A 115,343-nucleotide genomic window follows, 5' to 3' on the forward strand; every position below is an offset into this window, starting at 1 on the left:
TGCTTTGGCCATTAGGTTTGCAATTTTTGATATCTCAATCTTGATTCTTATTTGCTCACGGATAGCACAGATTACCACAGATGAATGATGAAAATTCGTGACTATCTACGTCATCTGTGGGCTTTAAATATTCCTATCTCTACAAATCCAATCCATTCCTGAATACCTTAGACCCCTGCTTTGGACATGAGGTTTGCAATTTCTGATCAATCAATCTTGATTCTTATTTGCTCACAGATTACCACAGATGAATGATGAAAATCCGTGACTATATACGTCATCTGTGGGCTTTAGATTTTCCTATCCCTAGAAATCCAATCCATTCCTGAATTCCTTAGACCCCTGCTTTGGTCATGAGGTTTGCAATTTTTGATATCTTAATCTTGATTCTTATTTGCTCACGGATAGCACAGATTACCACAGATGAATGATGAAAATCCGTGACTATCTGCGTCATCTGTGAGCTTTAGATTTTCCTATCCCTACAAATCCAATCCATTCCTGAATTCCTTAGGCCCCTGCTTTGGTCATGAGGTTTGCAATTTCTGATCAATTAATCTTGATTCTTATTTGCTCACGGATAGCACAGATTACCACAGATGAATGATGAAAATCCGTGACTTTCTGTGTCATCTGTGGGCTTTAAATATTCCTATCTGTACAAATCCAATCCATTCCTGAATACCTTAGGCCCCCGCTTTGGTCATTAGGTTTGCAATTTCTGATCAATTAATCTTGATTCATATTTGCTCACAGATAGCACAGATTACCAAAGATGAATGACCAAAATCTGTGACTTTCTTTGTCATCTGTGAGATTGAATTTTCTCACCACTTCTTCAGCTGCTGGTACACCAAGTGCTGCGGGAAACCCATCACCGTGAAATAAGAACCTTCGATTCCGGTCACTCCGACAAAGCCAATCCATTCCTGAATACCTTAGGCCCCTGCTTTGGCCATTAGGTTTGCAATTTTTGATATCTCAATCTTGATTCTTATTTGCTCACGGATAGCACAGATTACCACAGATGAATGATGAAAATTCGTGACTATCTACGTCATCTGTGGGCTTTAAATATTCCTATCTCTACAAATCCAATCCATTCCTGAATACCTTAGACCCCTGCTTTGGACATGAGGTTTGCAATTTCTGATCAATCAATCTTGATTCTTATTTGCTCACAGATTACCACAGATGAATGATGAAAATCCGTGACTATATACGTCATCTGTGGGCTTTAGATTTTCCTATCCCTAGAAATCCAATCCATTCCTGAATTCCTTAGACCCCTGCTTTGGTCATGAGGTTTGCAATTTTTGATATCTTAATCTTGATTCTTATTTGCTCACGGATAGCACAGATTACCACAGATGAATGATGAAAATCCGTGACTATCTGCGTCATCTGTGAGCTTTAGATTTTCCTATCCCTACAAATCCAATCCATTCCTGAATTCCTTAGGCCCCTGCTTTGGTCATGAGGTTTGCAATTTCTGATCAATTAATCTTGATTCTTATTTGCTCACGGATAGCACAGATTACCACAGATGAATGATGAAAATCCGTGACTTTCTGTGTCATCTGTGGGCTTTAAATATTCCTATCTGTACAAATCCAATCCATTCCTGAATACCTTAGGCCCCCGCTTTGGTCATTAGGTTTGCAATTTCTGATCAATTAATCTTGATTCATATTTGCTCACAGATAGCACAGATTACCAAAGATGAATGACCAAAATCTGTGACTTTCTTTGTCATCTGTGAGATTGAATTTTCTCACCACTTCTTCAGCTGCTGGTACACCAAGTGCTGCGGGAAACCCATCACCGTGAAATAAGAACCTTCGATTCCGGTCACTCCGACAAAGCCAATCCATTCCTGAATTCCATAGGCTCCTGCTTTGTCAAAGGGTTTGAAATTCCGAATGTAATACCAGATTTCATCTTCCTCGAGAAATCGGAAAGTAACCTTTGCCTCATCTTCCAGCGTGATTTGCCTTTTGAGATCCTTCATCGTCACTGCTGTCATAACCCTGTGCGTAGTGCCAGAAAGACTTCGGATCATATCAAATGCTTCCATATCCGAATTTGGCTTGCCCAGAATTTTATCCTTGATGATGACTATCGTATCAGCCGTGATTAAAATTTCATTTTCCGCTAGAGGAGTCGGGAAACTCTCTGCTTTGAGTTTGGACAGGTAGGCCGCAGCATAATCTGCTGGGAGATCTGCAGGAACAGTCTCATCGACAGGATGCACTTTTACTGTAAAATCGACCCCCAAGGCCTTCAGCAATTCCTGTCTCCGTGGAGAATTTGAAGCCAGAATGATTTTCTTATCAGCTAGTTTGGTCAAAAAAGGCTCCATAATTCGATTCAAATTCTTCTTGTTTAATACTTGCAAAGAGGAGTCCTCCCAAAGCTTTGGGGTAAAAGTAAGTTGATTTTTGAGGCATTACCGCACCCGACTTACATACCTCCAAGACCTGCTCCAATTCAATTTCTCTGGTAATTATTGCAAAACTAGCTTTGTTACTCCGTACCTCACGCACACATTTGGCAAAGTTTCGTTCGAATGCCAATTGATCCGAATTTCGCTGCTGCTCCAGATCGAAACCCAGTATTTTTTCAAATAAAATATGGTGTAAAATTACCAGATCGAGATTTCTCAGCGCCTCAGGCAATTCGGGCCGAACGGCCTCAAATTTATCCTGCTTGAATTTAATGACATAGGCTTCTTCCGAGAGGATCAAACCAAAGGACCATTTTCGCTGAAAGGTATAATTGACCAATTCATCTGCATCGCCAAAGATCCGGACATCAAACCATTCTTTGATCCGATCAAGAAGTTCGGCTTCCGAAAGATTCAAACCATAAAATAAGCGATGTGTCGGGAGGATCTTCAGGTGATTGCCATGGACGTTCGTGAGATACATCAAATGATAATCAGAGCCTTTCCATTTTGCTTCCGGGAAAGCATCGCTTTGAAGCTTTTTGTATTCAATTGCACCCTCCAATCGATGGTGTCCATCTGCCAAGATTACTTTCTTGTCATCCAAAACAGCTAAAAACCGGGAAATAACTTTGGCATCATGGATTACAGCAAGTACCTCGCGGACTCCCTGATAATCCTCAAGTTCATACAAGGGTGACGCCATTGCAGCATCCATATAGCGCTCCAGTTCATTGCTCGCATCTTCGTAAAGTCCGTGGGTAGGACTGGCTTGAATCTGCGTGGCACTGAGGAGATCAATTCGGTCATTGACAGCTGATACGATGGTGCTTTCATGCCGGAGAATCTGGTTCTCTTCCCAATCATAGGCTTTGATCTGAGCGATGAAGCCTTTGCGGCATCGCTCTTGCGTATCTCCAGGAAGTCTAAAGTATTGATAATACACATAGATCCCCGGAAGATCGTCCTGAACCAAGGTGCCAGATTCCTTCCATTTCAAAAGAGTCTTTTTTGCATTGTCAGCTGGATTTTCGCCTTGGGGTACGGATAGGTGAATGCTATTCAGTGGATTGGAATATAGCATTTCCCGCTGTTTTGACGACACTACATCAAAAAGCGGAGCAGTCAATTCCTCCAAATTCCCGGCAAGTTCCTCGTTGTATCTCCAAGCTTTGAGCGGTAGAATTTCAGCCATCAGACCAGTCGGTTTTTCCAATTGGTAGAGGGAATTGCTTTAATGGGTTGGGTGGGATTGATTCTGTTTTCCTCTTTCAGAAAAAACTCCACAGCCAACGCAGCCATAAGTTCACTTTCCTCCTGGGTGAATTCGGGAATAAGCTTTTCCGGAGTAAAAAACTTCTCGACAAACTTGGTATCGAAGTCTCCAGACACAAAAGCCCCATGCTGCAGTGCAAATCTGCAAAAGTCCAATGTGGTCTGAATGCCGGTAATCCGGTAATCGTTGATTGCCCGGATCATTCTGTCGATGGCATCCTGTCGGGTTTCGCCATGCGTGATCAGCTTGGCGATCATGGGATCGTAATAGATAGGAATGTCCATCCCTTCCTCAAAACCGTCGTCCACGCGAATTCCAGGGCCTTGAGGTCGTCGGTAGGTGACCAATTTTCCGATATCAGGCAGAAAGTTGTTTTTCGGATCTTCGGCATAAACTCTGATTTCTACCGAATGTCCATGTATTTTGAGGTCTTCCTGAGCAAAGGAAAGTGGATTTCCCTCAGCGACAAGAATTTGCTCCCGGACCAGATCTTTGCCTGTGATCATTTCAGTCACTGGATGCTCGACTTGAAGTCGGGTATTCATTTCCAGAAAATAGAAATTCAGTTTGTCATCGACGATAAACTCGACAGTGCCGGCGCCATAATAGTTACAAGCTTTGGCTACCCCGACTGCTGCTTCACCCATTGCTTTACGCATTTCAGGATTCACCACCGCGGATGGAGCTTCTTCGATGACTTTCTGATGGCGACGCTGTATGGAACACTCTCTTTCAAAAAGGTAAACGGTATTCCCATGTTGGTCTCCCAGAATCTGAATTTCAATATGACGTGGTGAGGTGATGAATTTCTCGATGAAAACTGCCCCATCTCCAAATGCAGACTGTGCCTCCGAAACGGCACGGTTCATTTGCTCTTCAAATTCTGCCTCAGATTCCACGATCCGCATTCCCTTGCCTCCACCACCAGCAGAGGCTTTGATCAGGATCGGGTATCCAATCTCTGCAGCTCTGAGTTTGGCGACTGGAATATCCGAAATTGCTTCCTCGGTCCCAGGGACCAATGGGATGTCATATTTTGCTACGGCCTGCTTAGCGGCAAGCTTCGATCCCATCACCTCGATTGATTCAGGTGAAGGACCGATAAAAATCAATCCCGCTTTTCCTACTTTTTTGGCAAAATCTGCATTCTCTGAAAGAAATCCATAACCCGGGTGAATGGCATCCACACCAAGTTCGAGGCAGACATTGATGATTTTATCACCCAGAAGGTAGGATTGATTGGAAGGTGGCGGACCGATGCAAACTGCCTCGTCTGCAAATTTAACATGGGGGGAAAGTCTGTCTGCTTCTGAAAATACAGCGACAGTTGCTATTCCCATTTCCTGCGCGGTTCGCATGATTCTAAGGGCGATTTCACCCCGATTTGCGACTAAAAGTTTCTTGATTTTTGGCATTTTCTCTGAAGAATTATTTGGGTAGGCGATATGGCTTGAAGCGAAATAAAGAAATAAAACTGAGCTTTTTGAAGATTATCGAAGCTTGGGAGGGGATTTTTGCTTTCAAGCGGTTAATAGTTTATTTTTGTCCACTTTTAATGAGAACTCATTAAATACGGTAACTCTAAATTCAATACTGCTTTGGATCTATTTGCAAAATTAAAAACGAATATGGGCCCTTTGGGCAAACACTCTGAGTTTGCAGACGGCTATTTCTCATTCCCAAAACTTGAAGGCGAAATCGCTCCTCGAATGAAATTTCAGGGAAAAGAAGTACTCACCTGGAGCTTAAACAACTATCTGGGACTAGCCAATCATCCTGAAATTCGTAAGGCTGATGCGGATGCCGCTGCCAAGTGGGGAGCAGCTTATCCCATGGGTGCCCGCATGATGTCCGGCCAAACCAACCTTCACGAACAATTGGAAGATGAATTGGCTGAGTTTGTAGGCAAAGAGAAATCCTATTTGTTGAATTACGGGTATCAGGGGATCATGTCTGTGATTGATTCGATCCTGGATCGAAAGGACGTGGTAGTCTATGATGCCGAGTGTCATGCTTGTATTATTGATGCTTTGCGAATGCACTTAGGCAAGCGGTATGTTTTCCCACATAATGATATCGAAAGCTGCGAAAAGCAACTTGAGCGTGCTACCAAACTTGCTGCCGAAACTGGCGGAGGAATTCTCGTAATTACCGAAGGGGTATTTGGTATGACCGGAGATCAGGGCAAACTGAAAGAAATCGTGGAATTGAAGAAGAAATTTGATTTCAGACTTCTGGTAGATGATGCGCACGGCTTTGGTACCATGGGCAAAACAGGTGCAGGTACTGGTGAGGAACAAGGCGTACAAGAAGAGATCGACTTATACTTCTCTACTTTTGCGAAATCAATGGCTTCGATTGGGGCCTTTATTGCCGGAGATGCAAATGTGATCCTTTATTTGAGATACAATATGCGTTCTCAGATTTTTGCAAAATCACTCCCGATGCTGCTGGTAGAAGGTGCACTCAAGCGCCTGGAACTACTCAGAACTCAGCCTGAATTGAAAGATAATCTTTGGAAAATCGTGCAAGCCCTTCGAAATGGTCTACACGAAAATGGATTCAGCACAGGAAAATCGAATTCACCTGTGACACCAGTGGTACTCAATGGTACAGTGGGAGAAGCAGCCGCCCTTTCTAGAGATTTAAGAGAGCATTATGGTATTTTCTGTTCAGTAGTGATTTACCCAGTGATACCTAAAGGCATGATTATCTTGAGATTAATCCCAACAGCGGTACATACTTTGGAAGATGTCGAGGAAACCATCAAAGCATTTGCTGCGGTGAAAGACAAACTAATCAGCGGTCATTACAAAAACTCAGAATTGGCACTTTCTTTTGCAGAATAAAAAAAAAAGCAAAAAAAATGGCCTCTGGATTGAATTAGTAAGTATTTGACCTATATTGAACCATAATAAACTTATCATCAACCTTAAAAAATAAACTTTTACTATGAGCAGATTTAGTGAAGTCAAAGACCTCGTCATGGGCCTAGAAGCCGATTTCGAAAAATTCTACGAGAAGGGTAACCAAGCAGCCGGAACTAGAGTTAGAAAAGGAATGCAAGACCTTAAAAACTTGGCGCAGGAAATCCGTACTGAAGTACAGAACAAGAAAAACGCTGGTTGATCCAAAAAAATAAAAAGGTGGCCGAAAGCCACCTTTTTTATTTAGGATATGTATACTAAAGTGGAGCCTAAAACTCCACTTTATTATTTTCCTGCTGAACGTCAGCCATTCTTTTGCTAGGATCGATTTCTACCGATTTGATCATATCAAAATCCTTTGCAAGGATCAGTGTTTTCGTCAGGTTGGTCCAAGGCCAGGCCTCAGTGTGAATTCTTTTTGGCATCCCGGTCTCTTCTGCTTTTTCCCCTCTCATGATGACCAAAGGAAGGTAAATCAACTCTGAAGTACCGTCTTTATACGTCACAACCAAATCTACCGGCATTGGCATTAGCCCGATCCGCTCCAGTGTAATTTCAGTGGAATTGCCATTGGCCTTTACCTCTTTGATACTGTAATCAATGGTTTTGGTCGTGTAGACAAAGTATTCCTTGTACCAATCCAACTCCATATCAGATTCCTTTTCCATGATACGGATCAGGTCGTTGACATTGGGATGACGGAATTTCCAGGTATCAAAATACCGAAGCATTCCAGCATCCCTGGTCTCTTCTCCTATCACATAGCCCAATTGAGCTAAGAATACAGCTCCTTTGGAATAGGCTGCAGAACTATATGCTGAGTTGGTATGATAATGATCCGAATGAGTTGCCATTGGCTCTTCCAGACCTGAGGCCGCCAATCGATAGTACCCACCATAAGAGCCTCGAAGCGGATTTGCACTTGCCTGAAAAATAGAAGCCATCGCTAAGCTACTGGCATAGCTGGTAAACCCTTCGTCCATCCATGGGTAAAGGGACTCATTGCTTGCCAATACGCCATGGAACCAGCTGTGCGCAAGCTCGTGCACCATCACTCCTACCAAACTTTGAAGATTTCTCTCCCCGGTGATCAAGGTAGACATGGCATACTCCATGCCTCCATCACCACCTTGAACGACAGAAAATTGCTTGTAAGGATACTGACCAAAGTTCTTGGAAAGGTAATCAATAGCTTTTGGCGTGAAGTCTTTCAGTTTTTCCCAGTTTTCAGTGGTTTTTTCTCCAGGAATATAAAAATGATGAACGGTGATTCCGTTGTCCATCAAAACCTTATCGTGCTTGTACTTAGGATCTGCACCCCACATGAAATCATGAACCATCGGTGCTTTGAAGTGCCAGGTGAGTGTGTTTCCACTTGGAGCAGGCACTTTGACTCCTGCATCTTCATAGCCATGTCCTATCTCATTTGGATTCTGTAAATAGCCAGTTCCACCCAAAACGTAAGTTTTATCGATGGTGATCTTCACATCAAAGTCTCCCCAGATCCCATAGAACTCCCGTCCGATGTAGGGGTTTGCGTGCCATCCCTGCTCGTCGTAGTTGGCCATTTTGGGATACCATTGAGCCATAGAGTAGCGCACCCCTTCCTCACTGTCCCGACCGGATCTTCTGATTTGAATCGGCACTTGGCCTTCAAATTCCATCTCGAAGGTCACACTGGAATTTGGCAGAATCGGCTCGACCAGATTTACCTCTAGGATCGTTTCCACTTCCCTGAATTCCACGGATTTCCCATTCATGGTCAGTGTTTTGGCATGCAGGTAACCCATTTCATCAGGCTTGAGCTTTGAGATTCTATCAGCTACTCTTCGATCAGGATCCGCTATAGTTCTGGAGCGGACATCCATCATGGAACCAGGCTGAAATGCATTGAAATACAAATGATAAAACACCCGCTTCAGGGTGTCCGGAGAGTTATTGGTGTACTTCAACTCTTGTTTTCCCGTGAATTGGTTGGACTTGACGTCCATGTTCACGTCCATTTTATAATTTACAGCTTGCTGAAAACGCCCGTGCTGAGCATGCACCGCTGTGATGCCTACAAAAAGAAAAAGCCCAAGAAAAGGCTTCATCATGCTATTAATCATATCAGTTAATTTTTTTCTAAAGAAAAAGAAATCTCCTGCATTGCCCAAACCAGCCGTAAAAATTTAAAAGCTGAATACTAAAAGTCAAATCTCTCCCACTTGAATAAAAAGCAATCTTGATTTGGACGTTTTTAGCTTATTTACCAGGGTAAAAGAAAACCACTAAATCGAATTAGAAACGTATGAAAAAAATCTATCTCTTGATTTTGGCGGTCTTGTTCAGCTTCGGAATTGAAGCCCAGCAAGTCAATATGGATATGTTTAAATCCATGAAAGCCAGAAATATTGGACCAGGAGCAATGAGTGGCAGGATTACCGCTATTCAGGCTGTTGATGACAATCCCAACATCATTTACGCGGGCTCGGCTTCTGGTGGACTTTGGAAATCAACCTCTGGCGGAATCACTTGGGAGCCGATTTTTGACAATGAAAAAGTCCATTCCATCGGCGCCATTTCCATCTATCAGAAAAACCCAAATATTATTTGGGTAGGTACTGGAGAAGGTAATCCGAGAAACTCGCTGAACATGGGCTATGGAGTCTACCGCTCTATGGATGCTGGCAAGACCTGGCAGATGATGGGCTTAGAAAAAACCAGAGCTATCCACCGAATAATTGTTCATCCGGATGATCCTAATACGGTATTTGTCGGAGCCATAGGGTCTCCATGGGGTGAGCAGGAAGATCGGGGTGTGTATAAAACCACCGATGGCGGCAAAACCTGGAAAAAAATACTCTATATCGACACCAAAACTGGGGTTGGCGAAATGATCATGGATCCAAATAACCCAAACAAAATCTTCGTCAACATGTGGCAACACAGGAGATATCCATGGTTCTTTGAGTCAGGTGGGGAATCCTCAGGACTTTATGTTACTCAGGATGGAGGAGAAAATTGGAAAAAATTAACTGCGGCTGACAACGGACTACCAAAAGGAAACTTGGGAAGAATGGGTTTGGCTATTTCTAAAGCAAACAGCAGCAAAGTCTATGCATTGATCGAGTCTTCTAAAAACGCACTGTATGTGTCTGAGGATGGAGGAGAAAAATTTGCGATGGTAAATGACAAGCCAGAAATCGGAGATAGACCTTTCTATTATTTTGAAATCTATGCAGATCCAAAAAATGAAAACCGAATCTACACCCTCTATTCCCGAGTGGGAATTAGTGAAGACGGAGGTAAATCTTTTGACCAATTGCTCCAGTATGATGGCGTGCATCCAGATCACCATGCTTGGTACATCAATCCAAATGATCCCAACCTGTTGATCAATGGAAATGACGGAGGCTTAAACATCTCCCGGGATATGGGCAAAACCTGGTATTTCGCAGAAAGCATCCCAGTGGGTCAGTTTTACCACATCAATGTCGACAATGAAATCCCTTACAATGTCTATGGAGGAATGCAGGATAATGGTTCATGGACAGGCCCTGCTTATCTCTGGAGAGTGGATGGAATCAGAAATACCTACTGGCAGGAAGTATCTTTCGGCGATGGTTTTGATGTAGTGTCGCATCCTGCAGATTCCCGCTACGGATACACCATGTCTCAAGGAGGAAATGTCTCCCGATTTGACAAACTTACCGGGCATAACCGTACGATACGCCCTACTCATCCGGACAAAGATGTGTTTCTTCGATTCAACTGGAATGCTGCTATTGCTCAGGATCCACACGATGCAAACACAGTGTATTATGCATCCCAGTTTCTGCACAAGTCGACAGACTCCGGAGAAACATGGGAGATCATCTCTCCAGATCTGACCACCAATGACTCTACCAAGCAGCGTCAGCAAATGACCGGAGGATTGACATTTGATATCACTGGAGCAGAAAACCATACCACTATCATTGCCATCGCTCCAAGTCCAGTAGATAAAAATGTAATCTGGGTCGGAACAGATGATGGAAACCTGCAAGTCACCCAAGATGGGGGTAAAACCTGGACCAATACTGCAGCAAAACTCACAGGATTGCCTAAAGCATCCTGGATACCTCAAGTACAAGCCTCTAAGTACAATGCAGGGGAAGTGTGGGTCGTAGCAAACAATTACCGAAATAATGATTTCGCAGCCTATGCGTATCACAGTTCTGACTATGGAAAAACATTCACCAGAATCGCTGACGATAGCAAAGTATGGGGTTATACCCTTTCGATCAAACAGGATACCGAGGAGCCAAATTTGGTCTTTTTAGGAACTGAATTCGGTTTGTATGTTTCTTTTGACAAAGCCAAAACATGGAACAAATGGGAACATGGCTATCCGAAGGCAGTATCGACTTATGACATGACCATTCAGGAGCGGGAAGCTGACTTGGTAATCGGGACTTTTGGAAGAGCGATTTATGTATTAGATGATATCAGACCATTGCGGGCTTTTGCAAAAAACAATGGAGCAGTTCCTTCAGGCAAAATCACAGCGTTCCCTGCTCCGGAGGCATACCAAGCTGTCATTCAGCGTCCTCATGGGGAGCGGTTCATGGCCAGTGGAAAGTATGCCGGAGAAAACAGAGATTTTGGCGGAAGAATGACTTTTCTAGTCAATGATGATAAGGAAAAACTAGATTCGGTCACTGTCAAAATCTACGATGGCAGTGGAGAGCAGATCCGAACCTTGAAAACGCTTCCTGTCAAAGGAGTGAACAAAATCATCTGGAATCTGGATAGAAAATCTACTGCCGAAATGACCGGCGGATTCGGTGGCGGTGGTGGCCAAGGCGGAGGCCGGCGATCTGGATTCTTTGAACCAAGCGGAGGAAATGTGATTCCGGGTACATACAAGGCAGTATTTGTCTATGGATCGGATTCTTCTGAGACCTCGATCAAGGTTAATATGGACCCAAGAATACCTGTGCAACTAGCAGATTTGCAGGCCAAGGAAGCCTTCTTGAAGAAAAATGAAGCGCTCTCCACTGAAGTAAGCGCAGCTACCACCAAGCTGAACGATGCCCAAAAGACGATTGACAAAGTCAATGCGATGATCAAAGACATCACAACGCCTGAGGCGAAAGCTTTGGCTGAAGCGACGAAAGAAATCAAGAAGAAACTGGATAAAACCAGAGAGGCATTCTACGGTCCAACGAGAGAAGGTCAGGGAATCGTGAGAAACTTGTACCCAACTACGATGACCCGTCAGTTTGTGCCACGCAGCTATGCCAATTCCAGCTTTGGAGCTCCAGGTGCTACCGAAGAACGTCTATATACCCAAGCCAAGGAGTCTGCTGAGGAGGCAATAGCCGAAGTCAACAAATTCATGGAAGGCGACTGGAAAGCTTTCGAAGAAAAAGTGAAGTCCACTCCGATTGATCTATTTGATACTGGGAAGAAGTAAGCTTTCCCGTATTCGGTAAAATTCTAATAATGCATCCTGAGATTTCGGGATGCTTTTTTTATTCCTTTCAATGCTATAATCCTGAAAAGATTATTTCCCACTTTTAGAATGTTTGGAAAAGAAAAGGTCAAGTACTACTGCCATTAACTTTTTTCAGGCTATCGACGAAAAATAGAATTACTTATTCCGATCTGGTACCTACATCAAAAGGTGGAAGAAAAAAAAGTTCATCTTCAACAAGCACATGACACTTTTCCAACAAGGTGAAGGAAATACTATAGTTTTGCTACATTTTTGGACTAATTCTCAAAACCCCGAAAAATTAAGCCTTTGAGCTACGCCACAACTAAAATTTCCTGGAAAACAGCAGCCGGACTTGTGGTTGCAAATATGATCGGTACGGGCGTTTTCACCAGTTTGGGATTCCAACTTGCCGAAGTACAAAACACCTGGTCGATCCTTTTCCTTTGGATCATTGGTGGACTGATGGCCTTGATTGGCGCATTTACCTATGCCGAGTTGGGCACACATTTTCATAAGACTGGCGGAGATTACATTTTCCTTTCCGAAGCTATTCATCCTTCTATCGGCTATTTATATGCCTGGGTATCCTTGACAGTGGGATTTTCAGCACCGATTGCAATAGCTGCCATGGCCATGAATGGCTATTTGAGTCCACTTTTTGGGGGTTCAAGTTATCCAGGCTTGTTTTTTCTCCTAGCTGTCCCTATAGCTCATATTTTCTCTGTCAGCAGATCGGCCCAGTTTCAGGATTTCTTTACCTTGATCAAAGTGGCTTTTGTACTTATCCTGATATTCATTGGCCTCTACCATAGCCCAGCTTTAGGGAGTTCATCTTTTGACTTTTCTGATTCTTGGCAAAAAGAGGTCATCATGCCAGGATTTGCTGTATCCTTAATCTATGTTTTCTACGCCTATACTGGCTGGAATTCGGCGGCCTACATCATAGAAGAAGTAGATCAACCAAAGAAAAATCTTCCCAAAGCGCTCATTTGGGCTACTTTTTCGGTCATGGTTGTGTATGTTTTACTTCAATTGGTTTTTTTGAAGCATGCATCAATCAGCCAGCTTTCCGGAAAGGTGGAAGTAGCTGATATAGCTTTCGGGAATATCTTTGGCCCATCTGGTGCACTTTGGGTCAGCTTTTTTATAGGGGTGCAGTTGATTGCGACCATTTCAGGCTATTCATGGATTGGCCCGAGAATTACCTTTGCAATGGCAAGAGACTTCAAACTCTGGAAACCGCTCTCGAAGGTTAATGCAAATGGAATACCTGTCAGAGCCATCCTATTAAATACTGCTATCAGCTTAGTCTTATTCCTTTCTGGGTCATTTGAGCAAATCATGCTTTATGCCGGATTCGTACTGCAATTGATGGGAACGATTACGGTATATTCTTCACTGAAACTCAAAGGCCAACATGGATTTAAAAGTCCGCTAAAACCCTGGATTCAACTGATTTATATTGCCTTTAGTACAGGAGTAATGGCCTACTTATTCTGGGATCGCCCTTGGGAAAGTGTGGCCGGATTGGGAATCGTGGGTTTGGGCCTGGTAATTTTCCTTTTTGATAAAAAATCAGAAGGAAATTAATTTTTGGCGAGCCTGAGCTGACCTAAGATAATCATGGTCGCAAAAAAAGTCCAAGCCACAATGGGGAAAACCAGATAGGATAGATTGGATGAAAGTTCAGATACTGTGACTCCTACCCACAAGGCCACCAAAATGACCAGAATATTTCCAAACAAACCAAATTTAAGCGCAGAGATCCCTGTAAGCTTCTCCAGACCCAAGGTATAATAGGCATAGGTGGCGCATACCACTGCCAAGATGATGGTCATGGTAGCTAAATCGTCAGCATCAATTCGTACCAGTTTGTAGCGAAGGATGGCGAGCAACAAAAAAAGAAAAACCCAAACTATCGGAATTACAAATCCAGGCGGTTCAAACCAAAGCCTTTTTTTGGGATCATTGCCTTCAAACTTCAATCCAAGGAAATACGCGGGGACATTGGTCAGGAATAGAATTCCGTAGAATAAAAGAATGTTGCCTGTCAATGTATCCATAAGCTGAATTTAAGGGGAAAAAATCAAACCATCTTTGAGCTTCTAAATTTTGTTTAGGATTTAACAAAAATTATTTTATTCAACCTAAAAGCCTCCTGTGGTAATTGATCTGGCCCACGTGATAATTCAAATGCCCATAAAGGTGCATCAGGAAAAATCCAATAGACATCGAATGGCCAAAAAAAGCATGCAGAGACTTGTCTCCCAAACGACTCGAGTCTAAGTTTAAAAGTGAAGTCGCCACTAGCCTCTTGACTTCTTCCAACTCAGCCAACATCGCTGCTCTTGGTACGTCTTTAGCTCCAAACTCCCGCTCTCGGTCTCGTTGATAAGCGATTCCGCCGAAGTCAAGACCGATAAAATGTCGTAAGTTCCCAAACAGGTGCAGGGAAAGATTGCCGGCAGAGTTGGAAATTTCTTTGTCTATGACCCAAATTTTCGCTTCATCACTGTAAGCTTCCAACTCTTGTCCAAGCTTTTCCAAATCTCTCTGAAACAGCTGATTAAGTTCTTTTAGATTCATGGACGGTTTAGGTACTTCTGGTAGGCATTAGCCATTTTGATGTCATATTTGTTCTGTGCGTAGGCTGGTCCATTATAGCATTTTGCAAAGGAGGCCCAATTGAGAGAACGGAGGTGATTGATGCACCCAAATTCGGTAATGTATCGGCCAAATGCTTCCAATTGATTTCGCTCGTGAATGTACATCTCATCAACGAAAGCCTGGACAGAATCGTATTTGAGTTTTTTGGCATGAAATCCCATGATTTGATAACTTCCCCATGATGCGGAAGCCAGAGCAGCTTCTTTTACCCGGGGATCTGCAAGCAGATTGGCGGCTTTTTCAAGTCTGTCAAATTCTTTAGTTCCTCCTAGGTAATGGGATTTGGTCCATTTGGAATATAACACATCTGCATTTGAAGCATTTGCTATAGAGCTGGGATTGATCCCTCTCTCCTTTAACTGATTCCAAAAAATATGGCCTTCAAATAGGATTTTTGGACGCCCATCCACAAGAAAGCCCTTCCCGCTGCTTTCTACTTCATTGACTGCTTTGACTGCAGCGAGCTCGAGATTGTTTTTCTGGGCAAAAGCTTTCAGATCCTGCTCACCCAAAAATTTATCTCCCATTGTCTGGGCAGGCCGGGTCTTTTCAATAAGTACAGTCCATGTTTTAATTCCCACTTCGCCGTCTACCACCAGGCCATTTTTCTTTTGAAAATCCTTCACCGCAGCATCCGTCATATTTCCAAAATACCCAGTGGAAGGGATATCGTAGCCTAATTTTCCCAGAAGTTCCTGAAGGTAGGAAACATAAGTTCCTCTTGATCTGAATTTGATAGTTTGCATAGCGCTTTGGTTAAAAATGAAAAGTACTTCAAGATACCTGAAGTACTTCACAAAAACCAAAATAGGCCACTGAAAATCAGGAGTCGATCACATTCTTTCGTTGCCCGTATTTGCTCGGGATTTCGGATTTCGGAGCTGCAGATTGCTCAGGCTTAGGTGCAGTGGATTGTTCGGGATTGGATGGTTTCTGAATAGAAGCATTTTCTGCTTTTTTGAAATCCGCCCGAGGTTTGAAGCCTGGAGCACCTTTGGATCCAGAAGGTTTTTCGCCAGCAGGTTTGTTTCCCGGTTTTTTCTTTTTCTTGTTTTTTGACTTTCCCGCAGAGCCCGAGGAAAAATCAGAAGACTTGGCTTTGCCACCAATATATTCAGGTCCTTTTTCAAAACCTTCCGGAAGAGGATTTCGAGTGATTTCCATTCCGATCAGGTTTTCAATTCGGACAAATTTGTGCTGATCCTTTGGATTGACAAAGGTGATTGCTTCGCCTTCTTTGTCGGCACGGGCGGTTCGCCCTACCCGATGCACGTAATCCTCCGGATCACTTGGTGTGTCAAAGTTGATGACCAACTCGATCCCGACGACATCAATTCCTCGGGAGATGATATCGGTGCCGATCAATATTTTGACTGCCTTATTTTTAAAATTTGACATGATCTTTTCCCGCTCGACCTGCTCTAGGTCTGAGTGAAATGCCTCGATGTCAAATTGTTTTTTCAAGACTTTATAGAGCGCTTTTACTTTGTCTTTGGTAGAGGCAAAAATAATCACCGCCTCGTAGGGTTTTTGGGATAAAATGTGCCGTACCAATTCCTCCTTCTGTCCATCATACACCGAATACATGGACTGGGTGACACCCTCAGCCGTTTTGCCAATAGACAGCGAAATCTCCTCAGGATTTCTGAGAAACTTCATGCTGAATTGACGGATTTTAGGCGGCATGGTAGCCGAAAAGAGTACGGTCTGACGATCCTGAGGAAGGTAATTGACGATTTTCAGAATGTCATCCGAAAATCCCATATCCATCATTCGGTCTGCTTCATCCAATACCAAATGCTCGAGCGAGCTGAGGTCAATCTTACCACCAGCCAATAAGGCTATCAGACGTCCCGGAGTGGCAACGACGATTTCTGCACCTGTCTCCAGTGCTTTTTTCTGCTGCTCCCAAATAATCCCGTCTCCGCCTCCATAAATCGGCACGGAACTCACGCCCAAAAAGTATGAGAATCCCTGAATCTGCTGATCGATTTGAATCGCAAGCTCCCGTGTAGGAGCCAAAATCAGGGTATTCAGTTTGTTGGAACCTGACTTTGATATTTTATTGAGAATAGGAAGTACAAAAGCTGCGGTTTTTCCTGTGCCAGTCTGTGCGCAGGCAATCAAATCTTTACCCTGCATGATCACGGGAATGGCCATTTCCTGAATTGGTGTAGGCCGGTCAAAGCCCATGGCATCGAGTCCTTCCTGTAGTGAAGACTCGAAATTGAAATTAATAAAACTCAAATTGTTGGTGATTAAATTAACTATACCGAGTCCCTAAAAAACCGAACTCCTTCAAATATACAGTCTTAAAACTTACAATGCCAATTGACAGCCAAGAGAGCAAGGATCATTCAGGCAGTTTTCAAATCAGTTAGCATCAGTTCTAAGTTTGGAGTATATTACCTTATCAATAAACTGATGCTGAAATGATTCAATTACGAATTTTCTTCTTTCTTTTTATCTCGGGGATGATTCCGCTTTGGAGCTTTGGTCAGAATTTCAACCTGAGCGGAAGAGTGATGGATTTTGACTCCAGAGAATTCATCGAAGGAGCCTCAGTTACCCTGCGAAATACTGCTTTCGGTTCAATCAGCAATGGTGCTGGGAATTTTTCCATCGAAAACATTCTTTCGGAAAAATATACCTTGGCGATCACTTTGCCCGGATACAACACTTACGAGCAAGTAGTCAACCTCAAAAACGATCTGAACCTCGGAAATATCTATTTGGTGAAATATGGAAGCGAAGGAACAGGTGCAGCCCTGCAAAAAACCATCCGTGCCACGAATGTCAGTAGACTATTAGTCGAGCGTCCCAATTTCATTGCTAATTCCATCTACGGTATACCTCCCGAGCCCAAAAAGCTCGAAGGTAACTTCTATCTGGACAACAAATGGAATGTAGCCTCTATCCTACTTTACCGAGAACAGACGGTATTGGAGGGGTTTCGGGTTAGGTACAATATCAATTCCAACCTATTCGAACTGATGGAACCCGAAAATAATTTGGTGACCACCATGCCTGGACTCCGGATCCAAAATATAGTCTGGATGGATAGCTCTTACAAAGTGCCCCGATATTTTGTCAATGGAATGGACTTCAAAGAGGAGGGTACGCCAATTTCTGGTTTTTTTGAGGTATTGGTAGAAGGAGAATTGCCGCTGATGCGCAGGACACTGGCGATTTTCAAAGAATCCAATTACAATACTGCACTGATGGTTGGCAATCGCAATGATCAGATCATCAAACGGAACGTGTATTATTATCTCAAAGGAAAAGACCTGATAGCAGTACCCAAAAAGCGGAAGGAGTTGTACTTGATTTTTGGTGACAAGGCCGCAGAAATGCAGGAATTTGTAGAGGAAAATGAAATGGATCTCAAAAAGAATGGGTCAATTTTCCAACTCTTCACGTATTATAACTCTAGATTTCCCGGCTTTGTCCCTATCATGGATCAGCTCTTGGATGAGGGAGATTGAGACAAATCTGATGGTCAAAAAAAAATTTATCTTTCTTTCTTTGCTTTGGCATTGAAAGTCGGAGGACAGTTGAATTGAACATCAATTTTGACTTTGGGATTTTAAAATTCTGTTTTAAAACAATCTGGGCCTGTAATTATCTTCAAACCTCCTCGACTTAACTTCTGCGGGTGCTCGTCTTCTTCAGTCTCGGAGCATACATCTACAGTCTTTACACCAACCATCAATAAAATGAAAAACCTTTTCCTTCTCATTTTCCTTCTTCTCACACAAAATGCCATTTCCCAAGGCCTCCCAGGACTCGGGGCAGGGACTACCCCTAACCAACGTCCCATTCTTCATGGCAAAAACTGGGTGGCAATTACCGGAAAGCCTTTGGCAGCTACAGCAGGTGCTGCGATCTTTCATCAAGGTGGTAATGCAGTCGATGCGGCCTGCGCAATGATCGCGGCGACCTCGACCATGTGGGACGTTCTTTCCTGGGGTGGAGAAACTCAAGCCTTGATCTACAATCCTAAAACAAAAAAAGTGATTGCAATCAATGCACTGGGCTATGCTCCTACGGGAGCCACTGTCGACTTCTATAAATCTCAGGGAATGGACTATCCACCACAGTATGGACCATTGGCTGCGACCACACCAGGGACTCCAGGAGGAATCATGACCATGCTGGCTGAGTACGGCACTATGAGTCTAGAGCAAATCCTAAAACCATCAATGGACCTGGCAAAAGGCTACCCTATCGAGGCGCAAACTGCCAATGCCATGGAAGCTCAAAAAGCAAGGATCAAAGAATGGCCCTATTCCAAAAAGGTTTTTCTCCCACATTTAGGCGAAAAAAGAGAAGCTCCATCAGCTGGAGAAATCTTCATTCAGGAGGATCTGTATCAAACGCTAGCCAAATTGGTAGAGGCTGAAAAGATGGCTTTGGCTGCTGGCAAGAGCAGAAAAGAAGCTATTTATGCAGCTTATGAGCGCTTTTATAAGGGCGATATTGCAAAGGAAATAGTCAGAGGAACCCGTGAGCAAGGCGGACTTTTCACCGAGTCTGACTTGGCCAATTGGAAAGTGAAAATCGAAGAACCGCTCCAAGTCAATTACAAAGGAATAGACGTGTATAAGCTTCAGGAATGGACCCAAGGTCCTGCCCTTCTCCAGTCGCTGAACATTCTGGAAAACTTTGACCTCAAGTCTATGGGGTATAATTCAGCTAACTATATTCATACTGTATATCAAGCGATGAGTTTAGCTTTTGCGGATCGGGATTTCTACTACGGAGATCCGGCCTTTGTCAAATCGCCGATGAAGGGTCTTCTTTCCAAAGAATATGCAAAAGATCGGGCCAAGCTGATCGGCGAAATAAATGATCCAAAGCTATCCGCAGGAGACCCCTACCCTTACCAAAACGAAACCAATCCTCATCTGGAGCTATTGAAAAAAAGTCAGAATTCCATGGCAGCCCTAGCCCATACGGAGGGTAGTGCTGTGGCGGATGAAAAATTCCTGTCTGAGTTCCAAAGCGGAACAACTTCCGTCCAAACCGCAGATGCTGAAGGCTGGGTCGTTTCTGTTACACCTTCTGGAGGTTGGATCCCCGCCGTAATTGCCGGCAATACCGGAGTGGGTCTGTCTCAACGCATGCAGAGTTTTGTTTTGGATGAAAAGCTGAATCCGTATAATCTTCCCGAACCGGGAAAAAGACCCCGAGTGACATTAACCCCGAGTTTGGCAATGAAAGATGGAAAGCCATTATTGGCCTTTTCTGTGCAAGGCGGTGACTCCCAAGATCAAAACTTGCTTCAATTTTTCCTGAACGTAGTTGAGTTTGACATGAATGTGCAGGAAGCCGTCGAAGCAGCCAACTTCAACAGCTACCAAATGCAGAGTAGTTTTGGAGATCATGAGATCAAGCCTGGTGCTATTACCCTGAGAGAGGACACGCCGGATTGGGTCCGCAAGGACCTGCTCAAGCGCGGCTATGTGATGGACTTTTGGACCAAAACTTCAGGACCAATCACTGCTATCTGGCTAGACTGGAAACATGGCACGATCTGGGGTGGAGCAAGCAATTATGGGGATGATTATGGAATTGCCTGGTAAGAATAGCGCAAGCATAGTTTTTTAAGTTTTTAAAAGAAAAGGAATAGGCGGAAGCTTATTCCTTTTTTAGTTGGCAGGAATTAGGCGGAATAAAAAAGGGTGAAATTCCATCGTATGAAAGGAACTTAAAAGAAATTTAAAGGCTCTTAGTTTAGCTTTCTTTCAGAAAATTATGAATTGTTTTTAATTTGTTTTTAAACTTGAACTTGGCCAAAATCCTAGGTTCGAATAATTTATTCTTGAGTGCTTAAGATTACACGTTGTGCTAAGTAGGTTATTTGAATAGGGTGATATTGAATACCAATTAGCAACGCAAAAATTTGACTCAAACGAGGAAATAAAAATCATCATTCTAGTTTTATTAAAATCGGACCCCTTTTTTCAAAGAAAATAAGGCTGTAATTGTCACAATCAAATGAATATTAACAATTGAAAGTCACTTCAAATCACCGCATTAATGATTTGCATTTTAATTATATGAAATTTACCTTTAATAGATATCCCTTTTAACTTTTACTAACATTATTATGAAAAAGCACTTACTATTATTTACGATTCTAACTTTTGGAATCTCCCTTTTGGGTTTTTCCCAACAAAAAAAACCTAATATTCTTGTCATCTGGGGGGATGACATAGGTACATGGAACATCAGTCACAATAACCGCGGAATGATGGGCTATATGACACCAAATATTGACCGAATTGCTAAAGAGGGAGCTGGTTTTACAGACTATTATGGTCAGCAAAGTTGTACAGCAGGACGAGCTGCATTCCTAGGCGGAAATGTTCCAGTGCGTACAGGAATGACCAAAGTAGGGATGCCTGGTGCAAAAGAAGGCTGGCAAAAGTCTGATGTGACTATTGCTACCGTGATGAAAAGCTTAGGCTATTCCACCGGTCATTTCGGAAAAAACCACCAAGGCGATCGGGATGAGCACCTTCCCACCATGCATGGTTTTGATGAGTTTTTTGGAAATCTTTATCACCTAAACGCTGAGGAGGAACCTGAAAATGAAGATTTTCCAACAGGTTTAATTCTGGCAGATGGCACCAAATTCGAAGACAGATATGGACCAAGAGGAGTCATCCATAGCTGGGCTGATGGTAAAGGCGGGCAAAAGATTGAGGATACAGGCGCCCTGACCAAAAAGCGAATGGAAACTATTGACGAAGAAACCATTTCAGCTGCAAAAGAATACATCAAAAAGCAAGTAGCTGATGGCAAACCATTCTTTACTTGGTGGAATGCTACCCGAATGCACTTCAGAACTCACGTCAAAGAAGAACACAGAGGGATTTCTGGACAGGATGAATACAGTGATGGAATGGTAGAACACGATATGATGGTCGGTGAATTACTCGATCTCTTAGATGAATTGGGAATAGCTGACAATACGATTGTAATCTATTCAACAGATAATGGTCCACACTACAACACTTGGCCAGATGCAGGAACTACACCATTCCATGGTGAGAAAAACTCAAGTTGGGAAGGCGCTTTCCGAGTACCGGCATTCGTAAGATGGCCTGGTAAAATCCCCGCTGGTATGACGCTTAATGGTATCGTTTCGCACGAAGATTGGTTACCAACGCTTGCGGCTGTTGCAGGAGATGCTGATATTACCTCCAAAATCAAAAATGGAGTCACTTTAAATGGAAGATCCTACAAAAACTATATTGACGGTGTCAATCAATTGGATTACCTAACTGGTAAAGTAAAAGAGTCTCCAAGAAAAGGATTTGTATACGTCAATGATGCCGGTTCAATTGCAGCTTTAAGATACCAAGACTGGAAAGCAATGTTTTTGGAAAACAGAGCTGATCAATTACAAATTTGGCTGGAACCGTTTGTTGAATTAAGAGCTCCTTATTTAATAAACTTACGGAGAGATCCATTCGAGAAAGCATTAAAAGGTTCGAACACGTATTTCGATTGGTACATAGACCGAGCTTTCATTTTAACATCCATCCAAGGTTATGCTTTCAATTTCTTATCAACTTTCAAAGATTATCCACCAAGCCAAACAGCTGGGGACTGGAGTCTTGGAAAAGTTGAAAAACAGATAGAATCCATGGTTTCGGGTAGCAATCAATAAAACTAAAACAAAGAGCCATATTCGAAAAATATGGCTCTTTTCTTAAACTCCTATCCTTATGAAAAATGTTTTCATATTGTGTTTTTTGGGTATAATTTCATTCTTAGTTGGCTGTAAAACCCCTGACGAAACATCTGATTCGCAAGTTTCAATTCTGACAAAAACCAACCTAGAAACATGGAATCAAGGCGCAAACAAAGAAGCCATTGAGGCTTTTGTGCAGAAAACTACAGATCCCAACAGTCCTGATTTTGTACCGGAGAAGTCCCGTATCGCAGTTTTTGATAATGACGGTACCCTATGGGCAGAGCAACCTTTTTATTTCCAGTTAGCCTATGGCATAGACTATGTGAAAAAAGAAGCTACCAATCATCCCGAATGGAGCAAAGACCCAGTGCTAAAGGCAGCGATTGACGGAGATCTAAATGGTATCCTTGCAGGAGGTGAAAAAGGTCTCATAGAATTGGTCATGAAGTCTCATTCTGGTATGACCGAAGATGAATTTACCCAAAACGTCGCCAGTTGGCTTGGGTCAGCAAAGCATCCGGAAACAGGCAAACCTTATCAGCAGATGGTCTATCAACCGATGCTGGAGTTACTGGAATTTTTAAGAGAAAATGGATATAAAACATTCATTGTATCCGGAGGTGGAATAGATTTCCTGAGAGTTTGGGCAGAAGAGGTCTATGGTATCCCTCCCTATCAGGTAGTGGGCTCCTCTATCAAATCTGTCTATGAGGAAAAAGATGGAAAAATGGTCATCGTAAAAACCCCTGAATTAAACTTCATCGATGACAAAACCGGCAAACCTGTCGGAATTCACCAGCATATTGGAATGAAGCCAATCATAGCTGTGGGCAATTCGGATGGTGATTTCCAGATGCTGGAATATACCACAGGCGCTGAAGGACCGCGATTGGGAATTTTACTGCATCATACCGATGCTGAGCGTGAATTTGCCTACGATAGCCTTTCTCATATTGGACAATTGAAGCGGGGTCTAGTAGAGGGACCTTCTCGTGGCTGGTTGATTATAGATATGGCAAAAGATTGGTCAAAAATATATCCTCAGTAATGAAATACATCATTTTAATGATCCTTGTAGTCGGTTCCTTTGGGCAGTCATTTGCCCAGGGAACCGAACTAGAAGAGGAAAATGAAGCCTTCCGCCCTCAAATCCGGGGTGCAATCATGATGATGAATTCACATGTTCCGAGGAGTTTTGATCAAGAACGCAATGTGGCAGTTATTCCTGCATGGGGATTCGATGTAGATTACTTTTTTCACCCAAAATGGTCTACAGCACTTCAGGCCGATCTGAAAATTCAAAGTTTTGAAGTAGAAGACGAGGGAGTTCTTTTGGAGCGGAGCTTTCCGTTCTCCGTAGCCACTGTGATCCATTATCATTTTAAGCGGCATTGGTCTGTATTTACCGGGCCAGGGTATGAATTTGAAAAAAACGAAAACCTCTATTTCTGGAAATTGGGTACAGAATATAGTTTTGAAATCAGTGAAGAATTTGAAATAGCACTGAATCTATCTTTTGAAAACAAACAAAATGTTTACGATTCCTGGAATTTTGGAATCGCATTCAACAAACTACTCTGGAGAAAGAACTAACAATATTCAAAATCAAAAAATCCATTTAGATTTGATCAATTAAGTATCTAAAATGGTTTTTTTATTAGAAGTCAAGGACCTAATATATATCCTGGCGGTGTTCATGGGGTTTGTGACAGGGACAGTGCTGGTGATTTTTGGAATCCGAAAGAGAAAATCAAATGTCTTGATCGGGTTCTCTTACTTGAGTATTTCTTATGCTGTATTCCTGGCATTTCTGATCAGCTCGGGTTACCATGTATTATTTCCTTCCCTCTATCGCACAGGGAATATAGGCGCATTGATATTTGCGCCTTTGGCTTTTATCTATATCCGGCAAGTGCTTGAAAACCGAGCTTTGAAAGCTTGGGATCTTCTTCATTTCATTCCTAGCTTGGTGTATTTCGTTGACTTCTTCCCCATTTATTTTTTCACTTCATTGGCAGAAAAGGCGGAACTGATTCGTTCTGAAATCGAAAACCCATCAGTTTTTGTGTATTTCAATCAAAGCCGATTTTTTCCTCCAAACTTTTATACCATAGCCAGAACCTTGTTAATCTTTATTTATTGGGGGGCATCAGCACAAGTAATCTTTAGGTTTGGCAGATCGATTCATGTCTCTGAGAATAAATTCGGAAAAGAATGGATCTTATGGATGAAATTCTATCTGGGGAGTAACCTCTTGCTTTTCGTTCCTTTTTTTATTTTTTCCAGGTATGTGGATTCAAAAATTGGATATGATCTGATTCACTTCACAGGAGCAATTGTTATTTTTCTCAATTCTTTGATTGTTTTATTCTTTCCAAAAGTCCTCTACAGCATGGATGAAGTCGACCTTATTCTTGCTAAAACTGAGAATTCATTCCCAGCTGCAAAAGAAGATTCTTCTCCTTTGAATGAAGAAAAAATAGGAGAAATCGAGAATAAACTTCAAATGGCCATCGGAAATGACAAGGTCTATCTAAAAAATGGATTGACCATCTCAGATCTCTCCAAGCATGCAGACATCCCGACTTACCTACTCACCATCTACCTTAACCAAATTCTGGGAACGACATTTTCTGAATACATTAACCAAAAACGAGTCGAGGAATGCTGCAGACTTATTGAAGATGGGAATTTTAAACACTTGACGCTCGAGGGACTTGGCAACTCCTGCGGTTTTAACAATAGAAATTCCTTCATTACTTCTTTCAAAAAATATGTAGGAACAACACCATCTGAATTTGTGAAATCAAAGACAAATCCGATGAATTAGGATTAAGGAGCCCGAAATCAATTCTCTGTCAAAAGGTTTTCGAGTTCGATCCAATCCCCTTTTAACCCCTTCTCAATCCAATCATTCCACTTTGCCTGTGCTATTTTGTCCAATCCGTGACTGGTTTGAGAATCATACAATTGCTGGAATCGATTCATTTCCCGATAGGAATTCAGGTATTCCTCATTGATTTTGGCCTGATACCAGTCAGGTTCTATTTCCATGGATTTGAGGCGATGGATCATCCGGTCTGCTACGATTCTGCCAAGATCAAAATGCCGCTGTTCATGATTGAGGCCATATTCGCTCCGGTCCTTCACCCAGGACTGATTGGGAACCATGTAAACCCCTACTTCCACCGTCTGAACCACAGTTCCTGCCTCCATCAAACTGATGCCTTGTACCGAAAAACTTACAAAAATCGTTGCATTGAACTTACTTCTGGGGCTGGGGAGGTCTTTAAAATCATCCCAAGACAAGGGTCTGTTCCGATCATAATACAGGCGCTCATCACTGGGTGGAGCTAGCGTTTCGATAAATTCCAGCTTGGCGGATTTAGCCAAGGGGCGACTTTGGTCTGAATTTTCCTGAAACCAAGAATCAAAATACCGAAGTCCATTGAAGAAAAGTCGGTTCATCACCTCTTCTACCTTAACCATAGTAAAACTGGAGCGAGTGTATTCGATCTTTCCCGAGTAATCAAGTAAGGGTTCCGGGTCAAACGAACCTAAAGCGAAAAAACCCATCAAAAGTTGAATTTCACCCTTCCAGACCTTTTTATTCGCATCAAACCGTTCGTTGAGGTTGATTTCATAGATCCGAACCTGAATACTTGAATTTTCATTGCCTTCAGAGAGCGTACTATTCTGAAAAAATAAAAGCGCACTCTGGGTCAAATCCCCCTGAATTCGAACTGGAATTTTGACACCTTGGGTATTGAATACTTCACCGATTTTTGACTTTTGAATCCTCAGATCAACTGTCTGCTGTATTTTATATTTCGTGTTTAGAATCTGGGAAGAATTAGGGCGAAGATGTAATAAAACGTTTTGGGCTTGGGCATTTCCATGGATGACGAGCCAAAGGACTTGAAAGAGAAATAACAATCTAACATAACCCATCCTGAATATCTTTAATGTATTCGTTTAGTAAGTCCTTTACTCCTTGGAGTTTGAGGATTTTGGTTTCAACCTCTTGGATTTTTCGATTGATTACGGCCATTTTCTTTTCTTTCGAAAACCCAATGTCATACCACCCTTGAAGCATGACTTTGATTTCTGCCAAAGTAAAGCCTACGTTTTTGGCTTCTTTGATTAAAGTTATTTTTTCTACCAGACTTTCATCGTAATTCTTGTAATTGTTGGAGGTCACAGCTTCGTCACTTGTGCCCTGAAAAAGCCCATAATTTTCGTAATAACGCAAGGTGTGAATTGAAAGTCCAGTGCGTTTTGCCAATTCGCTGATCAACATAGTCCAATATCTTGTTGAAATAAATTTAAAGTATAGACTATACTCTATACTTGTTGGTTGCAATTTTACCAGATAAGTTTGTGAATCGAAAATTTCAAACCTGATATAATCTCCTTTTGACCGGAAAGAGAAAATCGAGTTTGACCCAGGACTTCATCTATTTCAATCCAATCCGCAGCTTTGTCCCAATCCACCGCTCTATGAGAATACTTAAGAAACTAGTAGCGGTTCTTCTTGGCAGTGTATTGGTACTTATCATCGCAACAACTCTAGTTATGCGTCAACCACAATTTGGTAAATCTCCACAGGGAGAACGTCTTGAGAGGATCAAAGCTTCTCCCAACTTCAAAGAAGGAAGTTTTAAAAACATAAACTTCACCCCTTTTTTATCTGATGGATATTCCATGACCAAGATTACGCTGGAGTTTGTATTTAAAACATTCCCGCGAACAGTTCCAAAAAGTCAGATTCCCTCAGTAAAGACAGACCTAAAAAACTTGTCTCTGGATCAAGATGTATTGATTTGGTTTGGACATTCTTCCTATTATTTCCAACTAAATGGCAAGCGCTTTTTGGTGGATCCGGTTTTCAGCGGGAGTGCTTCACCGATTAGCTTTACCACCAAATCTTTTGCTGGAACAGATTTTTATCAGGCGGAGGATTTTCCGGAAATCGACTACCTTCTGATCAGTCATGATCATTATGACCATTTGGATTATAAAACCATCAAAGAACTAAAGCCAAAAATTAAACAGGTCATCTGTGGACTGGGTGTGGGTAGCCATTTTGAATATTGGGGTTTTGAGCCCGGTATTATCCACGAAAAGGACTGGAACGAACAACTTGACTTAGGTTCTAACTTAACGCTTCATACGGCTACAGCCAGACATTTTTCCGGAAGGAGCTTTACCCGCAACAATACTCTGTGGATGTCATATCTTCTGGAAGCGGGAGATTTCAAAGTTTATATTGGTGGTGATAGTGGCTATGATACGCATTTTGCTGCTATAGGAGAGAAATTTGATGGAGTCGATTTGGCCATTTTGGATAATGGACAGTATAATTTGGCTTGGAAAGAAATCCACATGTTACCGGAAGAGGTTCTGAAAGCCAGTCGTGATTTAGGTGCTAAGCGCCTATTTCCAGTGCATTCTTCCAAGTTTGTCCTGGCCAATCACGCATGGGATGAACCTTTGAACAAGGTATCAGAATACAATGAAGCCAATTTCGTATGTCCCTTAGTCACGCCACGGATTGGTGAAATTGTCTATTTGAAAGACAGCACACAGAAATTCAGCAGCTGGTGGAGAGAAATAAGCTAATTGAATGGCAAACTTTTACCCCAACCAGACATCAAAATAATTTTCCTCTAAGCGATCAGACCTTTTTTGAATATACATTCCCAAACCGATCTTTAGCCTCTAGGACTAGGTTATCCTTGGAGTCGGGTTTAAAGAAAAACATGTGATCGTTTAATTGAGGTTCTACCCATTTTCTTCGGGAAGGAAGTTCGGGTCCTGTATGCAATTCGACACTCCAGGGATCGAGGGCTACTCGCTTTTCGGGAGATCCTTTTTTTATCCCATTTTCGAACCAACTGATCTCCCATGTAGGATCATAGTTCCAGCAGTTGAGTGACATTTGATCTGCGAAATCCTGGTGATAACCTACTGGATATACTCGGAATTGCTCGCTCACATCCATGCCTGTCCCTTTGTACTTCCATTGAAGTTCAGAGCCTTTGGCTTCATAGATGGCAAAGCCATTGGGCGTACCATCGTAGCAGATAGGACCTGACCACCAAGCTCCGCAGACTGTTCCATGGCAATGCTCATACACATGCCCATTGATCATGTTATCATTGAAATGGGTATGACCGGACATCAAGTGTGCATTGTATCCTTCAAGCATTCGATACAAATGCTCCCGATTACTGACCGTACCTCCTAGAGTGTCTCGGTCCGGATAGCGTGTCACGGCACCGGTATAGCTTGGGATATGCAGGGAAACAACGACGGTTTTGCCCTTTTCCACCAGCTTCAAATCCTGCTCCAGCCAAGCCAACTGTTCCTCTGGGATATGTCCGATGTACTTTGTCCCGACTCCAAGGTAAAAGACATCATCCAGTACCACATAGTGGACTTCTCCTCGATTCCAGGAGTAATAGGTCGGACCAAAATGCCCCTTGAAAGTGCCCGTTGTCGTCGCATCTGACCTCCCACCAAAGTCCATATCGTGATTTCCCACTACCTGAAAAAATGGAACGTTATACATCTGAATTGACTGATTGTATTCCTTGTATAGTTCAAGACGATCATAGACTAGATCTCCACAACCTATTCCAAAAATATTGGGATCATTCAAGGAGGCGATAGTTTTCTTCACATCCGGAGCGGCTACTGTCAGCAATTGATTCGCCTCATATTCATCCTGAATTTGGGTATCTGATAAAAGTAAAAAGTGATGATTTTCATCTGAATGGAGAGATTTTTTCAAGTCGAAATTGATGTTTTGTTCAGACTTCGTAGATTCTATCCGCTGAAAAAACGAGGCAGATCCGTTGGGTTGCTTTTGAATTTCAAATCCAGAGGGAATAGAAACAAAAACAAAATCCCGGTCTGTGCCTGAGATCAGTTCATACTCACCTGAGGAATTGGTCTGAGCCACCATTCTGCCATCAGATACTGCGACTCCCTGGATTCCCTGACCATTCGTCAAAACCCTTCCTCTGATGCGGATAGGTGCAAAAATGGAAGGCAGCTTTTGGATAGGAAATTCATTTTGGACTTGGGCAAAAACGGAATCACCTAGGCCCAGCCACCCTACGGAGGTGAGCCCTAATCCTTTGATAAAATCTCTACGGTTGAACATGGGGAAGGTGGTTAAGGGTTAAAGGTTAAGGGTTATTCGTTATTAGTTCAATATAAAATCACTATTGATATTGGAGCACTAGTTCTTGAGTATAGCTCATTTATCATTGGCCAAAGAAAATTAAGAATTGGTAATTACTCATTTAATCGATATAGATTGAGCAGCATAAACGGCTCCATCTTCACCTTTTACCTGAAAGGTAAGTTCTCCTTTTTCCCAATCGATTGTCGCCAGTCCATAGTTGAGTTTAGCGATCAGTTCACTCACTCGGAACTGGTTTGGTTCTTCTGCAATCCCGCTCCAGGTATGGGTCAGACCACTTGCGGTAATTTCGTAGAGTCCATTGGGAAAGCGGTTATCGGTCAGCTTCATGACCTCGGCAATATGCCGATCGCCACTCAAAAGTACGGGCGTTTTTGCGCCGGACGTGGCAATCAAATCAAGCAGTTTCTCACGCTCCAGAGGGAAATTTGCCCATTTTTCATATGCATGCTCCGTAGGCAAAAACTGAATACCTGAGATGATCAAATTGATTTTAGCAGGGCTTTCTTTTAATTCTTTCGCCAGCCAAGTCCATTGGGCTTCACCTAGAATCTCACCAGTTTCATTTGGCAAATAGACCCTTTCGACCCGCTGAAGTGTGTCTCTGAAATACCTTGCATCCAGCAGAATGATTTTGATCAAATTTTCTCCCTGACCAAAAAGACGGGATGAGTAAGCCCCTTCCCTCGATCGCTCAGGAGCATCAGCTGGCACTTCTAAGAAGTCAAACATGATGTCTCGTGATTCTTTTTTCTGAGCAAATGCTTTCCCTCCATCATTGATCCCGTAGTCGTGGTCATCCCAGATTCCTATAATCGGCGTGTAAGCCTTTAAAGCAGCATATTCTGGATGACTATTTTGTCGGGCATACTTGGCTCTAAGCGTATCCATAATCGGTGAATCACCATAGATATTGTCCCCCGTCCAGATCCAAAGATCAGGTTGGTCTGCCAGAATCGGCTGCCAGAGTGGTTGAGGCGCATCTTGCCTATTGCAAGAACCAAAGGCTATTTTGGTAATATCAGGCTGAATCTCCTCCTGAACTTTTGGTTTACAGGAATTGGATAAGACTACAAGGGCAAAAAAGAATAGCTTGTTTTTCATATTTTCAATTTGATACCAAGTTGCAAAAACTTGAAATTGCTTTATGACCAGAAATAAAAGTTATCAATTTCTTAACGATTCCGGTATATTTTTTTGAGCAATAGGTATTGTATTTACTCCTATTTATCAGCAATTTAAGTTGGTAATTTGAAAGGTATGCTTTCTATGCCACTCCAAAGGCTGCACTCCGTTTTTGCGATCGCGTCTTTTTCAGATAATCCGACAACCAAAATTTTTAACTCATGAAGCGAAAATTCTCAGATCTCCATTGCCACAATCACATGCGGGCACACTTCCAAATGCAGGAAAAAGAAAAGAAATTTAGCAGAAAGGGAGAATTTAGCCCTTGGACAGTAATTGCTTCCAATTCTAAATCTCAAGAAAAAGGAAAAATGGGAGCCAGCTACAGCCAAATCGATCTGGTAAAATGCTGGAACGCCAACCTTCGTCTCACCTTCAATTCCCTTTATCCCCTTGAACGTCAGTTTGTGTTGGGCATGGATCCCAATATCAAGGAAGATAAATGGTATCACTTTGTAGCAAGGGGTATTTTGGGTCACTCTGGAGTCAAGCGTGATCTCTTACAGACAGCCTATATGCGGATTCCTGACAAGGTTGTGGACTACTTTCAATCCCCTGAATACGACTATTGGCAGTCGCTAAACCGCGAAAAAGACTTTGTACTCCTTGACTCAGGTAAGCGGATCAAAAAGAATGAAATCCATGTACCCGGTGCAATTTTTGGTGATAGAAAAGCTGCAGAAAAACGCGCAAAGGAATTTCCGGAATCTTATGTAGCCGAGAATGCTTGCTATCGAATTCCTAAAAACCGTGAAGAACTAATCAAATCTCTTGCTGATGATAGCGAGATCACCATGATACTCACTATCGAAGGCGCACACTCCATCGGAACAGATAAATGCAAAAGTGTCCAGGATATCTCCGATCGGATCAAATTCATTAAAGAGATGTGGGAGGTGCCCGTGTTCTTCATCACATTCGCCCATCACTTTGACAATCATCTCTGCGGGCATGCGCACTCGATTCCTGGCATGGGCAAAGTACTGATGAAGCAGTGGAAACACATGAATGGAGGTTTTCGAAGAAATGGTCACCGGATTATCCGGGAGACGCTTAGTTTATCCCTATCCGGCGAACCAGACCCTTCATTGGGCTATCGGATTCTGATCGATGTCAAGCACATGGCTGCACGCTCTCGTCAGGAATATTACCAATTGGTTCGGGAAAGATTGGACAAAGGGGACCGGATTCCTGTCATTGCTTCACACTGTGGCTATTCGGGGATTAAGACCCTGCAGGATCATATCGACTGCGAAAAAAAGGAAAAAGACGACTTCTGCGATCCTTCCGGAAAGTACAACGCATGGAATATCAACATGTGTGACGAGGACATCGAAATGATTGTAAAAACCGAGGGGATGTTTGGAATTTCCTTTGATCAGCGGATTCTGGGCATCACCAAAAAAGACCTGAAAGATCCGAACAGCAAACGAAATGGAATCCAGCTCATCTGGGAAAATATCGAAGGAATCGCCAAAAGTGCCTTTAACAATCCAAACTTAACGGATCAGGAAAAACCGAAAATCTGGAAATGTCTGACCATTGGAACTGACTTCGAGGGATTGATCGATCCAGTGGACCCTTACCCTACTGCATTGGAATACGAGCTTTTTGCCAACAATCTGGTCTTTGAAATAGATCAGGCCCGAAAGAATCCAGAGAATACACATCTTGCTCATATCAAGTCAAGAGAAGATGCCGAAAAGCTAGTGGATGATTTTTGCTACAACAACGCGGAGGCCTTTGCAATAGCGAATTATCCAGTTTAAAAGATGCTAAATTCAAGACACAAGACTGCCTTAATTCTAGCGTATAACAACTCTTTCTTTTTTAGTCAGAAGATTTTTAGTCTAGTATCTTGATACTTATGTCTAGATACTTAATACTAAAATCTAATCTCCCGTCTTCGCAAATTCTTCCATGTGGAACTTTTATTTGAATCATCAATGGTCAATTTCCATGGGATCCCGGTATAAACCTTCTCCTTGAAAATTGGCCATTGTTTATTGCTGATTGATCATTTCAGGGTTCTAGTGACTTGATACTTATACCATGATAGAAAAAGCTTTGACTTTTATCATGATTTCAATGCTTTTATAATTTGATTTAAAAGTTAAAAGACTGCTTAGCAGACAGTTTTTTTTATCCTTCCTTGCTATTGCAACATTATTGCTTTTATATTTATGCAACTCAATTGCATAAATAGCCATGATATCACTCAACTCAGTTAGCAAACAGTTTAACAACCACTTAGCCCTTGACAATTTTTCATTGGAAATACCTGAAGGGGAGATTTTCGCACTTCTCGGACCAAACGGAGCGGGAAAAACGACTACTATAAATTTGCTTTTAGGGTTTCTAAGTACCGATAGTGGAACCGTTTCAGTAGCCGGAATAGAACCTTTCAAAAATCCTGCTGAGGCTAGAAAGATCATTGGATATATCCCGGAAAACGTCAATCTCTATCCTCAGTTGACCGGGTTGGAAAACCTAAAATATTTCACACAACTCGCCAGTTCTACCTATTCGGATGAAGACTTGCGACACTTTTTGTCAACCTGCGGACTTCAAAAAAGTGCGATGGACAGACCCTTGGGGACTTACTCCAAAGGAATGAGGCAAAAAGTGGGGATCGCAATCGCTTATGCCAAAAAAGCCAAAATCCTATTAATGGACGAGCCTGCAAGTGGCTTGGACCCCCTTGCAAGCAAAGAGCTATCCGACCTGATCCGCAAGCTTGCCAAAATGGGAACAACGGTATTGATGGCATCTCATGATCTCTTTCGGGTTAAGGAAACCGCAGACCGGATTGGAATCATCCATCAAGGCAAACTTTTAAAATCATTGAAAGCAGCCGAAGTCACTGCCAATGATCTGGAAGAAATATATCTGGGAACTATTGTCTGAAAAATTATGAAAGCCATCATCTGGAATGAATGGATACTTCTGAGAAGAAATCCTTGGTTTATTGGGCTAATCATAGTCCTGATCTTAATCGTAGGACTCACAAGCTATTTTGGCGTAGCCGAGACCAAAAAATTGATAGCCATGGAGGCTGAGGCCTCTGCTGAAATCCGATCCCAATGGGACAATCAGGAGGCTGGAAATCCGCACAATGCGGCACATTATGGAACGTATTTGTTTAAGCCTTCGAGTGCACTAACTGGGTTTGATGAAGGCGTAAATGGTGTGGTAGGCAAAACCCTTTATTTGGAAGGACACCGCCAAAACGAAATCCAATACAGCGAGGCTTCTCAATCTCTGCAGATTTCAAGATTTGGGAAACTTCGGCCGGCACTTTTACTCCAACTGATCATTCCACTATTGTTGATCTTTTTGGTTTTTGCTTCTATCCGAACCGAGCGAGAATCAGACCGAGTACGGATTCTCTTGGTTCAAGGCGGAGATTTCAGGCAGATACTTTTCGGTAAAATCATAGCCTATTGGCTGTTGAGTGTCCTTTTTCTTCTTGTGACACTTTCCCTCCAGTTGATTTTGCAATCAGAAAAATTAACCACCGAAGTGATCCTGAGAACCTGTTTGATTGGTGTAGGCTATGCAGCTTTTTACTGGATCATCAGTAGTTGTACAGCTTATTTGACAGCAAATCTAAGACAGGCAGGCACTGCTCTGAGTTTGATGTTGGCATGCTGGATTGTATGGGGAGTTTTTCTACCTAAGATTTCAGGCACGCTTGGTGAACAGCTCTATCAACTTCCGACTCGACAGGCATTTGCAGACGGGATGAGAGCTGACCGAGCTTCAAGCTTGGACGGCCACAACCCTGAGGAGGAAAAACTAGCTGCATTAAAAGATTCTGTTTTGCGAAAATACCAGGTCGAAACTGTTGAGGAGTTGCCAATCAATTTCGATGGACTCTTAATGCAGGCTGATGAGGAAGTCGGGAATGTCGTTTGGGACAAGCACTTTGGAGATCTGAATAAGGTCCTGAGAAAACAGAAGACATTCACCCAAGTAAGCTCTATTCCAAATCCGCTTCAAAGCCTTCAGAGCTTAAGCATGGGACTCAGCGGAACCGATTACTTTCACCATGCAGACTTTATGCTTAAAGCAGAGCAATACCGCCGGCAATTCATCAAAAGTCTCAATGAAAAGCACGCCTATGGTGGCAGTAAAACCGGGGACTGGGAATGGGCTGCAGATCAGGAATTCTACCGATCTCTGGAGGATTTTTCTTACTCGGCTATTCCTTTAAATCAAGTTTTCAATATTCTCTGGACTGATGTTATGATCCTATTCGGTTGGGTAATTGGAGGATTTTTATTGATCAATTCTAGCAAGTTTCGAATATGAACCTATTCAATTACCTAAAGTGGGAATGGATCAATTTTATCCGAAGTCCCTATAAAATCATAGCTGTTGTTTTGTTTTTGATTGCTGCCGGATTCTCTATCTACAATGGATATGCCCTCAGAAATAAGCAACTCGACACGATAAGTAAAGTAAAAGCTATCTATAAGAAGCAACTGGACGAAGCTAAAGCGTATCTGAAAGCGAATAAAAAAGGTCCCGAAGACAGCCCTTGGATAGATGTTCAAACTCCCTATTGGGCCATGTATTCTTCCGCCCAACACCTGACGAAAGCTCCTTCTCCCATGATGGTTTTTGCTGTTGGTCAGGCAGAGCAGTTTGGTTTTTACAAGCGAATCAATGCTTGGTCGACAGCTTATGATGGTGACCTTGCTGCAGAAATCAGCAACCCGGAGCGGATCGCATTAGGTGCTTTGGACTTCACTTTCGTAGTGCTTTTTCTACTGCCGATTTTGTTGATTGTGCTTTGCTTTACTGTCGGTGGATACGAACAGGATAAGCAAGTATCCAAATTGATCAAGATTCAATTGGGGGTCCAATCACCTTGGATTTTTGGTAGGATAATTTCCATCGGAATCTATGTATCTGGATTTTTAATAGCCCTCATTCTTATTTCAGCCCTTTTTTCCGGTGTGATTGCAGAGGCGGGGAATTCGCTTTTCCAATTTTCAGCTATCATCCTACTTTACACTTGGATTTGGCTCTTGGGAATCATCGGATTAATACACCTGCAGATGGGTCAAACTGCGCAGGCAATGACTTTGACCCTGATTTGGGTGATTTTTGCAATGGTTATCCCAGGAGCGGTACATCAGGCGGCGAGTCTGATATATCCAAACAACCTGATGGTAGAATTTCTCGATGCCAAGCGTGAAGACACCGAAGACATCTATGATACTGATTTTCCTATAGTCAGGAATAGGGTAATTCAAAATTACCCTGAGCTCAAGGAGACCAAACTGGCGACAGTGCCTGACAGCGTTTTTGCCCAAAATTTAAAAAGCAGTATTTACAGGACGGAAATAGCCTATCACATGAAGGAAGTCAGTGAAAAAATTGAAAATAGTTTTGGGGAGAAAAATAGTTTTATCACTTCCTCCTATTGGTTTAATCCCATTATCGGAATTCAAAATTACCTCTTTGGCCTCGCTGAAACGGACTACATCGCCTATCAAAACTACCGCAAGAAAATTCAGTCCGCCAACTTGGAAATCTGCAAAACTATAATTCTGGACGAGTGGAATGAGGTGAAAGTGGATTTAGAGAAATTCACTGTTTATGAAAAGCTCCTCGAAAAATGAGGCACTGGGTTTTAATCGGGCTTATTGTTTTCCTTCCGGAAATTCTACTTGCCCAAACTGCTGAGAATTTTGATCCTCCTTTGATTTCTCCTGAAGTATTTGCTGTGAGGGCAACAGGGAAAATCATCGTAGATGGCACCTTGGATGAAGAAGACTGGAAGTCGGCAATACCGATCAAACATTTCTTTGCCATGGAACCCCGCCAAGGTGCTACAGTGGTTCATCCTACGACGGTTCGGATTTTGTTTGATGATCAAAATCTCTACATCGGTGCATTTTGTTCAGATAGTTTAGGAAAAAAAGGCGTTCGGGTACAGGATCTTCGGAGAGATTTTCTTTATGGGGAAAATGACATGTTCTACATTCAGCTTGACCCGCAAAACCTAAAGCGATTCAATGTAAGCTTCCAATCCACTCCCTATGGAAATCAGCGTGATCTTCAGGTTTTTGATGATTCCTTTCGAGACAATGACTGGGATGCACTTTGGAAGGTAAGAACTACCATCCTAGATTCCGGCTATGTCGTGGAAATGGCCATCCCATTTAAATCAATCCGATATACCAAATCAGAAGAAAAGGAAGACTCTGTTTCCTGGGGAATTACATTGGCAAGACTGGCAAGGAGAGACTACGAGCAAACCGTCTTTCCAGCGATCCCTCAAGCTTTTTCACCTTATCGGATGACTTATGCGGCCCAACTTAAAGGATTGGAGCTCCCTCCCCCGTCTGTCAACTTCAGAATTCAGCCTTATGGATTGGCACAAACTTCCCAATCCATCAATTCTGCTGGAGAAACAATCAGCAAAACGGAATGGAAGGCCGGAGGAGAAATGAAGTGGGCTATCACTCCTAGTTCGGTTTTGGACCTGACTTTCAATACGGACTTTGCTCAAGCTGATGTGGATCGAGCGGTAAATAACCTGACACGGTTTAATGTTTTCTTTCCGGAGCGGAGGCAGTTTTTTCTGGAAAACAGTGGAATTTACTCTGGTGCTGATAGTCCCGGTTTAAAGCCTTTTTTCAGCAGAACAATCGGACTAGCCAATGCTCAGTTTAATTCAGATCCCATTCCTATCGAAGCTGGAGCCAGATTTACCGATCGAAATCAAAAAAGAACTTTGGCAGGATTGTATGTTCGCCAACGAGGCACGGATTTTCAGGCTCCAGTGAATTTTTCATTAATGAGATACTTAAAAAACTACGGAAAGCAAAACAATATTGGCGTAATGCTGACCCAACGAAATGACGAAAACCAACCTGAAAAAGGGTTAGAAGCTCAATCCAATACCACGATTACACTGGATGGTTTGATCCGTCCCAATGACACCTGGACCATCACTTATCTTGCAAGTGCTTCCAGACAAAACACCAACGACAGTATTGGTTTTGCAGGCTCCTTCTATGTAGGTTGGTTTCCTAACAACTGGTACGCCGGCTGGGTGACACGACTAGTAGATGAAAAGTATCTTCCCGGAATGGGATTTGTCTTTGCAAACAATACCATTTATTCCAATCCTGGAGGATACTACATCTGGAGACCTGAAAAAGGGTGGCTCTCCACTTGGGTCAGGCGCTGGGATCCGGGATTTTTTGTCAACTGGTATCAGACGACCAGCACACTTGCCACTCAAGAAATCAGCGTGGACATGTTCCCAATTTACATCCTAACCCGATCCAATGGTCTGATTTCATACACCATTTCTCCAACGGTTCAGAATTATGACTTCTCTTTCCCGATTTTGGGACAGACGATTGTTCCTGGCAGATATGATTTTACTCGACATGCGTTGCGATATCGAATGGATCAATCCAAAAAAGTAAGCCTAGATGCCCGCTATTCTTTTGGAGGATATTTTAATGGAAGTCTGAATAGTCTTTCACTGAGCAGCCGAATCGCTCCTATTCCTCACATTGCAGCGGAATTTAGCTATGAGCACAATTCTTTTACAGGATTTGGCGAGGAACAGGCTGATTTCACAACAGATTTGTTCACGGCAGGAATTCGGCTGGCAGCTACTCCACGGATCCAACTCTCGGGATTTTATCAATACAATACGTATGACAAACAGGCCCGAATTAACCTCAGAGGAAGTTGGGAATTTGCCCCGCTAAGCTTTCTTTATCTGGTCTACAATGAAAGTAACTTTCAAAATACTCCAGTCCAAAATCAAAGCGGAATCGCCAAGGTGAGCTATTTGAGGCAGTTCTAGAAAAAGAAAAGTCCCCAATAGCTCAGGGACTTTTGCAACCAAAACAACCAACCTTATTTGATTTCAAGCGGAATAGATTCCCGGGTTACATTACCTGCGGTATCTTCTGCCCAAATGACCAGGCTTAGGTTTTGCTGGCCTGCTGGCACCTGTAAGGGATGTTGGGCAATGAAGGCTGCCAAGTCCAAAGTGTGGGCGCTCTCAAGGGGATCACCGGATAAACTTCGCCAGGAGGAAGTTCCCAGCATTACTTCAGCAAAAGTGCTTTCCGCAATATCCTTCTGTTCATCCAGGCTTACTTCATTGGTAAGTCTCATCCAAATAAACTTCAAGGGCGATGATAAGGAATGATCTGTCACCTTCACTTGTCCGGCTAAAATCAGGTTCTGACCGACAGATGCCTCCAATTTCCCATTTGGCTTCTTCGCCAAAGAAATGGCAGGAGCATAGGGTCGCTGTATGTAAAAGGTAGTGTGATAATTAGACCCATCAGCAAACCCGGTTTGGTTTCCTTCAGAATCTGTTGCAGAAATCGTGATATGGTAGGGACCGGCTAATAAATTTCCGACTACTTCTGAATTGGTCCCTTCCCAAGCGATTTCATGGGAATCGATGCTCACATCCTGCGCTCCAGACGGAATGACCAAATTAGGGTTGGAAGCAGTGCTGCTGAAAATCCGTTTCACATTGAGCCGCTCAAAGGAATTAGTTAGGCGTGCATGCGAATGACCATCAAACCCTCCATGTATATCCAACAATATTTCTTTGACACCAGAAGGATCTGAAACCCTAAAATCTACATTTACCGATTGATTGCTCGGTGTCACAAGCATTCCAGGAGAAGGCTGGATTTCCTGACCTGCGGTCAAAGAAGAGATTACAGGCGGATCAAGATCTTTGGGATTTTCAGAGTCACCGCAGGAAGTGAGTAATAATCCGGATAAGATCGCTAGCAAAAAGGACAAGTTATTTTTCATAGGTATCTGATGAATTTTTCTGTGTCAATGGGATAGAAAGTCCCAGAATGATATTTCTTCCAGGTTCTGGAATATTGATTAGTCGATATCGACTTAGGTGATTGAAATAGAATTGATTGGTAAGGTTTTTTACCCCAAGATTTAAGGCCAAACTTCTGCCTGCCACAGTCAATTCGGTACTGAAATTCAGGTTTATCAATTGGTATCCAGGAGTTATTCGCTCATTTCTTGCAACCCTGTTTTGCGCAGCAGCATGTCTGAAATCCACGCCAAAGGATACGTTTTTGACCAAATTACTTCGGAGCTCATAGTGGTAAACAAAACCCGCAAGCAATGAAAATGGGGGTGTTAAAGGAAGTGGTAGCTGAGATTCTAGATTGTAATTCCAGACATAATCCATCCCCAGATTGAAGTCCATATTGAAGTTGGACTGAAACTGAGCGGAGAGTTCCCCTCCCAAAAACACAGCATCATCTTGTTTGTATTCCCAAAGTGTACTCGATCCCGGTAAAGGCGAAAAACTGCCACTTGGTGCTAAATAGATGAATCCACGATACAGCGAGGCAAATGGAGTTATGCCAAAGGAAAGTTTTTCCTGAGCCCAGCTATAAGCCAAATCAACTTGATAACTCCGTTCAGGGATAAGATTAGCATTTCCTCTTTCGTGTCTAAAATTGCCGTGGTGAATGCCATTGGATGCCAATTCTATTGGAGTGGGAAAGCGAAGTCCCGAGCCAAGATTTGCCTTAAGAATTTGAAATTCATCGATTTCCCAAGAAACTCCCCCTGAAAAACTAGGTCTCAGAGCCTTCCTTTCCATATCAGGATTTCGCTGATCAAACTCGCCTGTGGCCTCCAGTCGGTCATAAATAGGCTGAAGGTGTTCATCGATTGAAAGTATATTTCCATCGAGACGGATTCCTGCATTCCAGTGAAAACGATCCTGAATGGTTTGATTAACAATAAAATAACCTCCTGCCAAATAGCTTCGGTAAGCTGGTAAAAGAAACTCAAATCCATCGTACTCATTGATCATGGCCTGAGCCATTAATCCATAATTCAAGCGGGTTTGAGAATTGACTGTCAAAACCTCCCGATAGTTTGCAGTAAATGTGCTGAGATCCAATCCAAGCGCAAGATTTCCGGAAGGAGTAGGTCCTACCCCATGTACATGAGGAAGCGATTCCTCTTGACGAATATTTCTTTGGTAGCCTAGATCAAGCTCAATCGATCGGTTTCCTATCAACCAATTTGAATTGGAAATCACCTTCCAATGGGTGTTGATCTGTCGGGGCAATCCTATATCCCTTGGATTTCCATCATCTTCCAAACTGTAAGCGGTTGGAATTCCCACTGCCCCGGTAAAAATCCCTGCTTCCTGACCAAACCTTGAAACGGTTAGTTGAGACTTGCCTCGACTTAGAATTTTTCCCGCAGTACCTGAAAAGTGTAGCGCTTTACCGGCAGTATTTTTCAGCCGCTCGTTGAAAATCGGTAACACATAACCGGCATATACATAGGAATCAGTGGGTACATGGTAGTCGCCATGTGTATTATTTGTCAAGCGACCCATGTAATAAAAATCATCCTTACGGCCCTTCAGATGGACAGACTGACTAAAATATTGACTGTTTGACTGATAATCCAAGGAAAGACCAGCTTTTAAACCGTCAGTTTGAAGTGGCTGTTCCGGTAGAATATTTAGCACCCCACCCATTGCATCCGGACCATGCATCAATGAATTGGGACCTTTAATTATCTCCAAACGATCCACATCGTGGGAATCAATTTCAAGCCCATGGTCAGCGCCCCATTGTTGCCCTTCTTGTTTGATTCCTTTGTCATTGACCAAAATCCGATTGAAGCTCAGGCCTCGAATCACTGGTTTGGCTACTCCAACACCGAGGTTCATCGAAGAGATGCCTGGAATATTCTCGAGCGAGCCTGCAAAAGTCATGCTTTGAGCATTTCTGATCTCACCACCAGAAATAATCACATCTGACATGGAGCTCTCCCTACTACCTACTCCTACCCGATTTCCGGAAACTAAGGCGGCATCCAGTTCAATAATTGAATCTATCATGATCACCTTAATCCACCCTTCTTCGGCCTGATTCAATTCCACTTGGATATATCCCGAATGGGAAATAATCAGATATTCATCCTGGGCCATGTAAACCTCAAATAATCCTTTCTGATCTGCCAGAAACTTGGTTCGAGTACCGGACTTTGTTTTAACCTCTATCAATGCTGAAAGGTAATTCCCATGAGTGTCGGTCACTTGACCTTTCATTAATACTTCCTGTGCATATGCTTTTGGCACAAAAATGAAAAGCATTAAAAAGCAGATTGATCGAACTGGATTTGGAATCACGGAAATTTGCAACACTGTTTCATTTGCAATATTAATGGCCGAAAAATTAGCCTCAAAGCAAATTCCTCTTTTTTGCATCAATATTGCATTTATTTTTGCAACACTATTGCACAAAAGAAATTCCTGTTGTTGCTTTACGGTCAACAAATCAATTTACCACACATGAAAAAATTACAGACAGCTTTTATTGGACTGGCATTTTTGGCGTATTCCTGTCAGGAAAAAGAAGATCCAATCGTTGAACAACCCACTTTTGAAAATCAGGAAAGTGAATGGATTCGGGTCCTTACCTGGAATGCCTCTGGTAACATTTCTATGATGAACCCGATCACAGGAGAAGTAAAAAATCCGTCAGTTAACGCATTTGCTCAAGGCAGTGCAAACTATTTAAGTCCCAGCGGACGATACATTACATCGATCGAGCGGGTAAATGGTGTAGTGAGATTCTTTGACACTGGAATCGAAAACCACTCTGATCATGGCCATGAATACGAAATGAGGTGGTTAACACCAACGGCATCTGCACCCTTGCCTACTCATTTTTCTGCAACAAACGGAAATATTATCATCTTCAATGACGGTGACGGTTCCGTGACTTGGGTTAGAGAAAGTACGATGGAAACCCCATCATTTGATCCCACCATCATCAAAGACCTAAACAATGAAGTTCACCATGGCGCAGCTACCTGGTTGACTGGAAATAAACTGGTAGTCACCTACAAAAATCCTGAGATCGCGGGTGCACTTCCCCAAACGATCAAAATACTTTCGTCTACGGGGGAAGTAGTGGTAGAATCTGAAGATGTCAAAGTGACTGGAATACATGGGGATGCATCAAATGGTCAATATGCTATTTTTGGAGGAACTGAGGGGGTTTTGGTAGCGGGAGCCAATAATCAGCTCTTCAGAATTGATAATATTTCACCCTTAGAACCAACTTCCGGCAACTGGATGGGTACCATCAAGTCGAATGACAACTCAAACATTTTCTATGGCTGGGCAAGAAATAAAGGCATTTTCTCAATAGATCCCAGCTCAAAAACAATGAAGAATGTTTATTCCGGCGATGACGTGAGTAACTATTTCTTCTCTGCAGACGGGTCTAAACTCATCATTCAAACCTCCAATAATTCGGTAAAAGTAATCGAAAGCGAGACTGGAAGTACTATTGCACAGGCTCCGATAGCTGTGGCTTCCCTTGATGGAGGAGCATCGGCCCGCAAGGTTCAAGATGACGCATCATTTTATCGTTTGATGAATGAATTGCCGCCGGTATTGACCAGTTCTGAGAAATACCTCTATGTACTATCACCATCTAGAACAGAGATCGAGGTTTTGGATTTGGAAAACTTGAATTCAGTCAAAAAGATGACTTTAAACAATCCTGTCACTGGTTTTATGAGAGTTGGATTTCAAACAAAATAATTTTTAAAGAATATTTTTTGTAAAAGCCCAGATGTGAAAAGTTTGGGCTTTTTTAGTTTCCATTTCAAGCATATAGGTGAAAGCGTGAAGCCTGCCTTAAATCTGGCAATTTGATACTAAAATCCCATTTATCCCTTCTGAATTTCGTCCCCAAAAATCTCCTTGACCACCCAGCCTTTGCCCCATTCTTCCATCTCATTTTCAGTCCAAAGTTCTGGGAAAAAGATTACTTTCTGGAAGCGAGGAGGAAGGTATTTCTGCCAGTTGGTACCACCCGTGGCGGCAATATCCACCGGATCTCTTTGAAGATATCTCACCGCAGATTTGTAGTGTGCTAAAGGCCAGAAGACATTGGCTTTCAGATCAAACTGCCGCATCAGCTCTGTCATTGATTCAGATGGACTCTCCAGCTCCATGTACTTTTGCCAGAGATTTTTTCGCCGATACGATTCGATCAGTTGAATGAGCTTTTTGCCGTATTTCAGTTCAAAGTTTTTAAGGGTTAGGGTCTTTTCTCCAGTCGCCAATTCGATCGCTCCCTGCTGCCAATACAGATGCTCAAACAAATCATCCGATGGACTATGGTAGTCAAATTCCCCTCTTTTGCTAAGCGTAATCAGATTAAAGGCGTCTGTCGCCATCAGCTCAATTTCGCGAAACTGAGCACTTTGAAATCCCGAGGAAGGGAGAAGAGACATTCTAAACTTCAGGAATTGCTCCCGTTCCATTCCTTTCCACATCATCGCAAATGAACTTATCAAATGGTCAAAGTACATCAGGATTCGCTCCAAACGTGCCTTGAAAAAGTCTTCCGAAATCGCATGCTGATCTGCGATTTGCTCCATTTCAGAGATAATCAGCTTGAAATACAGCTCTGTAATCTGGTGGTAAATAATGAAAATCTTCTCGTCCTTGAAACTGGTTTTCGGTTGCTGTAAAGACAACAAAACGTCCAAATTGATGTATTCCCAATAGGTCAGATAGTCTGCGTAGAGCAAGCCTTCGAGATACGAAAGCATATCCTGACCGGAAGCTTTAAACTTTTCCTGGAGTTGATGGATTTTATCTAAAATTTTGGGATCAAATTGGGCTTCCTGCATGGGATTTTTAGTCAAAAAGGTAGTTATTTCAGCGCCTTTCTACTTAATTTCGGGCAGCTGTTGGGTAATGTTCCCGGCAAAAATGAGTGATTCCCAAAAATAAACCAAATATACTATGGAGGCTGTTGATATTCAGAAATCCCTCAAGCAGGATCTTTTTGACGGGGTGGATTTTCTTGACCTAGACGATTTGCTCAGCGAAGAGCAGAAGCTGATCCGCTCATCCATCCGCGATTTCGTCAAAAAAGAAATCTCTCCCTATATCGAAGATTGGGCCCAAAAGGCTCATTTCCCTTATGAAATCGTACGGAAATTCGGTGATGTGGGTGCTTTTGGTCCGCAGCTTCCTGAAGCGTATGGAGGAGGAGGTTTGGATTACATCTCCTATGGACTGATCATGCAGGAAATCGAGCGTGGCGACTCAGGGATGCGCTCCACTGCTTCTGTGCAAGGATCACTAGTGATGTATCCGATTTACAAATTCGGTTCTGAAGAGCAGCGGAGAAAATACCTTCCAAAACTGGCTTCTGGTGAATATTTGGGATGTTTTGGTCTCACAGAACCTGATCATGGCTCCAATCCAAGCGGAATGGTGACCAACTTCAAGGATATGGGTGATCACTACCTGCTCAATGGCGCCAAAATGTGGATTTCCAATTCTCCAAAAGCTGATGTTGCGGTCGTTTGGGCGAAAAACGAAGAAGGAAGAATCCACGGTTTGATCGTGGAGCGGGGAATGGAAGGTTTTACTACTCCTGAAACTCATGGTAAATGGTCTCTTCGAGCCTCCTGCACTGGAGAACTGGTTTTTGACAATGTGAAAGTGCCAAAGGAAAACTTACTTCCCGGCAAATCGGGTTTGGGAGCTCCGATGATGTGCTTGGACTCTGCAAGATTCGGAATTGCTTGGGGAGCAATCGGCGCTGCGATGGATTGCTATGAATCTGCCAGAAGATATGCCGCAGAGCGAATCCAGTTTGGCAAGCCGATTGGAGGATTTCAGTTGACGCAGAAGAAACTCGCAGAGATGCTTACTGAAATCACTAAAGCACAACTTTTGGCTTGGAAAGTGGGCAAAATGATGAATGAAGGCACCGCCCGAACAGTTCATATATCGATGGCAAAGCGGAACAATGTGGAAATGGCATTAAACATCGCCCGAGAAGCTCGTCAAATCCATGGAGGCATGGGAATCACAGGAGAATATCCAATCATGCGACACATGATGAATCTGGAGTCTGTGGTGACTTATGAAGGCACTCAGGACATTCACTTATTAATTCTGGGTCAGGAGATCACGGGGTTGCAAGCCTTTAAGTGATTGGGATTCAATTTACAACAAGTCAACAATTGCTAGGTTGATATCAACAACCTGATTTTTCAATAGATTTAATTCTTTCAAATCATTCAGATTAAAAGAAGGTCGTTAGCTACTTCGCTAACGACCTTTTTATTTACATATAAAATTCCATTTCAATCACAATACAAAACAAGAATCATCTTTAGACCAGAAGGAAATGGTTTTTTCGAAAAAAAATTATTATTTGGAAAAAGCTTATTATTTAAAAATATATTTTATATATAAACGATATGTAAAATATATTAAAATAATTATTAAAATATATAAAACAATAAATTCAATAAATAACAATACAGAATAACCTTATTAAATAGGGCCCGTTAAATATAATATAAAGTTTTTAACCATTAAATATTTTGATTATGAGAAATTTAAATTATAAGAATATTTTAAGTGCAGTCTTTTTTATGTTGGTATCCGCTACTTGGGTCAACGCTCAAAAAACATACACCGACAAAAATGAGTCGGCGGATTTAAGTGATTATAAGACCTACGAGTGGGTTTTCAATAAAGAGATTATTCCTGAAAATCAAGTCTTGATTGATGGAGAGATGATGCTGGTTTACAACAATTTGACCTCAAATAAAATGGTGAAAGACGCCATTGAGACTCAAATGGAAGCCAGAGGATTCAGTCACAACTCCGAAAATCCAGACATGCTTGTGAATTTCAGGATTTTTGAAAAACCAACAGAATTAAGAACGTATCGATTAACAAATAGACAAGATTATTTGGGATTCGGTCCAAGATCTATGACAACGAAAATGGTGCCTGTCGAGGCAGGAACGATCCTCGTAGATTTCATTGATGCAGAGACAGGTTTGAATATTTGGCAAGGTTTTGCTTCGGGAGCATTCGAAGTAGCAGATATGAAAGACATTTCAAATCTTGAAGCTAAAATAATATCAATTTTCAATGATTGGAATTTCGACAGATTTGCCGAATAATCATTAGTAATAAAAAAAGGTGCAATATTAAATGCACCTTTTTTTTTGATTTTTAGTTTCGAGATTCTAAATAAAAAGAATTTAAAATCAAATTAGAATAAGACTTAACTTAATTCTTTTTCTTTTTTTGATATAAATTTTTCTATCAAATCCCGAGGCCAATTATTCTTGATTCTCTATTCCTATTTTATTTTTCCAGGGTTTTCCAAGATTTCACGTAGATCCTCCGGACTTATTTTTTGCTTTCCAGTGAGCAGATAGACAATCATACCAGCATCGGAAGGATCAAACTCCTCCCCTTTTTGCGCAGCTTGCAATCTGCCATACAACCAATCCCAAGATCCTTTTTCATAAGGTTTTTGGTCCTTGCTTGATGAATTTTTCAGCCATTCGTACTTGGTCAAATCAGTCTTCAATCCCTCATAATCCTCTCCACCATTTTGATCAAGGATATGATCCATCTGCAATCCCTTGGGCTCAAATTCCTCCTTAATTTCGGTCCAGGTCCAGCCTTCATGCTTTTCCCATTCATAGGGTTTGTCGGCATGCTCATCATTCCAGACAGAGTGCGATATCAATCGTACAAATTTCAATTTGGTCGAATCAGCCTCATTGATTGCGTCACCCAAAACATCAAGAGGCCCAGCTGCTATCAGGGTTAAAGGATCTTTTTCAGAACTCTTATTGATCTGAGTGGTCAGTTCAATCACAGCGAAATTAGGAGCTGCAACTGCCTCAATGAATTTAGTCTTTTTGAATCCAAACTTATTCCCTCCGATGAAGGCACTCTCCCGCATCTGCGCAGCGGCACCTGGTTTTTCCTTGTTAGACCCCCAGGTATGATCGCTAAACGTATAGACGACCAATTGGTCTTGAAGACCTTTAGCGGCCAAAAGAGCTAAACTCATCGGAGTAGCCGCCCAATCATCTTCATCGTGTTCATTCCCATCTGAACTAATTGCTATTCGGCCTTTGGAATAAGGTATGGTTTGAGAAAAAGAAACGTGAAATGATACGAATAAAAAGACACTCAGGAATGATACAAATTTCATTTCAGTTGGTTTAGTTGATAATAATTAGCTTCGCAAAGAAGCTTTTTTGATCCGGATTGATGGCTGATATGTGGTACGTGCCTTTTGCCAATCGGTTGACACTAATTTCTACTTCGGTGTCATTCAGGATGGTAAAGACTACCATAGAAGTCACATTTTTACCATCGGAAGAGTAGATCGAAATATTGGGCTGGGTTGCCAATATCCCGTCCGGGAACTCCACTGTAACTCGATCAGAAGCAGGGTTAGGGTAGATTTTCAGTTGCTTGGCAGGAATGACCGGCCTTCCCAATAGACCAGAAATAGCTAGAGTCACCGACTTTAATCGTTGCGAACAGCCCGCTTCAGATGTTAATTCTACAGCATACTCTCCCATCAATTGGGCGGTGAAAATCCTGCCAGTCTCGCTTTCAAGCTTTTCCCCATTTCTAAACCACTGGTATGCAAAATTACCTTCAGGAGCACGGAGGATATTGCCATCTACGGTGATTTCTCCAATAGGAACTGGATTGACTTTGACTTCAAGTTCCTTGGATTCAGACAGGCAGCCACCTTGGTATCGGATCACAGCATGGTATACACCGGACTCAGTCACGGTGAGTGTTTTGCCGGTTTGTCCCGGAATCTCGGTTCCGTTTCTTCTCCATCTGACTACTTCAAAAGGAAATGCTGAACTCAGCTCTAAGACACCACTTTCTCCTTGGCAGTAGGACGTCTGCCCTGTGATGGCTACCGGTTCGGCCTCCAATCGCTCAATTTTCACTTTGGATACAGACTCTGAGACATTTCCTGAGTTGTCTTCCGCACGGATGGCAATGGAAAACTCTTTCCCAATATCCTCACAGGTAAATCGATCCTTAGTGATGGTCAAAGATTTGATACCACAATTATCACTAAACTCCTCCAATACTTGCTCGGGAGTGATCTCCAAGATTCCTTTGGTCACATCGAGATCTAGGGTTATATTTTTAGGAACCAAAACTGGAGGCGTCTGATCCTTCACAAGGACTTGGATGGATTCTTCCCAAGTTTGTCCGGCTTGATTTTTAATCAGAATCGTCACTACTTTTTCCCCGATATCTTCACACGTGAAAATGGTCTTGCTCAAAGTCACCTCGAGCGAAGGATCAGTCAAGGGCCAAGTGACAAAGACATCCGATGGACCCAGATCAGCATTGCCTTCAGGACCCAAAATTAGGTTGAGGGATTCTTTTACATCTCCAAAAGGAAGTGAAGTAAACTTAATTTCTGTTTTTTGGGACTCGACTTCACAGCCACCGTCATTGGAGATTAATTTCGCCCAATACGTGCCTGATTGCTCAGTGAGAATTGCTTTGCCCTTTTCACCTTGAATCAATTCGCCGTTTCGATACCAGCCAATTAGCGTAAATCCATATTCATCTCCCAAGCGAATTTCAGCGGATTCACCTTCCAGAAACTCAGTTCCTGATTCGGGTGAAATGGATATTTTCTTAGACTCAAATGCGGAAACCGAAACAGTCAAGATCTCGGAGGCAGTGTTACCGGATTGGTCAACTGCAGTTAAAATCAGCTCGATGGGCAGATCATAATCTTCACAGCTGATTCTGTTTTTATTGAGAGTTAAGCTCTTTAAGTCACAATTGTCAGAGAGCGAAGCCACAAAATCTTCAGGGTTGAGGATTAATTCTCCTTTGGTCAGATCAAATGCCAAATTGGGGAGTTTGGTTACCAAAGTCGGTGCTGTCTCATCCTTTACCAAAATGGTCACTGGAAAATCCCTACTTTCTCCGCTCGCTTTTCTCAGTGTGAGGACAATTTGGTTTTCACCAAGATTTTCGCAGGAAAACTCTCGTCTACTAAGATCAAAAACCAGCCCCTCGGGTCCTACTGGCCAAGTTTCAAATAAATCTGAAGGTTCTAAAAGGCCAGTTCCAGATTCACTGAGTATGAGATTAACTTGAGACTTTGGAGTGGGCCAATCCGAAGAGATTACTTCCAGTTGGGACGATGAAACACTACATCCACTTTCCAAAACGAGCATGGCAAGGTATCTGCCCTCCTCACTTACTTTCAATGTTTTTCCGATTTCATTAGGGATAAGTTCTCCATCTTTCAACCAGCCCGAAACTGTGTATACAAGTTCATTCCCTAGCGTTAATTCGACCGTATTGCCTTCCGCAAGTTGTCCAGTCTGCGTGATGGATACTTTTTTGGATTCAATCACATTTCCGATAATTGCTTTTACCGTTTTAGAAAAAGCATTTCCTGATAAATCAGTCAGCGTAATGATTACTGGAAATTCCCAAACTGGCGACTCAGGATTTTGGTAAATGTCCGCGCAGGTAATTTCGGTCTTGCTCAGTGACACAGTATAACTGGAAACACAATTATCGATGATATCGACTATATCAAAATCTGGAACAGAAAGGGCTATTTTACCTACCACCGGATCAAACAAATAGATGCCATTGGCTGCATCAAATATAGGTGCGATATCATCTACCACCCATACCGAAACCTGTACTGTCTTTTCATCCCCTGTCCTTGAGTTTTTCAGTGTAATGGAAATCTTATTTTCTCCCAGATCAGTACAGTCAAAGTCAAAACCTGCGGGAGAAGAATAGGTGTAAGGTTCGTTTGGTTGGCTGGCGAGAAAATTCTCTGGCGCAAGCTTGGCCGTTCCCGCATTGGAAAGAATTAGCGATACAGAATCCCTCACTTCAGGAAAACTCTGAACTAACTCTTTGAATGTGAGTAAAAATGTTCCAAAAGTCAAATCCGTATGAACTACCGGATTTGGCATATTCCCTTTGGGTTGAAGCGACTTAGTCCAGTTCATCGGAAAGGAAATGGTAGAACCTCCAAACGTCCCTGTAGTTTTTTGGCTGGGATCAAAAGGATTCTGAATATCGCGGATTTCGTATTCAGCCCCTTTGAATTCCTCATACTCCGAAAAGTCAAGCGCAATAAGTTCTGAATCAGAAAAACTCAAAATACTCACATGAAACCTCAATGGGTCATATTTATTCTGAGTAATCAAGACTTCTCTGGATGAAGAAGGGGAAATTGTAAAGGTACTTCCAGCATCAAAAGGAGAAAAAGAACTCTTCCATTCGGAAAAATTTAAGCCTTGAAAGGGTTTTGAAGTATTCGCAAGATTGTTGTATGCATTCAGATCCCAAGTGGAATTCGGAAATGATGCCGGATTTCCAACGAATGCGAAAAAATTGCCATGTACATTGAATAGCTTGTTCCTTTGCAATGTCAACCCACTCAAAGGCTGGAGTTCGACCATATTTCCCCCACCAAAAAGAATGTTTTCATTAAACTTCATGTCGCGGTTGGGAGAATAGGTACGGCCTAAGGTCACATTGCTGACAAGACTTGTAGTTAATCTCCCGCCTTGAAGATCCGAGTAGAAGAGATTTGCCTCGATCGTCATGTCGAAGCTTTCATTACTCTGCGACCCTATCGTCAAATTATGCGGTGGTCTAAATAAGAATTGGTTAAATGTGGCCATCACGCCGGTATTAAAAGACACATTCTTTCGGGCAATGATTCCGCTGTTCTTCGGGTTGGTCGTGTAGATATTTATACCCTGTGAGGCATTTTGGAAGATAAAATTATTCTCAATTACCTTAGGTTGATCTGGTCTTTCGTGCTGGATATACATCCCATGGCCTGTCCCTCTGGTATCTGACTGGGAGCCGTTGTTGAAAATGACGGAGCCATAAACTTCCAGATTCAGACCAGATCGCCACAATTCCAATCCACCTCCCACTACATCGTAAACCCAGCAATTGATCAACTTATTATTGTCCCCAAAGACAGCAATTCCGGATTCATAGAGTACTTCAGCATTTCCATTGGAAGCGTCGGATTTCCTAATCAGTGTGGAAGAGGTCACATGGATTCCAATGATCCAAGTGTAAGTTCCATTCACCGTAAGGCCAGTTCCAGAAGTCCGGTTTTTGGAGACATCTATGATTGCTTTACCTTCATTGGCAGGCAAAATGTAGATGGGATTCTCAGATGACCCACTGATAGCACTAATAAAATTCCCCTCGTATATCCCATCCAAAAGAATTAAACTGTCCCCTGGAGTAAGTCCGGAGGTATTTCCCAGCGCAAAGGAAAGACTCCAGGGCGATTCAGGTGTGGTGCCTGTATTGGATGCTGATCCATTCGGAGCGGCATACCGCTTGGCACCGAGGACCATCCCCGAAAAACTCAAAAAAAACAAGACTAAATAAAGTTGCTTTTTCATAATGGCAAAAGTCAGTCTTTGATGCCGATGATTGGAAAGATGACCATCTGATGGTTATGTTAAATCTGATTACTCAATCCTACTCTTCATGACTATCAACTGCACTGGGTTAACTGGATCATTCGAAAAGATATAAATATTTCGTTGATCAATCCCTTTTCTACCGATTGGATCAAGCACGAGCGAAAGTTCCATACTTTCTCCGGGATTTAGTATATCCTTTGCTGCTTCAATTTTTAGACAATCACAGTTTCCTTGAATTTTTCGGATTTCCAGCACTTGACGTCCTTTGTTAGTCAAGGTTACGGTCCTTCGGACTACAGTTCTGGAGCTTATTTCTTTAAGGTCAATTTCTTTTTGATCAATGAAAAGCTGTGGAACCTCATTCAGATCGCTTCGTGGTACAGGAGGGAAATATTCAAAAAGATCAGCAATCAACTCAAGCTTAATTTCCGATCCTGGAATATTTTCCCAGCCAACCGAAATTTCATCTTCAAAATACCCCAAGTCATTTCGGATTTCAGCATCGTATCGAATCATAAGGAGACCACGCTCCTTGGGCCTAACAAATTGCTGAACTTGAGAAACTCGAATATAATTGGGTGTCTGTGAACGGAAAGCCCCTTTATCAAGCAAATCTTCCCCTTTGTTAAAAAACTCCACATACTTGATTTTGGGCTCATTGTCAAAAACATCACCCATGTTGACCGTACGTAGGCGAAAACCTAAAAATCCCTTGCTTACCGGGTAGGAACGCACCACGTCATTCGGATAGGGAATGGAGACACCTTCTAGATATAGCGAGTCTTGAACACCACTTAAATTCCCTGTTACCACGATCAATTTTGAGAAATATCCTGCTGCAGATGTCGGATCAAAAGAGATTTTCAGCTTCCCCGTTTCACCTTTTTTTAAGGAATCTTTTGTGAATTCTACAGTAGTACAGCCACATTCCAGCCAAACATCCTTGATGACAAAGGCTGAATCCTGAGTATTAGTGAACTCAAATTCAGTAGATTGGAGACCTTGCTCTTCCAACACAGTACCGATATCGAGCTTATTGACCTTCCAGATCAATTTGGGAACTTGGGATTCTTGGGCATTAGTCCCTTGGGGGAAATTGGCCAGAACTAAAAAAAAGATTAGAGTGATTGCAAAACGGATCATAAAGCAATTAACGCATAATTTCGCCTCGAATCTACCTTGATTTGCTTAATTTGCGCCAAAATAACGCAAATGGCAAGAGTACTTACCGGCATTCAAAGCTCCGGTCGCCCACATCTGGGAAACATTTTGGGAGCAATTGTACCCGCGATTGACTTGATCAATCAGAATAAAGAAGAGGCTTTTATTTTCATTGCAGACCTCCATTCCCTCACGTCGAGCAAGGATGGTGAACTTCGGAAACAGAACACGCTTGCCGTAGCAGCTGCATGGCTTGCTTTTGGTTTGGATATAGAAAAAACCACCTTTTACCGTCAGTCTCATATTCCGGAGGTAGCTGAACTGACTTGGTATTTAAACTGCTTCACGCCCTATCCTATGCTAGCCAATGCTCATAGCTTTAAGGATAAAGCTTCCCGCCTAGCTGATGTGAATGCCGGATTGTTCACCTATCCAGTGTTGATGGCTGCGGATATTTTGCTGTATTCCGCTGATTTGGTTCCTGTCGGAAAAGATCAGCTTCAGCACCTGGAGATGACTCGGGATATTGCCACCACTTTTAATCGAATTTTGGAAGAGGACATTTTGACGATTCCTGAAGCCCGAATCAGCGAAGAGGTGAAAATCATACCCGGCACCGACGGGCAAAAGATGAGTAAATCTTACAATAATTACATCGATATTTTCCTCCCGGAAAAAGAACTAAAAAAGAACGTCAACAGCATCGTGACCGACAGCACTCCGCTCGAGGAACCCAAGGATCCGGATACCTGCAACGTATTCAAACTTTACAGCCTTCTTGCTACGAATGAGCAAACTGAGAAAATGAGAGCCAATTACCTCGGTGGAAACTACGGTTACGGGCATGCAAAGAAGGAATTCATGGAATTGATTCTGAGCAAATATTCCAAAGAGCGGGAAACATTTAATTTCTTCATGAATAATCCGGATGAAATCGAAAATAGGCTTGCCGCAGGAGAAGAGAAAGCAAAAGTTGTAGCCTACGAGGTCTTGAATCGAGTAAGGGTGAAGTTGGGATTTAGGTAGTTTATTAAGTAACTTAATTTTTTCATTTTATAAACTTTGAAATGATATTCGGATACTTTGATTTCCTGCTCATTGGGTTATTAATATTTTTAAATATTAAATTTTGGAAAAAACAACTAGACGGCAATATTGGATGCTTTTTAGTGTTTTTTTTGTTTGGAATTTTAATTCCGCTCGTTTCTCAAATAATTGAAGTACATCGAATAAGTATATCCACTGGAATAATTGATTCTTTTGAAATTCTATACACTTTTCTTAGGTTTCCTATTTATTGGTTAATAGGAATTCTTCAAACAATTTTAATTTCTCTAAAAAAGCAAGAGGTCATAAACAAAAGCTTCCTAAATGATTTGAAAAAAGCTGAACTCCTAGCTTCAAAATCCAACAAGTGTTTCCCCTCAGGGAAATATTTATCAGCTAAAGAATTTCATAAAGATCTTGTTGATGAAATCACAAAATTTGAAAAAGGTGACAGTGATACAATAGATAATTTATGGCGTTGGTTTGCACCAACATGTCAATGGGATGATTATGTGGGAGAAATCGATTTGGGTGAAAAAATTTTTCAAAAACTTAACCATTTGAAAAATTTGAAATCCTAAGTAAAAACTATAAATTATTTTATACAATAATTTCTTATCATTACTTTACTTCCCTAAAATACTCCCGGTCAAACACTCTGGAGTAAATCCAAACGGGAACCTTGTCATGGAAAGGCATCAAGTCTTTCAGCACAGCTTGCTGGGTTTGATGCGCTTGCATCACCTCCAAAGTTCGGGGAAAATAGGCTTGAGTCTCAATGGAAAAATCAGGTTTTGGCAAGCCCAATGCAGGATCTTCTGGATAGTTTCGTTGAAAGCCTGAAGAGAGTTTAAGCGCCAACTTCACCTGCTTTTTGCAAAGCGTAACCTGATACATCTCCTGAGGAGCAAACTCTGGTAGCCCCTTTTCTTCCAAAAAAATCTCCTCCACAGCCAAACCTGTCAAGCGATGGTCGGGATGACCATACAATCCCACTTTGGAATCATAACTGATCAGTACATCTGGGTCGATTTCAGCGATTATGCTTCTGATGATTTCTTTCAAGGAATCCAGTCCGATATTTTCCAAGCCACTATCCGGATAATTTTCCAAATGAAGTTCATCGGCCCCGATTATTTCGGCCGCCTTTTTCATTTCCTCCGATCTCAGACTGGCCAACTTCACCTCATCTTCGATTCCGGATGAGTTCCCCTTTTCTCCCCGAGTCAGACAGACCATCTGAATTTCATGGCCTTCATCCTTCAACTTCATCAGTGTTCCGGCGACTGTCACCTCATCATCTGGATGGGGGAAAATGACCAAAATCCGTTGTTTTTGATCATTTTCCACCAATTGATCCTGCTTAGGGATGTCATGATCGTGCAGCTGATTCCTACCGAAAAGAATCAAAAATACAGGAGACAGCAGCAGAATAAACCCTATTATCCCAAGCGAAACAATCAATAACTTCTTCATTCAAATCTCCTTCTGAGGTTTCCTAAGTAAGTAACTAGGTCACGGATGTCACGCTTGCTCAATTGCTCGCCCATAGGCGGCATGCTGGATGGGGCCAACTTAGTAGTTTTGATGTCTTTTCTTGGAATCAGCTTCTCATCGGTTCCAACTTTCACCGTTACACCTTCAGGAAGGTCCGTCATTAGGGTGCCAGAGACAGTTTCGCCGGAGTTCAGCTCCAGGGTGACAAAACCATATCCAGGTGCTAATCGCTTACTCGGCTCAACCAATGCAATCAATAGCTCCTCTTTGGAGAGTACGTTTCCTATGTTGTCCAATGCGGGCCCGGCATTTCCGCCCATGTCATTGTAGGCATGACATCGGATACATTGGGCAGTTTGATTTTCAAAAAATATGTTCCGGCCTCTCCTGCCATTTCCTTCGGCGAGGGCTCCGGCATATTTTTTCCAAGGTTCGTCTCCGGCCTTTTTACTTAGCAAGGCGGTGAATTCTGTCTTCAATTCAGCCGAGTTGGTTGCCTCGATTGCTTCCTCCAGTTCTATCCAAGTTCCCTCAGCAAGTTTGCCTGCATCAAAATCTGCTAGGATAGTTTTCCAGATCGGAAAATCCTTACTTCCTTCCAAGGAGGCCAAGGTCAGCAAAGCAGTTTGTTTTTCTGGTACAGTTCGCTTTTGAATAATATCCGTGAGTAGTGCTATTTTTTGATCCTGTGGAATGGTCGTTTCCGCCAATAAGGATAAGCCTGCCACGCGTACAGATTGAGAATTGTCTCCCATGGCTTGGGAAATAGCCTCACCTAGATTGGGAGCGTTCAATACCTTAAGAGAATTCAATGCCTGTATTTTCACTGGATCAGATGGATCTGATTTTAATTTAGTCAACAACAGATCAGCTACCTCAGTCATCCCGAGCTTTCCTGCAGCCTTTACGGACTCCAATCGCAAGGATTCCTGATTACTGCCAATTTGAGCTACCAGTACTGGTTTGACCTGATCTCTGATCAACTCTGGATCACGCGTCACTTCTCCTCGATGTCTGCCATCGACACGATCCAATAGTGAAGGTTTGGACCAAGTGCCGATCGCTGCCAAAGCCTCGGTTCTCAGAACTTCAGGCGAATTTGTTTTGGCAAGGTATGCGATCAAGTGATTCAGGTTCTCTTCTTTCCCTACACGTTGGTTAGCGCTGATTGCTCTTCGGATTAAAGGTTCATTTTGAAAGGACGTCGTGCTCAGCAGAGCTCCCAAAGCAGGAAGTGCTGCAGGAACAGAAAAATCATCATGAATCGCGCGAGCCGCCTCGGTGACGATCAGTTCTTCCGAATCAGATAGGAATTTGGCCAGTTCTGGCGACTCCAATCTTCTCAAAGCCAGCACTGCTCCCATTCTCACCGCTTTGGATGGATGGGTAGAAAGCGCTGCGATGGCATCTACTTTTCCGATTCGGGACAAAGCCAAACTAGCGGCATGACGGATGTAAGCGTCTTCGTCATTGTTTTCTTCCAAAAGCGAAATCAAAGGCTGAACTGCAGCTTCGTTGGCAGTTCTTCCCAAAGCCTCAGCACTGAAAAACCGAACTCGGGCATTTTCATCCTTTAGTCCCGCGATCAATTCATTCCCAGATTTGGTGTACTTGATGTCTCCAATCCACTTGGCTGCTTGCGCCTTGATCTCCGGATCGGAATCATTTAAAAGAGGCACAATCGCATCTGCAAAAGCCATGTCGTCAAGTCTCGCCAATTGACTCAAACCGACAATCGCATGTACTCTTGCCAATTGATTGCTTTTATCTTGAAGCACTTCTTTGAAAACAGCAGCACCTTTTTCACCACGCTTAGCCAATTCAAATTGCGCTTTTCTTCGAACGCGTTGATCTTCAAAATACAGTTTTGACTTTAGGTCATTTTCTGAAAGAACCTTGTAATCAGCCTGTAATTCGGTTTCCGTTTGCTTTTGCAAATCCCAACCAGCGGCGGTTTCATCCTTGAGTGTCCAAACTCTGCCGTAGTTTTTGTCATCCCAACCCGTAATAAAGTCGGCCATATACAGCGTGCCATCCGGGCCAAAATCCAATCCTGTAGCCAATAGACCCCCGATGATCTTTTCAGTTTTGGTCATTTCAAATGAAGCACCTTTCGGTTGGAGCTGGAAGGCATGGACTCCGGAGTTAGCCGGATTTCCCACAAATTCAGCCACAAAAAAGTGGTCTTTCCATCGCTCGCCTAGTCCTGTCCCTGGATTGAAAACCATTCCGGTCGGTCCGTTGACGTAATTTTGAATACATGGTGTAATGTAGGCTGCCTGTCCCTCCCATCTAGGGAGATACAACTTCTCGTCCATCCAGACCTTGTAGGTATTGTTATCCGGATCACGGTACTTTCCAAACTGCCAGTTGATTCTCCATCCTGTATCTGAGCCATTGGTCAGGTAAACCAATCGCTCCCGCTCCCCAGCATGATCCCCGTCATTGTCTACTGAGATGAGGTTATTGAATTGGTCAAAGGTAAATTCATGGGTATTTCTCACGCCCATGGCAAAAATTTCAAAATCACTTCCATCAGGATTAGCCCGAGCGATTACCCCACGATTGGGATATTTCCACTCGGTACCATCCGGGCCTTTGCCATTGAATCCGATATCTCCTATTCCCCAATAAATTCTACCATCCGGACCCATTTTGATTCCTGACATTCCATGACCTCCAAAACCAATGTGGATCCCGTAGCCATTGGACAAGGATGTCTTTTCGTCCATGATTCCGTCTCCGTTGGTATCCAGTAGTTTCCAAAGGTCCGGACCAACAGCGACATACAATGCCTCATCCGTTTTCATCAGTCCTCCAGCTACATCTGTCACCTCATCATTGAAGTCTTGCATCATGATTTGGGACCAATCTGCATATCCGTCTCCATCGGTGTCTTTGAGCTTGACTACCTCATTTTTTTCAAGAGTCATGTCTCGCCAGTCGTGTGATCCGTCACCATTCAAGTCTTTGAGCCAGGTATTTTCAGCAGATCGCTCAGGTGACAGCTCATCATGAAGAAAAGCCCGCTTATCCTCAATGGTTTGAAGCCCAATAGAGCGGATTTCCCAACTTTGGTGTCCGCGGATATCAAATTCTGAATTGTTTCTGCGTGGAGATCTGGAGTAGAATACTTCCCCCTGTTCATTCACTTGGAGTGAAATGGGGTCTTTGACCAATGAGTCCACTGCCCAAACTGAAAGCTGAAGTCCATCTACCAGAACAGGATTGATGGATTTCACTGCTGCCTCAGCGAGAGGGGTGATTTCTTCTTTTGTGAGGGTTTTGATTCGAAGATCGACAGGTTTCGACTCTTTGCACGATGAGACTAAGGTCAAAGCTCCTAGCAATACCGCCAGGAAAAAAGCGGGTTGATTTTTGGGTTTGAGCATAAAATAGGTTGATTCGAACCTCCAAAATAGAAAAAAGGAAAATCGAATGCTCGCCGTTAATATAAATGACTCCAAAAACAAAAATCCCGATCAAGGATCGGGATTTTGTTCACTTTAACCACTAACAACCATAAAACAAAAATAATAAAGATCAAAAGCAATTTCACTTTTGATCTAGTAGTCGGTACGGGAATCGAACCCGTGTTTTATCCGTGAAAGGGATACGTCCTAACCCCTAGACGAACCGACCATAACTTTTAAAAATTTCAACAGCACTAATTTAAAATAGTATAAATCAGCACTTTAGTAGTCGGTACGGGAATCGAACCCGTGTTTTATCCGTGAAAGGGATACGTCCTAACCCCTAGACGAACCGACCATTAAAAACCTCGAAAAACGTCCTTTTCCGAAAGGTTGTGCAAATATAGCTGGTCAGATTTACAAAGCCAAAATCAGTGCAAAAATTTCTTTGGGAATTACCCTAAAAACCTGAACCAAAGCCCTAAAATTTTGCTTAAAAAAGTCTCTCGCATTTAATTAATTTCGCCCAGCGAATAACCACACATGGTAAATCAAACTCCAAAAACGAAAATTGCTATCAATGGATTTGGTCGAATAGGGCGCTATACGGCCAAGCTACTTTTGTCACATCCTCAGCTTGAACTCGTTGCGATCAATGATCTGGCGGAACCTGCGGCAATAGCTCACTTGCTGAAATACGATTCAGTTCACGGGAAGTTTGAGGGAAATGTCTCGCTGGAAGAAAACATGCTCTACTTGAATGGCGAACCAATTCAACTCTTCTCCAAGTCAAAACCAGAGGAGCTTCCATGGAAATCACTGGACATAGACATCGTAATTGAATGTACCGGGAGATTTACCACCCAGGATGGAGCAGAAAAACATCTGAAAGCCGGAGCAAAAAAAGTAATCATCTCCGCTCCCGTTCAGGATGAAAGTATACCGATGGTAGTGTTGGGTGTAAATGATGCTATTTTAACCGGTTCTGAAACGATCATTTCCAATGCTTCCTGTACCACCAATTGCCTGGCACCCATGATTCAGGTATTGGAAGAAAGTTTTGGGGTAATCAAAGGATTCGCATCGACGGTTCACTCCTACACCAACGATCAAAACCTCCATGATGCACCACATCGGGATTTGAGAAGAGCGAGGGCAGCGGCATATTCTATCATTCCCACGACTACAAATGCGGGGATCGCACTAGACAGAATTTTACCGGGTTTAGCAGGAAAAATCGAAGCCTCTGCCATGCGGGTACCTGTTCCTGATGGTTCATTGACAGATCTGATCGTGGAATTAAAGCAGAATGTAAGTTCAGCACAAGTGAATGAGGCTTATAAACGAGCCGAAAACGGAATGCTGAAGGGTTTTTTGCAAGTAGAGTCAGACCCGATCGTATCGATGGACATCTTGGGAAATCCCCACTCTTGCATCATTGATGAGGCGCTGACTTCCTCCAAAGGCAACTTGGTTAAAGTCGTAGGCTGGTATGACAATGAATCAGGATACGCAAACCGACTGGTCAATCTGGTTCAAAAAATTTCCAATACCTAGGCCTTCACCCGGTTTAAGGCCAACAGCTTGACCAAAAATTTAGGAAGGTTTTTCTTCGGGTTTCTTTTCTTCAGGTTCAGGTATAAATTCCATTTCTGAAGAATAGGAACCCGATGTGTTTCCACAAATTCGATCAGGGTCTGATCACAATCCTCGAGATAGCCAAAATGCCCTGAAGCACTGCCCATATCAAAGCTATCCTGACTGTCCACGGTAAAAGGAAATCCGGCTTCGCCTGCTGTTCTTTTTAGGTTATTCATGCCATTCACATCCAGACAGCAATGGATAAATCCTAAATCTCCCCACAGTCGATCTTTGAAGATATGCCTTCCCCGCCGGTCTGTAGTTTGAATTAATTCAATCTGCGCTGGACAAAGAAGCGCCCCAAACGCTCCAGTATTGCATCCCTCAGGCATGGAAAGCAGCGCACGCTTGTAAACTGATTTTTCGCCGGGAAGGTCTGGATATATGCCTTCCTCATTATAATTCAAAACAGAAAAACCCAAAATGTCACGGTAAAGAGGGATTGATTTTTCGATATCAGAGACTCCGATGACTACCCCCAATACGCCTCCGGTGGGGGAAGAATTTTCTGAAAACCAATTTGTGGCCTCTACTACTTGAAAGACATTGCTAAATGGATCTTTGAGAAAAAATGATCCTACCCCGTTTGGCGTTTTTACTATATCTGAAAGCATCTCGGCACCCGATTTTTTCAAATGCTCAAAAGCCTTATGGATATCCCGAACCCTGATTTTGACAGCATAAATTCCCAGATCGCCTGCCAAAATTTCAAAATCTGTAGCATTGGGCGTTCTACTGGTAAACTGCCAAATCTCAAATCCGCCTCCTCCTTGCATGTTTAAAGCAAGCACAGCATGTCTGCTTTCTGCGATTCCATTGGTATATCGCGTCATAAGATTGGCAGTAGCCTCATCCTCAAAAACTGGCACATCCATCGAAAAGGCCTTTCGGTACCAAGACCAGGCTTTGTGAACGTCCTTGACTCCTATTCCTATTTGTTGTATCCCATTGATTTGGTAGGTGGATTCAGGAGCTTGAGCCATTAGATAGTAATGTTGAGTAGGATTTTTTCAGCTTTTCCGGAGCCATACCCAGATGAAACATCACGAATACATAGAGATTGACGACTTGTACTCTAAGCCAGGAATTATCCCGGTACTTTCGTGCAGAAACTGTCATGGTCTTCGGGACGATATAAAATTTTGTCCTACGCTTGATTCTTTTGACTAATTCAAAATCCTCCATGAGACAATATTTGGTATCGTATCCGCCTAAAGTATTGAAAAAATCACGGGATATAAACAACGTCTGATCACCACCTCCTGAAAATAGGCCATTGAACCGCGTAAACCATGAATTTACTTTCAATAAAAATGTGTCTGAATCAAATCGATACCGAAAACATCCAGCCTTATACCCTTTCACAACAGCGATCTGTAGGTCCTCTGCAAAAGACTGCACCGGCCTGGTATCTGCATGAACGAAGTAAAGCGTATTGGCTTTGGCCTGACTCGCACCGAGATTCAATTGATGCGCTCTCGATTTCACTTTTGACCTGAGCACTATTGCTCCAAGTCCTGCTGCCAATTGACAGGTATCATCGCTGCTCCCACCATCGGCTACAATTATTTCCGAGATAAATTCTCCTCCGTACTTCTTTAAATAAGGAATCAACTCTTTGATATTTTCAGCTTCATTCCATGTAGGAATGATGACTGACATTTTCATCATCTCCACTACTCCACTAATTTGATCAAATAATTCTTTATTGGGCTCTCCATCTCAGCCTTTACCATTATGCCATTTTTGTAATAATATCGATTGGTATTCCCGTTGATAGTGACTTCATACCCATTATTCTCAATCTTTTTCACTTTGGAAACCAAGCCAAAAACCTCTCCCAAGAAATCATCTCCTTCCTTTGGCTCGTGGAAGAAAAGCATCACGCTACTCAAGTAAAGAGGTTTTTTAATCGGTTTGGTGTTTTCAAACTTATAGGTAGACGCATTTACTTCATAAAAATCACCTTTCCACTTAATTTTTGATTCAAAATCCCCCTTATTGCTTGAAGAAAAGCTCTCCGTCCTGACTATCTGCTTGTCTTTGAGTCGGGTATCTACGGAGAAGTCCACATTTACTTTTCCAAAGAACCAAAAACTTACTTCACTACTCACTTGGTAAATCGTAGTATCCCTACTAGTGGATCGGTTTGCAGTCATTTCCCCTATTGAAAAGCCCAAAACAGTGATTTCATAATTTCGCTCAGTGGCAAAATTTTGAGCTTTTCCATCCTGGGCCGAAAATGCGAAAACCAAAAGGAGAAGTGCCAGTCTTTGGCTAACAGCAGCCCCCACCATCGTAGAAGTACGTTGAATCGGAAACATAAATATCATTTCTGCCCAAGTTATCAATTGCTGCGGCAGTTTTATCACAAATTGATAAAGGCTGATTATTCATGAGAATATGACCCTTTTGATCATCAAAATATTCCTCAGTGCCATAGTAGATGGCTGCCTTGCCCGTAAATACGCAAGGACCGTCAGCTGGCATGGGATCTTTGATGGCACAGACTTCTACAGAGTCCAAGAAAATCATCTCTTCGGTATCGTATTGACCGGGCGCCAGAATCCTGTATGGGCGCTTGGCGCGAATCTCCACCGTGGCAAAACCTGCGTCGGTAATCATCTTTAAGTATTCTTTGAGCGAGAGTGAGCCACTCAGGCATAGCGCTCTCAATCTGGAATCATTGCGGAGCGAGTCAGGCATCTGATTTTCCGTAATAGGATCACTCAATACCAAGCGACCATAAGGCTTGAGAACTCTAAACATTTCAGCCAAAGCCTGTTTCAAATCCTCCTGGGTGAAGATATTGAAAAGACAGTTTTGGGCAGCCACATCGATACTATTGTCCTCAACCGGAAGCTGAAGTGCTGTTCCTTTTCTCAGGTCAACGTAATCCCGCTGAAACCAAGCATTTTCTTTTTCTGCCAGTGAAAGATTCTGGTCACAGGCCGCAAGCATCTCATCGACTACATCTATGCCGATAACTCCTGCCTTTTGTCTGGAAAAATAGGCAAACTGAAGCACCTCCATACCTCCCCCAACTCCTACATAGAGGACCTTTGGGTTATTGATCAGATCCCGGGGATGCACAGTACTTCCACAGCCATAATTCATCTCCTGCATGATCTTTGGAATCCGTAGTTCTGGCAGTTGCCAAATGGGGGTGGTAGTGCAGCAAAGTCCAACATCTGGCTTGAGGGCTGCCTGCTTGTATACATCTACCGTGGTGTCGAGGTAATTATTCATAAATGGAATTGGTTGGACTTTGGAATTGCTGCCAATCTTCCAAAGTGTCTATATCTGATAAAATTTTAAGGAACTCATAATCCAGCCCTATTGAATCTGCCTGATTCAGCGTATGCTCCAAAACCCGAACAGTGCTCCAAGGGATGTTTTTGAAGATTTCGGGAAAAAACTGACGCATTCCGATCAGGTAATACCCTCCATCTTTAGCCGGACCGATGACCAAATCCGTGTCGCTGAGGTGCATGAAGGCTTTGTTGAGATCCTCGGTCTTCAAGTAAGGACAATCTGTCCCGATGATCACGACGCTTTTGTATCCTTTGGCAAAAAGAAAAGCAAAAGCATTGCTCATCCGTTCGCCAAGACTCTCGCCTGATTGCACTTCAAAATTGTATCCCTCCAAGTTTTGATCTGATCCTGAAGGAATAAAATCAGAGTAAAAGAGAAATTTATCGACTTTCAAGCCTCTGACCTGCTGGTGCGTATAGTCTGTAAGCCATTCATATACCTCGAGTGCTTTTTTATCCCCAATGGATGCACCGAGTCTTGTTTTGACTTTTCCCAAGACTGCATTTTTCTGAAAAATGAGTAAAGCAGCATGGTTCATGACGTGGCTCCTCCGCAGCTTGAACCCGCCCCAGCCGTGCATCCGAAACAGTGATTATTTATTACAATAGATCGATCAGCAAGGGCTGAAGAATCCCAATTAGCCAAATGAATTGAGTTTGATACGTTGACTTTTAAATCAAGCATTTGATTGAAATCACAATCATACAGGTACCCGTCCCAACCAATTGAAATTGTATTTCTACACATGACTCCTAGTGCAGCCATCGGATTGAATGCGGCGAGAAGCTTTTCCATGTAATTTTCAAAATTGTCAGACCGGAGCAGGTATTCCAAAAACCTTGAAATCGGAATGTTGGTGATGGCGAAAAGCGAGTTGAACTCCACAGCAAACTTGTCCAAAAGCTTCTTTTTGAATTCCATCTCCAGCTCATGTTGGGAACCGGGCAAGAAAGCTCCAGAAGGATTGTAAACTAAATTCAATACCAAGCCGGTACCTTCTTTACCATAACCAACCTGATTCAGGAGTTTTAATGCAGAAATGGACTTTTCAAATACTCCATCGCCTCGCTGCGCATCAGTTTTCATGGCAGAGAAATACGGAAGCGAGGATACTACCTCGACCTGATTTTCTCTGAAAAATTCCGGTAAGTCATTGAACTTAGGATTAGCTAAAATGATCGTCAAATTGCAGCGAACGATGATTTTAATGTCTGGTCTACACGCTCGGATTTCGGTTACAAACCATCGGAAATCCGGATTCATTTCAGGTGCGCCTCCTGTGAGGTCCACGCAGTTGAGCGAGGATTCTTTTTGGATCACATCCAGACATAGCTTCATGGTATCCCTGGTCATGATTTCTTTACGGTCAGGACCAGCATCTACATGACAATGCTTGCAGACTTGATTGCACATCTTGCCCATATTGATCTGGAAAATCTCCAACTTCGTAGGCATCAAGGGAAAAAGTCCTATTCGATCCAAATGATGCTGGAAGTTTGCTTTATCACCTCCAGGATGTCTTGATTCCAAAACGTCCAGTTCTTCCTCTGGATCAGCTAAAGCATGCAATTGTGCTTTGAGTGATTTCATCTATATTATTTTAATGTCAGATGGCAAGGTTGACCAAACCCATCATCACATGGAAATTTCTTTGATTTTATTCATCATTTGGGTACTGTGAACAAGTGATGCCCCACCACGAATTGCAGCAGCTACATGGACAGCTTCCATCATTTGCTCTTCATCACAGCCCTTCTCCAAGGTATCCGTAGTGTAAGCGTCAATACAATACGGGCATTGCAGAGCATGGGCAACGCCCAGCGCAATAAGGGATTTTTCTCTGGCAGTAAGTGCTCCTTCCTTGAATACTTCGCCATAATAGGCAAAAAACTTGTCAGCCATTGATTTTTGAAGTTCGCCGATTGTACCAAACTTCTTCAGGTCTTCAGGATTGTAGTATGTTTTCATTTCTGGGGTTTTGAATGATTTACGATGTAGGAGTCAAGAACGGATTGTTTCCTTAAAAAAATATCAGATACCTGACAATGTTTAATTTTTTCAGAAAAAAGATCCTAACTCCTACATCGTCAAAAACTTCAATTTGGGAACTTTTTAAGCCTTATATTAGTCTATAAATTCTATAGACTTTAAACCAATAAAAATTATGGCATTACGATTAGGGGATATTGCTCCCGACTTTTCAGCAGAAACAACCGAAGGCACCATCAATTTTCATGAGTATTTAGGAAATGGATGGGGTGTGTTATTTTCTCATCCAGCAGATTACACCCCTGTATGCACTACCGAGCTAGGAGCCGTTGCCAAGCTCAGGGATGAATTTGCCAAAAGAAACACCAAAGTCATTGCGCTGAGTGTAGATGGCTTAGAAAGCCACAAACTTTGGATTGGCGACATCAATGAGACGCAAAAAACCGAAGTTAACTTTCCAATTATTGCAGACCAAGATCGAAAAGTGTCTGAATTGTATGACATGATTCATCCCAATTCCAATGAAAACTTCACCGTGCGATCCGTTTTTGTGATCGGCCCAGATAAAAAAATTAAACTGATCATCACCTATCCGGCTAGTACGGGCAGAAATTTTGAAGAACTGCTCCGTGTGATTGATTCGTTGCAACTGACAGCTAATTATTCAGTGGCTACTCCGGCCAATTGGAAGCAGGGAGATGAAGTCGTGGTAGCCCCAGCGATTAAGACAGAAGATATTCCTGCCAAATTCCCGAAAGGCCACACTGTGATCAAGCCATACTTGAGAATGACTCCACAGCCGGATTTATAAAAAATGCCTGAAGATTTAAGACTGGAGATTCAAAAAATGAACATTTTCCAAAAAACTTGATCCCAGTCAGGTATCAAAAAAAACACCTCTACTAAGCATTGAGCTTTATGGAGGTGTTTTTTTTAGCGTATAACTATTCCTATCAGGATTTGCCAGCACGGATTGACGCTATGATTTCCATTGCCTGCGTGACAGATTCTTTGATTTGGTCAAAAGCTCCCTTGGCAATGAGGTCTTTCCTAAACAGCTGGGAACCCATTCCTACACAAAGGACTCCTACATCAAACCACTTTTTTAGACTTTCAGCAGTAGGTTCTACACCTCCTGTAGGAATCACCTCCATTTTGGGCAGCACTGCTTGTACAGCAGGCACAAAGTCAGGAGTAAGTACATTTGCTGGGTATATTTTTGCTAATTCAGCCCCCAATTCCTGGGCGAAGAAAATCTCAGTCACTGTGCCGCAACCTGGAATCCAAGGAACATCAACTTTGGCACAATACTCTCCCAACTTGGGATTCATCACTGGGGCCACGATGAATTCTGCGCCCATGTCTATATATTCCTCAGCCTCAAAAGGATGATATATCGTCCCTGCACCCAGGTAGATACCCGGAAGCTTATCGGCAGCGGCTCTTATTTTTGGGAAAATTGATTTGGCCTCTTTGCCTCTATTGACCATCTCAATGACCCGGACACCGCCTTCATAAGCCGCATGGAGCAAGTCCAAACAAACCTGCTCATCGGGATGAAAAAAGATCGGCATCATACCGCCGGCATGCATTTTTTTAATAAAAGGAGTTGGATTTCGCATTAACGTTTGATTTTTCCGACAGCTTCTCCGCTGGCTAATTCGTGAATTTCTTGAAGGGAACATAGCAAAATGTCACCCGGTACACTATGTTTGATGGCACCAGCAGCCATCGCAAATTCGATCGCTTCTTTGGGTTTGAAATGCAGCAACCCGTAGATCAACCCTCCTGCAAAAGCATCTCCCGTTCCTACCCGATCCACGATGTGTGTCAATTCGTAGGCTTTGGAAGAGTAGGTTTTTTTGTTGGAATACAGCGTGGCTGAAATGGTGTTATTGGATGAACTATGGGATATTCTATCCGTCTTGACGATATATTCCAGTTCAGGAAAGCGTTCAAAAGCCATTTTTCGGACTTCGGTAAAGCTTTTGAAATCTTCATTCAAACATTGCTTGAAATCTCTGGATCCGGCAATGATCACGTTGGTCAGTTTCATTAATTCTGGCATTACCTCATGAGGTTCTTTGCCAAATTGCCAAAGATTGCTTCTGTAATTCAGATCGCCACTCACTGTAATACCCCTTCTTCTCGCTTCCTGTAGGGATCTGAGGGTGAGCTCAGCACATTTCGCAGATAATGCCGGAGTGATTCCTGACCAGTGAAACCACGCAACTCCATCAAATATTTCATCCCAATTGTAGGCACTTCCGTCAAAATTGGCAAAGGCAGAATTGACCCGATCATAGATCACTTGAGAACTCCGCTGCATGGCTCCTTGCTCCAAAAAATAAACTCCCATTCTCCCAGGAATGTGAGGAATAAACTTCGTGTCAATTCCATTTTTACGAAGTTGCCCTGATGCTGCCCAGCCAATTTCATGATCTGGAAATGCAGTCAGATGTGCCACGTGCATCCCCCAATAGGCTAAGGAAGCACCCACATTTGCTTCTGATCCGCCAAACTCCACCTCAAAGGAATGAGTCTGGAAAAATCGCTGATATCCCGGAGGTGAAAGCCTCAGCATCACCTCGCCAAGTGTGACAATTTTCTTCATCGAAGAATATTTTTTTCTCTAATTTGAACAAGTTAAGGATAAAAACCATGAACAATAACACCCTGCTACTCGACCCCAAAGACAACGTCGGTGTAGCACTTGCAGACCTTCAGCCCGCTCAGGGAGTCAGGATTAACGATTTAGAGCTTGAAATTCAGGAATTTATAGCTGCAAAACATAAGTTTTCAATCTGGGATATTACCCAAGGGGAGGATATTCTGATGTATGGGACCATAGTGGGAGAAGCTACTCAGGACATCCCAAAAGGACATGCCATCACACTGGCAAATATTCAGCATAAAACCCGTCAGTACACGATGGATCCGGTAAAGTTCTCTTGGATTCCTCCTGATGTATCATATTGGAAAAACAAAACTTTCAATGGCTATCTACGAGCTGATAATCAAGCAGGTACTGCAAATTATTGGTTGGTTTTGCCTTTGGTTTTTTGTGAAAACACCAATGTGAAATTACTTCAGGAAGCATTCGAAAATGCGCTTGGTTTTGCCACTCCCAACCCGTATGAACTCCAGATTAGAAACCTGATCTCGGGCCTAGAAATCGAAAAAAATACGGAAACGGTTGCGGAAAAAACTGCGGCGGCAAGCTCAAAAATTTTCCAAAATCTGGATGGAATCCGGTTTTTAACCCATGACCTTGGTTGCGGAGGTACACGATACGATTCGGAGACACTTTGTGCCTTGCTAGCTGGATACATCAATCATCCGAATGTAGCAGGAGCAACTGTGTTGAGTCTTGGGTGCCAAAATGCACAAGCGAGTATCCTGCAGAAAAAACTATCAAAGATTCAAAAAGGCCAACCCAAAACTGTGATCATCTGTGATCAGCAACAGGAAGGCACCACGGATCAACTTCTTAAAAAAGCGATCAAAGAAACCTTTGCCGGACTGGTAGAAGCCAATAAACTGAACCGACAACCCATCCCCCTGAGCAAATTAGTCATCGGCTTGGAATGTGGTGGATCTGATGGGTTTTCAGGAATCTCCGCCAATCCAACTTTAGGAAGAGTTTCGGATTTGGTTGTAGCCTTGGGGGGAGCTGCAATTCTTTCCGAGTTTCCTGAGCTTTGCGGAGCGGAGCAAAACCTCATCAATCGATGTGAGACAAAAGAACTGGCGGATAAATTTGTCTTCCTGATGGAAAGCTACAATGAAGCGGCAAAGCGTGTAGGAAGTGGATTTGATATGAATCCCAGCCCTGGCAATATCAAAGATGGCCTGCTGACCGATGCGATAAAGTCATGTGGAGCCGCTAAGAAAGGCGGAACAGCACCGATTTCGGATATTCTGGATTACACAGAATACCTAAGCAAACCTGGATTAAACCTACTTTGTACTCCTGGAAATGATGTCGAAAGCACTACAGGTCTAGCCGGCAGCGGAGCCAATATGATCCTGTTCACGACTGGGCTGGGTACGCCAACCGGCAACCCCATCTGTCCGGTAATCAAAGTATCCACCAATCACAAATTGACCCAACGCATGCCTGATATCATTGATTTTAATGCAGGAACGGTGATTTCTGGAGAGGACAGTATTGAAACTTGTGGGGATAAACTTCTGGAGCTCATCATTCAAGTGGCCAGTGGAGAAATCCAAACTAAGGCAGAGCTCAATAAAAATTTCGATTTCATTCCCTGGAAACGGGGAGTATCTCTTTAAAAGTAAAGGCGGCAAGAATGAACTCTTGCCGCCTTTTTTAATTTGAAAAAACTGTACTTATTTTTTGTTTTTAAGATTTCCAAAGGTCACCGATGCGCCTGCACCAGTCATTGGGTTAAAGTTCCCTCTTACTACACCTGTTCCTTTAAACTTGGCAAATTGACCTGTGCCTCCAATAAATTCAACCTCCGCAATGAATGCAGAAAGACTTGCGCTGATCGGTGTTACTGTGTTTTTAATGTTTTTGACATAGAGAGCATCGCCTTTCTTATCTACAGTGATAGAACTCACTTGATCTGGAATTTCATCCAGTCCAAGTGCTGCCAACTCATCGCCAAAAAACAGCGTCACAGGAGCACCGACAGTAGTCAATTCCCCGTTTTCTACGAAGGCAAATTGATTAAGGAAACTTTTAGCTTTCCCCATTCTGGTAGCTAATCCCTTTCCTGTACCAGGATAAAAGCCAGGTGCTGGACCGCCTTGGTATCCCTCACCAGGCACAAAAAAGAGCTGGTTTTCGAAGATCTCAAAGTAATTGTACTCAGTGTTTAAGCGTAGAGCATAGGGATTGCCTGCCTCTAGATCTAGCTCTTGCCATAAACTTACTGCCTGCTCATAAGTAGGGTCAGAGACTTCTGCCTCAGGTGCGACAATCTCCTGCTCCATTACATCAGAGCATGACCAAGTAATCATTGCAAGCAGTAGCACTGCCGCAAGCGGGTGAGAAAATTTGATTTTCATTTTTTAAGGGTTTGGTGATAAGTGTAATAGGATTATTTGTAGAGCGCTTTTTTGGGTGAATTAAAAACACATCTTTACTAATACCCTAATTATTGCACTTTGTACCAATAAAAATGCCAGAAAAATTACCCAACAATAAAAAAGTTTGCCGAAGCGGCATTTTCCCGAATTTTACGTGCAGCTACATACTCCTTGGAATTGTACCATTCCAGAGCTATTTCCTTACTTGGAAACTCGATGAGTACCATTCGATCATACTCCCAAGCACCTTCCAACACGGTGACAGGATTGCCTCGAATCACAAATTTTCCCCCATATGCTACCACACTACCGGGTGTTAATTTTTTGTATTCTTCGTAAACTGCAGGATCTTGAATGTTTACTTCTACTAAAACAAATGCTGACATAGGGGTGATTTTTTTAATTGCCCCAAGTAATCAAAAACTAATAACATGGCAAAGAGCGATATTCAAATCCTTCAGTTTGGAACTGGGAATTTCCTAAGAGCTTTCATTGGATCCATGGTTCAAGACCTAAATGAGAAAGGCAACACCCTGAATATCTGCGTGATCCAATCCACAACAAGCAAAAGTATCCAACAGCTTGCGGAACAGGAATATTCATTCAAACTTTTGGTAGCTGGGGTTCAGGACGGACAAGAGGTATCCCACATTCGCCAAATCAACTGCATAAAAGAGGGACTACGACTACCTGAGGAGGCCGATCGATTCTTTGAATTTGCCAGCCAAAGTCAGGTCAAATGGATCATTTCCAATGTAACCGAGGCTGGAATGGTCATGAAAAAGGAAGAATCTATGGAACAATTTGCGGAATCCTTTGCGGGTAGATTGACCCAGTGGTTGTATCGTCGCTATCAGACCATCCCGGGTTCTGAAATTGTTATTTTACCTTGTGAATTACTTCCTGAAAATGGAGTGCTATTGAAGAAGTTTATTTTAACACACCTTGAGAACTGGCAATTATCCAGTGAGTTTAAGGGTTGGCTACACTCCAATGTTAAATTTCATAATTCACTGGTAGACAGAATTGTACCTGGATTTCCTTCACATTTGGATTTAAAAGAAAAAGACTCAGATCCATTTTTGGTTCAGGCTGAGCCTTATTCGCTATGGGCTATTGAGGGAATGGAATCTGACAGGGATCATTTGCCATTTTGTGAAAGTAGTTCAGAGGTGATTATTTCAAAAGACATCTCTGGCTATTCCTTACGAAAAGTCCGGATCCTCAACGCCTCCCACACTGCAATGACAGGTCATGGGTTGCTTCATGGAATTGAAACGGTCGGTGAGTGGATGGGTGATTCCAAACGGGAAAAATTTCTTTTAGAAATGATACAGGAAGAGATTATCCCAACAATTCCTCTAAATGAGGATAAGTTAATTTCCTATGGAAAAGAAGTTTTAGATCGATTCAGAAATCCTTTTGTAGCACATAAATTAAGCGATATCTCGCTAAACAGTTTGGCTAAAATCAAAAGCAGACTTCTTCCAATTCTGGTAGATTTTCAAAAGAAAACCTCACATTTTCCACCAAAGTTGACCCTATGCTTGGTGGCTCTTTTGCTATTTTACCTGAGAAATCCTGATAAAATCCGGGATGATCAGGAAGTGAAAGGATGGTTTGGCAAGCGAAATAATGAAGGCACAGAAGTTGAAAATCTACAAGTCGCTCTTGCTGCTTGGCTCAATTTGGAATGGAATGCTGAACTCGAATTAGCTTACAATAAATTGATCAAATAAACTGATTATCATCATCTTACTCAAATCCCAAACCGGCCGCATAACGGGTTTTGGCATACGATACCCGAAGCTTGGAAGCTAGGTCATTCAGTGTCACTCGGGAGTCAAAAACCGACACTTCCCGGGCATTGACTAAAAAGAGACTCGATTCACCCATTTCAAACCTCCTCATCTCTCCGGTCAACAGAGCTTGAAGGCTTCTTACATTTTCGGAAAAAGTCAAAACTTGCTGGTTCAGTATTTTCCAGTTATTCAGTTCTGTTTCAAGTTTGGTACGCAGCTGGATTTCTTTCAGATCTCTGGAGTTTTGCTTGAAATCAATTTTAGCTTTTGCCAAACCAACAGCGCCACGGGATTTTCTCCAGAGCAAAGGTGTGTAGATCGAAACGCCCCATTTGTAGTTATTTTCGAAGAAGGGAGATTCATCAAAGTCTGAGATTGATTCACTCAGGAAATTGTATTTCAGTTTGACCGTAGGAATGATTTGTTGGCCTTTTAGCCGACGATCCACATCCAAACTGGCAAGTTCAAAATCAGTGATCAGCAACTCCGGATGATTGCCCACAATTGCCCTGAGTTCTTCAAAGTCAGGATTCGCAGTGAATTCTTCAAAAAGACCCTGTGGAATAATCCCTGCCTCTAACTCCATAGGATTCCCCTCGGAATCCCAAAGGAAGGTATTAAGCTCCTGTGTCGTGGCAAAGAAAGTGTTTTCAGCAGACTGCAGGCGGTATTGCCTATTCAGCAATTGAGAAAAAGCCTCCACGGTATCGATTGCCGCCAGTTCACCTTGCTCAAAACTGCTTTTGACATAATTAAATCTTGAAGAAGCCAATTCCACCCCTTCTTTCAGCACTTTTAAATTCTCAAAAGCTAAAGCCCAGCGCCAATACATGTCCGTAGCACTAAGGTTCAACTCATTTAGCAGGCGCATTCGCTCTACTTCTGAGGATTGTTGGTAAATCTGTGCCTGGCGAAGTGCAGCTCTTCTTTCGTCCAAAATGAGACCTTGGCCTAGATTTACCGATGCTCCTGCCGAAAATAATCCACCAGCAGGCACGGTTCCTTCAGCATTGAGAAAGCTACCGGAGTTCTGCTCAAAGTTTCCATTCAACTCTACTCCCATCCAGGTGGGGATAGTGATTCCAGCCTCACGCTTGTCATAATAGGTGGATTCTTTGTATTCTTTTTTATCCAGATTACCATAGATCATCGGATCAAAACCTCCCCTAGCCTGCCGTACTTCCATCTGACCTAATCGGAGATTCAGATCCGCCTGGGCAGAAATCGGGTGGTAGAGCCGAACCCATTCCATGTATTCTTCAAAGCTGAGTCTGGTGGTATCTTGTGCTTTTGCTACCAAAGAACTTAATACCAACAGAATCAGAAGTGTCAGTTTTTTCATTTTTTAGTCGATGCTGCTTGATCTTTTTGTTCTTGCGTATAATAATCTGCAGGGAATCCATTGAGTTGACGCCAGATTTCATACCATACAGGTACATCATTAAGGAGTGCAATGCCATCTGCTCCGGATCCGATTCTCAATAGGTCGGGCCATGCATCCTCTTCCGGGTCTTCGATGACCAAAACGCGGTATTGATTGTTCGGCCCGGCAAATTGATCAATAGCTACGACCACTCCACCAAACGTACCATTGGAAATCTGCGGCCATCCCGAAAACACAATGGCTGGCCAACCGTCGAAAATAAAGCGAACCTTGTTCCCGACTTTTATCAAGGGTAAATCCACTGGCTGCACATACATCTCCACTGCCAAATCTGCATCTGCAGGCACAATATTGACGATCTCGTCTCCTTCCTTGATCGTCTCGCCAATACCTACCTGCACAGCCTTGGCAATGTATCCGTCCTGAGGTGCCAGAATATGTCTGAAACCAGTTCGTCTTTCGTAGTTGGAATATTGATTTTCTAGCTTGGTGGTGCTAGCCTCAGCATCAAACTGCGAAGACATCGCGGTGTACATCTCCGATTCGGCTTTGGATAATTTATCCTTGAAGTCATTATCTATGGCATCCAGATCGATAATGGCGCTGATCAACTCATTTTTACTGCTGAGTAATTTGTTTTCCGAGGAAATCAATTTGGCCTGCACCTCTTGAAACTTCAGTTTCCTGGTTTCAAAGTCGGTCAAGGAGCGAAGTCCTTCTTCATATAGGTTTTCGGCTCGTTCCAACTGATACTTACCGATGTCAAAGTTTACTTTGGCCTGAACGAGCTCGATACTATCGGACTGCACTTTGAGTTCAGCCATCCTGAGCTTGTTTTCAGCTTGCTGCAGCCTTAGAATATTGTTTCGCTTTAGGGCATCGATTTGTGCATTGAGCGCATCGACTTTTTCTCCGTAGGATCTGGCAGAAGACGCCTTGGCATTTACCTGCATTTGGGTTCTTGGCAAGAGTAAGGAATCAAAATACTCGTCTTTAATCTCAGAGATCTCCAAGATGGTATCACCTTTTGCCACGAAGTCACCCTCAGCTACGTACCATTTCTCGATCCTACCAGCCAAAATGGAATGAATAGTCTGAGGCCGTTGATCAGGTCTGAGCGCAGTGACGTACCCCTTGGATCGGATGTTTTGAGTCCAGGGAAGAAAAAGCATAATGAATGAAGAAATCACGATCCCCATGAGTAATCGTACCCTTCGTTGACTTTCCTTCTTTGGGAGAGTCATGACCAAACTTTTGGAGCCGCTGAAGGGAATAGATTCCTGAATTTTGTTTAAAGAAATATTCAACATGGCCTTAGATTTTTAAATTTTTGTACCCCTCATAATTGCCCTGATAGAGAACCTGTCCTGAAGCCATTAAAACCACTTCGTCTGCCTTTTCCAGAATTTTCTCATCATAAGACACCATAAGCAGAGTCCAATTTCCCTTGAATAGGTATTCGACAATATTGGCTTTGATGTCTGTTTCCAAATCCTCCAATACATTCTCCATTATCAATGCCTTAGGATTCCCGACAAAGCCTCTGGCCAAAAGGATCTTTTGAGCCAGGGATTTGGAAAGGCCACGTCCACCGGGCTGAAGTGTAGCATCCAAGCCCTCAGGCAGTCTGTAGAGATAATTCTTCAGACCAACCAGGTCTAAGATGTAATCCAAATGGGTCTGGTCAAAATCTCTTCCAACCAAAATATTTTCTCGGATAGTCCCATGAAAAATCTCCTGCAGCTCCAAGAAATCCCCGACCATGCCCCGGTATTTTTCCAGGTTGATGTATTCCAGAGAAAGGTCGTTGACGGAGACTGTACCTTCATATTCTTCATACAGGCCTGAGAAAAGCGCAAGGAGTGCACTCTTTCCACTTCCACTTTTTCCGGTGACGACTACCTTTTTACCTGGCTGCACAACTAGACTAACACCACGAAGAATAGGCTCCTCTGCATCTTGAGGATGAAACACGACATCTTTCATGCTGTACTTTAATCCTTCTGGCTTTGAGACCACCACTTTTTCTGAAGAACTATGATGCTCCAACTCTAAATCCATCACATGACCAAGCTTTTCGACTGCTACCAGCGTATCGTAAACAGTCTCCAAAGAAAGAATGAGTTTTTCCACAGAATTGACTACCAAAACGATAATAACCTCTGCAGCCACAAACTGGCCAATGGAAATCTGATCATTGATCAACAACAAACTACCCGCTACCAATAAACTGGTTACAATCAGTATTTTGAAGATGATCATCACTTTGTATTGGAAGATCAGGACAGAAAAGTGTTTGGACCTGAATTCCACATACCGCTGGATCAATTTATCGGCACGCAGAATCGGCAGGCGTGTGCTTCCTACCAGTTTGAAGGAATTGAGCGTTCGCCCTACTTCTTCCAGCCAGTAGGCCGTTTGATATTTGTAGGAAGATTCTTTGAGGGCGGTTTCCATTCCTCGCGGACCTGAGAAGTAAAAGATCAAGGTCAAAATACCGATCAGCCCCAGCCCAAAAAGGATAAAAGTAGGATGGTATATTGATAGCAATAGGAGACCGAAGATCACCTGAAGTAAGGCCGCTGAGAAATCAATCAGGATTTTTGCCAGTCCTTTTTGTAGATTGACTGTATCAAAAAACCGGTTGACTATCTCCGGTCCATACTCCCCGTGCATGATCTCTGTTTTCACTTTGGGTAAGCGATAGGCAATCGAAAGTCCTGATTTGGAAAAGATCCGCTGCTGCAATTTCTCCATGATCTGCAATTGGGAGATTTGCAAAAATCCTCCAAATGCCACCCCCAGAGCCACAATGATCACCAGAATCACCCAAGAAGTACTGATCCTACCCCCCAAAATGAAATTCAGAATCGCCTGAATTCCCAAGGGAAGGGATAGTGTGATCAATCCATTGAGAATTGCATAAAAATAGATGGCATACACTTGGTTTTTTTCCTCCTTGAGCAAACCAAACAATCGCTTTACCGGAGTAATCTCTGAATTACTATGCATTGGAAATCGCTTTTAAAACAAGTTGATGGAAAAACTGAAAACGCTCCTTGCCTTCGTGACTGGCTTCTGTCATACCCGGAAGATGCAGGGAATTAAAGGACTGAAGAAGACTGGATTCCATGACGGTAGAGACTAGTGTTTTCGGAAACTCATAGCTGGGATTGATCTCTTTGATAATGGCCGAAATCCGCTCGCCAAATCGATAAACTTGTCCAAATATTCCAGACTCATGCTCGGCATCCACAGACTTGGTCAGGTATCCCTTGATGGATTCATTGACTACCAGTTTACGAAGTAGCTTTGGATCCAAAAATTCATTTTCCAAACAAATCGGCCCATCTACCATCAGTCTAATTGCCATCGATAGGCGCTCAAAGGGATCCTTGATATTGGAAGTAGCAAAAACCAGATTATGCTCCATCCATGCCCAATACCAGGCATTGAGGTAGAGTAAGAGCATGTGCTTGTTTTCAAAATACCGGTAAATCGCTGCTTCAGTACTTCCGATATGTTGCGCCAGTTTCTTGAATGTAAATACCTCAATTCCCAACTCCTGAATCATCCGAGTTCCTTCACTCACGATAAGTGACCCCAAATCGGAGCTAAAAGGCTCTTTGACATACAGGTTGGAATTGACCTCCACCCGCATCTTTTTTAGTATTGATTCCATCCTCCGAATAATTATTCAGACTGCTAAACGGTGGATGAATCAAAAAAGTTTGTATTTCTCTTAAAATTGTTAGTAACATTAACAGATTATTAATTTTACTAATTATTTTAAGGCTTTTTCAACCAATAATTCCAAGGGAATAATCGTGATTGTCTTTTCATTAGTAGCTTCCAAATGTACCATTGGAGCACATCCGGCACGATACGCTTCCAACCATCTCAGTGCACAAAGGCACCATTTATCTCCTGGCTTTAGTCCGGGAAAAACATATTCGGGTCTAGGAGTAATCAAGTCATTCCCCCTACTTCTGGAGAAACTCAAAAACTCTTCCGTCATCACTGCGCAAACAGTATGGGTACCTGAATCCTCAGGTCCTGTCTCACAGCAACCGTTTCTATAAAATCCAGTCATCGGTTCGACACTGCAAGGAATCAAGTTTTCTCCAAAAACGTTCTTAGCCATAGATTTTAGGATTTTTTGCGACCCAAATAGCCCAATAAATCAGAATGGGATGAATGACAATCAGGCGACCCCAGCCAATCCACTCAGGCACACAGAGCCCACCTTCAACACAGGTATTGATTTGGATAAAATACACATGGGAGGGAATAAAGGCTACCAGCATCAGTACCACTCCCCATGCCGCTCTGGATCGTGTAGGATAAAACAAGATGCCCAAACCCAGCAAAACTTCTGCTATGCCAGCTAAGATATTGATAAGTTCTCCATTGGAAAAAAACGGAGGGATCAGCGGAAGGTAAAAGTCTGGGGAAATGAAGTGATTCATTCCGGCAACGAGATAGAAATACCCCATCCCTTGGATGATCATTTTTTTCAACCAGATTTTCTTTTTCATAGATTCAGGTAATTGTGGAGACCTTACACAAGAATAGAAAGGAAAGTAAGCGCGCTTTAGTTTCCCTGCTTTCTATATTTTAATTTTCCCAACCAAAACAGGTAAAGTACTTTGGAATACCGCAACATAGCGGGAAACAAAATAATATTCAAAACTACCACTGTGCTCAGGTACATCCACAGCTCAGGCTTCGTGACTAAAACATTGATTGCAGTGAGCGCCGTAATGACTAATGCTACCGAAAACGCGTAGCTGATATACATCGCGCCATAGTAGAAATCAGGCTCAGGGTTGAGATTGGCTTGACACACCTTGCAGGTTTTGTTGATATCAGTTAGCTTAAAATAGCTGAAAACATTCACTGAGAACAGTTTTCCTTCTCTGCACTGGGGACATTTGGCGCCGGCGATGGCCGAACCTAAAGTTTTTGACATGGTTATTTTCGGAAGACTGGTTTGAGCACAAAGGTTGCTTTTGGCTGATTATTTTATTGTGACCAAAGTTACCGCTTCCATTGAAAGCTTTCTAGTATTTTAAAAACTCCCCGGCATTCTTTTCGTAGGTTTGGACGTGAATAATAAAGAAACAACAGGAATAATCAGGGCTTTAAGGAAAAGTGGCTGGCTTAAGGTCTGGTTGTTTTTAATAATTGGCAATTTCATAAACTTGTCCGCCAACTTCTATGAAGGCAATATTTCTGTTTCTAAGGAAATGGATATGGTGGATCCGATTGACACCATTTCTGAGTTGATTTTTGAGTGGGCGATGGATGGAGATGAAGATCTTATTCCGGATAATGGCACGGAGCAAGAAGATAATTCTATGGAAAAAATAAAGCTTTCCTTTCTTGAAATCCAAAAATATTGCCTGTCCGCTCCCCTTGTTTTTAAAGAATTCAAGTTAAGCCATTCTCATCCTGACCTAGTCTCAGGACACTTTTCATCTGATTCTCCCCCACCTGATTGTTGCTGATTTTCTAAAAAAAATTAGTAAGCAACAAAATCAGACTTCTCAAAATGAAAAAAATCTTTCTGCTGGCCTTATGGGGCCTATGGAATACTTGTGCCTATGCACAACAAGAATACGACACCTTAAAAATCGAAAAAAAAGCGCTGGACAGCCTGTTTATCGAGGAAATTGAATCTCCTAAAACCAATCAAAAACCGAAAGTTCTTCATGCTGAACCGCTCTATATCGATCTCATCAGAGACCTTGGCGCACGAAAAGGCGAAAAAGAATGGAACATGGGCTTTGGGATGCAGGACAAACGCAATTACGATCAATTTGAGGCCCTGCTTGAGTACGAATGGGCGCCAATAGATCGATTGGGATTGGAGGTAGAATTGCCGGTAAGTCTTTATTCCTTTCGAAATGGAAACCGGAATGGTAGCATCCCTTCCAACAAATTGGAATCGCTCAAGATCGCTGGTCAGTATACTTTCTTGGTTTCAGAAAAGCACAATACCTCTTTGGCAATTGGCTATATCCACCAGTTCGAATTGGTGGATTTTGACCGACTCGGAAGGGATGAACCTTTCAAAGGAAATATTTTCAACCCTTTTCTAGTAGCTGCTAAGCGCTGGGGGAGCAACTATCATTCACTGATCTATACTGGTCCAGTGATAGAGAAAGCTTATCAAAGCCAATCCAATCTAGGATTTGAGGTGAACTATAATCTACACTACATGGTCACCGGTACGCGAAATTTCATCGGACTAGAAGTAAACCAAGAGATCTTCGATGGAAAATCAATCGCTACACTTAGACCTCAGATGCGATTGGCTATTGCAGAAAACCTGATGATCGGAATAGTATCAGCAATTCCGATCGGTCAACCTGATGTAGGGCTAGGTTCCTTTGTTCGATTGATTTACGAGCCAGGCTTCAAGGCTTTGCACTAGTGAAAATCAAAAAAGGGGCTAAAATAGCCCCTTTTCCCTTATCTGAATTCTTCCAAATCATAATCCTTGCCTTTTCCCCATTGGAGAAGTTCGTAAATAGTGTAGTATTCCAGCGTGTCAAGATCTTTGATTTTAAAATTATCTCCGCCCAATCGGGCCATGATCTCTATCATCCGGATCTCACCCATATTGACCAATCGGTACACCCTCCCCACTCGCAGGTTATCCAGAGCAATAGGCATGTTAGGCTTTGTCTTTGATGATTACTCCTGTTGCTTCAAAAGTTATTTCCCGCTTGGGAGCGGTGATGGCATCGACTTCTTCTTTTGATTTGCCCTGATCTTCTGCAAAATGCTTCAAGGTCTCGACATCAGTCTCTGTCAGGGTAGCTACCCCCTCCAAAATAATCGGAAAACCTTGAGAATTGGTCGGAATGAAAAACCCGTAATCTTTAAATGTCACCCGCATAGGCTCACCATTGGCGAGATCCATAGTAAACCAGCAGCCTTTCTTGGTACAAACCTCTTTGATTTCACCTTTGATTTTACCTGAAAAAGTACCTGAAGATTCCACCACCGAGATCATCTCCGCGGTACCTAATACACTATTTTCATCCAGATTGGCGCCATAAGGTCCCGGGACTACTTCTGCCTCACCAACAGGTTCGGATTTAGCAGTAGTTTCCACCTGTTCTTTGTCGGCTTCGGCCGGCTTTTGGCAGGAGAAGGATAAAAGGGAAATGAGTGCAGCTGAAAATAGGATAGATTTTTTCATGTTCATTGCGATTAAGGTCCAAAAATACTCCAAATGCCCCGATGAGAAAACCGCTTTTTACTTAAATCTGTAAAATTCTTTTCTACGAAAGAAAAGTCTGAGACGGAGCTATTTTTTAGAATTTTAGAATACATCAAAAGAAAAGAAACATTTTTTTCAATAAATCTTCCTATTCTTTAGCAATGCTGTAATTTTGCCCAAGTTTTGAAATACGACCCTGCACTCATGCCTCAAACCAAAAAATTCATCATTGATTTTGACAGTACCTTTACGCAAGTAGAAGCCCTTGATATTCTGGGAGAAATCAGTCTGACCAATGACCCCGAAAAAGCGAAGAAACTACAGGCCATCAAGGACATCACTGATAAGGGAATGGAGGGATCTATTACCTTTCGTGAAAGCCTAGAACTCCGGCTCGAGATCCTCAAAGCCAGTAAAACTCAAATTACCGACCTGGTAGCAGCGCTGAAGCAAAAGGTTTCCAAATCCTTTGAGCGAAACAAGGAATGGCTGCAGGATAATGCCAAGGATGTATACATTGTCTCGAATGGTTTTAAGGATTTCATTATCCCAATAGTCTCTGAATACGGTATTCTCAAAGAAAATGTCTTTGCGAATGAATTTGTGTACGATGAGCTGGGAAATATTGTGGACTTCAACCGTGAAAATCCCCTTTCCCAAAACAATGGAAAGGCCGAAACGATCAAAAATGTAAATATCGAAGGGGACATCTATGTCATCGGAGACGGCTACACAGATTATGAGATCAAAGCATCTGGCCTTGCCAATAAGTTTTACGCCTTTACAGAAAATGTATCCCGACCGAAAGTTGTCAGCCAAGCTGATCACATTGCCCCAAGTTTTGACGAAATCCTTTACATCAATAAGTTGAATACTAAATTTTCTTACCCAAAAAGCCGCATCAAAGTTCTCCTACTGGAAAATGTGCATCCCATCGGTATCCATCTCCTTCAGGAAGAAGGCTACGAGGTAGAAGTGATCTCGGGTGCACTCAGCGAGGAGGAGCTCTCCGAGAAAATCAAAACAGTATCGATCCTTGGGATTCGTTCCAAAACGAATGTGACCAAAAAAGTCCTTGAAAATGCCAATCGCCTTTTGGCAATCGGAGCATTCTGCATTGGCACCAATCAGATTGATCTGGAAACTTGTCAGGAAAAAGGGATTGCTGTTTTCAACGCGCCTTTCTCCAATACCCGCTCGGTAGTCGAAATGGCAATCGCCGAGATCATCTTCCTGATGAGAAGATTCCAGGACAAATCTGTCGGTATGCACCAAGGCAATTGGGATAAGTCTGCTACTGGATCTTTTGAGATCCGGGGCAAAAAACTTGGAATCGTTGGCTACGGAAATATCGGCGCCCAGCTTTCTGTTTTGGCAGAAAACATGGGAATGAATGTCTTCTATTATGACGTCATCGAAAAGCTGGCCTTGGGCAATGCTACCAAAGTCGATTCTTTGGACGAACTCCTATCCACTTGTGACATGATCTCACTTCATGTGGACGGACGAAAGGACAACAAATGTCTCATCGACCGGGAGAAAATCGGCAAGATGAAGCCTGGGGCAATCTTGGTAAACTTGAGTAGAGGCCACGTGGTGGATATTCCTGCATTGAGAGATGCTATTCTTTCGGGTCATTTGGCAGGGTGTGCTGTGGATGTTTTCCCAGAAGAACCCAAGAACAACAAAGAGCCATTTGAATCCGAACTGAAAGGTCTTCCCAACACAATCCTCACTCCGCACATCGGAGGAAGTACGCTAGAGGCTCAGGAAAATATCGCGCGATTTGTACCTGGCAAAATCATGGAATACATCAATACGGGCAACACTTACAACTCTGTCAACTTCCCTAACATCCAGCTTCCATTCCTGAAAGATGCGCATCGCCTGATTCATATTCACCAAAACGAACCGGGTGTATTGGCGAAAATCAACCAAGTTCTAGCCAATTTCAACATCAACATCGTCGGTCAATACCTGAAGACAAATGAAAAAATCGGCTATGTGATCACGGATATTGATAAGGTATATGAAGCGGAAGCGATTGAGACGCTGAAGACAATTCCCGGAACAATTCGATTCAGGACGCTATATTAAACATCCATTGAATTCATAAAACAAGAAAGCCCGGAGGATCTCCGGGCTTTCTTGTTTTATAATGCTTTCTATCTGGTTTTTATCCTTTGCCGTAGAGCTCCGAATAATATTCCTGATAGGAACCAGAGGTCACATGATCGAGCCACTCTTCATTGGCCAGATACCAATCAATGGTGATCTCTATTCCCTCATCAAACTGGAGGCTTGGTTCCCAGCCCAATTCTTTTTGGATCTTGGTGGCATCTATAGCGTAGCGGAGATCATGTCCCGCCCGATCAGTCACATAAGTGATCAATTTTTCAGAAGTACCCGGCTCACGACCCAGTTTTTCATCCATCTTCTTGCAGAGGAGCTTGACGATATCGATGTTTTTCCACTCATTGAATCCACCGATATTATAGGTTTCTCCAGCCTTACCTTTGTGGAAAACCGTATCAATCGCCCGAGCATGGTCCTTTACAAACAACCAATCCCGGACGTTCTCCCCTTTTCCATAGACTGGAAGCGGTTTGGAGTTTTTGATGTTATTGATGCAAAGTGGGATCAGCTTTTCGGGAAAATGATTTGGCCCGTAGTTATTGGAGCAATTGGACACAACAGTCTTCATTTTGTACGTATTGGCATAAGCGCGTACGAAATGATCCGAAGCAGCTTTAGAGGCTGAATAAGGAGACTGAGGATCATAGGGAGTCGTCTCCAAAAAGAATCCCCCATCATGCAATGATCCGTAGACCTCATCCGTAGAGACGTGGTAAAAGAGGTGATTTTCCAATTCGCCGGCCCAAGCCTTCTTTGCAGAGTTGAGCAGATTTACCGTACCAAAGACATTGGTTTTCACAAAAGCCATCGGATCAGATATCGAACGGTCCACATGGGATTCGGCTGCCAGATGGATGACATCAGTGATATTATGCTTTGCAAAAATCGAATCCAGGGCATCGGCATCTTGAATATCTGCCTTTTCAAAAATGTAATTTGCCGCACCTTCGACCGACTTTAGGTTTTCAAGGTTACCTGCATAGGTCAGGGCATCAAGATTTACAATTTGATACTCTGGATATTTTTCTACAAAAAGTTGTACGACATGGCTTCCGATAAACCCCGCACCTCCTGTAATCAAAATTGATTTTGACATAATTTTATTTTTTGTAATAGGCTGAATACCAATCCGTAAATGCACGAACTCCAACTTCAATCGGAGTAGCAGGCTTATAACCCGTGTCCCGAACCAAATCAGTCACATCTGCATGAGATGCCGGTACATCTCCTTGCTGAAGTGGAAGAAGCTCCATTTTTGCTTCCTTTCCCAGCCCTTTCTCCACTGCTTTGATATAGTCCATCAGTAAGACGGGTTGAGAATTTCCAATATTGTAAACTTTAAAAGGGGCTTTGGAGCTGCCTGGATCGGGACTTTGAGGATCAAAATCCGGATTTGGCCTAGCAGGTCTATCAGCGACTTTCAGTACTCCCTCCACGATATCATCGATGTAGGTAAAGTCCCGTTTCATTTTTCCATAGTTAAAAACCTTGATTGGTTCCCCTTTCAAAATTGCTTCTGTAAATAGAAACAGCGCCATATCCGGTCGGCCCCAAGGTCCATAGACAGTGAAAAAACGTAAACCAGTAGTTGGGATATCAAATAGATGGCTGTAGGTATGGGCCATCAATTCATTGGCCTTTTTGGAAGCGGCATAAAGGGAAATTGGGTGATCCACAGAATCCGAAGTAGAAAATGGCATTTTTTCATTGGCTCCATAGACCGAGCTGGAACTAGCATAAACCAAGTGCTTAACCGGATGAAATCGACAACATTCCAGAATATTGAGAAAAGCCATGATATTGGACTGGATGTAGACTTCTGGATGTGTCAGCGAATGCCTTACCCCTGCCTGGGCAGCTAGGTGGATCACCACATCAAACTTTTCCTGCTCAAATAGTGCCATCAAAGGCTCTTTCTCAGCCAGTTCCAATTGGATAAATCGATACCCTTTTTGGGTAGTGGACTGAATTAATTTCCCTTTTTGAATCTCAGATTTTAGGATACCCCGATGTGCTAGTCTCGAATATTTCAGATTGACATCGTAGTAATCATTGATAATATCCAAGCCAACAACTTCATCTCCCCGATCGATTAATTTTTGTGCGACATGAAATCCAATAAATCCGGCTGTGCCGGTCACGAGGTACTTCATAGGTGAGAAGAATGAATTATTGTCAAAGCTCAAATATAGACTATTCCGCTGTTTTGGCGGCGTTAATTAATCGTTGGTAATTGCTAAAAATTTCCTTCTGGATGAATTTTCGGTCATAGTTTTCGACTATTTCCGCATACAATCTTGCGGCGTATTCGGCCATTTTTTCGCGCTTGACAAAAGCAAATTCCAAGGCTTCCTTCAACACGGGGGCATCTTTGACCGGAAAAATCAATCCGGTCCGCTGCTGGGTGATGATGTCATTGTTGCCGATGATATCCGAACAAATGACCGGAACTTGCATGGCTCCTGCCTCCAGAATGACATTTGGAAAACCTTCCCGATGTGATGGATGAACCAATACATCTGCCAGCGCCAGATAATGTGATACATGATCAGACCATTCGATCTGAATGATTCGGGGGTGATCTTGAATGGTCTGTACCGTCTCCGGTGAAAGTGGATTTAAATCCTGTTCGAATGCACCTAAAAGCACCAGTTTTGCTTTATTGACAATTTTGGAATTGAGAAATGCAGCGACCAATTCTTCGATTCCCTTATCCCTGACCAATCTTCCCACGCATAAAATGATAAAATCATCCTCACCCGGCATGATTCGCATTGTGGCAGCTACCAGATGGTTTTCTTTCAAGGAATCTCGGTTAAATTTCCCGAGGTCCACTCCGTTGGAAGAGCCTTTTCCGATGATTCGAAGTTTGGATTCAAGACATAAGCCCTGTTCCAAAATAAACTTCTTAAGCCCGTAAGAATTGGGCCAAATCTCAGTTGCGTTTGAATAAGTCCACTTTTCTGCTGACTGCAAAAGACTTTTCTTACTTCCTTCCGCTGCCATAGCAGGAATCCCAGCGAGGGTATGAATCCGGATTTTAACACCGGCCAAGTTGGCGGCGATCATGCCGAGCAATCCCGCCTTTGGCGTATGGGTATGGACGATGTCAGGTTGCTCTCTTTTAAATAGTTGGATCAATTGCCAGATACACTTCAGATCAGTAAGTGGAGTGATCTTGCGTGTGAACGGAATGACTTCATGTCGGACCCCTTCAGCCTTGGTCACTTGATCTACCTCTCTCCCATCGGCACTCACCATGATCACCTCCCAGCCTTGAGCTTTTGTGTAGTTCATTTGCCCGGCCAGCAAAAGTTTGAGAGATAAAGGTACAGTGGTGATTCGGATCAGTTTCGGCATCAAAAAAGATTTCTAAAGGGGCAAAGGTAAGATTTTAACGCTTCTTTAACCTCTAAAATTTCCTAAGAACCCGGTAAATTTCCTTTAGACGATTTCCATGATTCGAATTTCAACCTTGGACTTTTTATCCGAACCTGATGTTCTGACTTCTTTTGTGTATCGGGGCCAGCCCCAGTGGTGAATCACAGCATAGTTTTCTATAACACTCCAAAGTTCTCCGATTTGCTCAAAGGCTTCTTCTATTTCAGCTTCTTCTGCGTTTGGCAGAATTATCCTCACATTTTTTTTTGCCAGGATTTTTAATTGATCCGGATTAATCTCTACTATAGAATATACTGAGTAGTCATCGTCTTCGGGATAGATTCCGGTAAGCTCAATGGTGACAAGTGCATCCATCAGTGCTGTGCCAGTTCCATCAGGGAATTTCATAGTACTGTAAACTGGATCACCAATTTTGAGCTCAGCCCCATGGAAATTCAAAAATTGATGGATGTCTTTTATACTTGCACTTTCAATGGCTGATTTGGTCGTATAGGTATTAAACATCCCATCAACAACATCATTGACTTGAGGGATATTTCCAAAAAAAACCTTCATACTATCCTTAGCCACAAGGTAATAATCCCTTATTTCTTCCCAGTTGCTAACCTCTTTAAAGGTTCCAAGCTCATCTGTTTGAATTTCCACAACGGTTCCTCCACTCAAAGACATCAATTTATTGACGAGACCGGAGTAAAGCGAGTCCACATCCTCAAAATGAACTTTCATATCCCGGTAGGTCCAGCGAACCTTGTAGGACGTTTCAGTGGAATCTACTACCAAGATATCCACCAGATAGTTAGTTATAGTCCTATCAGTGGTATCCTCACCCACTACTTCATAGTTTTCCAATATTACAGAATAGGTATAGGTTTAATTCAAATCCCAGTACGCGATCGTTTTGACAGTCGAATCTTCCTCAAATATCTGGGCTTGTGCAATTTGAAAACCGAAAAGAATGAGAATTAGAAAACAAAAAGAAGATTTCATTAAGCTATTTTTTTCAAAAATATCTACTAGAGTTTACATTTGAAACATGAGCTAATAATTAGTTAAAAAATTCCATCCCACAGTTTAATCCCCTACTTCCAATTCAAATATCGACTCCAACCCAACTTCAAAAACCCGGGCAATCTTCAGTGCCAGCACAGTAGAAGGCACGTACTTTCCAGCCTCAATTGAATTGATCGTCTGCCGGGATACCTGGACTTTTTCTGCCAGATCCTGCTGGGTCATGTCTTTCTTTGCTCGCTCCACTTTTATTGTATTCTTCATGACATCTGGTACTTAAAGTGCAAGCATGGATTGCTTCTGCCTGTGTAGAACCCATCTAAACCTTCCGATGAAAATGAGCTGAATCGTGAACATGTTGTACCCCATGAATTCCAAATACCCAAATCCATAAAACAGCATCGTACCGATGACCAAGATAAAGGTGTTGGTATAGAACGCAACCAAAAGCGAATCCAAACGAAGCTTTTGGATGTATTCATCCTCGTCCTTTTCCTTAGAAAATGCAATCAAGAACAGTGTCACAAACACACCAATCAAGGCAAACTCGAGCGTAAAGTTCTTTTCAAAAGGTTCAAAATCATCGAAAATCTTACCTAATGAATTGGAAAATTCAAAAGACAGCCATTCCAGTCTAAAATTGAAATAGTTGGTAATAAAAAGTAATGCCGCAAAAGGCAGGAATAGAAGCCAGCCGATTTTCTGAAATCGATGAGGCAAAAGGATTTTAGTAAGCATATTAAGTTTGGTTTAGTTCTCTTCTTTATTGGCGATATATTTTTGGTATTGAAAAGCTGCGTAGATATAGCCATTCAGTAGGAAAAGCACCAGATATGCCGTAAAAAGCTCTGAGGTAATCCGATCAAATCTGAGGTAATTGATCAACATCAGCGCAGCCAGTCCCCAAATCAGCCAGAAAAATCCAGTCTGAAAAGCCTGCTGCCTAAATTGACGGATCATTTCATCCTCCACTTCCTCCCTACTCAGATTCAAAATCATAAATGCCATGGCCCAAAAGCCATAAATAATCTGAACTGTTTCATTCGGGTCAGTCTTGGGATTCCAAAATGCAATCCCGATGACAAGGAATACCGGAAGCGGAAAAAACACATAAGCCAGCTTCTTCCATCCAGGATGAAGCAATGGGACTTCCAAAATTGAGTTCTTTTTCATAAGTCGTGTTTGTTTGTCCAAATGTAAAACAAACTTTACTTTATGTCAAAATATTTTTCCAAGAATTTTTCAGACCCCTATCGATTTATCAAGAAAGTCATCCTAAACAGGTTCCCTTGAGGCAAAAAGGATTGTGTTTTGGTTACCTTAGATTCATCAAACCTGTTTAATATTCTATTCTCCATGATCTCTACTGTAAAAATTGCCATTATCGGTTGCGGCAACCTTGGCGCTTCTATCGCAAATGGCCTCCTGATGCGAGCGGATTTTGATCCAAAAAATCTGACACTCACCAAAAGAAATACAGGTACACTAGCGGAATTCGAAGCAAAGGGAGTCCATGTACATACCGACAACCTGATCGCAGCCCAATACGCAGATATCGTATTGTTGGGAGTCAAGCCCTACAATGTGGCCAAGATCTTGGCGGAGATAAAACCTGCCTTGGATCCTAAAAAACAAATTATTGTTTCTCTGGCTACGGGTGTAACCTTGAAAGAAATGTATGAGGTCATCGATGGTAAAACGGTAACATTTCGGGCCATGCCCAATATTGCTGCGGATATTCAGGAGTCAATCACCTGCATCTGCCAAGAGCAGGCCAATCCAAAAGAGATAGAGCTGATCACAGAATTATTCGATTCGATAGGATTTACCATTACCATTGACGAAAGTTTGATGGAGGCTGCGACCGTCTTGGGTGCATGTGGCATCGCCTATGTGCTTCGATTCATGCGTGCGATGATACAGGGAGGCATCCAAATCGGCTTCGATTCGGTAACTGCCAGCAAGATTGTAAACCAAACTGTAAAAGGCGCTGCTGAGCTGATGATTCAAAAAAACATCCATCCAGAAGCGGCAATAGATAAAGTAACTACTCCAAAGGGTTGCACCATCGTTGGCTTGAATGAAATGGAGCATCAGGGCTTCAGTTCGGCAATGGTACGAGGCGTCATAGCGAGTTACGAGAAAATTGAAAAGTAGCGTCCCCAGCCTACTTGCGAAGCCGTTGAATCCAATCAACGGCTTTTTTTTATTTTTTTTTGAATTGGAAAAATCTAACTCCAGTCAGAAAAACCTGTAAGGAAGAGTTAAGCGACGAATTTCATCTGGTAATTATCACTTAATTTATCAAAATATTACTATTACTTTAAAAAAGAATAATTTAAGGTTTGTTTTTCTTTTAAATGTTTTCATTAGATTTGTCCCGGGTGATAAACAACTTTTGCTATTCCTTTTTCAGAGACTCGATTTTTAAGGGAAGGACTGTTTGGTATTTTTGCCTCCTTCCTTTTTTTATTTGACATCATAAAAAAGCCTTCCAAAACTTAATTTGGAAGGCTTTTATTATGTAACAGGATTACCTAGTCAAATAGCTCTGAAAGCTTTTGCTCCAAGCTAGGTCCCCTGAGATCCTTGGCAATTATTTTCCCATCGGGATCTATCATGTAGGTAGCTGGGATAGCCTGGATTTGATAGAGTTCGGCCGCAGCAGAATTGAAATATTTCAAATCCGAAACCTGTGTCCAAGTCAATTGATCATCGGCGATGGCTTTCACCCAATCCTCTTTAGTCCGATCGAGAGAAACTCCAAAGACCTCAAATCCTTTGTCTTTGTATTCATTATAAAGTCTGACCACATTGGGATTTTCCTGACGACAAGGCTTACACCAAGCTGCCCAAAAATCGATCAATACATATTTACCCCTGAGATCAGACAGCTTGACAAGGGTTCCGTCAGGATTTGGCAACTCAATCTCAGGAGCGGGCTGACCTACCGAAAGAATCCGCATCTCATCCAATTGCTGTTTCATTTGGAGGATTGAGATAGTACCTGGATAATTTTCATTAAGCTTAGCCACCAACTCATCAATAAAGGGAAAGTCATTTTTGGGATTCAAAAGGCCCACTGCTGCCAATGAAGCGAAGGAATCACCCATGCTTGTGATCATTTCTTTAACTTTTTCGGCCTGCTCATTTTCGAGTTTCATGGCCTGAGTCTGGATTACTTTAATGGCTTCTGCATCGTTTTTGCTCATCGCTTCATAGTAGGCCTCATTGAGCTTATTTACATCGACCTGATACGATTCCATGAGCTTTTCAATCTTCAACATTTCCTTGGTGTCTTGAGAACCCTCAATGGCAAGGCTGGACGGATCCGAAAAATCATAGGTCACCGAGACGTCTTCTTTGTAAAGAGCAAGTCGCACAGATCGCTGACCATAAAGGTTCAATTCGTAAAAAGTCGGTGTATCTACTGTCAATTCATAGGAGAACTGTCCTGAGCCGTCTATTTCTAAGGTGTCCAACACCTTAGGTCTACTGTCCGTAAATTGGGAAAGTATAACGAGTCCCTCCGGCCTGTTTTCTATTTTTCCAGATATCTGGACCAATCCGTCGGTTGAAGATCCCTTTTCCCCACAGGAGAAAAAAGATAATATGGCTATTGCCCAAACTCCTATCATTTTGTAATTCATTTGTTTATAATTTGATTTATAGACCTAATCGACTCTGCCGGATGAAAGACTAACTTCACGTGAAGTCGTACAAATCCGACTTTTATCAGGTTAATTCTCCAATAATTCTGTCAAAAGTTTGGTCGCAACCTTGGGATCAGCTTTCCCATTGGATTTTTTCATTACTTGCCCCATAAACATCCCCAGCAAACCTTTTTTACCAGACTTGTATTCAGCTACTTTTGTTTTGTTTTCTGCCAAAACTGCTTCAATGACTGGCTTCAGTGAGCTTTCATCGCTTTCCTGAATCAGATTCAACCGGTGGGCGATTTCTAATGGAGATTCTTTTTGTGACTGAAGCAACTCTGAGAAAATAGTTTGCGAAGCTGCCGAAAAGGAAACCTTTTCACTCTCTACCAATGCTATAAGGCTTGCCAAAGTTTCCGCCGTAATCGGAAATTCAGCTACTTCCTTGCCTGTTTCATTCAAATAGGACTTCACCGGACCCATCATCCAATTGGAGGCGGCTTTGTAGTTGGATGTTTGGGTACACAGCCGATCAAACCACAGGGCTACATCCTTAGACTCACTTAGAAAATTAGCATCGTAAGCTGGGAGACCGTATTGCTCGACAAATTTGTCATACAACTGTCGAGGCAAGGCTGGCATACTTACCTTGATGGAATTAAGCCACTCTTCAGAAATCACAATCGGACTCAAATCCGGCTCAGGGAAATAGCGGTAATCATTCAGATCTTCTTTGGTACGCATACTGGCGGTAGTTCCTGTAGCCGCATCAAAAGTCCTAGTTTCCGAAATCACCTCTTCTCCTGCCTCCAGCAAGTGAATGATGCGCTCGTGCTCATGCTCGATGGCCCTAGCCACATTTCGGAAAGAGTTCATATTTTTCACCTCTACCTTTTTGCCATATTCAGATGCCCCTTTGAGCATGACCGATACGTTAGCATCGCAGCGCAGGGATCCTTCTTCCATATTCCCATCGCAGACATCCAAATATTTGACCAGTTTTTTGATTTCGGCAAGGAATGCATAAGCCTCCTCGGGAGTTCTCAGATCAGGTTCGGTCACGATCTCGATCAAAGGTGTCCCGGCTCTATTGAAATCCACGAGTGTATCCGTCTCTCCGGCTAGGTGTATCGATTTCCCCGCATCTTCTTCCATGTGAATCCGATTCAGCTTCACGGACTTTTGGGATCCGTCTGCCAATTCGATAGGCACAAATCCTCCTACACAGATTGGGCCTTTGTCTTGGGTGATTTGATAGCCTTTTGGCAGGTCAGGGTAGAAGTAGTTTTTTCGGGAGAAAATATTCCATCGGGTAATCTCACAATTACAAGCCAATCCCATTCGTACTGCAAACTCTACTGCTTTTTTATTGACTTTTGGCAGAGTGCCTGGGTGGCCCAGCGTAATGGCAGATATAAGGGTATTGGGGAGTTTTCCGTATTCGTTGGAATCTGAGGAATACATTTTACTCTCCGTCAGCAACTGGGCATGGACTTCCAGGCCGATTACCAACTGATATTTATTCCTGAGTTCTTCACTTAACATTTTCCTGTCGATCAGCGATTACAAAAACATTTCTTTAGCCTTGGCTACTACATTCTCCAGACCGGAGAGATCTTTTCCCCCGGCAGTAGCGAAGAAAGCTTGACCTCCACCTCCACCTTGGATTTCTTTGGCAAGCTCGCGGACAATCTGTCCGGCATTGAATCCTTTGGAGGCAATTAGTGCATCCTCCAAAATGACGGCCACTTGAGGTTTGCCTTCTATTTCTCCGGCCAAGATAATCAGGGCATTGGAAATATCGTTTTTGAGCTCATAGGCCAATTTTTTCAAAGAATCGGCATTCGGCAAGTCCACCCGGGCAATGACCACATTGACTCCATCCTTTTCAATAATCTGATTCAAAAGCTCTTTTTTCACTCCAGAAGCTTTTTCTAGGTGAAGCGCCTCCACTTCCTTTCTTAGGTCATTGCGCTCTTGGATCAAGCCTTCAATGGCTTTTTTCACGTCTTTTGGATTTTTCATCAAATCCTCAATTTCCCGCAACAATGTCTCCTGCTGACGCAAATAGGACTCAGCTGCCTTTGACGTGATGGCTTCGATTCTCCTTACCCCTGCAGAAATTGATCCTTCCGAAGTGATCTTGAATAAACCGATCTGACTTGTAGTCGGAACGTGCGTACCTCCGCAAAGTTCTACAGAGAAATTCTTATCAAATGTGATCACACGCACAAAATCCCCATATTTTTCACCAAAAAGGGCTGTGGCTCCCATCCTTTTAGCCTCCTCGATCGGCACATTGCGCTGCTCGATGAGCGGGATATTTTCCCGCACTTTGGTATTGACTATGTCCTCTACTTTTGCAATCTCTTCCTCGGTCATTTTTCCAAAGTGTGAGAAGTCAAAGCGAAGCAAATTTTCATTTACCAAAGATCCACGCTGCTGAATATGGTCACCCAGGACCTCCTTCAAAGCGGACTGAAGCAAGTGTGTCGCAGAGTGATTATTCATCGTCAGATATCGCTTTTCGCGATCTACCTCAGACGAAAATCTTGCCTCAGGATGTTGAGGAAGTTTTTCTACAAAGTGGACGATCAGGTCATTTTCTTTTTTGGTATCGATGACACGGATTTTTTCCGAATCAGAAATCAACCAACCAGTATCGCCGATTTGCCCGCCGCTTTCGGCATAAAACGGCGTCTTGTCCAATACCAGTTGGTACCGATCGCCTTTCTTATCCGAGATCGTGCGATGCTTGATGATATGGGAATAAGCCTCAGTGAAGTCATACCCAATAAACTCCACACCTGTATCTTCATGGACCAAAACCCAATCGCCTGTCTCCTGCTCGGAAGCGGCACGGGAACGGGTCTTTTGCTTTTCCATTTCTTCGGCAAATCCCTTTTCATCTACAGAGAGCCCATTTTCTCGTGCAATCAGAGAAGTCAGATCCAATGGGAAACCAAACGTATCGTAAAGTTCAAAAGCAGTTTTGCCCGAAATCACTCCTTCGCCTTTTGCGGTCAATTCTGATTTGATGGATTCGAGCATTTTCAGGCCGTGATCAAGTGTCCGAAGGAAGGAAGTCTCTTCCTCAAAAATCACTTTTGCAATGAATTCCTGCTGCTGTCTGACTTCTGGAAAAATATCTCCAAAGTACTCGGCGATTAGCGGAGTCAGTTCAAACAAAAATGGCTGCTGCATTCCCAAAAATGTATAGCCATACCGCACTGCTCTTCTCAGAATCCGACGGATTACATATCCAGCTTTGTTATTGGATGGAATCTGCCCATCTGCAATGGTAAAAGAAATCGCCCGGATATGATCTACAATGACCCGGAAAGCAATGTCTGTCTGCTCGTCAAGTCCATAAGTTTTGCCGGATTTCTTTGCAATCGCATCCAAAAACGGTGTGAATAGATCCGTGTCATAATTTGAGGATTTCATCTGAATGGCTCTAACCAACCGCTCGAAGCCCATTCCCGTGTCCACATGCTTGGCGGGAAGTTCTTTCAGACTGCCATCTGCCAACCGGTTGAACTGCATGAATACCAAATTCCAGATTTCGATGACTTGGGGATGATCATTGTTGACCAAGTCTCTGCCTGGTACCTTTGCGATCTCGGCTTCAGATCTGAGATCCACATGAATCTCCGAGCAAGGCCCACAAGGTCCGGTGTCACCCATTTCCCAAAAATTATCCTTTTTGGATCCCAAAATGATCCGGTCTTCAGGGACGATCTTACTCCAAAGTGCTGCAGCTTCTACGTCCTTTTCCAATTTGTCCCCCTCATCTCCCTGAAATACGGAAACGTATAAGCGGTCTTTTGGCAGCTTGTAAACTTCAGTCAAAAGCTCCCAAGCCCACTGGATGGCCTCTTTTTTGAAATAATCTCCAAAGGACCAGTTGCCCAACATCTCAAACATGGTGTGGTGGTAGGTATCTACCCCTACTTCTTCCAGATCATTGTGCTTTCCGCTGACGCGAAGACATTTTTGGGAATTGGCAACCCGTGGATATTTGGCAATTTCGTTGCCGAGAAAAGCATCCTTAAACTGGTTCATCCCCGCATTGGTAAACATCAGCGTTGGGTCATTTTTGACCACAATCGGTGAGGAAGGAACGTACTGGTGCTGTTTGGATTGGAAAAACTCTATGAAGGTACTCCGGATTTTCTTTGCTTCCATGGAAGGTCTGAGGTGCAGAAAGTTCTAATTCTAAATTGAAGGCCTCGCTAGGCCATTTTATCGGGTGACAAAATTAATAGAAAAGGCGGGCTTCTGAGCATCGAATTCTGTATTTTGAAGAATTTAGACAATAGAATCAGATGTCAAAATGCAAGATTTTAGAACTTGTGGCATCTTGTATCTAATGTCTTGTGTCTAAAGTCTTGCTACTTGATGCTTCCTTTTTACTTTTAGATTTTAAATGATAAAACTGTAGCACATGTCCTACCTAAACCAAATCACTTCCCCTACGCTTTTAATCAACGAGCAACTTACACGGGCCAATATCAAACGAATGGCAGATAAGGCAGCCCGAAACGGCAAAAAACTCGTCCCTCATTGGAAAACCGCCCAATCCCATGAGATTGGAAACTGGGCCAAAGCGTACGGAATCAAGGAAGTGACTGCATCCTCCATCAAGCTGGCTGAATACCTCTGTGGACAGGGTTGGGAGAATATTCATATTGCTTTTCCATTTAATATCCTCGAAATACCGCGATTGAACTACCTCGCGGCCAACCAATCCCTTTCCGTACAAGTGGTAAATCCGGTGACTGCCCAAAAGCTTGCCGACGAACTCGCTCATGAGGTGGGATTTTTTATAGAAGTAGATGCTGGCTATGGACGGACAGGTGTGCACATTGCCGACTTTGGAACGATGGAAAGTATTCTCCGGATCGCGGCGAGTTCTGACAAATTGAATTTCAAAGGATTTTACCTCCATCCGGGACATACCTATTACACTCCTGATAAGGCTGGAATCTACGAACAGAGCCGACAGGCCTTACACATGCTGAAAATGAAATACCAATCGGAATTTCCGGGACTGGTGACTCGGGTTGGGGATACGCCTGGCTGCGCTGTAACGGAGGACTTTGGTGATGTGGATGAACTTGGACCGGGCAATTTTGTCTTTTTTGACCTGATGCAGGCCGAGCTTGGAAGCTGCAGCAAAGAAGATATTTCAGTCTGTCTGGCTGTTCCGGTCGTGGATATCAATCAGGAGCGAAAAGAAATTCTGGTTCATGGAGGAGGCGTACATCTGGCAAAAGACGTTTTGGTTGACGCCAATGGGAATAAAAATTTCGGAGAGGTGGTATTTCTTGATGAAAAAGGCTGGACGATTCCCGCTGATCGGTCTTACCTGAAAAGTATTTCTCAGGAACATGGTCTAATTAAAGCTTCAGATTCTTTAATGGCAACAGTGAAGGTTGGAGATTTGCTTGGGATTTTACCGGTCCATTCCTGCATGACGGCAGATTGTATGGGAGAATACTTGAGTTTGGAAGGAAAGAAAATTGATCACTGCGAAGGGGCTTCCTGGAAATGAAGTTACCAGAGAGCGGTTTTTGATTTCACAGAAAAAATTCTGGACACGGAATAAAGCCTCTATTCAATTTCACTGAATTTAAGATATTTACTAACTCAATCCTTACAATTAGTCATGCATCCTCCATTAGAAATCTCATTGAACCTCCCAGTGTCTGCAGCCGCTGCTTTTGAGTTTTTTGCCAAAAAAGAACATATGGCAAACTGGTGGGGGCCTTCCGGAATGGAAATTGAAATCAAAACATTTGAATTCAAACCCGGAGGCACATTCCACTATGTACTCCGTGCTGGAAATGGCTTCGAAATGTGGGGGAAATTTCACTACCTAGAGATAGAAAAGCCCGGAAGAGTTACGCTACTTAATTCATTCTCCAATCCTGCGGGAGATACGGTTCCTGCTCCAGAAGTTCCATTTGGTGCGGATTGGCCCCTGGAAATGTGGACCGAATACCGGTTTATCGATTCGGGCGACCACTGCGAACTCAAGCTGATTTCTCATCCCCATCATGCTTCAGCAGCTTCTCAAGACCTGTTTGCCAAAAACCATGACAACATGAAATTGGGCTTCAAAGGGACATTTGACAAATTAAAATCCTATATTGTAGAAGCTAAGTTATAATCCAAACCATCCGGCCTTCTACTCTTATTTACCCAACGAATCTGTGACACAATCCTCCACCATCGATCCAGGCACTGCGGCCTTCCTCACTTTTCTGATTCCAGGATGGGGACAGATGCGCCGCGGGAAAATCAAAGTTGGTTTGATTTGGATGGCGGTAGTGATTATTGGCTATTTTTTGATGATCATTCCAGGTTTACTATTACACCTCGTCTGCATGCTTGATGCTTATTTTAGAGATTGATGAGTTCGGTCAAAAATCTTTAGAATTTCTTCCAGGTCCGCTTCAATCCTAGTTGAAACTTTCCTTTCTACAAAAGAAAAACTCAGCCATTGATGCAGGGATAAAACTGAGTGGTATTTTCATTACTTTTCGAGCAAAAAACTCCCATTTCCCATGTCAGGATTTATCATTGGTCGAATCAAAAGCATCAAGTACGCAGTGAAAGGATTTCTCCTCTTGCTGACCACCGAGAATGCTATAATTACACAAAGCATCATCGCTTTGGTATTTATTGGATTGGGCTTTTATTTTGAGATCGATCGGGTGGATTGGGCGCTCCAGTTTCTGGCAATCGGACTCGTCCTAGCCATTGAAAGTCTGAATACGGCCGTCGAAAAAGTATGCGATTTTATTCATCCTGATTACCATGAGAAAATTGGCTTTATCAAAGACGTTGCTTCTGGATCAGTCACTTTTGCTGCCTTGACTTCTTTTGCGATCGCAGTGCTTATTTATGGGAAATACTTTTTCTAAAGACGCAAATCCAATCTTCTTTTTTCTAGAAAGAAACAATTCAACCGATTAGATAAGGCAAACTGAAATATTCCAACCGGAATAAATATTTGTTTTGAAACCTATAACTATTCATTTTCAGAATAGTTATATAATCTTAATGAATTGTATAAAATAATTGATTGAATATACTTCGAGTTCTCGCAACCTGCGAGTATTGCTTTCGTTGGGAGGGGTAGTACATCTTATTCAAATTAAAATGAAAACCAACTCAAAAATGCTGAACATCTCTTTCAAAAAAGTCTTGTTATCATCTGCATTGATTTTTGGAACTGTAGGCTTTTCTCAGGCAAACCACTCTGAACGGAATCAACCGTTGGAAGAAGGAAAGTTTGAAATCGAAATCACCGGGATGAAAGAACTCCCTTCCATCACCCTAGTGGACAAAGAACTTAACGTCATTGCTGAATTTTATGGGGAATCCACTCAGGTGAAAGAACAGTTTGAAAGCACCTTCGAAAAAACCGAGCTGCTTTCCAAACACAATAACCGGAGCATTTATCTGATTGTAGGGAAATAACAACCCAATTCTTCCGCAAAAGGCGGGGCTTCAAGCCTCGCCTTTTTGTTTTTAAGGGCATTTCTAGCACTAGAAAATGAAAACAATGACCCCATTTTGACGAGATTTTTTGCTAAGTCAAGTCCATCTATTTCCTCACCACTATTATTCTCCATCAAAAAAATAATACCCTTCAGATATTGAATTTTTGAGGCCTATTATTGGAAAGTTGCAGATTTTCAGAGACTTTAGACTTTAAGACAATTTTTAACATGAACATTCAGCCGATTATTCTTTCTCCTTCTGTCGATATTTTGGAGCCTAAGTTGACCAAAAAATTTACCAGTCTGAGCAATCTTATTTTTGCTGCAGGTAAGCATCACTTGCCTGATCCATTTGTGACTTACCTCAATAAAGAAATTCAAAGCATCAGTCAATTTCCCGGAAACACAGAAGAAACATCCAAAATGCTGGGGGAATTGCAAAAAACGATTTTAAAAAAGCTTGAAAAAGAATATGGACTCGTGCCAAGAAATCACTACCGGAATCTCTGGATTCCGTTGGGAGTCGGAGGTTTAGGATTGCCGATAGGGCTTATTTTTGGATTTGGAATTGGAAACATGGCTTTTCTTGGAGCGGGACTACCCATTGGATTGGGATTGGGAGTGGCCATCGGGACCTACCTGGATCAAAAAGCCGAAAAAGAAGGAAGACAATTGGAATTTGAAGTTAGCTAAATGCGAATTTCTGAATTTCGTAATGGCGCTTTTAGGATTCCTTTCTAAAGTCATCATTTCTTTCAGTTGTTCTAAAAACCAGAAGAAACTGAAGTTTCTCTTTTAAAAATCTCTTCATTTTTATGTATCCGGGAAAACTGGACTGGATTTCTTCCCCACTTGCATTGGTCTGCACCCTATCGCGGGAGATCTTTGCCTGCCTATCAGAAGCTAAAGATTTTCAAAGCTGGAAGAAATACTGGTAATCATCTCTTTTGAATTCAAAAAGTGAATCTTTGGGAATAAGATTTCCTAGAGCTCAGCCTCAATTACAGATCTTTCTCTCAGCTGAATTCGCTCAATAACTTCCAATCGATTTATTCATCGTTTTTGAAGAATTCATCTAAATGATGGAATAGGCTCATATTTTGACCAAAAACAGGATAGTTGCGGTTTTGATACCGAATATCTTCGCAGCTCTTAACACTAGCTTAACCTTCTTTTACCTAACAAACTTTTGAAATGTCTAAAATCAAACGACTTTCTTTTATCCTATTTGGATTCCTTTTTCTTTCAGCTTGTACCAAATACACACCTGCAGAGCGGGCAGACCTTGGAGAATTAACAGCCTATTTCTCATACGAAGGACTGGACCTGGACAGTCTTGGAGCGGACAGTACCGAATTGATGGTAAGTAATTTTGCGGGACCGGATATAGTCCCGAGTCCTTCCTGTTTGGCAGTAGCAGCTACAGGTGAAGTTTTTGTGGGGGTAGACATGATCGGTTCCTTGGGCAAAACACCTGGTAAAGGAAGTATCGTCAGATTGGTGGACACTGATCATGATGGGACTATGGATGCTCACACCGTATTTGCCAAAGTGGACAATCCGCGTGGCCTCATCGCAATGAAGGACAAAGTATATGTCCTCCACACGGTATTTGGAGCAGATAGCTTGGCTCAGGGAATGGACTTGGTGGTATTTGAAGACAAAGATCAGGATGGAATAGCAGATGGTGCGGCGCGGCCATTGATTACCAACATCAGCACTAAAAACCAATTGCAAAGCAGGGGAACCGACCACTCCACCAATGGCATCCGAATGGGAATAGACGGATGGATCTATATCGCCGTAGGGGACTTTGGTTTTGTGGATGCGGAAGACCGTGAAGGCACCAAGCTTACCATGCTGGGTGGGGGAATCGTACGCGTAAGACCTGATGGTACTGGGATGGAAGTCTATACGCATGGTACTAGAAACATCTATGATGTAGCGATTGATCCATTTATGAATATCTACACTCGAGGCAATACCAATGATGGTGGAGGTTGGAATATTCGATTTATCCATCACCTCCAAAGTGGAGAATATGGCTACCCTAGCCTTTTTAAGCATTTCACTGATGAGATTCTTCCTGCACTGGTCGATTTGGGAGGTGGATCTGGGACAGGTTCCTATTTCATGGATGATGATCGCTGGCCAGCCAAATACAACCATGTGCCCATGATGGCTGATTGGGGCAATAGCCAACTGTACATTCACAGGGTCACTATGGATGGTCCGAGTTTTACTCAGGCAGATGAACGATTCATTAAGCTGGCGCAAATCACTGACGTAGATTTGGATGGCACTGGCAGGATGTATCTGGCAGCTTGGGACGGAGCAGGATACCGGGGTAGTCCGGAGAAAGGCTATGTGGTACGTGTCGTTCCAAAAGACTGGAAGTTTGAACCGTATATGGATTTGAAAAATGCTTCCGTACAAGAACTCGCTGAACTGCTAAAAGCAAGAAATTCGGTAACACGACTGGATGCACAGCAGGAACTGCTCACCCGCTCAAAAGCAGAAGCCGCTTCGGCAGCCTTAGAAATCGCACAAAATCGAATTTTACCCCTTGACGCACGGGTTGCCGCACTTTTCACTTACTCCCAACTCACCTGCGCTGCAGGAGTGCAGGAATTGATCAAACTTAGTGAAGAGGATAAGATTCGGGAATTTGCCCTGCGGGCCTTGACCGACCGGAAAAACTGTATGGAATCAGTTCCAGTAGACCTATTTATCGCAGCGGCTCAGGATGCCAATCCTCGGGTTCAGGCAGTAGCACTGGTTGGTTTGGGAAGACTTGGTGACAAAAAAGCCGCAGACGTCCTTCTGGACTTTCAAGTACCCACATCTGCAAAAAGTCCCGCTAAAGAAACAGAAGGTCCACATGCCACACCGAATTCTTCGATAATTCTTCCTCACTTGGCAGTCAAAGCCCTACAGGACCTAAATGCAGTAGAGGAAGTAGTAGAGGCTGTAGATTCGGAAAATTACCGGCTTGCCCTGTGGACTCTACGAGGGATGCACGATCCCAAAGCCTTCGACGGATTGCTGGCAGCCTATGAAAAAACAGATGATCCAGTAAAAGAAGCTGAGATTCTAAGTACTCTTGCCAGACTTTACCAAAAGGAAGCGCCCTACGATGGTAGCTGGTGGTGGGGAACCCGTCCGGATACCCATGGTCCCTATTACAAAGCAATCGATTGGGACAAATCTGAGCAGATCAAATCCTTCCTTTTGGAAGAACATGCCAAGGCTGACGCATCCCAAAAGTCAAAATTCGCCACAATGAATGATCGCTTCCGTCTCGGAATCGTGGAATTGGGCACGGAAGCAACTTCACCAGAAGTTGAAGAAACAGTCGTAGATCTGGAATCCATCAAAAACAAAAAAGGACAGGTTGGTGCCGCTTCAATCGAGGATGTAGTACTGGCTGTGGCAGCTATCAAAGGAGATGCAGTCAAGGGCAAAAGCCTTTTTGTCAGCCAAGGTTGCTTGGCCTGTCACAGCATCGAAAAAGGACAGCCGCTCAAAGGTCCCTACATGGGACAGATCGGCTCGATACTCAGCAGGGATCAGATTACCGAATCAATCCTGAAACCCAATGCCTCGATCTCTCAGGGATTTGCCTCCATTCAGATCACAACTAACGATGGGAAATTCTACATGGGTTTTGTCACAGCAGAATCCTCAGATGAATTGACCATCAGAGATATTGCAGGAAACGCTACCAAGCTGGAAAAAAAGAATATCAAAGAGCGAAAAGAACTTGAAAACTCCATGATGCCTGCTGGGCTCGCCAACTCACTTTCATTTGAAGAATTGGCCTCTTTAGTGACCTACTTGTCTTTGCAAAAGTAACTTCTGAGACAAGATAAAAACCTGACCCCAATAAACCGGAAAGAGAATTCTTCCGGTTTTTTTTGTTTTCTATGCCCAGTAACTTATTCAATTTGATTTTCTTTGGAAAAGATTTTTAACCAACTACGCTATCAACAAAATGAAACACGGAATTCTGATTTTTCTGGCAATCATTCTTTTCAACTGCCACACGCAAGCTCAAAATTCATCTCCATGTGAAGAAAAAGCGCTCTTTTCCCCACTCACAAACCATAACATTTCATTCTGTGAAGTCAAAAAATTTGACGAGATGGAATTCAGGTATCAGGATGAAAATGGTAATACCCAAACCATGACCAAGGCAGGCGAACTCACACAGACCTCCTATGCATGGCAAGGGGACTTTGAACAGCGACCTTCAAAAGTTCAGATTTTCAAAAACTACGAAAACGCTGTCATCCAATCCGGCGGGGAGGTTTTGTACAATTATGCCACAATCAACTTTAAATTAAAAAAAGGTGGAGACACCTTTTACATTCAAGTCAGAACGGACAATAGTGGCACCTATGAGGTGTTTACCCTACGGGAAGCAGCATTAGACCAAGAGGTGTTTTTGAATGCTGCTACCATCGCAAAAATCATCAATGAAGAGGGTCAGGTTAATTTCTATGGCATCTATTTCGATACCGACAAAGCGGAAATCAAGCCCGAATCCGATCCGATGCTTAAGGAGATTGCAGGGTATCTCAGCGCCAACCCAACCAAGAACGTATTCTTTGTAGGCCACACGGATCTGACGGGTGATTTGACTCACAATCAAAATCTCTCCGAACTCAGAGCTAAAGCGGTCATGAATGCACTGGTAGAAAGCTATGGAATATCAGCCAATAGGCTAAAGGCATTTGGAGTTGGACCGCTGAGCCCTGTATCCTCCAATACCAGTGAGGAAGGCAAAGCTCGAAACCGACGTGTGGTCATGGTCCTATCTAATTGATTCCAAATATGCCCCAGCTCCTTAATTCACTGATAGTATCGCTTCTTATTTTCTTACAATTGAGCGAGGTATGTTTTCAAAGCTCACAGGACACTTTGAATCGTCCATTGAACCCCAAGGATCCGATTCAGGTAGAGTTGGTCACGAATTTTGGAACGATCCTCCTCCAGCTTTCGGATGAAACACCACTCCACCGGGATAATTTTGTCAAACTTGTGGAGTCAGGAACCTATGATAGTCTGCTTTTTCACCGGGTGATCAAAGAATTCATGATTCAAGGTGGTGACACCCAAAGTAAATATGCCGATTCTGTTGCCCGGCTCGGCAGCAGTGACCTCCCCTATCAGATTCCGGCAGAGATTGTCCCTAGCCTTTTTCATAAAAAAGGAGCACTTGCAGCTGCACGAACTGGCAATCCCGAGCGGGCATCCAGCAGCACTCAGTTTTACATTGTACAAGGTAAAATTCAAAATGATAGCCTCCTGAACCACAATGAAGGCCGAATCAATAAAATGCTGGCCCGACACTACGGAATCAATGATCCTGCAAACAAACCCTTGATTGATTCGCTCGAAATGGCCAGAACTGCCAAAGACAGCATCCAAGTCAAGGAACTCAATACCCGGCTAAATCAACGATTGGACAATTACTGGAATTTTGAAAAGTATACCATCCCAGCGGAGCATCGTTTGGTGTATCAAACCATCGGCGGAACCCCGCATTTGGATCAAAACTATACGGTTTTTGGAGAGGTGATTTCAGGTTTGGATGTGGTAGACTCCATCGCGGCGGTAGAAACGAACCGTCAGGATCGACCCATTTCAGAGGTGAGAATTCTAAGGATGCGCATCGTGTCAAAAAAATAAAACAGGGTTCCTCAACAAGCGAATGGCCATTTCTGTACCTTCCTGAAAGTTGAACTTAAACTAAACGACCCAACTCATGGCAAAGCAACCAGAAGGCAAAAAAAAGGACGATAAGTCCAAAGCCACCAAAACCCTGAAAGAAAAACGTGCTGACAAAGCAGCAAAAAAGGAAAGTAAAAAGCGGGATTAGTCCTTGAAAATCAGAACTTAATTTAAATAGGAAAAGACAGCTTTTTGCTGTCTTTTTTCTTTTTCACTTTTTCAAAAGAAAATCGTTCAATCGGGTGAATTACTCCTTTGGCAGCGCAAGTGTGGTAATGGGCCGTTCTAAGATGGGAACCATTTCAGACCGTACTTCCGCAAAAAGCTTTCGGATTCTACAAGTAGCTTCATCGGTACACTCAGGACAAGACTCATAAAACCGCTCAGAGATACAGGGAATAAGTGCAATAGGCCCATCCATAGCGCGCATGACCTGTGCAATACTGATCAAAGCAGGGTCTTTGGCCAGGGCATACCCACCTTCCGCACCTCTTATGCTTTTGACCAATTGATGAGTCTTGAGATCCCGAAGGATATTCTCCAAAAATTTATACGGAATGGTTTCTTTCTCAGAAATCAACTTTGCAGATGCAGGTACCAACTCTGGGTGATCCTGTAGAAAAAGAATGGTTTTGATGGCGTATTTGGCTCTCTTGGATAGCATGCGTATTTAATCGTTGCTTGAAAGTACAAAAAACCATGGATTTTGGGTCAAAATCCAGTTTGGTCAACCACTGAAAATCCCTCAAAAAAAAATAAAGCGTAATTCTTTTTCTGAATTCAAAATCTGTAATACATTTGTTTTAATTCCTATCATTTCTATAGGATTTATCTATTTAATATGTTTTTAAATTAATCAACCTATTTCTGAAACCAAGCAGGTCATAAAAGTCACCTATGCAAGTGATTCAAGATCCTTCCTGATTCCAAAACCTATTCAAATCAAACTGCTAATCCATGAAGCATTCCCTACTCTTATTCCTATTCCTTCTACTTGGAGAACAAGCTTGGACTCAAGTTATAGTCAGAGGTAAAGTCCTCGACAGTCAAAAAATGCCGCTCATTGGTGCGACTGTAGTAGTCTCTGGATCAAATACCTATGCTATAACTTCCGAATCGGGTGATTTTCAACTAAATCACGACAAAGGATACCCGATGACCATTCAGGTCAATTATGTGGGTTACAGAGAATTTAAAACCGAACTGACAATTCCGGCTGAGGATTACTTGGAAATTTTAATGGAAGAGGACCTTGAAATAGCTGAAGTCCTCATTACCGCCAGAAGAAGAACTGAGGAAGTTCAAAAAGTACCCATTCCAATCTCAGTAGTTGGAGGTCCCAAAATCGAGGAGACAGGATCATTTAACGTCAATCGAGTAAAAGAATTGGTGCCCACAGTTCAGCTTTATTCCTCTAATCCTAGGAATACTACCCTGAACATCAGGGGACTTGGATCCACATTTGGACTGACCAATGACGGGATTGATCCAGGCGTTGGATTCTATGTGGATGGAGTATACTATGCCAGACCGGCAGCGACTACTTTGGATTTTATCGATATCGAGCAGATCGAAGTACTCCGAGGGCCCCAAGGGACACTCTTTGGGAAAAATACCACGGCAGGTGCCTTAAATATTTCCACCCGACTGCCAAGCTATACTCCAGGAGGAACGGTGGAGTTGAGTTATGGGAATTTTGGATTTGTACAGGCAAGGGCTTCAGTTACCGGTCCCCTATCCCAAAAACTTGCTGCAAGGGTTTCTTTTTCAGGTACTCAACGAAATGGAACCCTAGAGAATATCCAAACCGGGAGATTCATGAACGACCTCAATAACCTCGGATTCAGAGGGCAGTTGCTGTACAATCCTTCCAGCAAGGTGGAAATTATCCTGGCCGGTGATGCAAGCACTCAGCGACCGGACGGCTATGCTCAGGTGGTAGCCGGGGTAGTCGAAACCCAGCGGGCTCCCTATCGACGATTTGAGCAAATCATTGCTGATTTGAATTATGAATTACCCACCAGAAATGCTTTTGACCGTATAGTTGATCATGATACGCCTTGGAGATCAAACAATGATCTGGGTGGACTTTCATTCAATGCAGATATCCAAATCGGAGAAGGAACCTTGACCTCAACCACTGCTTGGAGATATTGGAACTGGGGACCTTCCAATGACCGGGATTTTACCGGATTACCGGTATTGACACTTTCCCAAGCGCCTTCCCGACATGATCAATTTTCACAGGAGATTCGCTATGCAGGTGATTTCTCCAAAAAACTCAGTGGCGTATTCGGAGTATTTTACTTAAGTCAAAATCTTAAAACAACTCCATTCCACACCGAAGAATCCGGAGCTGCTCAATGGAGATTCGCTCAAAACACCACCAGTCCGCTCTGGGCTACTCCTGGATTACTGGAAGGTTACGGAATCAGAACTACCTCCCTCCTAGAATCAGCCAGTGCGGCAGTGTTCGGTCAGCTGGATTGGGCAATCACGGAGAAACTTCATTTCCTTCCCGGAATCCGCTTTAATTACGACCAAAAAGAGGTGGATTATGACCGGGTAGCGTATGGAGGACTAGAGACAGATGATCCAGCACTTTTGGCTATCAAGCGTTCGGTATATTCTTCTCAGAGCTTTCAAGCCAATGTGGAAGATCAGAATTGGTCAGGACAAGCAACAATTGCCTATTCATTTAATGACAAAATCAATGCGTTCAGTACTTTATCCTCCAGCTACAAACCAATAGGGATCAATCTGGGAGGGCTACCTTCAGTGGCAGGGCAACCGCTTCTTGAATTGGCCGAAGTACTGCCAGAATATGTGGTTCACTATGAACTTGGAATCAAAACTAGTCCAACTAAAGGGTCAACAGTAAACTTGGTATTTCATAATACTAACATTGAAAATTATCAGACGCTCGTCCAAACAGCAGAAGTCGGCGTAAATCGTGGATACCTAGCTAACGCTGAAGAAGTCCGAGTTCTAGGTCTAGAATTGGACGGCAGTGTTCGACTCAGTTCCCAATTCTCATTTACAGGTGCTTTGGCTTACACAGACGCGATCTATGTTTCCTTCCCCAATGCTACAGTTCCTTTAGAAGAAACTGGTGGAGAGTCCGCATTTAAGGACATTTCAGGCGGGAGACTTCCAGGTGTTTCCAAATGGGCGGGTTCATTTGGAGGTGAGTATTCCAAACCTGCCAAATTCTTCGGAACTGCTGGAAGCTTTTTCGCAGGATCTGATGTATTCTTCCGGTCTGAATTTTCCTCCAGCCCTTCTCCCTCCCAATTCCTCAATGTAGATGGCTATGCCTTAGTCAATGCAAGAGTAGGGTATAGAGTAAAAGAAGGTTTTTCAGCATTCATCTGGGCTAGAAACTTATTGAATACCAATTACTATGAACAGCTACTTCCGGCGGCTGGAAACGCCGGCCATTTTGCAGCGGTCTTGGGTGATCCGGCCACCTATGGACTCACTTTGAAATATGAATTCTAAAAAAACTACTACTTATAGACTAGCAAATGAAGACCCGAGAAGTTAAAAGCTCGGGTCTTGGCTAGAACATTGAAATATAAAAAGTACGCAAGCTTAACAGGATAATCAGAACCCCAACCGCAATCATCAGATGCTTTGGTTTAACTAGTTTACAGATATAGGCGGCAAAAGGCGCGGCGATCACCCCTCCTAGAATCAAACCAAGTACCGGTGCCAAACTGAGCTCTTTCACAAAAAACAAGAAAGTAGATGCACTGGCTAGAGAAACAAAAAACTCAACAAAATTACCTGTTCCGATGGCGTAACGGGCTATTTTCCCCTTGCTGAGCAGCGTGCTGTTTACTATTGGGCCCCAGCCTCCCCCGCCGATGGCATCGGCAAAACCGCCTGTAGTGGCCAATACAGGAAGACTTCTGCTTTCCCGATTGAATTTGGTCGCATGATGACTCCTCCTCGCTTTTCTCAGGATCACAAATCCCATCACCAACAAATAAACTGCAATCACCGGCTTGACCAAATCCCCATCTACATTGGAAAGCAAAAACGCCCCTAACATCGAACCTAGTACCCCGGGAATAAGCAGTTTCTTGGCAAGTTTCCAATCAACATTCCCCATTTTCCAATGGGAAATCCCGGATGCCAAACTGGTAAACACCTGTGCAAAGTGAACCCAAGCAGATGCTGCTGCAGGTGGGATTCCTATTCCCAAGAGAATCGAGTTGCAACTTACGCCATAAGCCATTCCTAGCGCTCCGTCAATACTCTGCGCCACAAAGCCTACCAGCAGGAACCATAAAAACATCTCAGTGTCCAACTCCCAACTTTTGATGGATTGAGTCAAAGTCTGTGTGACCATCAAGAAAAAAATCATGCCTGCAAATGCAAAGAACATGGTCCAAAAAGGCTCATTTCGGAGTCTGACAATAAGTTTCTGCATGGATTTAATAGGTTGAAAATCGATAGAAATCCAAAATTAAAACTTATTCTATATTTCCTACCATTTTTATAGGATTAAAAAAATACGCATTGATAATGTTCAAAATCTAACTTCAAGAAAAGTAACCCATTAATTTTTAGAATTCAGGGGCTAAACCAGTCCCAAATAAACCGAATCTGACAGGGTACGCTTCTTGGAATAAGGATCTTGTTGGCTAAAGGCCAAATAGGCATGCCAAGATTTATTTGAATAGTATGAATCCAGATTCAAAAGTTGCTCACCTTGTTCTCTAGTATTCCCCAAATCCACCCATTCCATTGCGGAATTACTCAGATCATGAATCACAATAAATGCCCGATCCCAAGGCTTGGCACTGGAAATCCAAGAATTATTTCTCCACGTAAACCGTATTCCATCTGTTGTTTTTTCAGCTTTGGCATCTTCTGCTGGCATCAGCGATCCCCTACTTACTTTGATCAATGCTGGATCAATGCGATAGTCCTTCCCATCCAAAGCAAAACAGTTTTTACGTGTGTATGAAACACAAGCATGATAAGGCATACTTGCTCCATGTGAGAACTCCTGGTAGCCAAACGCAATGGCCCTTCGAAGTGTCTTAAGGTACTTCTGCACTGAGGAAAACATCCCTTGGGACCGTTCATTTAGCGGGGACTTTTTCATCCGTTTTTTTTCTGCATTGGTCCGCTTGGCAGGCTTTCTCCGGGTGTATGTGACTCCGTTTATTTCATAAAAAATCATGTCCCCCATGGTTCCCTTGATACCGTTCAGGAGGGTATTTGATACTCTGGCCATAGTTTCTTTAGTTTAAACTGCTTAGTAAGTTTATCAAAACATATGGTAATACACAAGTATTCAAATAATTAACTTTAAATATCTGTTGTTCAAAACGAACATAAACCCATTAAATAAAGGAATTTTATAAGGTTTTATTTAGCATTAAGATTGGTTTTGGATTGGTTTTACCTTAAGACCTCCTAACTTTTTTCCTCAAAATGATGGCGGGGAAATAGGCAGAAAGAGTTGGAATATTAAGTAGAAGAAAGGGAAATTTTGATACTATCCATTACAGTTTGTATCTGTAATTTTCCATATATAATTAAAGAAAATTAGTCTCATTCAATCCATTCTAACTATATGTTTTAGAATTGAATTCATATCTTCGATGAATTCCTAAGTATTAATACCAAAGCCTAAAAGCCAAGATTGATCAAATGCCACAGGCGAATTTAGCAAAGGCATTTCGTGGGGAGTTGGTCGGGCAGGAAGTGAAGGAGTATGTGAGGGAGATTGGGGAAATGGGGATAGTGGCGGAGGGCGTGGAAAATTATGGGAAAGAGTAGATTTTTTATAAATGGTTTGATTAAATTAACCTATTGCTTAATTTTGACGTGAAAAGAAAGGCAGAACTGATCAAAGTTTCGAACGATGGCAAAAAGGCCCTTTACCTAGACGAGGAAAATTCTGGGGAAATCATGGCTTTTTTGAAATCTGATTCAGCAAACTTAAAGAAGTTCAACACAGCCGTCGAAATGATTTTAAACCACCAAGCTCCTAGGGATTTGTATGACAAGGAGGATTTTGAAAAAGGTTGTGAAAAGGTTACCGCTATTAAACTGTTTAAAGGGAAGAAAAATCCCAGGATCTATTGCCAGCAATTTGCTGATGGCGACACGGAGCGATTTGTCATCATTGGGATAGAACTTCTTGAAAAGAAGAAATCCCAAAAACTGACATCGACAGAAAAAGCAATTATCAGAAGAGTGTCCAAGTACGAGTACGACTTAAACCCTAAATCATGACAGATTCTATCAAAAATGAATGGGAAAATCTCTTCAATGAGATTTCTTATGAGGACCGTGTTTCCTCTTTGGCCGATGTATTGGCTTTACAGTTTTTGGGATTGGTAGATCGCAAGATGGAAATGGAAAAAATCTCCAAAAAGGAGTTGGCCGAAAAAATCGGAACCTCTGCCTCCTTCATTACCCAGTTATTCCGTGGGGATAAGAAGCCCAACTGGAATATTCTGGCAAGAATGTCCATGGAGTTAGGTCTGGAATTTAAAGTCATGACCGAGGAACTTCTCCAAGAGAAAGTTCAGGAAGAGCTTATGGCTTATCATCAGCGGTGGTCAAAGACCCAAGAGTATCTAAAATTAAAAAACCAAGTCACTAATCCTCATACGGTAATGGCGGTAAGCTATGCTGATCAGGATTCAATTGCCATGGCCGGATGAAAGCGAAATTTTCTCCCTTACAATTATTGGATTTCAAACTCTTGGAGTCCCGCTACGAGTTCATCATCCCAGATGATGAAGAAATAAACATCAAAGACCTCTTTCAATCCTATCCGGTTGACATTGATTTTGGAATTGGGAAAACAGATGTGGAGGGTGAAATCCAACTATTTACCAAAATCGAAGTGAATTTTGGAAAGAAGAAATCTTTGCCTGGATATAAATTAATGGTTGAAGGAGGAGGAACATTCCGAATTCAAGATCCTGAAAATGTGGATGAAGGGTTGAGAAATAATCTTAGCCAGTTTTCTACCCTTAACATGATGATCAATAACCTCAGAAACATCATGTATCAAATCACCAATCTTGGTCCCATGGGAGGATATTTATTGCCTCCGATCGATATTTCGCAGTTGTTGAGAGATAAGGCCGGGGAATTGGAAAAAGAGAGCTAGCGATTTTCAAACCTTAAGTATGCATGGGGAAAAGCAAAAAAGAAATTCAAGAATGGAGAGAATATAGATTAACAATTCTCGAACAGAAGGCTAAAAGTGATGATGACTTTGAAAAATACATTACGTTCATATCCTCAGGAGCCCTTATTATCACACTCACTTTTGTGGAGAAAATCAGTCCTCTCGATCACTCTACCCATAAATGGATTCTAATAGCTGGTTGGGGATTTCTGGCTTCAACCCTATTGATCAACCTAATTTCCCACTATTTATCAAGCCGATTCAATGAGAAGACTATTCAGAATTTGGACGATGGAATGGTCCATGAAAAACTCACTTGTAAAATAAAAGAGAGGAACAAGGTTATTTCAGTACTGAACATCATCTCAATTATTTCACTTGGAATTGGCATTGCAAGCATCTTACTATTTGCAGCTATAAACGCTTATAATCATGGCTAAAGAACATCGTCCACAACCAATTATCAAACCAGCCAATCCTGACAAAGGGAACAAAGGCCGAACAATCCCTACCCCTCCGGTTAAACCAGCACCCCCAAAAAAGTAGCTATATAGCTTCTTTAATTTGGCACTCATACTCCCCCCACTTCTTCACTGGAAGCCTGCTTCCTGACTTGATTACCCGTTTGATAAAATCGTCGCAGTCTGACTCGTTGAGTTGACCATTCTTGACTGCTTGGCAGAGAAAATCCATGGTGGTGAGGTAGGTGATTTGGCGCAGCTTGTAGGGTATCAGACCCGACTTAAGTATTCTTTTCGAATGATTTTGGATCTATGATCGGAAGAACTGCCTGATGGAGAAATGTCCCTCTGAAAAACGAGAACATCAGCCCTCGCATGGATGAGATCGTTACGGAATTCAGCGTTACCACAAAATCATCAGGAAGGCTCAGCTTGTTGGTTTCCGTATCAAAATAGTCCTTCAGCTTTTCTACAAAGAAAATGCAGCTGCCGCGCAATTCACCAAATAAAGTTTCCTTGGATTCATTTCTGATTCCGACTTTACAGATTACGATCACCAGATTATTTTCCAGATTTATCCGATGTTCAATTGCTAAATCGAATTGAAATTTTGGATTTTGAGGCAAAGGCGAGGAGGGCGCATTCAGACATGAGTCTAAAATTTCCATTCCCCTTATTTGAAAGCTGATATTTTCTGAGTCTTGATTAGGCATAGTGCTCGAACCTTAAGCTTGAAATTGAACAGATTTGCTTTGCTCACTGACAAAAGTGGAAGTCATAATTTCGTTGAAATAACTATTCTTCTCCGGTTTGTCTATCTCTTGGCTGATATGCAAATGATATTCAATCATAACAGGATTCTTGACTTCCCTATTAATCAAGGAAATGGAAAGGGCTTTCTCTAATTCCACCAAGGTGTCGATGGTGAAATTATGAGTACCGGAAAGCCATTTGGTGATGATAGAAGGATTGTCCTTTCCCACCACGTTCAATAGATCCTTCTTTTTCCACTTTTTCGCTTCCATGGCTTGCGCGATCTTAGCCGCGATTTCCATCTTGGCGTCTGTTTTGGCTTGCTCCAATGGGTCAATCTCGCTTAGAAGAGAGGCAAGTATTCCTTTTTTTAATTCTGACATAGTTTTATTTCTATTCCTCAAATTTCAATTCCCCTTCAAAATCAAGAAAGTCACCGGAAAACCAAATGTTCTTTTCCTTCAAGGATGTCATGATGTTTTGAGCTATTTCCCTCAATTGATAATTCTCCGTTTTTAATTTTTCACTTTCCTGTAATGCACGGATTTCCTTTGATTTAGGCCCTCCACCTCCCAAGATGATTAACTCATGCCCAAATCTGATACAGTATAAACGGAGATTACTTCCCGGTTGATCGTACAAGGCACAAATTCCATCGCCTGGCTTTCCTTCATTTAATTTGAAAAATCCTTCTCGTGCTCCAGTTTTGTTGGCAATAGTCCTTAATCTTGAAAGGATATCCAATATTTCACTTTTAAATGTAATTGAATTTTCATTTAGAAACCGATTAAAAAGAGAGTCATCCTCATCATAAAGCAAGACTGTGTAAATGGAAGCCTTTTTCCCGCTTAATTCTTCAATTTTAACTAGTTCGAATTGCATTTATATGAAGAAGTTCAAAATTACATTATTTTACTTTAAAGTAAAATTTTTATTTAAGTTTGACCAGCAATCTAAATCCACAAAAATTCTTCTGCCGTGGTCATCTAAGGTGAAATAAAGAGAGCCTCTTTGTCGAATAGTGAAATCTTCTGATTCCTTTTCGTCCCCCGTATTTCCAAAATCAGAAAAATCCAATTTAAAGGTTCCAGAAATATATCAAAAATTGGAAATGGATTAATTTTTCTGCTATATCGAATGGTTGACGTTTTTTGTTTATTTATTTAATTTGTCAACCAAAATAAGTTGATATGGACACCGAATTGAAAAATAGGTTGAGTAATTTCTCAAGCCGCCTCAAATCAGCCCGACTGATGAATGGACTTTCCCTACAGGGCTTGGCTGACAAAATTCCCAATCAGATCACCAAGCAATCCCTTAGCAAGTACGAGTTGGGGCAGGTTATCCCAGATAGTGAAATGATCGGAATCCTATCCGAAGCACTTGGAGTGCGTCCAGATTATTTTTTCTCATCTCAAGTTCTAGAAATTGATATTCAAGAAAATCCAAGATTGAGGGTATTTCCCGCAAAGGAGCGAATCCGAATTGTGGAGATTGCCAAAGACGAATTGGGAAGATATCTGGAACTGGAGCAGATTCTGGGAATTGAAACCCGGTTTGAAAATCCCATCTCCCATATATCGATTAGTTCTCAGCAGGACATAGAAGAAGCAGCACAGACTTTACGAAACCATTGGGGATTGGGTACCGGACCGCTTTCCAACGTGATCGAACTTTTGGAAGATCACCATGTAAAGGTGTTGGAAATTGAATCCACCGAGGAGTTTGACG

Annotated in this window: 102 protein-coding genes and 2 tRNA genes (1 of these 104 running past the window's edge); 45 read left to right on the top strand and 59 right to left on the bottom strand. The window is 42.6% G+C overall.

Going from position 1 to position 115,343, the window contains the following annotated elements:
* Positions 1-827: 827 nt before the first annotated feature.
* The 4 genes from DK188_RS05740 to DK188_RS05755 form a co-directional block, all read right to left on the bottom strand.
* Positions 828-935: a Maf family protein gene (locus DK188_RS05740; protein WP_394335838.1), complete on the bottom strand. Its 108-nt coding sequence runs from the start codon at positions 933-935 to the stop codon at positions 828-830.
* Between the two features lie 839 nt (positions 936-1,774).
* Complete coding sequence (locus DK188_RS05745; protein ID WP_111669860.1) at positions 1,775-2,362, bottom strand: Maf family nucleotide pyrophosphatase; 588 nt, start codon at positions 2,360-2,362, stop codon at positions 1,775-1,777.
* Positions 2,334-3,641 (bottom strand): DUF1015 domain-containing protein, encoded by a 1,308-nt coding sequence (locus tag DK188_RS05750; protein WP_111669861.1) that lies wholly within the window; start codon positions 3,639-3,641, stop codon positions 2,334-2,336. Before DK188_RS05750 ends, DK188_RS05745 begins: the two co-directional genes overlap by 29 nt.
* Positions 3,641-5,137, bottom strand: coding sequence for an acetyl-CoA carboxylase biotin carboxylase subunit (locus DK188_RS05755; RefSeq protein WP_111669862.1), 1,497 nt, complete (start codon positions 5,135-5,137; stop codon positions 3,641-3,643). Before DK188_RS05755 ends, DK188_RS05750 begins: the two co-directional genes overlap by 1 nt.
* Positions 5,138-5,320: 183 nt before the next feature.
* Between DK188_RS05755 and DK188_RS05760 the strand changes: the two genes are divergently transcribed.
* Both DK188_RS05760 and DK188_RS05765 read left to right on the top strand, forming a co-directional pair.
* Entirely contained in the window at positions 5,321-6,571 is a 1,251-nt protein-coding gene (locus DK188_RS05760; RefSeq protein ID WP_111669863.1) for an aminotransferase class I/II-fold pyridoxal phosphate-dependent enzyme, read from the top strand.
* A gap of 103 nt (positions 6,572-6,674) precedes the next feature.
* A complete protein-coding gene (locus DK188_RS05765; protein WP_111669864.1) occupies positions 6,675-6,851 on the top strand; it encodes a histone H1 in 177 nt (58 codons plus the stop codon).
* A gap of 67 nt (positions 6,852-6,918) precedes the next feature.
* Here DK188_RS05765 and DK188_RS05770 read toward each other — a convergent pair whose 3' ends face one another.
* Positions 6,919-8,757, bottom strand: a complete 1,839-nt coding sequence (locus tag DK188_RS05770; protein WP_111670198.1) for a M1 family metallopeptidase — start codon at positions 8,755-8,757, stop codon at positions 6,919-6,921.
* Positions 8,758-8,939: 182 nt separating this feature from the next.
* Between DK188_RS05770 and DK188_RS05775 the strand changes: the two genes are divergently transcribed.
* Positions 8,940-12,089: a VPS10 domain-containing protein gene (locus DK188_RS05775; RefSeq protein ID WP_111669865.1), complete on the top strand. Its 3,150-nt coding sequence runs from the start codon at positions 8,940-8,942 to the stop codon at positions 12,087-12,089.
* 330 nt (positions 12,090-12,419) lie between these two features.
* Positions 12,420-13,703 (top strand): APC family permease, encoded by a 1,284-nt coding sequence (locus tag DK188_RS05780; protein ID WP_232825669.1) that lies wholly within the window; start codon positions 12,420-12,422, stop codon positions 13,701-13,703.
* On the opposite strand, the gene DK188_RS05785 is transcribed toward DK188_RS05780, so the two are convergent.
* The 4 genes from DK188_RS05785 to DK188_RS05800 form a co-directional block, all read right to left on the bottom strand.
* Positions 13,700-14,176, bottom strand: a complete 477-nt coding sequence (locus DK188_RS05785; RefSeq protein ID WP_111669866.1) for a TspO/MBR family protein — start codon at positions 14,174-14,176, stop codon at positions 13,700-13,702. The genes DK188_RS05780 and DK188_RS05785 overlap by 4 nt on opposite strands.
* Positions 14,177-14,255: 79 nt before the next feature.
* Entirely contained in the window at positions 14,256-14,699 is a 444-nt protein-coding gene (locus DK188_RS05790) for a DUF1572 family protein (protein ID WP_111669867.1), read from the bottom strand.
* Positions 14,696-15,526, bottom strand: coding sequence for an N-acetylmuramidase domain-containing protein (locus DK188_RS05795; RefSeq protein WP_111669868.1), 831 nt, complete (start codon positions 15,524-15,526; stop codon positions 14,696-14,698). The genes DK188_RS05790 and DK188_RS05795 overlap by 4 nt, the downstream gene beginning before the upstream one ends.
* Before the next feature lie 76 nt (positions 15,527-15,602).
* A complete protein-coding gene (locus tag DK188_RS05800; RefSeq protein ID WP_111669869.1) occupies positions 15,603-17,027 on the bottom strand; it encodes a DEAD/DEAH box helicase in 1,425 nt (474 codons plus the stop codon).
* Between the two features lie 185 nt (positions 17,028-17,212).
* On the opposite strand from DK188_RS05800, the gene DK188_RS05805 reads away from it, so the two are divergent.
* From DK188_RS05805 to DK188_RS05830, 6 genes are all read left to right on the top strand, one after another.
* The gene (locus DK188_RS05805; protein WP_111669870.1) at positions 17,213-18,265 is read left to right on the top strand and encodes a carboxypeptidase-like regulatory domain-containing protein; all 1,053 of its coding nucleotides are present in this window, start codon (positions 17,213-17,215) and stop codon (positions 18,263-18,265) included.
* 231 nt (positions 18,266-18,496) lie between these two features.
* Positions 18,497-20,365 (top strand): gamma-glutamyltransferase family protein, encoded by a 1,869-nt coding sequence (locus DK188_RS05810; protein WP_111669871.1) that lies wholly within the window; start codon positions 18,497-18,499, stop codon positions 20,363-20,365.
* A 527-nt stretch (positions 20,366-20,892) separates the two neighbouring features.
* Positions 20,893-22,461, top strand: a complete 1,569-nt coding sequence (locus DK188_RS05815; RefSeq protein WP_111669872.1) for an arylsulfatase — start codon at positions 20,893-20,895, stop codon at positions 22,459-22,461.
* 58 nt (positions 22,462-22,519) lie between these two features.
* Entirely contained in the window at positions 22,520-23,536 is a 1,017-nt protein-coding gene (locus DK188_RS05820; protein WP_111669873.1) for an HAD family hydrolase, read from the top strand.
* Positions 23,536-24,081, top strand: coding sequence for a hypothetical protein (locus tag DK188_RS05825; protein ID WP_111669874.1), 546 nt, complete (start codon positions 23,536-23,538; stop codon positions 24,079-24,081). Before DK188_RS05820 ends, DK188_RS05825 begins: the two co-directional genes overlap by 1 nt.
* 52 nt (positions 24,082-24,133) lie before the next feature.
* Entirely contained in the window at positions 24,134-25,318 is a 1,185-nt protein-coding gene (locus DK188_RS05830; protein WP_111669875.1) for a helix-turn-helix domain-containing protein, read from the top strand.
* A gap of 17 nt (positions 25,319-25,335) precedes the next feature.
* On the opposite strand, the gene DK188_RS05835 is transcribed toward DK188_RS05830, so the two are convergent.
* Both DK188_RS05835 and DK188_RS05840 read right to left on the bottom strand, forming a co-directional pair.
* Positions 25,336-26,439, bottom strand: a complete 1,104-nt coding sequence (locus DK188_RS05835; RefSeq protein ID WP_111669876.1) for a hypothetical protein — start codon at positions 26,437-26,439, stop codon at positions 25,336-25,338.
* The gene (locus tag DK188_RS05840) at positions 26,426-26,788 is read right to left on the bottom strand and encodes a MerR family transcriptional regulator (protein WP_111669877.1); all 363 of its coding nucleotides are present in this window, start codon (positions 26,786-26,788) and stop codon (positions 26,426-26,428) included. Before DK188_RS05840 ends, DK188_RS05835 begins: the two co-directional genes overlap by 14 nt.
* A 200-nt stretch (positions 26,789-26,988) precedes the next feature.
* Here DK188_RS05840 and DK188_RS05845 point away from each other — a divergent pair, with 200 nt between their 5' ends.
* On the top strand, positions 26,989-28,110 hold the full coding sequence (locus DK188_RS05845; RefSeq protein WP_111670200.1) for an MBL fold metallo-hydrolase: 1,122 nt from the start codon (positions 26,989-26,991) through the stop codon (positions 28,108-28,110).
* Between the two features lie 55 nt (positions 28,111-28,165).
* On the opposite strand, the gene DK188_RS05850 is transcribed toward DK188_RS05845, so the two are convergent.
* On the bottom strand, positions 28,166-29,659 hold the full coding sequence (locus DK188_RS05850; protein ID WP_111669878.1) for a calcineurin-like phosphoesterase C-terminal domain-containing protein: 1,494 nt from the start codon (positions 29,657-29,659) through the stop codon (positions 28,166-28,168).
* 138 nt (positions 29,660-29,797) lie between these two features.
* A complete protein-coding gene (locus DK188_RS05855; protein WP_198672970.1) occupies positions 29,798-30,805 on the bottom strand; it encodes an alkaline phosphatase D family protein in 1,008 nt (335 codons plus the stop codon).
* Positions 30,806-31,047: 242 nt separating this feature from the next.
* On the opposite strand from DK188_RS05855, the gene DK188_RS05860 reads away from it, so the two are divergent.
* The 5 genes from DK188_RS05860 to DK188_RS05880 all read left to right on the top strand — a co-directional run bounded on the left by DK188_RS05860 (position 31,048) and on the right by DK188_RS05880 (position 38,729).
* Positions 31,048-32,655, top strand: a complete 1,608-nt coding sequence (locus DK188_RS05860) for an amidohydrolase family protein (RefSeq protein WP_111669880.1) — start codon at positions 31,048-31,050, stop codon at positions 32,653-32,655.
* Positions 32,656-33,094: 439 nt separating this feature from the next.
* Positions 33,095-33,793 (top strand): ABC transporter ATP-binding protein, encoded by a 699-nt coding sequence (locus tag DK188_RS05865; RefSeq protein ID WP_111669881.1) that lies wholly within the window; start codon positions 33,095-33,097, stop codon positions 33,791-33,793.
* Between the two features lie 6 nt (positions 33,794-33,799).
* Complete coding sequence (locus tag DK188_RS05870) at positions 33,800-35,200, top strand: DUF3526 domain-containing protein (protein ID WP_111669882.1); 1,401 nt, start codon at positions 33,800-33,802, stop codon at positions 35,198-35,200.
* The gene (locus DK188_RS05875; RefSeq protein WP_111669883.1) at positions 35,197-36,519 is read left to right on the top strand and encodes a DUF3526 domain-containing protein; all 1,323 of its coding nucleotides are present in this window, start codon (positions 35,197-35,199) and stop codon (positions 36,517-36,519) included. The genes DK188_RS05870 and DK188_RS05875 overlap by 4 nt, the downstream gene beginning before the upstream one ends.
* Complete coding sequence (locus DK188_RS05880; RefSeq protein ID WP_111669884.1) at positions 36,516-38,729, top strand: carbohydrate binding family 9 domain-containing protein; 2,214 nt, start codon at positions 36,516-36,518, stop codon at positions 38,727-38,729. The genes DK188_RS05875 and DK188_RS05880 overlap by 4 nt, the downstream gene beginning before the upstream one ends.
* A gap of 53 nt (positions 38,730-38,782) precedes the next feature.
* On the opposite strand, the gene DK188_RS05885 is transcribed toward DK188_RS05880, so the two are convergent.
* Both DK188_RS05885 and DK188_RS05890 read right to left on the bottom strand, forming a co-directional pair.
* Positions 38,783-39,706: a DUF4625 domain-containing protein gene (locus DK188_RS05885; RefSeq protein ID WP_111669885.1), complete on the bottom strand. Its 924-nt coding sequence runs from the start codon at positions 39,704-39,706 to the stop codon at positions 38,783-38,785.
* The gene (locus tag DK188_RS05890; protein WP_198672971.1) at positions 39,696-42,044 is read right to left on the bottom strand and encodes a TonB-dependent receptor; all 2,349 of its coding nucleotides are present in this window, start codon (positions 42,042-42,044) and stop codon (positions 39,696-39,698) included. The genes DK188_RS05885 and DK188_RS05890 overlap by 11 nt, the downstream gene beginning before the upstream one ends.
* A gap of 198 nt (positions 42,045-42,242) precedes the next feature.
* Here DK188_RS05890 and DK188_RS05895 point away from each other — a divergent pair, with 198 nt between their 5' ends.
* Positions 42,243-43,505, top strand: coding sequence for a hypothetical protein (locus tag DK188_RS05895; RefSeq protein WP_111669887.1), 1,263 nt, complete (start codon positions 42,243-42,245; stop codon positions 43,503-43,505).
* A gap of 128 nt (positions 43,506-43,633) precedes the next feature.
* Here DK188_RS05895 and DK188_RS05900 read toward each other — a convergent pair whose 3' ends face one another.
* The gene (locus DK188_RS05900) at positions 43,634-44,605 is read right to left on the bottom strand and encodes a tryptophan 2,3-dioxygenase family protein (protein ID WP_111669888.1); all 972 of its coding nucleotides are present in this window, start codon (positions 44,603-44,605) and stop codon (positions 43,634-43,636) included.
* 115 nt (positions 44,606-44,720) lie between these two features.
* On the opposite strand from DK188_RS05900, the gene DK188_RS05905 reads away from it, so the two are divergent.
* Both DK188_RS05905 and DK188_RS05910 read left to right on the top strand, forming a co-directional pair.
* Positions 44,721-45,926 carry an acyl-CoA dehydrogenase family protein gene (locus DK188_RS05905; protein WP_111669889.1) on the top strand — a complete coding sequence of 402 codons (1,206 nt, stop codon included), beginning with the start codon at positions 44,721-44,723 and terminating at the stop codon, positions 45,924-45,926.
* 401 nt (positions 45,927-46,327) lie between these two features.
* Positions 46,328-46,912, top strand: a complete 585-nt coding sequence (locus DK188_RS05910; protein WP_111669890.1) for a DUF4136 domain-containing protein — start codon at positions 46,328-46,330, stop codon at positions 46,910-46,912.
* A 182-nt stretch (positions 46,913-47,094) separates the two neighbouring features.
* On the opposite strand, the gene DK188_RS05915 is transcribed toward DK188_RS05910, so the two are convergent.
* The 3 genes from DK188_RS05915 to DK188_RS05925 all read right to left on the bottom strand — a co-directional run bounded on the left by DK188_RS05915 (position 47,095) and on the right by DK188_RS05925 (position 53,380).
* Positions 47,095-47,964 carry a hypothetical protein gene (locus DK188_RS05915; RefSeq protein WP_111669891.1) on the bottom strand — a complete coding sequence of 290 codons (870 nt, stop codon included), beginning with the start codon at positions 47,962-47,964 and terminating at the stop codon, positions 47,095-47,097.
* 10 nt (positions 47,965-47,974) lie between these two features.
* Positions 47,975-52,213 carry a T9SS type A sorting domain-containing protein gene (locus DK188_RS05920; RefSeq protein ID WP_111669892.1) on the bottom strand — a complete coding sequence of 1,413 codons (4,239 nt, stop codon included), beginning with the start codon at positions 52,211-52,213 and terminating at the stop codon, positions 47,975-47,977.
* Positions 52,214-52,282: 69 nt separating this feature from the next.
* Entirely contained in the window at positions 52,283-53,380 is a 1,098-nt protein-coding gene (locus tag DK188_RS05925; RefSeq protein ID WP_111669893.1) for a DUF1573 domain-containing protein, read from the bottom strand.
* A 69-nt stretch (positions 53,381-53,449) separates the two neighbouring features.
* Between DK188_RS05925 and trpS the strand changes: the two genes are divergently transcribed.
* Both trpS and DK188_RS05935 read left to right on the top strand, forming a co-directional pair.
* On the top strand, positions 53,450-54,424 hold the full coding sequence (gene trpS / locus DK188_RS05930; RefSeq protein WP_111669894.1) for a tryptophan--tRNA ligase: 975 nt from the start codon (positions 53,450-53,452) through the stop codon (positions 54,422-54,424).
* A 41-nt stretch (positions 54,425-54,465) separates the two neighbouring features.
* The gene (locus DK188_RS05935) at positions 54,466-55,026 is read left to right on the top strand and encodes a hypothetical protein (RefSeq protein WP_111669895.1); all 561 of its coding nucleotides are present in this window, start codon (positions 54,466-54,468) and stop codon (positions 55,024-55,026) included.
* A 40-nt stretch (positions 55,027-55,066) separates the two neighbouring features.
* Here DK188_RS05935 and DK188_RS05940 read toward each other — a convergent pair whose 3' ends face one another.
* The 4 genes from DK188_RS05940 to DK188_RS05955 form a co-directional block, all read right to left on the bottom strand.
* On the bottom strand, positions 55,067-55,921 hold the full coding sequence (locus tag DK188_RS05940) for a PIG-L deacetylase family protein (RefSeq protein ID WP_111669896.1): 855 nt from the start codon (positions 55,919-55,921) through the stop codon (positions 55,067-55,069).
* Positions 55,918-59,334, bottom strand: coding sequence for a HEAT repeat domain-containing protein (locus DK188_RS05945; protein WP_111669897.1), 3,417 nt, complete (start codon positions 59,332-59,334; stop codon positions 55,918-55,920). The genes DK188_RS05940 and DK188_RS05945 overlap by 4 nt, the downstream gene beginning before the upstream one ends.
* A gap of 178 nt (positions 59,335-59,512) precedes the next feature.
* Positions 59,513-59,584, bottom strand: a tRNA-Glu gene (locus tag DK188_RS05950).
* A 57-nt stretch (positions 59,585-59,641) separates the two neighbouring features.
* Positions 59,642-59,713: transfer RNA gene (locus DK188_RS05955), tRNA-Glu, on the bottom strand.
* A gap of 185 nt (positions 59,714-59,898) precedes the next feature.
* Here DK188_RS05955 and gap point away from each other — a divergent pair.
* On the top strand, positions 59,899-60,912 hold the full coding sequence (gap, locus tag DK188_RS05960) for a type I glyceraldehyde-3-phosphate dehydrogenase (protein ID WP_111669898.1): 1,014 nt from the start codon (positions 59,899-59,901) through the stop codon (positions 60,910-60,912).
* Here gap and DK188_RS05965 read toward each other — a convergent pair.
* From DK188_RS05965 to DK188_RS05995, 7 genes are read right to left on the bottom strand one after another with little or no spacing between them, the layout of a single operon-like run.
* Positions 60,909-61,979 carry a VOC family protein gene (locus DK188_RS05965; RefSeq protein WP_111669899.1) on the bottom strand — a complete coding sequence of 357 codons (1,071 nt, stop codon included), beginning with the start codon at positions 61,977-61,979 and terminating at the stop codon, positions 60,909-60,911. The two genes, gap and DK188_RS05965, sit on opposite strands and share 4 nt — an antisense overlap.
* Entirely contained in the window at positions 61,963-62,667 is a 705-nt protein-coding gene (locus DK188_RS05970; RefSeq protein WP_232825683.1) for a TIGR04283 family arsenosugar biosynthesis glycosyltransferase, read from the bottom strand. Before DK188_RS05970 ends, DK188_RS05965 begins: the two co-directional genes overlap by 17 nt.
* A 5-nt stretch (positions 62,668-62,672) precedes the next feature.
* Positions 62,673-63,320: a DUF6134 family protein gene (locus DK188_RS05975; protein WP_198672972.1), complete on the bottom strand. Its 648-nt coding sequence runs from the start codon at positions 63,318-63,320 to the stop codon at positions 62,673-62,675.
* Positions 63,274-64,245, bottom strand: a complete 972-nt coding sequence (gene arsM, locus DK188_RS05980) for an arsenosugar biosynthesis arsenite methyltransferase ArsM (RefSeq protein WP_111669901.1) — start codon at positions 64,243-64,245, stop codon at positions 63,274-63,276. Before arsM ends, DK188_RS05975 begins: the two co-directional genes overlap by 47 nt.
* Positions 64,238-64,849, bottom strand: coding sequence for a TIGR04282 family arsenosugar biosynthesis glycosyltransferase (locus tag DK188_RS05985; protein ID WP_198672973.1), 612 nt, complete (start codon positions 64,847-64,849; stop codon positions 64,238-64,240). Before DK188_RS05985 ends, arsM begins: the two co-directional genes overlap by 8 nt.
* Positions 64,846-65,901, bottom strand: coding sequence for an arsenosugar biosynthesis radical SAM (seleno)protein ArsS (gene arsS / locus DK188_RS05990; RefSeq protein ID WP_111669903.1), 1,056 nt, complete (start codon positions 65,899-65,901; stop codon positions 64,846-64,848). The genes DK188_RS05985 and arsS overlap by 4 nt, the downstream gene beginning before the upstream one ends.
* A gap of 45 nt (positions 65,902-65,946) precedes the next feature.
* A complete protein-coding gene (locus tag DK188_RS05995; RefSeq protein WP_111669904.1) occupies positions 65,947-66,279 on the bottom strand; it encodes an arsenosugar biosynthesis-associated peroxidase-like protein in 333 nt (110 codons plus the stop codon).
* A 196-nt stretch (positions 66,280-66,475) separates the two neighbouring features.
* On the opposite strand from DK188_RS05995, the gene DK188_RS06000 reads away from it, so the two are divergent.
* Positions 66,476-67,111: a peroxiredoxin gene (locus DK188_RS06000; protein ID WP_111669905.1), complete on the top strand. Its 636-nt coding sequence runs from the start codon at positions 66,476-66,478 to the stop codon at positions 67,109-67,111.
* 142 nt (positions 67,112-67,253) lie between these two features.
* On the opposite strand, the gene DK188_RS06005 is transcribed toward DK188_RS06000, so the two are convergent.
* Together DK188_RS06005 and DK188_RS06010 are read right to left on the bottom strand one after the other, a co-directional pair.
* Positions 67,254-67,922, bottom strand: a complete 669-nt coding sequence (locus DK188_RS06005; protein WP_157963175.1) for a beta/alpha barrel domain-containing protein — start codon at positions 67,920-67,922, stop codon at positions 67,254-67,256.
* Positions 67,922-68,914: a sugar kinase gene (locus tag DK188_RS06010; RefSeq protein ID WP_111669907.1), complete on the bottom strand. Its 993-nt coding sequence runs from the start codon at positions 68,912-68,914 to the stop codon at positions 67,922-67,924. The genes DK188_RS06005 and DK188_RS06010 overlap by 1 nt, the downstream gene beginning before the upstream one ends.
* 47 nt (positions 68,915-68,961) lie before the next feature.
* Between DK188_RS06010 and DK188_RS06015 the strand changes: the two genes are divergently transcribed.
* Positions 68,962-70,596 (top strand): UxaA family hydrolase, encoded by a 1,635-nt coding sequence (locus DK188_RS06015; RefSeq protein WP_111669908.1) that lies wholly within the window; start codon positions 68,962-68,964, stop codon positions 70,594-70,596.
* A 57-nt stretch (positions 70,597-70,653) separates the two neighbouring features.
* Here DK188_RS06015 and DK188_RS06020 read toward each other — a convergent pair whose 3' ends face one another.
* Together DK188_RS06020 and DK188_RS06025 are read right to left on the bottom strand one after the other, a co-directional pair.
* Complete coding sequence (locus DK188_RS06020) at positions 70,654-71,337, bottom strand: hypothetical protein (RefSeq protein ID WP_111669909.1); 684 nt, start codon at positions 71,335-71,337, stop codon at positions 70,654-70,656.
* A gap of 125 nt (positions 71,338-71,462) precedes the next feature.
* Positions 71,463-71,744, bottom strand: coding sequence for a DUF1330 domain-containing protein (locus tag DK188_RS06025; protein WP_111669910.1), 282 nt, complete (start codon positions 71,742-71,744; stop codon positions 71,463-71,465).
* Between the two features lie 45 nt (positions 71,745-71,789).
* On the opposite strand from DK188_RS06025, the gene DK188_RS06030 reads away from it, so the two are divergent.
* Positions 71,790-73,097, top strand: a complete 1,308-nt coding sequence (locus DK188_RS06030; RefSeq protein WP_111669911.1) for a tagaturonate reductase — start codon at positions 71,790-71,792, stop codon at positions 73,095-73,097.
* Between the two features lie 16 nt (positions 73,098-73,113).
* Here the strand turns inward: DK188_RS06030 and DK188_RS06035 are convergent, their stop codons facing one another.
* From DK188_RS06035 to DK188_RS06065, 7 genes are all read right to left on the bottom strand, one after another.
* Positions 73,114-74,502: a TolC family protein gene (locus DK188_RS06035; protein WP_111669912.1), complete on the bottom strand. Its 1,389-nt coding sequence runs from the start codon at positions 74,500-74,502 to the stop codon at positions 73,114-73,116.
* The gene (locus tag DK188_RS06040; protein ID WP_111669913.1) at positions 74,499-75,854 is read right to left on the bottom strand and encodes an HlyD family secretion protein; all 1,356 of its coding nucleotides are present in this window, start codon (positions 75,852-75,854) and stop codon (positions 74,499-74,501) included. The genes DK188_RS06035 and DK188_RS06040 overlap by 4 nt, the downstream gene beginning before the upstream one ends.
* A 4-nt stretch (positions 75,855-75,858) precedes the next feature.
* The gene (locus tag DK188_RS06045; RefSeq protein WP_111669914.1) at positions 75,859-77,556 is read right to left on the bottom strand and encodes a peptidase domain-containing ABC transporter; all 1,698 of its coding nucleotides are present in this window, start codon (positions 77,554-77,556) and stop codon (positions 75,859-75,861) included.
* Complete coding sequence (locus tag DK188_RS06050) at positions 77,549-78,226, bottom strand: TetR/AcrR family transcriptional regulator (protein WP_111669915.1); 678 nt, start codon at positions 78,224-78,226, stop codon at positions 77,549-77,551. The genes DK188_RS06045 and DK188_RS06050 overlap by 8 nt, the downstream gene beginning before the upstream one ends.
* A 102-nt stretch (positions 78,227-78,328) precedes the next feature.
* Entirely contained in the window at positions 78,329-78,688 is a 360-nt protein-coding gene (locus DK188_RS06055) for a DUF2237 family protein (protein ID WP_111669916.1), read from the bottom strand.
* On the bottom strand, positions 78,681-79,082 hold the full coding sequence (locus DK188_RS06060) for a DoxX family protein (protein ID WP_111669917.1): 402 nt from the start codon (positions 79,080-79,082) through the stop codon (positions 78,681-78,683). The genes DK188_RS06055 and DK188_RS06060 overlap by 8 nt, the downstream gene beginning before the upstream one ends.
* 56 nt (positions 79,083-79,138) lie before the next feature.
* Entirely contained in the window at positions 79,139-79,516 is a 378-nt protein-coding gene (locus DK188_RS06065; RefSeq protein ID WP_111669918.1) for a DUF983 domain-containing protein, read from the bottom strand.
* Between the two features lie 136 nt (positions 79,517-79,652).
* Here DK188_RS06065 and DK188_RS06070 point away from each other — a divergent pair, with 136 nt between their 5' ends.
* On the top strand, positions 79,653-80,054 hold the full coding sequence (locus DK188_RS06070; RefSeq protein ID WP_157963176.1) for a hypothetical protein: 402 nt from the start codon (positions 79,653-79,655) through the stop codon (positions 80,052-80,054).
* Between the two features lie 44 nt (positions 80,055-80,098).
* The gene (locus DK188_RS06075) at positions 80,099-80,983 is read left to right on the top strand and encodes an HAEPLYID family protein (RefSeq protein WP_111669920.1); all 885 of its coding nucleotides are present in this window, start codon (positions 80,099-80,101) and stop codon (positions 80,981-80,983) included.
* A gap of 38 nt (positions 80,984-81,021) precedes the next feature.
* On the opposite strand, the gene DK188_RS06080 is transcribed toward DK188_RS06075, so the two are convergent.
* Positions 81,022-81,225 carry a hypothetical protein gene (locus DK188_RS06080; protein ID WP_111669921.1) on the bottom strand — a complete coding sequence of 68 codons (204 nt, stop codon included), beginning with the start codon at positions 81,223-81,225 and terminating at the stop codon, positions 81,022-81,024.
* 1 nt (position 81,226) lies between these two features.
* A complete protein-coding gene (locus DK188_RS06085) occupies positions 81,227-81,757 on the bottom strand; it encodes a DUF4920 domain-containing protein (protein ID WP_111669922.1) in 531 nt (176 codons plus the stop codon).
* A gap of 225 nt (positions 81,758-81,982) precedes the next feature.
* On the opposite strand from DK188_RS06085, the gene serA reads away from it, so the two are divergent.
* Positions 81,983-83,875 carry a phosphoglycerate dehydrogenase gene (gene serA / locus DK188_RS06090; RefSeq protein WP_111669923.1) on the top strand — a complete coding sequence of 631 codons (1,893 nt, stop codon included), beginning with the start codon at positions 81,983-81,985 and terminating at the stop codon, positions 83,873-83,875.
* Between the two features lie 79 nt (positions 83,876-83,954).
* Here the strand turns inward: serA and rfbB are convergent, their stop codons facing one another.
* The 7 genes from rfbB to DK188_RS06125 all read right to left on the bottom strand — a co-directional run bounded on the left by rfbB (position 83,955) and on the right by DK188_RS06125 (position 89,497).
* Entirely contained in the window at positions 83,955-85,010 is a 1,056-nt protein-coding gene (rfbB, locus tag DK188_RS06095; protein ID WP_111669924.1) for a dTDP-glucose 4,6-dehydratase, read from the bottom strand.
* 4 nt (positions 85,011-85,014) lie between these two features.
* Positions 85,015-86,067 carry an NAD-dependent epimerase gene (locus tag DK188_RS06100; protein WP_111669925.1) on the bottom strand — a complete coding sequence of 351 codons (1,053 nt, stop codon included), beginning with the start codon at positions 86,065-86,067 and terminating at the stop codon, positions 85,015-85,017.
* A gap of 40 nt (positions 86,068-86,107) precedes the next feature.
* Positions 86,108-87,274: a glycosyltransferase family 4 protein gene (locus tag DK188_RS06105; protein ID WP_111669926.1), complete on the bottom strand. Its 1,167-nt coding sequence runs from the start codon at positions 87,272-87,274 to the stop codon at positions 86,108-86,110.
* Between the two features lie 84 nt (positions 87,275-87,358).
* On the bottom strand, positions 87,359-88,165 hold the full coding sequence (locus DK188_RS06110) for a hypothetical protein (RefSeq protein ID WP_111669927.1): 807 nt from the start codon (positions 88,163-88,165) through the stop codon (positions 87,359-87,361).
* Between the two features lie 222 nt (positions 88,166-88,387).
* The gene (locus tag DK188_RS06115; protein ID WP_111669928.1) at positions 88,388-88,588 is read right to left on the bottom strand and encodes a helix-turn-helix transcriptional regulator; all 201 of its coding nucleotides are present in this window, start codon (positions 88,586-88,588) and stop codon (positions 88,388-88,390) included.
* A gap of 12 nt (positions 88,589-88,600) precedes the next feature.
* A complete protein-coding gene (locus tag DK188_RS06120; protein ID WP_111669929.1) occupies positions 88,601-89,062 on the bottom strand; it encodes a hypothetical protein in 462 nt (153 codons plus the stop codon).
* A 12-nt stretch (positions 89,063-89,074) separates the two neighbouring features.
* Positions 89,075-89,497 (bottom strand): hypothetical protein, encoded by a 423-nt coding sequence (locus DK188_RS06125; RefSeq protein WP_111669930.1) that lies wholly within the window; start codon positions 89,495-89,497, stop codon positions 89,075-89,077.
* A gap of 183 nt (positions 89,498-89,680) precedes the next feature.
* Between DK188_RS06125 and proC the strand changes: the two genes are divergently transcribed.
* Positions 89,681-90,481, top strand: coding sequence for a pyrroline-5-carboxylate reductase (proC, locus tag DK188_RS06130; RefSeq protein ID WP_111669931.1), 801 nt, complete (start codon positions 89,681-89,683; stop codon positions 90,479-90,481).
* A gap of 380 nt (positions 90,482-90,861) precedes the next feature.
* Here the strand turns inward: proC and DK188_RS06135 are convergent, their stop codons facing one another.
* From DK188_RS06135 to alaS, 3 genes are all read right to left on the bottom strand, one after another.
* Complete coding sequence (locus tag DK188_RS06135; protein ID WP_232825670.1) at positions 90,862-91,974, bottom strand: TlpA disulfide reductase family protein; 1,113 nt, start codon at positions 91,972-91,974, stop codon at positions 90,862-90,864.
* Between the two features lie 90 nt (positions 91,975-92,064).
* The gene (gene gatB, locus DK188_RS06140) at positions 92,065-93,525 is read right to left on the bottom strand and encodes an Asp-tRNA(Asn)/Glu-tRNA(Gln) amidotransferase subunit GatB (protein WP_111669932.1); all 1,461 of its coding nucleotides are present in this window, start codon (positions 93,523-93,525) and stop codon (positions 92,065-92,067) included.
* Between the two features lie 18 nt (positions 93,526-93,543).
* Positions 93,544-96,168, bottom strand: coding sequence for an alanine--tRNA ligase (gene alaS / locus DK188_RS06145; RefSeq protein WP_111669933.1), 2,625 nt, complete (start codon positions 96,166-96,168; stop codon positions 93,544-93,546).
* Positions 96,169-96,427: 259 nt separating this feature from the next.
* On the opposite strand from alaS, the gene DK188_RS06150 reads away from it, so the two are divergent.
* The 9 genes from DK188_RS06150 (at position 96,428) to DK188_RS06190 (ending at position 105,188) form a co-directional block, all read left to right on the top strand.
* Entirely contained in the window at positions 96,428-97,537 is a 1,110-nt protein-coding gene (locus DK188_RS06150; protein WP_111669934.1) for an alanine racemase, read from the top strand.
* A gap of 114 nt (positions 97,538-97,651) precedes the next feature.
* On the top strand, positions 97,652-98,155 hold the full coding sequence (locus tag DK188_RS06155) for an SRPBCC family protein (protein ID WP_111669935.1): 504 nt from the start codon (positions 97,652-97,654) through the stop codon (positions 98,153-98,155).
* Between the two features lie 43 nt (positions 98,156-98,198).
* The gene (locus tag DK188_RS06160) at positions 98,199-98,399 is read left to right on the top strand and encodes a DUF5683 domain-containing protein (RefSeq protein WP_111669936.1); all 201 of its coding nucleotides are present in this window, start codon (positions 98,199-98,201) and stop codon (positions 98,397-98,399) included.
* Between the two features lie 153 nt (positions 98,400-98,552).
* Positions 98,553-98,912 carry a diacylglycerol kinase gene (locus tag DK188_RS06165; RefSeq protein ID WP_111669937.1) on the top strand — a complete coding sequence of 120 codons (360 nt, stop codon included), beginning with the start codon at positions 98,553-98,555 and terminating at the stop codon, positions 98,910-98,912.
* Between the two features lie 256 nt (positions 98,913-99,168).
* The gene (locus DK188_RS06170; protein WP_157963177.1) at positions 99,169-99,471 is read left to right on the top strand and encodes a hypothetical protein; all 303 of its coding nucleotides are present in this window, start codon (positions 99,169-99,171) and stop codon (positions 99,469-99,471) included.
* A 251-nt stretch (positions 99,472-99,722) separates the two neighbouring features.
* The gene (locus DK188_RS06175) at positions 99,723-100,187 is read left to right on the top strand and encodes a hypothetical protein (RefSeq protein WP_111669939.1); all 465 of its coding nucleotides are present in this window, start codon (positions 99,723-99,725) and stop codon (positions 100,185-100,187) included.
* A 501-nt stretch (positions 100,188-100,688) separates the two neighbouring features.
* Positions 100,689-103,349, top strand: a complete 2,661-nt coding sequence (locus DK188_RS06180) for a DUF7133 domain-containing protein (protein ID WP_111669940.1) — start codon at positions 100,689-100,691, stop codon at positions 103,347-103,349.
* Positions 103,350-103,488: 139 nt separating this feature from the next.
* Complete coding sequence (locus tag DK188_RS06185; protein ID WP_111669941.1) at positions 103,489-104,322, top strand: OmpA family protein; 834 nt, start codon at positions 103,489-103,491, stop codon at positions 104,320-104,322.
* Positions 104,323-104,330: 8 nt separating this feature from the next.
* Positions 104,331-105,188 (top strand): peptidylprolyl isomerase, encoded by an 858-nt coding sequence (locus DK188_RS06190; protein WP_111669942.1) that lies wholly within the window; start codon positions 104,331-104,333, stop codon positions 105,186-105,188.
* Between the two features lie 289 nt (positions 105,189-105,477).
* On the opposite strand, the gene DK188_RS06195 is transcribed toward DK188_RS06190, so the two are convergent.
* On the bottom strand, positions 105,478-105,894 hold the full coding sequence (locus DK188_RS06195) for an RrF2 family transcriptional regulator (RefSeq protein ID WP_111669943.1): 417 nt from the start codon (positions 105,892-105,894) through the stop codon (positions 105,478-105,480).
* 293 nt (positions 105,895-106,187) lie between these two features.
* On the opposite strand from DK188_RS06195, the gene DK188_RS06200 reads away from it, so the two are divergent.
* Positions 106,188-108,731: a TonB-dependent receptor gene (locus DK188_RS06200; protein WP_111669944.1), complete on the top strand. Its 2,544-nt coding sequence runs from the start codon at positions 106,188-106,190 to the stop codon at positions 108,729-108,731.
* A 61-nt stretch (positions 108,732-108,792) separates the two neighbouring features.
* On the opposite strand, the gene DK188_RS06205 is transcribed toward DK188_RS06200, so the two are convergent.
* Positions 108,793-109,668 carry a sulfite exporter TauE/SafE family protein gene (locus DK188_RS06205; RefSeq protein WP_111669945.1) on the bottom strand — a complete coding sequence of 292 codons (876 nt, stop codon included), beginning with the start codon at positions 109,666-109,668 and terminating at the stop codon, positions 108,793-108,795.
* Positions 109,669-109,818: 150 nt separating this feature from the next.
* The gene (locus DK188_RS06210) at positions 109,819-110,481 is read right to left on the bottom strand and encodes a DUF6266 family protein (RefSeq protein WP_111669946.1); all 663 of its coding nucleotides are present in this window, start codon (positions 110,479-110,481) and stop codon (positions 109,819-109,821) included.
* Between the two features lie 419 nt (positions 110,482-110,900).
* Between DK188_RS06210 and DK188_RS21770 the strand changes: the two genes are divergently transcribed.
* The 5 genes from DK188_RS21770 to DK188_RS06230 are packed head-to-tail and all read left to right on the top strand — an operon-like array spanning position 110,901 to position 112,838.
* Entirely contained in the window at positions 110,901-111,029 is a 129-nt protein-coding gene (locus DK188_RS21770; RefSeq protein WP_262512131.1) for a hypothetical protein, read from the top strand.
* A gap of 33 nt (positions 111,030-111,062) precedes the next feature.
* Positions 111,063-111,488 (top strand): hypothetical protein, encoded by a 426-nt coding sequence (locus DK188_RS06215; RefSeq protein ID WP_111669947.1) that lies wholly within the window; start codon positions 111,063-111,065, stop codon positions 111,486-111,488.
* The gene (locus DK188_RS06220; protein ID WP_111669948.1) at positions 111,485-111,922 is read left to right on the top strand and encodes a helix-turn-helix domain-containing protein; all 438 of its coding nucleotides are present in this window, start codon (positions 111,485-111,487) and stop codon (positions 111,920-111,922) included. Before DK188_RS06215 ends, DK188_RS06220 begins: the two co-directional genes overlap by 4 nt.
* Entirely contained in the window at positions 111,919-112,377 is a 459-nt protein-coding gene (locus DK188_RS06225; RefSeq protein ID WP_111669949.1) for a preprotein translocase subunit SecB, read from the top strand. Before DK188_RS06220 ends, DK188_RS06225 begins: the two co-directional genes overlap by 4 nt.
* Before the next feature lie 23 nt (positions 112,378-112,400).
* Positions 112,401-112,838 (top strand): hypothetical protein, encoded by a 438-nt coding sequence (locus DK188_RS06230; protein WP_111669950.1) that lies wholly within the window; start codon positions 112,401-112,403, stop codon positions 112,836-112,838.
* Positions 112,839-113,140: 302 nt separating this feature from the next.
* Here the strand turns inward: DK188_RS06230 and DK188_RS06235 are convergent, their stop codons facing one another.
* Genes DK188_RS06235 through DK188_RS06245 form a run of 3 tightly spaced genes read right to left on the bottom strand, consistent with a single transcriptional unit; the run spans position 113,141 to position 114,494 of the window.
* Positions 113,141-113,527, bottom strand: a complete 387-nt coding sequence (locus DK188_RS06235; protein WP_157963178.1) for a hypothetical protein — start codon at positions 113,525-113,527, stop codon at positions 113,141-113,143.
* Between the two features lie 57 nt (positions 113,528-113,584).
* A complete protein-coding gene (locus DK188_RS06240; protein WP_111669952.1) occupies positions 113,585-113,995 on the bottom strand; it encodes a helix-turn-helix domain-containing protein in 411 nt (136 codons plus the stop codon).
* A 10-nt stretch (positions 113,996-114,005) separates the two neighbouring features.
* Positions 114,006-114,494: a hypothetical protein gene (locus DK188_RS06245; protein ID WP_111669953.1), complete on the bottom strand. Its 489-nt coding sequence runs from the start codon at positions 114,492-114,494 to the stop codon at positions 114,006-114,008.
* A 308-nt stretch (positions 114,495-114,802) separates the two neighbouring features.
* On the opposite strand from DK188_RS06245, the gene DK188_RS06250 reads away from it, so the two are divergent.
* On the top strand, positions 114,803-115,343 hold the 5' portion of the coding sequence (locus tag DK188_RS06250) for a helix-turn-helix domain-containing protein (RefSeq protein ID WP_111669954.1). It continues 539 nt past the right edge of the window; only the first 541 of its 1,080 coding nucleotides appear in the window; its start codon is at positions 114,803-114,805; the stop codon falls past the right edge of the window.

This window comes from Algoriphagus litoralis, from assembly GCF_003259255.1.
GTDB classification, from domain to species: Bacteria; Bacteroidota; Bacteroidia; order Cytophagales; family Cyclobacteriaceae; genus Algoriphagus; species Algoriphagus litoralis.

Excerpts from the sequence above, each read along its gene's own strand:
- gap (WP_111669898.1), top strand. The coding sequence starts at position 59,899 with ATGGTAAATCAAACTCCAAAAACGAAAATTGCTATCAATGGATTTGGT.
- DK188_RS05925 (WP_111669893.1), bottom strand. The coding sequence starts at position 53,380 with ATGATCCGTTTTGCAATCACTCTAATCTTTTTTTTAGTTCTGGCCAAT.
- DK188_RS05815 (WP_111669872.1), top strand. The coding sequence starts at position 20,893 with ATGAAAAAGCACTTACTATTATTTACGATTCTAACTTTTGGAATCTCC.
- DK188_RS06230 (WP_111669950.1), top strand. The coding sequence starts at position 112,401 with ATGGGGAAAAGCAAAAAAGAAATTCAAGAATGGAGAGAATATAGATTA.
- DK188_RS06045 (WP_111669914.1), bottom strand. The coding sequence starts at position 77,556 with ATGCATAGTAATTCAGAGATTACTCCGGTAAAGCGATTGTTTGGTTTG.
- DK188_RS06210 (WP_111669946.1), bottom strand. The coding sequence starts at position 110,481 with ATGGCCAGAGTATCAAATACCCTCCTGAACGGTATCAAGGGAACCATG.
- DK188_RS05870 (WP_111669882.1), top strand. The coding sequence starts at position 33,800 with ATGAAAGCCATCATCTGGAATGAATGGATACTTCTGAGAAGAAATCCT.
- DK188_RS06135 (WP_232825670.1), bottom strand. The coding sequence starts at position 91,974 with ATGAATTACAAAATGATAGGAGTTTGGGCAATAGCCATATTATCTTTT.
- DK188_RS05825 (WP_111669874.1), top strand. The coding sequence starts at position 23,536 with ATGAAATACATCATTTTAATGATCCTTGTAGTCGGTTCCTTTGGGCAG.
- DK188_RS05830 (WP_111669875.1), top strand. The coding sequence starts at position 24,134 with ATGGTTTTTTTATTAGAAGTCAAGGACCTAATATATATCCTGGCGGTG.
- DK188_RS05855 (WP_198672970.1), bottom strand. The coding sequence starts at position 30,805 with ATGAAAAACAAGCTATTCTTTTTTGCCCTTGTAGTCTTATCCAATTCC.
- DK188_RS06010 (WP_111669907.1), bottom strand. The coding sequence starts at position 68,914 with ATGAAGAAAATTGTCACACTTGGCGAGGTGATGCTGAGGCTTTCACCT.
- DK188_RS06200 (WP_111669944.1), top strand. The coding sequence starts at position 106,188 with ATGAAGCATTCCCTACTCTTATTCCTATTCCTTCTACTTGGAGAACAA.
- DK188_RS05875 (WP_111669883.1), top strand. The coding sequence starts at position 35,197 with ATGAACCTATTCAATTACCTAAAGTGGGAATGGATCAATTTTATCCGA.
- DK188_RS05865 (WP_111669881.1), top strand. The coding sequence starts at position 33,095 with ATGATATCACTCAACTCAGTTAGCAAACAGTTTAACAACCACTTAGCC.
- DK188_RS05995 (WP_111669904.1), bottom strand. The coding sequence starts at position 66,279 with ATGAAAACATACTACAATCCTGAAGACCTGAAGAAGTTTGGTACAATC.
- DK188_RS06180 (WP_111669940.1), top strand. The coding sequence starts at position 100,689 with ATGTCTAAAATCAAACGACTTTCTTTTATCCTATTTGGATTCCTTTTT.
- DK188_RS05795 (WP_111669868.1), bottom strand. The coding sequence starts at position 15,526 with ATGCAAACTATCAAATTCAGATCAAGAGGAACTTATGTTTCCTACCTT.
- DK188_RS06040 (WP_111669913.1), bottom strand. The coding sequence starts at position 75,854 with ATGTTGAATATTTCTTTAAACAAAATTCAGGAATCTATTCCCTTCAGC.
- DK188_RS05860 (WP_111669880.1), top strand. The coding sequence starts at position 31,048 with ATGAAGCGAAAATTCTCAGATCTCCATTGCCACAATCACATGCGGGCA.
- DK188_RS05880 (WP_111669884.1), top strand. The coding sequence starts at position 36,516 with ATGAGGCACTGGGTTTTAATCGGGCTTATTGTTTTCCTTCCGGAAATT.
- DK188_RS05935 (WP_111669895.1), top strand. The coding sequence starts at position 54,466 with ATGATATTCGGATACTTTGATTTCCTGCTCATTGGGTTATTAATATTT.
- DK188_RS06105 (WP_111669926.1), bottom strand. The coding sequence starts at position 87,274 with ATGCCGAAACTGATCCGAATCACCACTGTACCTTTATCTCTCAAACTT.
- DK188_RS06120 (WP_111669929.1), bottom strand. The coding sequence starts at position 89,062 with ATGCTTACTAAAATCCTTTTGCCTCATCGATTTCAGAAAATCGGCTGG.
- DK188_RS06190 (WP_111669942.1), top strand. The coding sequence starts at position 104,331 with ATGCCCCAGCTCCTTAATTCACTGATAGTATCGCTTCTTATTTTCTTA.
- serA (WP_111669923.1), top strand. The coding sequence starts at position 81,983 with ATGCCTCAAACCAAAAAATTCATCATTGATTTTGACAGTACCTTTACG.
- DK188_RS06155 (WP_111669935.1), top strand. The coding sequence starts at position 97,652 with ATGCATCCTCCATTAGAAATCTCATTGAACCTCCCAGTGTCTGCAGCC.
- DK188_RS05900 (WP_111669888.1), bottom strand. The coding sequence starts at position 44,605 with ATGCAGGAAGCCCAATTTGATCCCAAAATTTTAGATAAAATCCATCAA.
- rfbB (WP_111669924.1), bottom strand. The coding sequence starts at position 85,010 with ATGTCAAAATCAATTTTGATTACAGGAGGTGCGGGGTTTATCGGAAGC.
- DK188_RS06035 (WP_111669912.1), bottom strand. The coding sequence starts at position 74,502 with ATGAAAAAACTGACACTTCTGATTCTGTTGGTATTAAGTTCTTTGGTA.
- DK188_RS05840 (WP_111669877.1), bottom strand. The coding sequence starts at position 26,788 with ATGTTGATCAGCGAATTGGCAAAACGCACTGGACTTTCAATTCACACC.
- DK188_RS05750 (WP_111669861.1), bottom strand. The coding sequence starts at position 3,641 with ATGGCTGAAATTCTACCGCTCAAAGCTTGGAGATACAACGAGGAACTT.
- DK188_RS05945 (WP_111669897.1), bottom strand. The coding sequence starts at position 59,334 with ATGCTCAAACCCAAAAATCAACCCGCTTTTTTCCTGGCGGTATTGCTA.
- DK188_RS06030 (WP_111669911.1), top strand. The coding sequence starts at position 71,790 with ATGGCAAAGAGCGATATTCAAATCCTTCAGTTTGGAACTGGGAATTTC.
- DK188_RS05920 (WP_111669892.1), bottom strand. The coding sequence starts at position 52,213 with ATGAAAAAGCAACTTTATTTAGTCTTGTTTTTTTTGAGTTTTTCGGGG.
- DK188_RS05970 (WP_232825683.1), bottom strand. The coding sequence starts at position 62,667 with ATGATGAAAATGTCAGTCATCATTCCTACATGGAATGAAGCTGAAAAT.
- DK188_RS06185 (WP_111669941.1), top strand. The coding sequence starts at position 103,489 with ATGAAACACGGAATTCTGATTTTTCTGGCAATCATTCTTTTCAACTGC.
- DK188_RS05850 (WP_111669878.1), bottom strand. The coding sequence starts at position 29,659 with ATGTTCAACCGTAGAGATTTTATCAAAGGATTAGGGCTCACCTCCGTA.
- DK188_RS06125 (WP_111669930.1), bottom strand. The coding sequence starts at position 89,497 with ATGAAAAAGAACTCAATTTTGGAAGTCCCATTGCTTCATCCTGGATGG.
- arsM (WP_111669901.1), bottom strand. The coding sequence starts at position 64,245 with ATGAATAATTACCTCGACACCACGGTAGATGTATACAAGCAGGCAGCC.
- DK188_RS06170 (WP_157963177.1), top strand. The coding sequence starts at position 99,169 with ATGCTGAACATCTCTTTCAAAAAAGTCTTGTTATCATCTGCATTGATT.
- DK188_RS06100 (WP_111669925.1), bottom strand. The coding sequence starts at position 86,067 with ATGAAGTACCTCGTGACCGGCACAGCCGGATTTATTGGATTTCATGTC.
- proC (WP_111669931.1), top strand. The coding sequence starts at position 89,681 with ATGATCTCTACTGTAAAAATTGCCATTATCGGTTGCGGCAACCTTGGC.
- DK188_RS06020 (WP_111669909.1), bottom strand. The coding sequence starts at position 71,337 with ATGAAAATCAAATTTTCTCACCCGCTTGCGGCAGTGCTACTGCTTGCA.
- DK188_RS06115 (WP_111669928.1), bottom strand. The coding sequence starts at position 88,588 with ATGAAGAATACAATAAAAGTGGAGCGAGCAAAGAAAGACATGACCCAG.
- DK188_RS05785 (WP_111669866.1), bottom strand. The coding sequence starts at position 14,176 with ATGGATACATTGACAGGCAACATTCTTTTATTCTACGGAATTCTATTC.
- DK188_RS06245 (WP_111669953.1), bottom strand. The coding sequence starts at position 114,494 with ATGCAATTCGAACTAGTTAAAATTGAAGAATTAAGCGGGAAAAAGGCT.
- DK188_RS06085 (WP_111669922.1), bottom strand. The coding sequence starts at position 81,757 with ATGAAAAAATCTATCCTATTTTCAGCTGCACTCATTTCCCTTTTATCC.
- DK188_RS06065 (WP_111669918.1), bottom strand. The coding sequence starts at position 79,516 with ATGTCAAAAACTTTAGGTTCGGCCATCGCCGGCGCCAAATGTCCCCAG.
- DK188_RS21770 (WP_262512131.1), top strand. The coding sequence starts at position 110,901 with ATGCCACAGGCGAATTTAGCAAAGGCATTTCGTGGGGAGTTGGTCGGG.
- DK188_RS05975 (WP_198672972.1), bottom strand. The coding sequence starts at position 63,320 with ATGTTTCCGATTCAACGTACTTCTACGATGGTGGGGGCTGCTGTTAGC.
- DK188_RS05835 (WP_111669876.1), bottom strand. The coding sequence starts at position 26,439 with ATGGGTTATGTTAGATTGTTATTTCTCTTTCAAGTCCTTTGGCTCGTC.
- DK188_RS05775 (WP_111669865.1), top strand. The coding sequence starts at position 8,940 with ATGAAAAAAATCTATCTCTTGATTTTGGCGGTCTTGTTCAGCTTCGGA.
- DK188_RS05745 (WP_111669860.1), bottom strand. The coding sequence starts at position 2,362 with ATGGAGCCTTTTTTGACCAAACTAGCTGATAAGAAAATCATTCTGGCT.
- DK188_RS05820 (WP_111669873.1), top strand. The coding sequence starts at position 22,520 with ATGAAAAATGTTTTCATATTGTGTTTTTTGGGTATAATTTCATTCTTA.
- DK188_RS05790 (WP_111669867.1), bottom strand. The coding sequence starts at position 14,699 with ATGAATCTAAAAGAACTTAATCAGCTGTTTCAGAGAGATTTGGAAAAG.
- DK188_RS06005 (WP_157963175.1), bottom strand. The coding sequence starts at position 67,922 with ATGCGAAATCCAACTCCTTTTATTAAAAAAATGCATGCCGGCGGTATG.
- arsS (WP_111669903.1), bottom strand. The coding sequence starts at position 65,901 with ATGAAATCACTCAAAGCACAATTGCATGCTTTAGCTGATCCAGAGGAA.
- DK188_RS06055 (WP_111669916.1), bottom strand. The coding sequence starts at position 78,688 with ATGGCTAAGAACGTTTTTGGAGAAAACTTGATTCCTTGCAGTGTCGAA.
- DK188_RS06080 (WP_111669921.1), bottom strand. The coding sequence starts at position 81,225 with ATGCCTATTGCTCTGGATAACCTGCGAGTGGGGAGGGTGTACCGATTG.
- DK188_RS06225 (WP_111669949.1), top strand. The coding sequence starts at position 111,919 with ATGAAAGCGAAATTTTCTCCCTTACAATTATTGGATTTCAAACTCTTG.
- DK188_RS05905 (WP_111669889.1), top strand. The coding sequence starts at position 44,721 with ATGGAGGCTGTTGATATTCAGAAATCCCTCAAGCAGGATCTTTTTGAC.
- DK188_RS05890 (WP_198672971.1), bottom strand. The coding sequence starts at position 42,044 with ATGCTTTTCATTTTTGTGCCAAAAGCATATGCACAGGAAGTATTAATG.
- DK188_RS06075 (WP_111669920.1), top strand. The coding sequence starts at position 80,099 with ATGAAAAAAATCTTTCTGCTGGCCTTATGGGGCCTATGGAATACTTGT.
- DK188_RS06025 (WP_111669910.1), bottom strand. The coding sequence starts at position 71,744 with ATGTCAGCATTTGTTTTAGTAGAAGTAAACATTCAAGATCCTGCAGTT.
- gatB (WP_111669932.1), bottom strand. The coding sequence starts at position 93,525 with ATGTTAAGTGAAGAACTCAGGAATAAATATCAGTTGGTAATCGGCCTG.
- DK188_RS06195 (WP_111669943.1), bottom strand. The coding sequence starts at position 105,894 with ATGCTATCCAAGAGAGCCAAATACGCCATCAAAACCATTCTTTTTCTA.
- DK188_RS06235 (WP_157963178.1), bottom strand. The coding sequence starts at position 113,527 with ATGGAAATTTTAGACTCATGTCTGAATGCGCCCTCCTCGCCTTTGCCT.
- DK188_RS06175 (WP_111669939.1), top strand. The coding sequence starts at position 99,723 with ATGAACATTCAGCCGATTATTCTTTCTCCTTCTGTCGATATTTTGGAG.
- DK188_RS06165 (WP_111669937.1), top strand. The coding sequence starts at position 98,553 with ATGTCAGGATTTATCATTGGTCGAATCAAAAGCATCAAGTACGCAGTG.
- DK188_RS06060 (WP_111669917.1), bottom strand. The coding sequence starts at position 79,082 with ATGAAAAAGAAAATCTGGTTGAAAAAAATGATCATCCAAGGGATGGGG.
- DK188_RS06015 (WP_111669908.1), top strand. The coding sequence starts at position 68,962 with ATGAACAATAACACCCTGCTACTCGACCCCAAAGACAACGTCGGTGTA.
- DK188_RS05965 (WP_111669899.1), bottom strand. The coding sequence starts at position 61,979 with ATGGCTCAAGCTCCTGAATCCACCTACCAAATCAATGGGATACAACAA.
- DK188_RS05810 (WP_111669871.1), top strand. The coding sequence starts at position 18,497 with ATGAAAAACCTTTTCCTTCTCATTTTCCTTCTTCTCACACAAAATGCC.
- DK188_RS06205 (WP_111669945.1), bottom strand. The coding sequence starts at position 109,668 with ATGCAGAAACTTATTGTCAGACTCCGAAATGAGCCTTTTTGGACCATG.
- DK188_RS05765 (WP_111669864.1), top strand. The coding sequence starts at position 6,675 with ATGAGCAGATTTAGTGAAGTCAAAGACCTCGTCATGGGCCTAGAAGCC.
- DK188_RS05985 (WP_198672973.1), bottom strand. The coding sequence starts at position 64,849 with ATGAACCATGCTGCTTTACTCATTTTTCAGAAAAATGCAGTCTTGGGA.
- DK188_RS05770 (WP_111670198.1), bottom strand. The coding sequence starts at position 8,757 with ATGATTAATAGCATGATGAAGCCTTTTCTTGGGCTTTTTCTTTTTGTA.
- DK188_RS05910 (WP_111669890.1), top strand. The coding sequence starts at position 46,328 with ATGAGAAATTTAAATTATAAGAATATTTTAAGTGCAGTCTTTTTTATG.
- DK188_RS05895 (WP_111669887.1), top strand. The coding sequence starts at position 42,243 with ATGAAAAAATTACAGACAGCTTTTATTGGACTGGCATTTTTGGCGTAT.
- DK188_RS06000 (WP_111669905.1), top strand. The coding sequence starts at position 66,476 with ATGGCATTACGATTAGGGGATATTGCTCCCGACTTTTCAGCAGAAACA.
- DK188_RS05885 (WP_111669885.1), bottom strand. The coding sequence starts at position 39,706 with ATGAAAAATAACTTGTCCTTTTTGCTAGCGATCTTATCCGGATTATTA.
- DK188_RS05845 (WP_111670200.1), top strand. The coding sequence starts at position 26,989 with ATGAGAATACTTAAGAAACTAGTAGCGGTTCTTCTTGGCAGTGTATTG.
- DK188_RS06240 (WP_111669952.1), bottom strand. The coding sequence starts at position 113,995 with ATGTCAGAATTAAAAAAAGGAATACTTGCCTCTCTTCTAAGCGAGATT.
- DK188_RS06220 (WP_111669948.1), top strand. The coding sequence starts at position 111,485 with ATGACAGATTCTATCAAAAATGAATGGGAAAATCTCTTCAATGAGATT.
- DK188_RS06050 (WP_111669915.1), bottom strand. The coding sequence starts at position 78,226 with ATGGAATCAATACTAAAAAAGATGCGGGTGGAGGTCAATTCCAACCTG.
- trpS (WP_111669894.1), top strand. The coding sequence starts at position 53,450 with ATGGCAAGAGTACTTACCGGCATTCAAAGCTCCGGTCGCCCACATCTG.
- DK188_RS05755 (WP_111669862.1), bottom strand. The coding sequence starts at position 5,137 with ATGCCAAAAATCAAGAAACTTTTAGTCGCAAATCGGGGTGAAATCGCC.
- DK188_RS05915 (WP_111669891.1), bottom strand. The coding sequence starts at position 47,964 with ATGAAATTTGTATCATTCCTGAGTGTCTTTTTATTCGTATCATTTCAC.
- DK188_RS05805 (WP_111669870.1), top strand. The coding sequence starts at position 17,213 with ATGATTCAATTACGAATTTTCTTCTTTCTTTTTATCTCGGGGATGATT.
- alaS (WP_111669933.1), bottom strand. The coding sequence starts at position 96,168 with ATGGAAGCAAAGAAAATCCGGAGTACCTTCATAGAGTTTTTCCAATCC.
- DK188_RS06150 (WP_111669934.1), top strand. The coding sequence starts at position 96,428 with ATGTCCTACCTAAACCAAATCACTTCCCCTACGCTTTTAATCAACGAG.
- DK188_RS05940 (WP_111669896.1), bottom strand. The coding sequence starts at position 55,921 with ATGAAGAAGTTATTGATTGTTTCGCTTGGGATAATAGGGTTTATTCTG.